Below are 115,343 nucleotides of genomic sequence, written 5' to 3' on the forward strand. Positions count from 1 at the left end.
CGCCAGCGCCAGAATCGAGCAGCGGCTCACCAAGGACGTCGAGGTCCGGTTATTGGGCAGAGTCGGAATTCGCCGTTACAACGATGCGTTTGCCCAACGCGACACGAACTTTTGGACGATCGGTCCGCATGTGGAATGGCGGGTCTCCGAACGGGTCAAGCTCGGACTCAGTTATCACTACGAGCGGGGTCTGGCGGAAGGACGCAATGAGCCGCAATTGCGGGATGACGTGTCCTACGTCAACAACTATGTCAGCGCCGATGTGGACGTCGAGTTGATGGAGCGGCTGAGCTTGTCGGCGGCCTTTCATTATGAACGGAACGACTGGACGAGCGGCATCGTCGGCGACATTCGCAATGGCGCCCATGAGGACGTCATCCAGGGCGAAGTGATGCTCATCCAACAGCTGACCGAGTCGATCCGGGCGATGGCGGGCTTTCAACGGTCGAATCGCAAGCAGAGTTTCGAGCCCGACGCCATCAAGAATACCAACGTGGCGTTCGGGGTGGCGGCGGTCTTCTAGCAGGGGACTGAGACAGGCCGGTTGGTCCTGTTTGTCCACGTCAGAACCGGGCCAGGCGCCGTCACAGATGAGGGAACCGAGTCAAAAGGCGCATCCGCGGAGGGAACCGGTTCGGACAAGGATCGAGGTTGCGTATATAGCCCCTCGAGCAACCGGCGTGATAGGCTTGGCCCCCCGGATATCGGAGGCGGTAGGGGAAGCTGATGGCAAAGAGAATGGAGCGACGCAGACGGCCTTTCCTGTGGCCGGCCCTGGCCGGAATCGCCTTGGTGGGTATGGCGGCAGGATATGTTTGGCTCGAAGGCCAACCGCCGGCTCCAATTCCGGACGGCATGGCATGGATTCCCGGCGGCACGTTCTGGATGGGGAGTGACGATCCCATGTTTCGCGATGCCCAGCCTGTGCATCAAGTCGAGGTGGATGGGTTTTTCATGGATCGGACCGAGGTGACCAACGAACAGTTCGAACAGTTCGTAAAAGCCACGGGCTATGTGACGGTCGCCGAGCGGGTTCCCCGCGCGGAGGACTATCCCGGCGCTCCACCGGAGAATCTGGTCGCCGGGTCGGTCGTGTTTACCGCGCCGCCGAGCCCGGTTCCGCTGGACAATCATTTTCAATGGTGGAGTTACGTGACCGGCGCCAGTTGGCGTCATCCTGAAGGGAAAGAGAGCACTATCGACGACAAGATGAATCATCCGGTCGTGCACGTGGCCTACGAAGATGCAACGGCCTTTGCCACCTGGGCTGGGAAACGCCTGCCGACCGAGGCGGAATGGGAGTACGCGGCGCGTGGGGGGCTGGTCAAGAAGGCGTACACGTGGGGCGACGAGTTCGAGCCGGACGGAAAAACGATGGCCAATTCATTCCAGGGGCATTTCCCGGATCACAACGATGCCCATGACGGCTTCATCACGACGGCGCCAGCCAGCTCGTTTCCCCCCAACGGGTTCGGTCTGTACGATATGGCCGGCAATGTCTGGGAATGGACGAGCGATTGGTACCGGCACGACTATTTTCAGACACTCGCGTCGGCCGGCGTGGCGCGCAATCCTCAGGGGCCCCGGAACAGCTTCGATCCCAGCGAACCAGGCGTCCAGAAGAAGGTTCATAAAGGCGGTTCCTATCTCTGTACCGATCAATACTGTGCGCGCTACAGGCCGGGAGGCCGTGGAAAAGGGGAGCCGGACACCGGCACGTCACACTTGGGTTTTCGCCTGGTGAAAGACGCCCAAGTGGGAGCGCACAAGCAGACGAAGACCGTGGCACCGTTCGATCAGACTTCACCAAGGAGGGGAACATGACGGGAGTTTCGCGTGCAGCGGCCATCACGCTGGCGGTCGTGACGGCAGCGGCCTGTTATCTGGCCGTGCCTGCAAACGGATGGGCGGAAGACCAGGAGATGTCGCCGTCCGACTATGAATTGCTCAGATCGGACATTCGAACGAAGAAAGCGACGCTCATCGCCCAGCAAATGAAGTTTTCGGATCAGGAAGCCGCCGTCTTCTGGCCGGTCTACCGTCAGTATGAGGTGGAATTGGCCGGAATCCTCGACAAGAAAATCGCCCTCCTGAAGGATTATCTCAGCCACCATGAAACGATGACCGATGCGCAAGCCAAGCAATTGGCCGAGAGCGTCTTCCAGGTGGACCAGCAGACGCTCGATCTGCGGGTGAAGTGCTTCGGGACGCTGCAGAAATCGCTTCCGGCCAAGACGGTCGTCCGATGGCTGCAGATCGAGCGTCGCTTGCAACTGTATGTCGACGCGCAACTCGCCAAAGAGCTTCCGGCGATCAAGGAGTAGCACGCGCGGTGCGCAGAATCGGCCCATCGCCATGGAGGAGCCTGCTCTGCCTGTGTCTGGCGGTGGCCGCCGGGGGATGGACCGGGTGTTCGAGTTCGGTCTTGGGATGGCACGTGCGGACGAATTCGACTCCTCATCTGCCGTCGTTCGACTATCGGGCGCTCGAACGTGAACCGGTGGCGCTGTTCGGGGCGCTGGGGCTCATCCCCATTCAAGGCAACGAGGTTGGAGTAGAATCGTTTCTCGAAACGATCCTGAACCGGGTGGCGCCCGGCATCAAAGTGGTCGGTCCAAGAGAAACGGTGACCCGTATCAACCAGGCCGGTTTGGCGGAAGACTATGCGAGGATGCGGGATGCGGCCCTGCAAAGCAATATTCTGGCGCGGGAACCGCTGCGAGCGCTGGGAAAGGCGGCCGGGGCTCGCTATGTGTTCCAACCGCGATTGATGCTGTTCACGCAAGTGTTGACCGATCGATGGGTATTTCCCGTCTTTGGAGTCCGGGTGTCCCAGACCCGCGCCACGACTGTGCGCCTCGCCTTGCAGCTGTGGGACACGGATACCGGTGCACTCCTCTGGAATTCAGTCGCCGAAGGCACGATGCAGAGTGAAGCCATGACCCAGGATCCTGTATATTTCAAAGACATCGCCCGTGTCACGCTCGGCAGCATGGTTGAGGATTTCGTCCGGGACAGGACGGATTCGATGTACACGCCGGTGGATACGCTGCTCAACAGCCTGGTCGAACGGCCGGTTCCAGTGACCGACGATACGCCACTGGAGAAGATGCAATGATCGACGCGATTTCATGCAGCAGTCTGACGAAGAAGGAGACATTCATGCGACGACTCGTTCGATGGCCGTCTGCCGTGCTGGCGCTCATCTGGATTGCTCTCTCGCTCGGGTGCGACACGACGCCTCACGCACGGCCGCCGCAGTGGACGGCGGTGGAGATTACGGATGCGGCCAAGGTGGCAGGGAAATGGGAGGGGATCCTCCGTCGAACGCCTCAGAACAAGCGCAACGATTTGGTGGCTCTCATCATCGAGCCGGACGGGCAGTTTCGCTTCACCAGCGTCCGGACGATCGGCATCCTGAGCGGAGAAGGCACCTTCGCGATCAAGGACGGGAAACTGACGTTCAGCTCGGATCGGGGTACGATCAACGCCGGTCTCTTTGAAGCGGACGGGAAGCGGATGCTCAAGGCCGAGGGGATTGCGTCGGACGGCATGACGTATAGTTCGGAGCTGACGCCGATTCCCTAAGCAGGCAGGGGCCCTGTCCGCGCGGCAGGACAGCCGAGGCTCAATCTGCATCCTGCTTCGGCGGTCGGCCGCAGATCTGTTTCTGCCGCAGCAGCTTGGTGAAATAGGTGCGTTGCAGGCCCAGCTCCGCCGAAGCCCTCGTCTGGTTCCAGTCGTTCCGTTTCAGCGCCTCCTCGATCACCCACCGGCTGTAGGCTTCCGTCATGTCGTGATAGTGGCGCGAGGACGGGACCGGGGCGCCGTCCGGTGAAGTGGAGGGCGCCGAGACGGACAGGTGCAGGTGTTCGGGCTCGATGCGTTCTTCCGGGGAAAGAATATAAGCCCTCGTCAGCACGTTCTCCAGCTCACGGATGTTGCCGGGCCAGCGATAGTCGCTCAAGAGACGGAGCGCCGAGTCGTTCAGCGACGCGCGTTTCTGGATGCCGAGTCGTCCGGAGGCGCGGGCGAGAAAATATTGCGCCAGGGCCGGCAGATCGTCCATCCGCTCGCGAAGCGGCGGCAGGTTCACGGTGATCACTTCGAGACGGTAGAAGAGATCCTCCCGGAACGTTCCCTGCTTGATCGCTTGCTTCAGGTCCTTGTTCGTGGCGGCGAGGAACCGCACGTCCGCTTTGACCGATTGGGTGCCCCCGACCCGGTAAAAGGTCTGGTCTCCCAAGACCCGCAGCAGGTGGCTTTGCATGGACAACGACATGTCTCCGATCTCGTCGAGGAAGAGCGTTCCTCCTTCCGCGATCTCGATTTTTCCGGCTTCGCGCTTCACCGCTCCGGTGAACGCCCCTTTTTCGTGACCGAATAACTCGTTTTCGAGCAGATCCTTGGGAATGGCCGCACAGTTGACGGCCACGAAGGGCTTGTCCTTTCGCGGGCTCCAATCGTGAATCGCGCGCGCCACGACCTCCTTGCCCGTGCCGGTTTCTCCGAGGACCAGGACGGTGACGTTGGAGGGGGCCGCTTGCTTCGCCACCTTCAGTTGGGCCTGCAGCTTGGTGTTCTCTCCGATGAGGGAGCCATGCTTCTCCGCCACTTCCTGTTTGAGCTGGTGGAGTTGCCGCCGGAGCGAAATGGCGGACAAGGCTTTGTTGATCACGACGGTCAGATGCTCGCCCGTGAAGGGCTTCGTCACGAAGTCCACGGCACCCAGCTGCATGGCCTGCACGGCCCGTTCGATCGTTCCGAACGCGGTGAGCATGATAATGGGAGGATCGGTCGGTCCTATCCCCACGGCGGCGGGATCGTTGCCCGCCCGCTCCTTGTCCGTTTTGTCGCGCAACTGCTGGAGGATGTCGAATCCCGAGAGTCCCGGCAGTTGGATGTCGAGCAGGACCAGATCCGGCTCGTCCCGGTGGATGATGCGCAACCCGTCGTCCCCGTTGTCGGCGGTCAGCGGCTCGTGTCCCATCCAGGTCAGACGATTCTCCAAGCCGAGAAGAATGTCCTGATCGTCATCCACGACGAGAATGCGTGCTCGCATCGTGCAGCCTCATTTGTATGGTCGAACGTCCACTGTGATTCCTGCCATGATCGCCGCTACTGCGCCTCGGGCGGTATCTCCGTACGTTCCGGCTCCGGAGCCGTCGGCGGCAGAGTAATGTAAAAGCGCGTACCCTGCCCGAGCGTGCTTTCCACCCAGATGGAGCCGCCGTGCATTGCCACGAGATTTTTGGTGATGAACAGCCCCAGTTGTGTCCCCTGGGAAGACGGGAGGGACGAGGGGATGCGTGAAAATTCCTCGAACACCCTGGGCAGATGTTCCGGGGCGATGCCGCAACCGGTGTCTGCCACACAGACCCGAACGCCTCCTCCCTCCTCGTGCGCGACGCCGACCGTCACGCTGCCGTCGCGCGGCGTGAATTTGATCGCGTTCCCGACCAAGTTCCAGAAGATCTGTTCCATCTTGTCGCGGTCGCAGTGCATCTTCGGCAGCTGCTCCGCGAAGGTCAACCCCAACGTGATCCCCTTTTCGGCGGCGACGGTCCGGTTGCTCTCAACCACCAGGGCGGCGATCTGGCGGATGCAGAGGGGCTCCATGTTCAGCATTTCCCGTTTGAGGTCGATGCGCGACCAATCCAGCAGCTGATTGATGATGCGGGTCAACCGGTCGAGGTTATGGCCGATCCGGTTCAAGTAGGTGGTTTGCCGTTCCGTCAGGGGACCGGCGACGCCGTCGAGCATGTTGTCGGCGAAGCTGCGGATGGCCGTCATGGGGGTGCGCAATTCGTGCGAGGCCACCGAGAAGAAGACCGACCGGCGGTGGTCGTGATCCTGGAGGAGCTGATTGGCGGCCGAGAGTTCTTTCGTTCTGGCTTCGATCCGGTATTCCAGGTGTTGGGTCAATTGGGCCAGGTGCGCATAAGTTCTGGCGTTGTCGATGGCGGAGGCCACGTGGCCCGCGATCGTCAGGAGAATCTCGAGATCTTCGCGCGAACAGGGCTGGGAGCCACGGTCGCCTGCGAGGAACCCGAGCGTCTGGTTGTGGCTCTGGAGCGGGACGCAGGCGAAGGAGGTAACGCCGACGCGTGCCGCAAGCTCCAGAATCGAAGGATGCATACGTTCGCGCACCGTTTCGATGTCGTGCACCAGCACCGGCTTGGCATGCAGCATCAACTCGGCCATCAACGTGCCGTCCTCCTTGATCGGCACCGTGAGAAATCTGGCCGCCTCGGCGACTTCGTCCGTGACGCCGGCCACCTGCGCCACGTAGGCGGTGTCGCGGTCTTCGTGCCTGAGCATCAGGACCATTCGGGAGAACCTGAGGTTCGACATCAGCAGCTGCAGGACGGTGTCGAGCAACTCGTGCAGGTCCAGGGTGCTGGCGATGGCCGCGCTGGTTTGGTGGACGGTGGTCAACTGGCTGATCTGGCTCCGGATCGTGTCCATGTTCGTCGTGATGGCGAGATTGCGTTCGTGGAGGGCCCGGGTCATCAGATTGAACGTCTGGGTCAACTGGCCGACCTCGTCGCCGGTCGAAGGGATGAGCGTCGAGGGCGCGCGGCCTTCCGCGAGTTGCCGCGCGACTCCGGCGAGGCTTCTCAGCGGAATGGTCACGCGCTGCACCAGCAGTTGGGCTCCCAGAATACCGGCTCCGATCAGCGCCGCGGTCAGGATCAGCACGTTGCGGACCATGCCGGCCAGCGTGTTGCGGACCTGGGCATCGCTCACGCCGATCTGGACCATTCCAAGGTAGGCCGGCTTGGTGCGGCCCTTGTCGTCCGGTTGGCCCTCCTCGAACTGGTGCGGCAGCGGCGAGAGCGAAGGATCGCTGAGCGGCCGGCGGAACACGGGAAGCGAGAAATCATAGAGATGCTGCGTGAACGGAGACAGGATCCAGAATCTGTCGGCGTCGGTGGACGGAACGAGCGTCATTTCTTCCTTGGAGAGTTCCACCGGGGTCATGTGAGGGACCGTGCTCTGGCTCTTGGCCACCTCCAGCGCCATCTGCTCTTCCGGATAATACCGCCGCTCCTGCGAAAAGGTGAGACTACCCGAAGATTCCTTCACCAGCTTGTTCTGTTGAGCCAGGATCATGTGGTCCGATCCGCGGATGACTACATAGACCACGTCCTCGACCGCCATCAGGCTTTCCGTGAATTGGCGGAGCGTCGCGCGGTCTTCCGCGATCAAGCCGCCATAGCGGAACTGACCGTTGTTGACGACGCTGGTGAGGAGAATCGTGCCGAGTTGCTTGAGGTCCTCGATCATCGACGTCCGTCTGGTTTCGATGAAGTACCAGGTCAGCGTCGAACAGGCGACGATCAGGATGAGGCTGAAGAAGGCGACGAATTTGTTGCGAAGACTGACAAACCTGAAGCCTGGCGGCTGGACTGAAATATCGACGGCCTGGGGCAATTGAGGTGTGCTCATGGCATGGCTCCTCAATAGGCTTCGTCTATAAGGTGACTGACATCACGGGGAAATTCAATCCCGAGGAAACGGGCGATCTTCATGTTGACGGTAATCTTGAGCCGTTCGATCGGAACCGGTTTCAGCGGGAGCCGTTTGTCGCCGTCCAGGATCCGTTTGGCGAGCAGGCCGGTTTCCCGTCCCACCTCCCCGTACGTCACCGAAAAGCTCAGGAGCGCGCCGAGTCTGGTCAGCTCGGGGGAGAATCCGACCACCGGAATGCCGCGCGCCTGGGCCGATTCAAGGATGAAGCCGATCGACTCGTTCGTCAGCACGGTGGAGTCGGGCATCAGCCACAACGTCTCGTTGAAGGTCAGCAGCGTGCGCAACTGTTGCGGCACGTCCTTTTCGCTTTCGACTGGCAGGCTCTTGAGTTCGAAGGAAAGGGCGGCGGCCTGCTGTTCGGCCTCCCGCACCTTGGTGGTGCTCTTGCGCGGATCGTACAGCGTGCCAAATCGCCGTTTGCCCGGCAGGAAGGTGCGGATGAGCTTCAGTTGGCGTTCAACGGGGATCTCCAACAAGGTTCCCGTGAGGTTCGGCGAGGCCAGATTGTGGCGTTGGGGATCCAATACCATCATATAGACGATCGGCGTATCGAGGATTTCCATCTTGGCCGCTTGAGCAGCCTTGAGCCCGACCGCGACGACCAACGCGGGGTCGGACGCCCGGATTTTTCGCGCGAGCTTTCGTCCCATCTCCAGGTCACCCTGCAGGTCGAATTCCATGTAGACGGCGTCCGACGGAGCGGTGGCTTTGAATCCGTCGATGGCCTGGTCGTAGGCGGCGATGCTCGAGGACTTCAGGATGGCGATGTCCGCCGCCTGCGCGTCGGCGGTGCCGATCCATTCAATGAAGCCGAGGAGTCCCAGAAGGACCATCGGCAAGGTGCAGATCGTCGCGAGAGTCCATGCGGCAAAATAAACGGGAGACGAAACGAAGCGTTCGATATACGCATCCTGCGATTTCATCGATGGCTGACCCTTTGCGCGACCGTTGTCGCTATCGTGCAGTCGATTCCCGATTCGCGTCGTGCCCCTGCTCCTCCGTATCGGTAATGCCGCCCACCGTGCCCAGTACATGGATCGGTCTGTGGTCCCGGTCCCGGATCATGCGCCCCGTCCAGATGATGCGTTGGGTGCCGCCTTGCTGCTTGCGGATCCGATGCTCCAGAAGAAGTTCGTCGCCCTGCTGGTCCGGAACCCCGATAAGCGAGGCGGAGAAAGACGCGCGGTCGTCGGGAAAGACCATCGCCAGCCAGTCGAGCGTCGTGAGCATTCTGGCCTCGGCTGTGCCGCTGAAGAACCGGTTGACCTGCGGCGACCAGCAGATCCGCCCGGTCACCAGGTCCCAGTTCCAGACGCCGATGTCGATCATCCGCAAGGCGAGCCGCAGCAGCGCGTCTTGGGCTTTCAATGTCTCTTCCATCCGTTTGCGCTCCGTGATGTCGGTGGAGATACCGCAGAGGGCATAGGGACGACCGGTTTCGTCCTGAAGCGGCAGCTTGATCGAAATGTAGGTGCGCGGGCCATCGGGATGGGGCGCCGTCTCTTCATACTCCATGATCGCGTTGCGTCTGAGGACTTCGAGATCGTTGGCCCGGAACGTGTCGGCGAAGGCGAGCGGGAAGATCTCGTGATCCGTATGACCGATGACCTGATCGGTGGACACGTTGAAGAGGTGCTCGAAGCGCCGGTTGGACAGCAGATAGCGGCCCTCCGTGTCCTTCACGTAGATAACCGCCGTCGTATTGTCGGCCACGTGCCGGAGCAATTGATCGCTTCGCCGGATGGCTTCCTCCTGCTTCCGGCGGTCCATGAGGGATTGCAGCGAGCCGGCCATGCGGACCATGGTCCCGTCGGCGTCCCATACCGCCTGGCCTTTGGCGCGAAACCAATGATAGCCGTCGTGTTTGGTCAGCAGACGGTATTCGATATCGTAGGGCGCGCGATGGTCGATGTGCGCCGCCAGCGCGGCAAAGACACGCTCGCGATCGTCGGGATACAGCTTGGTGGCCCAGCTCTCGAGAATATCGGGGAAGTCCTGATCCGTATAACCCAGCATCTCCTTGAAACGCGGAGAATACCAGAGCCTGTTCTGCGGGGCCGTCCAATGCCGCCCGGGCGTGGGTTGCCCGTCCCAGAACCCGTCGCTGGAGCCGCGAATCACCAATTCGAGCCGTTCTTCACTCGCGCGCAACGCCCGTTGCGCAGCGATCCGCTCCGTGACGTCCTGAAATACGATGACGGAACCGATCACCTCGTTGCCTTCTTTGATGGGAGTGCTCACATATTCCACCGGAAGGGCGGTGCCGTCCTTTTTCCAGAACACCTCGTCGATGACGCGGCGGGGGGTCCCGTCCTTCATGGCGGCATAGACGGGACACTGGTCCACCGGATAGGGAGTGCCGTCCGACCTCGTGTGATGAAGAATGTGATGCATGTGCCGGCCGATCAATTCCTCGACCCGGTAGCCCAACATGGCTGCTGCGCTTGGATTGACGAACGTCGTGCGGCCGTCGAGATCGAGTCCGTAGATCCCTTCTCCCGCTTGGGTGAGAATTAAGGTTTGCCTGCGGCGCAGCTGATCGAGCGTCTGCTCGGTTCGCTTTCGACTCGAGATATCGCGGATGATGCCGCTGTAGTAGTTGCCGTTCTCCGTTTGCCACGTCGCCAGCGACAGCTCGATGGGGAATTCAGTGCCGTCTTTTCTGAGCCCGTGCATCTCGATGACGGAGCCGATGACCCGGCTCTGGCCCGTCGCCTCCATGCGCGCGAGGCCCTGTTCGTGCGCCTCGCGGTAGCGAACGGGCATGAGGATGGTCAAGGGGCGGCCGACGGCGTCTTCCGGCGGATAACCGAACAGGACGGAGGCAGCCCGGTTCCAGGACACGATCGTTCCATGTCGGTTGGCCAGGACGATGGCGTCGGAGGCGGATTCCACCAGCGACCGAAACCGGATCTCGCTTTCACTGAGGAGATGTTCCACCCGCCGCATCTTCACCGCGAGTTCTTTGATCCCGATCGCACGGCGCAGCGTCTGGCGGAGTTCCTCCCGGTTGTAGGGTTTGGTGATATAGGTGAACGCTCCCTCGATCAGCGACCCGACGGTGCGTTCTTTGGCGATGTGGGCCGTGAGAATGATGACTGGGACGGACGGGTCCAACCGCTGCGTCTCCTTGAGCACGTCGGCACCGTCTCCATCGGGCAGGCCAAGGTCCAAGAGGACGGCGTTGAAGCGTTGCTCGCGGACTTGGGCGAATGCGGCTGCGCAGCAATCGGCCACGGTGACATGGTAGCCGTCGTGCTGAAGCAAGTCCTGTAACCCGATCACGATATCCGGGTTGTCTTCAACCACCAGGATTCGATAAGGACCTGCTTCTTCCATGTCGTCCTCACCTCGCCGGACGGAAGCGGCAAATCTTCCAGGCGAGGCTCATGCGATCTTGTTCAGAGGGACTTCGGAGGTCCCAATGAGAAAAGCAATTCTTGTGCTTGTGCGCAATTGTCGGCCGCGGATGAGGATGGAAGCAAGACGGCCGGCGCGAAACAGATTGAGCGGGCTGGAGCTCCGTTATTTCGCGTCGGTGGCGGTGGAACTGGAGGGATGGACCGGAAGCCGAGGCCGTCCGCGTTTCAACGGGGCCAGTCGTTGGGGAAACGGCCCCCCGTTGCTCCGCTCGATCTGCGACACGGAGTCGTCGAGCGCGTCGGCGATGAGCCGGGCCAGGGTGCCGTGACCGGTCCAGTAGACCGCATTGCGCAGTCGTTCGAGCAAATCGACAGGAAGCGTGATCGTCACACGCTGCTTGCGACGCCGTCCGGTGGCGGGGCGTCCTGCTAATCCGTTCAGCCGAAGCGGAGCCCCGTCATCAGACGGCATCGGGGTCGTCTGGGGAAGCATCTGTGGTTGAGCGTGACCGTTCATGCTGCCATCGTCCGGCGTGTAGAACCGGTTTCGTCGACGCCGTCTCGATCGGAAGGCGTGTCAGCGGCGGAACTCGCGTGATCGCCTTGGTCATTCCACAGTACCGTGACGGCCATAGCCCAGATCAGTCCCACCATTCCGGTCAGTAATACTCCAACGACGAGATCCTGTGTCATGGCCTGGTCCTTTCTGCAGGCTCGGAGAGCCGGCGGCCTGACAGAGTTGCTAGTCTGTGTACTCAGCAATCCTTGTGCCATTCTCTGGCCGCATCCTCAACGCAACTGATATGGAGATTCCGCCTGTTTCTTCGAAGCCAAATCCTGCAGGTGCGACTGCTTCGTTTTCCTTGTGAATCAAAAAGGATTCTCAGCTGAATCAAAATGTATTATCACGAGCAGCACACGACCCCGTAAGGTAGGCATTCCCGCGGAAGCGGAAATCAAGGCGACGCGTTCTCCTTAGGATTAAGTCCTGATGAGAGATCGATGTCCGCTTCACGGGATCCATGTCGATGGCCTGACGAGCGGAGGGAATCAGCAGAGGCTCGGAGCGGGACGTCGCCCGAGAACGATCTGATGCGCGAGAAGAACCGCTATCGTTGCTGCGTTTGGACCGATCGCAAATCCCATTCGGCCACGCCGTTGAGTCCCACCTGCTTCAGCAGGCCGGCGCGCAGCCTTCTCAGGGAAGCATCGGTCGGATTGGCGTCGATCAAGGTGCAGAGGCAGCCCATGGCGTCGTACCAGAAGCCTGCGCGGGCGTTGTCCGTGACCGTTTGCACCGAACAGGTGATCTTCGCGTCGAAGGTAATGAGGCAGTCGCTCATTTCGCAACGCTCGATGACACCGCCGCCCACGATATCCTTGGACGGGGAGGAAGGGTCGCGCACGACCGACACGTACCATCGGTATTGAATGTTCGGATCGAGTGCGAGACCGAGATCCTTGATGGCAATAGAAAAGATGCCCGGTTGTTTCGGAGTTGGAATGGGGGCTTCATAGACCGGTCTCACCGATTGATTGTCGATCAGCGTGAATCGCACTTCGTGCGGCGTGGGCTTGGAGAGATACCAGTTGAGGACTGGAGTCTGACTCGACGTGAATCCCACGTGATCGGGTACGAGAGCCTGGACTTCCGGATCCATGCCTTCCGTGCCGCGCAGTTCTCCGCCGACGCGGGCGCGGGGGGTGAACTTTTTCGGCGGCTGGTAGAGTGGAATCTGGTCACGCGAGGTGCCGTTGGCCTGGGTTGTAACCTGTTCAGCAAAACCAGGTGGCATGTCCGAACCGATCACACTGATCGTCGCGAGCATGACACCCATCAGCACGGTTCCGGAAGATCTGGCAGCTCGTGTACGGAGAAAAGCATGGGGATGTGTGGCATTCATGGCGGCAGCCCTCACGTTAGATGTGCGGCTCAAGTTGCAGAAAACAATCCTCTCGGCATCAACGGTTGACGACGTGACGCTATCGGCCGGCTGCCGGGACGGCCCGCAGGTCCCACTCAGCCACGAGATGAAGGCCGACTTGGGACAATAGGGATGCGCGGAGCCGCCTCAGCGAGACATTCTCAGGATCCGCATCGATCAAGGCGCAGAGACAGCCCATGGCGTCATACCACATTCCGGCGCGCGCGTTCTCCGTCACCGACTGAACGGAGCAGGTCATGCGGGCGTCCATGACGATCAAACAATCGCTGAGCTCGCAGCGTTCGATGATGCCGCCGGTGACGATCTCAGAGAAGGGGGCCGGCTGCACGATGGACACGTACCAACGGTACTGGACGCCGGGCTGCAGGGTCAGATCCAAGTCTCTTGTGCGAATCGAAAAGATTCCCGCTTCTTTGGGAGCAGGGATCGGTGCCTCGAAGATCGGCTTTACCGATTTGTCGTCGATGAGGGTAAATCGCACTTCATGCGGCGTCGGCTTGGAGAGATACCAGTTGAGAACGGGCGTCTCCTGGGAGGTGAACCCGACGTGATCCGGCACGAGCGGCTGCACGATCGGCTCGAGACCGTCCGATCCGCGCACAGTGCCGCCGAGCCTGGCGCGAGGCATGAATTTCTTGGGAGGTATATAGAGGATCCGCGGTTCATTCGATTGACTCGAATCGGCCGACGGCGCCGAGAACACTGGAACAGCCTGGGCCATCAGGGTGAGGAGGATGAGTCCGATCAGCCCTTGCCTGCCGAGGCCGAATGGACTGGTGACCGTCAGCGAGACTGCAGAATGACGTGACGCGCAGCGCATGATGCTAGAGCCAGTTGTTCAGCAGGAGAAAAGGCGACCAGTATGCCGGATGTTGGTAGACGCGGTCACCCAGAAGTTTGATTTGAGCCCGTTGCATGGCAACGGCCTTCGATACCGACGGATTGCGGAGCTGCCGGTAAAACTCTGAGATCAAGGCCGACGAGGCTTCGTCATTGATGAACCAGAGTGTCGCCAACGCGCTGCGCGCACCGGCCTTGATCGCGACGCCGGCCAGACCCAGCGCCGCCCGATCGTCGCCGACGCCGGTCTGACACGCGCTCAAGGCCAGGAGCTCGAGCGGATCTTCCCTGAACCGGAAAAGCCCGATGAGTTGGTCCAACTTGCTCATGGTCAACTTACCGTCGAAGGTCAGTAAGAATGAGTCATTTACGTCCGTTGAGAACTTTCCATGCGTCGCGATATGCAGGATGCCATATCGACCTTCACGCAATTCCTGTTCCAGGCGGGGAGCGAGAAAGTCCTGGTCAAGCAGTTGATCGCCGCCATAGAGGTTATGGATCGAATCGACCTCTTCGGCCACGTAGGGCAAGGCCGGAAATCCTTGTACGCTCTTGGTGAGGCCGGTTGCAAGGAATCGGACCTTCTCACGGTTCAGCGGTTTCGGGTCCGTCAACGTGATTCCAGGGGTGATCGCGACGGCGAATTTCTGAATCACAAATGATTCCCCGTCGTGAAGCGCAGCCATGGGGATCGTCCGGAGGACACCGTCCGGTACCACGACCAGCGTGGTGATGTGTTCCTGCTTCAGTTGCCCTTCGATCGGCCTGATCAACCAGTCATATAACTGCTTCGCATGGGGGAGGTACTCGCGCGTCGTCCGTTTTTCTACGCGGCGGCGGAAATCACGGACCTCCTGGGTGACCGTCTCGATTGCGATCGGCACCGCCGTGCGGTAGAAGCCGGACGGCAGTGTGACCAACAGTTCGATCCGTTTGGGAAAGAGGATCGGATAGATGACCGCAGTATCCGGCGACAAGCGATCGAAGGTCGTCAGGCGCGACCGGATCGCATCGACGCAGCCGTCTTTGAAGTAGTCCCGCAGTTCGGCCGCCTTGAAGGCTTCGACGGCATCACGGGCGGCGAGCAAATAGCCTTCGGCAATCTTCTGGTCTTCCGTGCGTGACGCTCGCTGCAAGAGCAAATCGGCGAACTCGAAGAACAACGGCTTGATCGATTCCTGATTCGACAGGGAAGCCTCGGCCGCCGCCTGGCTCACTTCGAATCGGATCGGTTGCAAGGTGGCCGCTGCCTGCCGATAGGCGGCAAGGGATTCGTCGATCTGATCCATCGAAGCCAATAGACGGGCCAACTGCCACTGCCAGCGGTATAGGGATTCCGGTGCATCCACCGACTGCGCGGCAAAAATGGCTCGCCTGGTCAACAGAAGGGCATCCTCTGTTCTGGCTTCGAGCTCGTACAGGTGTCCCATGTAGCCGAGCGCATAGGAGAGGGTTCGGGAATCCTTCAATTGTTCGGAGATGCCGATGGCTTCCTGCAGGGCGCCGGCCGACCGGAGGAGCAATGGTTTGCGGATCTCCGGAAGGGCCGGCAAGAGACTCTCGTAGACCAATCCGATATTGACGAAGCCCACGGCCTTGTCCCGTGAAACGGGGAGGTCCTTCAGCTGGTCGAGGGCCTCGTCGAGCCATTGTCGGCTTGCATTCGGGTTGCCGAGCCGCAGGGAAATCCTGGCGGCATTCACCCGGCTGTTCACGGCCAGCATCTGAAGGCCGGCCTCACGGGAGACCGCGACACAATCGGTGAAGGCCTCCAGCGCTTCCTTGTCTTCTCGTTTGAGCGCATGGAGCACACCGAGGTCGTTCAGGATGGCGGCGGACACGGCTGCGGATGGTTGCCGGCGAGCGACTTCCTCGGCCTGGGCAAGGTACTGCGCGGCCGGATCCAGTTGTCTGGCTGTGAGGTAGGCGCGGCCGATTTGATCCAATACCGTGGCATGCCAGGCATGGTCGGATCCCTTCTGCGCCAGGGCAAGAGCGAGTTCCAGATATTGAATCGCCTGCGTGCTCTGTCCCAAGGCTTGGGTAGCTTGGGCCGCGGACACGAGTGCCCGGCTTTCGCCGTCGGTTGAACCTGTCTCGTGATATCGGGAGGCCGCCGCCCGCCAGTTGTTCAAGGCTTCCTCGAACGCGCCGCGCTGATAGGCTTGCGCGCCTTGCTGCATGAGCGACTCGGCCGTACCCTGCTTCACCGTGTCGGCGAACAGAAGCGGCGGGATCAGAACCAGGCATATGAGTACCGCGGACGCGGGCCATCGGAGCGGGCAAAATCTGTGACGGATGGTTTGGACGTTCACATCGTTCTCACTATCAAGTGTCGTGCCCAGCGGGGCACTGTTGGGGGACTGGCGCCCTTCCCATTGGCGGCTGTCCCCCTCATCAATGACTCTTCCCTGTTCGAAAGGGAGAGGCACCGCCGCGGACGGCGGAGCCTGTCCCTAAAATAGATTGATCACCAGACCCATGTGGACCCCATAGTCCTGCAACGTATTGCCCACACGATTCGGCGGATCACGCACGAGTTTGTATCCCCAATAGACCTCATAGTTTGCGCGATCGTTGGGAAGGATGCTCCAACGAAGACCGGCGCCGACGCTGGCGAGTGTATTCGGGTTCCCGCCTGCCTCGCTCAAAGACTTATTCGCGCCCAGACTCCAGCCGTTCCCCACGTCGGCGAATGGCGCGAGCTGTAAGATCGGTTCTCCGCTGATCCGACGCCAGAGAGGAAAACGCGATTCAAGCGAGGCGATGAAGGCGTTGTCGCGCAGCAGCGTGACCTCGCGATATCCTCGCACGCTGTACCGGCCTCCGACCGACACTTGTTCAAGTGGAAATAGCGGCGAATTGGTCACCTGCAGATCCATGCGACCGAAAAGTTGCATGCCGAATAAATTTTCGCCGAATTGTTTGATGCCCTGTACCTGACCCAACCAAGAGAAGAATTCGCCGCTTGGGAGGTTCCCGCCGCCCGGCGTCGTCCCCGAATTGATGGTGGCGCCCAATACATTGAGCCCAACGCTGAATCGGGAACGGCCGGCCACCACGGTGTCCGTCGAGCGATGAGTCCATTCCTGCGCAAAACGCAGGGCCGACACGGTCGCAGCGCCGTTCTGGAATCCCGGAAAGAGATTGAACGGCACATCCGAGAAGATGAAGCTTTGGGTAAACAGATGTTCGCCGATGATCGACAAGACCACTTCATCCGTTATGGTGCGGTACACCGGTTGGCGGAGACTCAGGCCGATGATTTCCGTGTTGGTCTTGATGTCCAACGGCTTGAATGGCTGCTCGATCAGGGTATAGTCCGTGCGACGGTAGTAGGGCGAAAAGGTCGTATCATAGCGATTCAGAGGAATCGCATAAGAGGTATCGATGATCGGAAACGCGCCGGCCGAGCCGCCGAACGTCAGGCTGAATGGATCGCCGTGGCCCGTCACGTTGTCATAGACCACCGTGCCCAAGCCGCGGAACTCACCGACCAATGGAACTTGATAGTTATTCCCTTCGATGTAGGCATGAAACGGGTTGCGATCCTTGACCTTGACATCGAGCTGACTTTCTCCCAGTGCATCGCCAGGCCGCAGTTCTGCGTTAATGCGTTCAATCCGCCTATCCTGCTGAAGGAGTTGTAACTGTTCCTGCATCCTGTCCATGCTGATGGGAGGACTAGCTCCTTTCTCAATCCGGTTGCGAAGATAGGAATCGGCGAAATATTTGTTGCCGACCACATTGATGCGCGTCAGCTTGCCTTCGATGATCTGCACGGTGATGATCCCGTCTTTGACATCCTGGTCAGGAATAACCGCACCAGAGGTCTGGTATCCCGAATTGATGTATTTGGCTGACAGGGTCAGACGCAACCGTTCGAGATCCTCGGTCGTCAGGGTGCGGTTCTCAAATGGCGCCGTCACTTCGTCGAGTTGTGCTTGAGTGAAGACCGTGCTACCGACCACTTGGATGTCCTTCACGAACACCCTGATCTGGCCCAGTCGCTGCTCGGCCGGTTCCTCGGGCGGCAGGGGAGGGGGCGGCAAGACGACCGACCGCTGGGGTCGAAGATGGGCGGAGCGATCTGCGCCTGCGCGATCGATACGGCCAATAATGATCCCACGAGACTTCCCCATCCGATGTGACGATACGAGGACGGAGGTGCTTCCTGCGACACTCCCATCGCTCGTGCCGTCATGATCCACGGCCCGCCGGAAGGTCAGGTAAGGACGATAAGGCCGATAATATTCTGCGTCGTCGCATAGATACCCGCCTGAAATCCGTTCTCCGCCTAGCTAATCTCTTCGTTGAAAGGTCGCAATAACTCCTTGGGCTAGGGTCAAGTGGCTCTGTCGATGTGGCTCTGCGAACGGCCGCTGTTTCCATCTCTAGCGAGAGAATCTCAAGTGGGTCTTCGCTGGTAGAGCCGAATGTACCGATCAGCGAAATGAGGAAAATGCAATGGGCAGGCCTTGGAAGCTGGAATGCTCGTGGCCATTACGTAGCGATTGGAATGTTGCTCAAATGCGGGGAATTATCCTAATTTTGATGAGCAAATCCGCGTGTTGAAGATTTGTAGAAGGAAGTTAGAGGGGTAGTAGATGCGTAACTCAGTGGAACCCAAAAGCATTCTTGGTGGATCAAAAGAGATTCAGGTGGATGGCGTCACCAGGCAATAACCTCTGAGGGTGCCGGGAACTCTTGGACTCAAGACGCACAGTCCGTGAGCCAATCTTCTCCGAGCAGCTGTGCCAATGTACTGGAGGGGGGAGTCGCGCAGTCAAACGATGAGCGGACTATCTGATTCTGACTTGAGCATGGACAGGCCAGAACTATTTGAAGAATTCGAGCGCTAGCCTGTCCTCTGCCGTGAGCTCATGCGAGCGGAGTTGGCTCCGTTATGAGAGTCACAGGATCGCCATGTGGTCCCTCGACTTCGCAAAGAATTTGATAAAAGCAATCCTGTGGCTTGGCAGGAAGCTGATCGTCATACACGCTTGCTATGATTTTCTTCTGGCCCTTGCTAACTGAACTACCCTTCAGTGCTATAGATGCTTCCCACTTGTGGTTGCCTGCTGGATCAATAGTTCCAAAGCGCACCCATGCCTGCTTAACCTGATCTGCTTGTGCATCGAGACTAATGTTAAATCCCTCCTGAGTTTGGCCAGTGATCCTGTTATGCTCTCCGCTGGTCATATTGAACCTCCCGTGTTCAATGCATTCGTCAGTGAGAATTGGAGAGAAGTGAAAGCACTACCCCACTGTTGGGCAGTTTCACCGTTGAGACCGAAATTTATTGCTATTAGACACAAACGTCCCGCCAGTCGGTGGTTGATACACGATTTGGGTGTAGTAAAAACCGTTGTTAGCCGGGAGGTTACTTAGCAAGCATGTCCCGATTGGTGTATTGCTCCAGTTCGTTTGTGTAACCAGGCTCCCTCCATTATTTTGTGCCGTTGTGACTGTGATCTTCCACTGCGCAACCAAGGTTAGAGGATGGTTTGCATGTGCATTAGTGGGGACAAAATAATAGGAGTTACCGTAGGTAGCCCCATTATTGGGTGGGTCCAAGACAATTGGTGGCATGATTTGTACTCCTTCCTGTGTTTAAGGTTTTGGCCCAGCCATGCAGCAGTCGGCCATACACTATGATCAGCAACCTACGAACCAGTCTTCGTCAAAAGTCTGCATTCCCAGAAGCCAGGGACTGGGAAGCCGGCGCAGTGATAGGAAAGACGAGTCATCAGATCTGGAAGAAAGTCCTGTTTCACCGGCTTCTATGACCGCGCCATTGGCAACCGGCATAGCGACCAGCGGACTCGTCAACCAGCCACCCGGCTCGGTCGGTAGCGTGTCCCGTCCCGCCACGATGAAACTGCTGACCTCGCCCCGAGCGATTGCGGCACACCGCTGACTCAGGAGGGCGGTGACTTGAATCGGCGCTTTGCCTAGCGGCTGAATCTTCCCACCAGCCGGAGCGATGGGCTGCTGAATCGTTACTGTACCATCAAGTGCTGGGTTCCCCGATCTTGCGGTAACCTGGCTATTGGCGTCTGGTAAGAACAGACCACCATTTGTAATCGAGATAAGTACGTTCCCTCCAGGGCCTTGGTCAGCATTCGCTCTAATTTGACTGTTCTGCAGAATGACAAACTGTGGATCGATACTTATGCTCCCTCCTCCGCCTGTCCCATCGAGGACCGAGGCACTGATCGTGCTGTTCGAGAGATCTACTCTGCCGCTTGGATTTGTCGTGATCTTTATTGTGCCTCCGCTAGATTTCGTCGCCTCTGTTGTAAGGAGGCCGTTCGTCATTACGAGTTGACTGCCCGCGTTCAAGTTGATATTGCCAGCTGCTCCTGAGCCGGTGCTGCTACTCGAAATGTGACCGTTATTTTGAACTGCAACGGATTGAGCTGAGATCGATATATCTCCGCCAGCTCCGCTTCCTTGGGTCAAAGTGAAGATGCCGCTACCTGCTCCATCGATGAGGACCGATTGTGCCGGACTGGCAAGACCTTGAACTGCAACTATTCCAGCCGCCCCAGTTGGCGGAAAGTCTGGAAACTCTAGCAGGCTGCCGCTCGTGATGTGGCCTCCGGACAGCAATTGGAAATTGTTTGCATTGACTGTGATGGTGCCAGCTTTCCCCTCGAGACCCGTTGAGGTTGAAATGCTGCCGCCATTATCGATCACTACGGCGGGAGAAGTGATAACAATGTTTCCTGCATCTCCAAATGAAAACTCTCTACTCGCGCTGGTGAGTTGTGTGCCGGAACCGGAGATCGTTAGCGAATCGGTCGCGTTCACAGTGATGTTGCCGGCTGCTCCGGTGCTGCCACGAGACGCGCTGTTAAGCAGACTGTCGCCACTAAGACTCAAGCGAGCCGCATCGACTAGAATGTTTCCGGCGTTCCCCTGAATAGTGACACCATCCCCGCTTGTCTCAGTCACGAGTTGACTGTTCTGAGCGAGTGTAACAACGCTCGCGTTGCTCCCTGGACCGGCCAGTCCTCGAATAATGATATTCCCCCCGTGACCTTCGGCCTGCGTACGAGCGCTGAGAACACTTTCGGTGAGGTCTACGTGACTAGCCCGCAGTTCAATGCTGCCTGCGTGACCGGAACCAGCGGTGTTAGTGCCGATGTTGGAACCTCCCTGCATTTCGATGAGTGGAGCTATCAGGCTCACCGTCCCTCCTGCTCCATCGACATCGGTGTTACTCGTGATCGATCCGTTATTAAATAGAGCGATTTGTGAGTCAGCCCTCACCATAATATTCCCGGCGTTGCCAGGACCGGTGGAGGAAGCGTTTATGGTTCCACCCGAGACGAGGTTTACCGTATTCGCATTCACTGTGACTGTTCCGCCGGTGGCGGATGGTGTAGTGCCTGATGTCGTTGCCGAGAGTAATCCACCATTCTGAAGTGTGAGCGAGTTTGTAAAGACAGCTATGTGCCCACCCGCACCCGTGCCTTCAGTGTTGGTGAGAATGCCGCTTCCTTGACCATCAATTAGGATCGACCCAGCTGGGCTTGCCAATCCTCCAATGGTTATGGCTCCACCAGATCCGGACGGAGTTTCGAGCGGTGCGTCAGGTGGAGGAAATGGATTGAACCTAGTACTGCTCCTAATCTGAGCTCCGTTCATGATCTGGAGATTGTTCGTCGAAATGTTCAGAGTGCCGCCGTCTCCATTTCGAAATGTTTCGGTCGAAACCGTACTTCCGTCTGTGAGTAAAATATCCTGAGCGTTGATCGTTAGGTCAGCTGATCGTGCGTTTCGACGCGTGGTCGTGAGTAGAGTTGATGGAAATATGTCGGCACCGCTCATCTTGAGTGTGCCTGTCAGGTTGACAGTCAAGTTTCCAGGTTGAAACGGAGTGAAGTTGTCAATTTGAATGCCGGAGTTCTCGATGGTGAGATTTCGAGCGTTTAGTTGAAGCCCGCCCGTCCCTGGGTGAAGTCCCGCTCCAAGGCTACTAAATAGAGTGGCTGGTCCTAAATCAGGACTCCCTGTGAGTACGATATTTCCGTTCCTCGCATTGACCACTATATTGCCCGCGTCCCCGCTATCGGGAGCTCCACTCAACGACTGGCTTGACGCCGATATGCTAGGACCATTCGTGAGAAGGACGTCGCCTTGAGTGCTCGTCAATACGATGCTGCCTGCATTCCCAAACGGGGGATTGGAGGTTGTCGTTCCAGCAAAAACCAACGACCCGCTGGATACCTCAAGGTTGCCTGTACTTGTTAGAAGGATACTGCCTGAATTGCCTATTCCCCCGGTTTCCGCGTCAATAAAACCAAGGTTTGTCACGATGATAGAGTTTGCGTTCACACGGATATCGCCGCTGTTTCCCCCAGCACTTTCTGGCAATACATTTGACTGAAGGATAGTGGGAACAATATTTCCTGTCTCAAGATCTAATATGCCACCGACTTCCACATGATCGGCCATTATAGTAATCCCGCCATATGTGACGCCCGCGCTAGCAGTCCCGGTGACTGAGGTATCAATCATGGCAGCGTTTTTTATGACCACATTCTGACTCATAGCGATGTCGACACCGTGTCCGATGGATTCAGTGCCATTTATGGTCGGACCAGGCCCCGTGACATTGGCGAGAATTACGGAATTGTCCAGGACAAATTGCCCTCCTCGAATGAGCACCGTACCTCCACCGTAGCCACTCACGTCGAGTGTAGATTGTTCAGACACCTGAATCGCACCGAGAGTAATGAAAGACTGACCATTGATGTTGGGGGCCTGGGACAATGTCTTCAATAGTAACTCTCCAGGTGAGGTTACACTGGCAAGATTAATCTGCCCTCCGTGCGCGGAGAGGTGAGCCGGTTGCGTTGTCGTTCCATCTTCCAGGGAACCGGCCTGGATCGTAATGTTTCCTCCGGCCAGAGAGATGCTTTGACCAGGAGCAACAGCTATTTGGCTTCCCTGAACTGTAATAGCCCCTGGAGTTGAGCCCAGAAATCCAAATGCCGCGACTGGGGCCGCACTCAGAAGCGCATCTGCTGCGGCATTTGGGGACGAATTGAATAATCTTCCATCGTTGAGACGAAGATAGTCCGCGGATGTGAAAGCTACCATTCCGCCGACGTTCACCGTGGCATTTGGTCCAAACAGGAAACCTGCTGGGTTGATCAAGAATAGATTGGCATTGCCAAATCCGCCTGATCCGTTTGTCTGAATCGTTCCGAAGATGTTCGAAATGTTTCCGCCGGTCACGCGTCCTAGAATATTGGTCGTGGGGAGGGCTGACTCGTTGAGGAAGTTGGCGATGTTGTTGTTCGGCACGCTGAAGTTGCCGAAACTGTGAAATAGATTCGTCCCTCCGCCTGGACGAGTGCCACCGGTGATGTTGTAAGCATTTCCATTCGGTGTGATGACTGTGTTCAAACCGGAAGAAGTGATAGGGGCTTGGCCATAAGAATTAGATGGGGCGAAATTCAGACAGAGAACACAAACTCCCAGAGCACATGCGAAGCGTGCTTCCGACCAGTTATGGATCCCTTGCAGGAATAGATGGAGGTTTCTCATGACACTACTCTTCACCATCAGGTCAGAGCCAAGGTTGAAGCGTCTACTGTGCGCTACCAGAGAAGGATGGGGCCATCACCATCGCATCATGTAATGTCTGAGAAGCGCGATCTGTCACATTAACCAAGAACGGCTCACGGTTCTCAAGCAGCTGTGACCAATGAGTTTCTTGCTGGCATCGCTGCTCAAGCACGAGCTTTCGCCATCTTTCCGTCGTAATGTGGCTCACGTCGAGATTGGAACCAGACTCTCGCACTTGTCTCATGTTAAGCGTATCGGGTAACGAACAATATGGGCAGCCTAGAGTCGTACCTCTGCACGTACAAAGTAGGGGTTTGCACGTTCCGCACATGCAACAACCTGCTATCGCTGGAGTTCCTGTCATAAAGAGGACACCACCAGCGAACACAATCAGAATTATCGAAAAGTGAACAATGAAGTTTCGCATCCCGAACCTCCATGGCGATGTTCAATTGGATGCCATGAGCATCCCATTATTTAGCTTCGTTCAATTTGTCTACTGCCAGTTTGCATTCTTGAGTCCTGCATAGTTTTAAGACTGGATCTCCTGGTGAAGCGATGAACATATAGCTGGAGCCTGGAACTAGATCTGTGAAAGTGGCTTGGTCTACTTCGAAAATATGGTGGTTAAATCGATAGTCCTTTAAATCATAGAAATTGAACAGACTTTTGGAGTCCTCTTCGATTACCGCCTTTGCTACCACACCGATGACTTGATTTCCTGCTTCCTTCTTATTAGCGACGGTTTCATAGTAGTAACAAGTTTCCCTTGTCGCTATTCCACCAGGATCAGGACAAACCGGTGGTGCACTGCAGGCACTTAACACTAACGATGTAATGACGAGCGAAGACCATCTCCATTTCATGACTGCCCTCCTTGAGCAACAGATGGGATGAGGCTACTCGGTGCTTCTTGTCAGATATGCGATGTTTCCATCGACATCTTGCTATTCCTTCTATTGCAGGAATCTCAATAACCCTTTCGTCTAGGGTCGATGGCCTCTCTAGCTAATCCTGCCAGATGATCCCGACGACGATATAGATCAGTCCTGCCATCAGCGCATTGGCCAGGAAGAAGATCATGCTGATATCCATGGGAACCTCCGCTGCCGATTCGTTGCGCTGCTGCGATGGCGAAATTGCAATGAGTAGGCCACTAGAGAACCTTGCTCAAAGCGAGAGTGTGAAACGTGGCTATTTGCTAATGCGAACAAGGAAATCCGCATTCTTCCCGCAGACAAAAATAGAGATGGGTGGATCTACTGTGATCAGGTCCTATGGGACCTAAAAGAATTCGTGCTGGATCAAAAGTGATTCAGAGGCGAGTCAGTCTGGAGCCTGATAGCCATATGCCTGAAGAGCCATAGCTCCTACCAGTAAGACATCTACCGAATCGCCTGTTTGGGCGGCGTACGTTTTCAGGAGACCGATAATGTAATCAACGGTTAGGGCAGACAAAGGAGAGAGCCTCGGCGAATGCCCGATAGTCGCAGAAGTCGATAGGACCAGTATCTGAGGGGAGCGGTGTTCTGTGTAGGAGATATGTAATTAAGCGACGGTATTGCGTGTACCAACGACAGGCAGTTGTATAGGCTGCTTCGACTGCCGGATCGGACTTCCAAGGTGAGAGATCGAGTTGATCATTGACGAGGATCTCCAGCCACAGGATCCGTCGTCTGCGTTCGGTTTTAATGGCTTCACCAATAGAATTTATGCCGAGATAGGCTGGCAATAAGCGAAGGGGTCTTCCGATAGGAGTAAATCGAGCCTCGTCACGCATGGCGTGAGTGTATCTCAGAGGCGAACTTACCGGAAAGAATGGTAGAGGGGAGGGGCGCGGATGGAAGGGGACAATGGCCTACTCAGAAGGGCGGTCGTCCTCAAAAGGAAGGCCGCGCTGCCAGTGATGGTGGAAGCGCGGCCTTTGTAGCGCAGAGGCGACCAGCTGACTCTGGAAGGGTCAGGACCAGAGCCTGCATGGGCGTCGATTGTCGCTTGGCAGTCGAACGTCCGATGGTCGGCTCTGCGCCGGTTGGACTCTCATCATCACGATAGGGGTTCGGGTATCCTCCTGCCATTCGATGGATCAGCTTTGTGACAAGACTCGTTCCACGCCATGCCTTCGCCCTTCGCTAGTCCTGCCAGATCTTCGTGATCACGATGTAGATGAGGACGGCCATCAATGTATTGCTGAGGATGAGGATCACTGCGAAGTCCATGATGCGTTTCCTTTCGTCCTAGGTGTACGCGTGACCCTTGCCATCGGGAAAAGCAATTGACATGCCATTGGCTTCCTATCTTGGGCAGAAACGAGCTGATGAATGTGATCCCCGCACCTGCAGCGCACATTCGAAATCGGCATGGTATTTGACCATCTGCCTCGTTGCCCTGAAGGACAACAAGCGCTGAATCCCTTTGGTTTCAGCAACGCATCGGAAGCAATTCAGCGGATGGAAATGAGTGATTCTGCCTACAAACTGTTCAGGATCTCATCTGGCGAATGTGCGCATCAAACAATACGGCGATAACCGAGTCGTCTGCGGAAAGAAGACCTCGCCTGGATTCCCGCTTTCGCGGGAAATAGCAAAAAAGTGATGCCCCTAGCGGGTCGCGTGTCCGGTGGAATGGTGCGGCTCGTTCCGTTACACTACGGCTCCGATGGTAACTCTCCCATCCTCATGTGAGCCCGCTCTGTTGGAGCGGTTCCTCAAAGCGGAAGCCATGGCGCTCTGGTCCGTGCGCGCGGCACAGGTCAGAGACGTTCCACCCGGCGTGTTAGCGTTTTTGCGTCGGCACGAGGAAGAGGAGGCGGAACATCTCCGGGAATTCGAGGCCAGGCTCGGAGTGATCTCGCACACACGGGAGAAGCTTCCGCGCGTTCCAAGTCAATGGTGGGCGCTGGTGATCCATCTCTATGGGTATGAGACGCTCGGATTGGAATTTGCGAAGCTCCTGGTGCAGGTGCAGCCGGAGTTGCAGTCGATCCTCGACGATGAAACGGTGCATGTGGGATTTTTCGAGGATGAAGTCCGGAAGGTCTTGGCGCAAGAAGGGCGAGGCGCCACGGAGGCCAGAAAATCGGCGCAGGCCTGGTGGCGCCGGTTGCCGCCGACCGTCGATCGCTATCTCGAAGGCGAGCAGTTGGCTCCCTATCGCATTGACCTCAAACGGCTCATTTTGGATTCGATCGAAGAACGGTTTACGAACATCGGACTATTCAATGCAGTATTGAGATAAGGAGAGCGGCATGCACTGTGTGTTGTTTCGCCACGGCATTGCGGTCGATCGTGAGGATTGGGAAGGGGCGGAAGAGGATCGTCCGCTGACGGACCGTGGGGCGAAGCGGGTGGCTCAGGTGTCGGAAGGGCTCAAGTGGCTGGAGCTGCAGCCGACCCATGTATTCTCCAGCCCGCTGCTGCGGGCCATCGAAACGGCGAAGATTCTCCAGGAAGCTCATCGGGTCCGGTCTGTCGTCCAGATCGTCGACGAGTTGCTTCCGGACGCGTCTCCCGACCGTCTGCTCACCCGGTTGTCCGAGCTGCCGCCTGAATCCTGCGTGTTCTGTGTGGGCCATGAGCCCCATCTTGGTCTGGCGGCGTCGCTGATGCTGGCCGGCAAACCCGCGATGGGATTCCCGTTCAAAAAGGCCGGCGCCTGTCTTATCGAGATTGCGATGCCGCTCAAGCCAGGCCGGGGCCTCCTGCACTGGTGGATGGGGCCGAGTCAGCTGCGCGCACTAGGCAGAAAGAAGTTGAAAAGCGAAAAGCTGCCGCTCAAGGCTTAGACAGTAGGATTGGCGGCCCCTTCGACTACTGGAGGAGCGGTCATGGTGCGCGCCAGTCCTCCCTGCGTCAGGAGTTGCTGGATCTTGCTCCGTAGCTCATCCTGAATTTCTTCCGGAGACTTGCGGGCGTCCACTACTTCGAATTTGAATTCTTCGGCCATCTTGTCGAATTCTTCGATGAGGAGCGACTGGTACTTCTTGAAGCTGTCGTAGAGATCGGCACCCAGCCTGAGATCCATGCCCGATTCCCAGTAGTTCATCGCCTTGGTTTCGATCACCCGCAGCACCAGCGTTTCCACGTCGATACGGAGATAGCACACGAGATCCGGCACGAGGGCGAAACCAAAGACGTCGCGGATCCATTTGCGGTCGCTGCTGCGGACGAAGTCGCGCGCGAACGCCGTAAAGATGTAGCGGTCCGCAAGAACGATAAAGCCGGATCGGAGCGCCGGGATGATCTGGTGCTCCAGTCGGTCCGCGAAGTCGGTCGCGTAGAGCAGGCTCAACGACCAGCGGTCGATGATGTTCCCTTCCTTGGCGACTTCGATCGTCTTGGACATCAGATTCGATCTCGTCCACCCGGTGGTGATGACCCCGTACCCCTGCACTTCGAGCCACTCCTGCAGCATCTCGATGTGCGTGGAGCGGCCGACGCCGTCCGTGCCCTCGATGGCGATCAGCTTGCCTTTGAGGTCACTCGGATTTAGGTACGTCAAACCGTCGCCAAAATAGTGAGCGTCTCCCATGGGTCCCCCGTCTCGGTTTGTAGTCTTTCAAGGCTTCGTCCACCAGACTGCGCATGCCGTCCTGCTGGGCGGCGATGTCCTTTGTCGCGTCCATCGTGATGAGCTGGTATTCGTCCACGATCTTGTCGTACTGCGAGAGGATCCGTGATTGGAAGATTCGGAAGCTCTCGGTCACGTCCTGGCTCAGGTTCATGTCCATGCCGGCCTCGTAGTACTTGAACTGGCCTCGGGTTCCGCCGAGCAGGCGTGAAATGGCGACCTCGATCGGGACTTTGAAATAGAAGGCCATGTCCGGCCGTATGGCGAAGCTGTAGAGCTTCCGGACCCATTCGGGGGAAACGCCGCGCACGACGTCGCGCGCGAACGCCGTGTACATATAGCGGTCGGCCAGGACCAGCATGCCGGCTTTGAGCGGCGGAAGGATTTCGTGGTAGAGGCGGCTCGCGAAATCGGTCGCGTGCAGCAGACTGAAGGTGGTTGGCGTGAGGCTTTTGTTTTTCTTCCCGCGTTTGGTCGTGTCCTTGACCAGTTCCGAGGAATTCCACTCGGTAAAAAAGACTTTGTGTCCTTTCGATTCGAGCCACTTGTGGAGCAGCAGCAGCTGCGTGCTCTTGCCGGATCCGTCAATCCCCTCGACGATGATGAGTTTGCCGGGATAGGGATGGGGGGCGTTGGAAGGCGCGGGGGTCTGTTCGGTCATACATTGTCCTCTTGTGCCGATAGAATGAAGCGAACCCGGCGGCGGAACACCCGTTCGAACAGGTCGGCGCGGCCTCGCGCCGCCCAGGCTTCCAATTCCGCGTCGCCGGTCACATGGGCGGTGATGGTCACGGTGCGGCCGAGCCGGACATCCAGAGAGCGCACGACGGAAAACCTGGTGCGGTCGAGCGCGTCGGCGATCCGGAGCAGCGAGGCCAGAATCCGCACCGTGCGCTGGCGCTTTGCCGGCAGTGCCTCGTATCCTTCGTGTTTGCTCTGCGGCAGGGCGCGACGATGATAGCGCGCCACATTGGCGACGATTTGCAATTCGTCGGCCGAGAGACCGCCCAAGTCGCTATGGGTGATCAGATAATAGGCATGCTTATGGTGCTGGCGTTCGTTGATGAGGTAGCCCACGTCGTGCAGGATGGCGGCGTATTCAAGGCAGTCCCTCTCGGCCTGGCCGAGTCCGTGCAGCCGCTTGGTCTGGTCGAACAGACGCAACGCCAGACCGGCGACGTGCAGGCTGTGCACTTCGGGAGTTTGGCAGCGGCGCGCAAACGCCACGACGTTGCGGCGGCGCAGATCGGGAATTTCCGCTTCGGCTTTGAGCCGCTCTTTGTGGCGAACGACGAAATCGTAGATGACGCCTTCGCGGATCGCCTTGTCGCAGAGTACCATTTCATCGCGTTCCGCGAGTTCCATCAAGCGTCGCAATACGATGGTGGCGGGAAACAGCGTATCCACGCGCTTGCTGTCCAGGCCCGGAATGACCAATCGCTCCTTGATGGTCGAGCGCCGAAGATCCTGTTCGATCTCCTTGACGTCCTTGAGACTGACCGTGGCGAGATTGAGCTGAGGCAACGGCCGCCCGTTCTTTTTGAGATAAATGACTTCGGCCAGATTGCCGGCCATGCCGGAGGTGGCGATGAGAGAGTCGATTCGCTTGGTCTTGAAGGAATCCAGCGCGCCCTTCAAACGTTCGGTGACAAGATCTTCGAGCGAGCGCAACATGCCGTCGGAGGGTGGGGTGCGTTTGAGAAATTGGTCGGCGAGTCTGATGGCACCGAGCTTGAGGCTTTTCACGTGCAGGAGTTGATCGCGGTTGCCGACCATGAGTTCCACCGAGCCGCCGCCCACGTCGACCGCCAGCACAGGCTGGTCGCCCATAGGCACGCTGTTCTTTACGGCCAGGAAGATGAGGCGGGCCTCTTCATTACCGGACACGACTCTGACGGTGAGACGGAGTTGTTCCGCCACGAGATCGATGAAATCGCCGCCGTTTTTGGCTTCGCGCACGGCGCTGGTCGCGACCGCGACGATGCGGTCGTAACCCTTGTTTCGGGCGAGGGTAACGAGTTGGCGCAGCACTTCCAGCCCTCGGGCAATGGCCTCGTCGGACAGGCGCTGCGATTCGAACGTTCCATCGCCCAACCGGGCCATGTTCTTGAAACGGTCGACGATCTTGTAGTTGCCGTCGGGCTGGACTTCGGCCAATACCATATGGATGGAATTGGTGCCGATATCGATGACGGCGAGCTTGGTCATGAATCAGTCAAATAAAATCAATAGGTTGGAGTTGAAAGGCCTGTGCAAGCCCCTGTATAGAACCGGTAACGCCGAGAGCGACGATAAAGAATGACGGGGGGCCTGTCAAGGCCAGGATCTGAAGAATTCATGAGGAATATTCATCACTTTGAGGAGGTTGATGATGGGAGTACCGGCTTCGACTCGCGTGGTGGTGATCACCGGTGCCTCAACCGGCATCGGGGCGGCCTGCGCGCTGATGTGTGTGGCCCAGGGCATGACCGTCTTTGCCGGAGTGCGGACTGACGAGGCTGGAGAGGCCTTGCGTCAGCGGGGTGGGGAGCGACTCATCCCGATCCGGTTGGATGTCACCGACTCCGAATCCATCCGGCAAGCGGAGCGGGTCGTGCGCGAAACGGTGGGATTGACCGGGGTGAATGGTCTGGTCAACAACGCCGGCATCGCCGTCGGGAGTCCGTTGGAAGTCATCCCGATCGAGGCCTTGCGCAGACAACTCGAAGTGAATGTCATCGGACAGATCCTGGTCACGCAGGCATTCCTGCCGTTGCTCCGGCTCGCACGAGGCCGGATCGTCAATATGGGCTCCATCGCGGGACGCGGAACGATCCCGGTGATGGGGCCGTATTCGGCCTCGAAACATGCCTTGGAAGCGTTGACGGATGCGCTGCGATTGGAGCTTCAGCCCTGGGGACTCCATGTTTCGATCGTCGAACCGGGTGCGATTGCGACACCGATCTGGGAGAAATCAACAGAGACCGGCAATGAGATCGCGGCAGCGGCTGGCCCTGCGGCGGTGGCCCTCTATGCAGATTTAGTGTCGCGCGTGAAGGACAGGATCGCTCAGGCGGCAAATCGGGCGATTCCAGCTGACGTCGTGGCGCAAACGGTCCTCCATGCGCTGACTGCGGCGAAACCCAAGACGAGGTATCTGGTTGGCTCCGATGCGAAAGTCCGGGCGGTGATGCTCCGGTGGTTTCCAGACCGGGTGCAGGATTGGATTCTCACAAAGGTCTTGGCGCTACCGGCGTGGAACAGCAAATAGAAGAAGAGGGAGGAGAAAATACGAAATTCGAATGTCGAAATTCGAAATGGGAAAGTCAAAATACGAAACGCGAATCACAAAGCTCGAAACGTGAAACGAGGAACTTGAATCCGGATTAGCCGACGAGATCGGGATTCAGGCGGTTCAAGGAGCGAATGGACAGGGCCTTGATCTCGTTATAGATAATCGTGCGGCCGGCCTGACGCAGTCGTGTAAAGATGCCTTCGACGATCACCTGATCGCCTTCGCGCACTTCCGCCTGACCGAGACCGATGACCTTGACCGTTCCCGCGTGGTCCTTGAGGAGAAATCCGTAAGCGGGCTGGCCTTGACGGTTCGTCGCCAGCTGGACATTGGTCACTTCCCCGCTCACCACGACTTCCTGACGGTCATATTGTTCGGGATGGGAGATCAAATCCGCCAAGTCCAGCAGCCCGGACGCGGAAGCCGTCAGTGGGGCGGCAAGAATGGCACACATGAAGACGGCGCACCAGAGTCCAGCGTTCAGAGAGCCGGCGAAACACGGCGAATGGTGCTTGATGAATCGCATAGTGCCTCCTAAGAATAGGGCTACTATACCGTGGCCTTCCCGGTTTGAAAAGCATCCAATTTGTTGTTGTGGCATCTTCCTGACAAGCGCCGGCAGCTACAGCCCGGCTCAGGTCGGCGAGAACTGGCGCGAGGCGTTCAACGGGTTAGCGAGGCTACCACTTTCCCCCGCCGTACAGGTCGGTATGTTGTTCCCCGAACATGCTCTTGAGCACGTGCTCTCTCATATCGTTGGCCGGATCAGTGGGTTTCTTTTCGAGCAGCTTGGCTTCTTCTTCCTCATCGCGGGGTTTGGGAGTCACGCGGGCCAACAACATGTCGTCGATGGATTCCGGGGAGGCATCCGTGTCGCCCAAGATGGCGGCAAGTCGCTGTAAGCCGAAGAGATTTCTGGTGACTTCCGACAACACGGCGTTCGAGCTGGCGCCGTGGACGAGCGAGAGCCAGAACTTGGTTTCCACGTCCTCGCCGACAACTCCCGAGGTCAATGAGACGAGCTTCTCGATGAGGTTGGCTTCCGTGCGTTCCAGTCCGTCATAGGTGGAAACCGAGCGCTGGACCGGTCGAATAGCCAGCACCGTAAACGTCTCTCTCCACAGATCGAGCGGCGGCGAAGTCTGTCCGGTCTTGGCGGCCGATCCCTGCAATGCTGCCTGGAGTCCCTGCAGGTACGCCGTCATGTGTTTGACCTTGCGCGCCGCCAGGCTGCCGGCGGGAATGCCCCAGATGTGGGCGATTTCATGATCCTGAAGCGGCTGGTAGTCGGCCGTTTGGCGTTCCCGAGCCGCCAGTGCCAACCGTTTCCGATAGCGCTCGGCAAGACGAAGTTGCACCTGCATTTCGATGCCGAGTCTCTGCTGCTGATAGTCCTCGAGTTGGATCTCCTGCGCCTCCCATCGCTGATCCAACATGCGGATGGCCGGTCTATTGACGGTGGTGCGAGCCTGTGCTTGCAGGGCTTCCAAGGCCTCTGACGGAAGGTTGAACCGTGTCGTCAGCAAATGAGCGGCTCGCTCGGCCATCAATTCGCGCAATCGCGACAACGTGGTGAGACATTCGCATTGCAGCCATGTCCGTTCGCGTTTCAACCGTACTTGACGGAGATATTGGTCGCGCTTGTCGCGGACCGCTTTTACCGCTTCCTGGGTCAAAATGTTGTAGGTCGGCTTCGACCCGGCCACGCAGCGCGGATCCGGCCGATCCATCGTCATGTAGTTGATCTCTTCGTCTGAGACGTCGAAATGCTGCAGGAGAATCAGATGAAGCATGATGCGGCCCTGAATCGGCATCGCATCAATGACGGATTCGATCAGCGACGGTGTGAGCGGCGAGGTGGCGGTGGACATGGTGTTAGGCGGTTCCTGTGATTTGCGCTTCCAAGTAGGTGGCGACGTATTCCCGAACTTGCTGGATCGAACCGCTGACGTACAGCTCCCTGGGGATTTCCACGCGGGTCAACGTGGCCGGATCGATGCCGCGGTCCCTGGCATAATCCTCGTCGATATACAGGCTGATGGACCCATCGTTGTGGCGAATGGCATAGATCGCATTGTTATCGGCCATGGTGCGTCGTGAAGTCCCTGAAGATGTTGGAAATTGATCTACAGGTAACACATGGGCGAGCATACTGTCAAAGATGGGACTGGCGTCCAACCTATTCATTTCTCAAGCAGAATCCGTCTTCTCCAGACCACGTAGACGGTCGAGACGACGATGGCGACAAGGAGCGTGTTTCGGATGCGTCCCGGACCGAAACAGGTGAGATTCACCAGGCCGTTGGTGAAACCGTACGCCGCGTAAATCAGATACAGAAACAGTGACCAGCGCGCGAGCTTCATGAATCCCACCCCGACGCCCAGATGAAGGGCGGGTGAAATCGCTTTGGTCAGGAATCCGGGAAGACCGTCCAGCTTGGTGCAGTAGAAGGGAAGCAGGTAATCGAGATTCTTGAGGATGATCCAGGTGTCGTTGACCGCGCTGATCACCAGGAGGAGTCCAAGCAACCGGATATCGTGCCCTCTTGCCCAGACCTGGCGCCATGTGCGGAGCCAGTTGGACGAATGGAGACTTGGCCCCAGGAAGGCATCATAACTTTGGAACGCCCACCAGGGCAGGGCTAAGAGCATAAAGAAGAAGACTTCGGCCGCGCGTCCCGACACACGCCCCAGCGCCAGGCTGATGCCGATGAGCAGAACGGTGACCGAGAAGCTGACGAGGCCGGCGCCGATCCGTTGCCGAAACACGTGGCCGCCGCCGGGGAGAATTGCCGACAGCAGGGCGGCGCGGTAGTCAGCGTGGTCGTCCATGCGGAAAATGCGAAGGCCTTCGATCGACTGATCGAAGGCCTTCGTGTCCCAATAACAGGAGTCTAGGGTTCAGCCGCCGAGAGTGTCGAGGGTCTCCTTGAGGCTCCGGCGGATGCAGGTGAAGATCGGGGTGTCGCGCAGCGTGTAGCGGGACCCTTCCGTTTCTCTGAGCGCCATGACCAGGTCCAGGAAATCCTCCGGCTTGTCGCTCTCGAACGCCACTACCCATTCCTGATCGTCCAGGCCAAACGAGTAGGTCGTGTTGAGCTTGACGGACGGGAACCGGTGTCCGACTTCGATGTGCTCGTCCATCATGCCTTGGCGGGCCGCCTTCGTCAGGAGGAACCATTCACGGGTTTTCAGGAACGGATAGACGAAGATGTACTTGCTCTTGCCGGGCACGACGGTGAGCCGCTTGCTCTCCTGGCCTTCGTGCGTATGGTTGTCTACGTAGATCGAGCGCTTCGTCATGGACAAGTATGAATAGGGAGTCGAGAGGTACTTGCCCAAGCCGGACGCCATGATCTTGGTGCTCATTTCCTGGAAGAGTTCGAGTTCATAGCTGATCCGCCACAACATGATGTCGCAATCACCGCGGATGCCGACGGCCGAATACGCGATCACGAGCACCTTGCCGGTATAGTCTTCGACTGCGCGCAGGAACTCCTGCTTGCCCTTCGTACGTTCGTCTTCCGGAAGCCGCCGCCACGCCGGGTCAATCTTGTAGAACACGAAATTTACGAATTGGCGCTTGGGGGTCTGCTGTGGTGCTTGTTGCTCCGGGGCTGCCATGGACTCCTCCGTGTAACGATAACGTCTTAATGAGGCGGATTAGCGAGCGGACTGCAGTGTTTATCACTTCGACTTTTGCTTTGTCAACGGGGCTTGGGCGCACCGGAGGCTCGTTGACAGGACTTCGGCGATCTGTTACTGGCAGCATAGGGGGGCGGAATCCAAATACCTAAACTCAAATCACAAATATCAAAGTCCGAAATCCGAAACCATGGGAATGGAATTTGGATTTGAAGGCGGCAGCCGACCGGAGAGGCGCATGTGTCGCCATAGTTTAATAGATCGGTTTCGATGTGAGGCGACGCGGCTGGTGATCGCGACGGTGCTCGTGGTGCTGGGCGGCTTCGGGACGCCGGCGCCGGCCATCGACGTTGCGCCGACTAACGAGCAGATTCGCGCGGCGCTGGATCGCGGAAAAGACGCGGCCCAGCAGCATGAGCCGCCCGATAGTTTTTATGTGCGGTTCGGCTCGACGGACGCGCTTCACCCGAGCGGGTTCTTGATTACCAAGCTGGGCTCACTATCCGTGATGGCGACCCATATGGCACTCCGAGGACTCGAACCCAGCGACGCGGACATCCTCCAGGTGCTGGAGACCAAGACCATGTTGGTCAGCACGGTCATCTTCGGGAATGTCCCGACGTTTGCCGCCGACAGTTATATGGTGTTCGATCAAGGCGGGCACACGATCAAGCCGGCGACCGTGCGATTCGACGGCCAGGGCAGCCGCAGTGCGGCATGGCCGGAAAGCCCTCGATTCAAGGCCAAAGTGATCGCATCCTTCAATTACGCGGATTTCGATCCCAAAGCCCCCACGACGCTGACCGTGTTTCCGGCCAACGGCGGTGAAGTGAGCTTTGCCCTCGATTTTTCACAGTTTCCCTAACCGGCGGGCCGCCGGATCGATGCCATGCCGCCAAGACGTCCCGTTCGCTCCCTTCTTCTCGCCGAAACCATCGCCATCGGATCGGAACTTCTGGTCGGCGGACGGACCGACTCCAATTCGCTGAGGATCGCGGAGGAATTCGGCCGCCTCGGCATCGGCGTCCGCTTCAAATCGATCGTCGGAGACGACCGCCAGGACATTCGAACCGCCGTGGCAACGGCCGCCGGCCGAGTTGGCGTCATTGTCCTGACCGGAGGCCTCGGGCCGACCGTGGACGATTGCACCCGGGAAGCGATCTCGGATGCGACTGGTCGTCGGCTGGCCCTCCGAAAAGACGCCTTCGAAGCGCTCAAGACGCGCCTCGCTGAATGGGGGAGAGTCCCCAACGCCGGACAGCGACGGCAAGCCCTGATCCCGGACGGAGCGACGGTGATTGCCAATCCGGTCGGCTCAGCTCCCGGTTTCTGGATGAAATGGAAGGGGGCGTTGCTGATCTCATTGCCGGGAGTTCCGTGGGAGATGGAGGCGATGCTGCGGGATTCCGTCGCACCGGTCTTGAGCTCGGAACTGACGCGGGCGCGCCTAAGGCCGTCTCCCATCACACGCCTCGTCTTTCACACGTTCGGACTCCCGGAGGCTGAGGTGGACGCCAAGATCAAAGGACTCGTCAAGCCTTCGATGCCGGTGGACTTGGGACTCCTGGCCTCGCCGACCGGCGTCCTGGTCTCGCTGACGACCAGGCCGCGGCCGGTTTTGAGCGGACCAAGGCTGCAACGATTGGCTGACGGCGTGCGGTCGCGTCTACGAGACCAGCTCTATGCAGAGGGGCTCGAGACTATGGAGGAAGTCGTCGGCCGGCTGTTGACGGCGCAGCACAAAACCGTCGCCGTGGCGGAGTCCTGCACCGGAGGGCTGATCGGCCATCGGCTGACACAGGTGCCAGGGTCGTCGGCCTATGTCGATCGCGGCGTCGTGTGCTATAGCAATCAGGCCAAGACCGATCTGCTGGGCGTGCCCCCCGCATTGATTGAAGGCCATGGCGCGGTGAGCGCGGAGGTGGCGGCGGCCATGGCACGCGGGATGAGAGAGCGGAGCGGCGTGTCGGTGGCCCTGAGTGTGACCGGCATTGCAGGACCGGGAGGTGGCACGCCGACCAAGCCGGTCGGATTGGTCTATCTCGGGCTGGACGCAGAGGGTGGCCCATCGGCGACCAGAGAATACCGCTTCAGCGGCGACCGTATGGTCGTCAAGCAGCGGGCCTCTCAAGCCGCGTTGGACTTACTCCGCCGGTGGCTCTTGGAACGGGCCGAGCCGGTATAGTCCCATGATCCGCGCCTTCCTTGCCGTCGTACCGGATGCCGAATTGCTCAGACGTCTTGCCCTGGTGCAGCAGGATCTGAAGCAGCGTCTGATGAGGGACCTCCCGCGCACCGTCCGGCTCTCCTGGGTCCAGCCAGCCTCGATTCACCTGACGTTGAAGTTCCTGGGTGACATTCCCGAGGATCTGGTGCCGGTGCTGAATGATGCAATGATTCAAACAATGAGCGGCCATCGCTCTCTGTCGATTCCATTGGAGCGGCTGGGAGCCTTTCCCGATGCCAGGCGTCCCAGAATTCTCTGGGCAGGTCCCGGTACGTCATGGGAGGAGAGTGAGGACAGCCGGCGGCTGGCTGCCATGCATGAGGCGATCGAGATGTGCTGCAGGACAGTCGATCTTGCGCCGGACTCACGCGCGCTGACCCCTCATCTGACGTTGGCACGGGTCAGAGAAGGTGACCGTTATCTCGGCAGCCAACTGACTCGAAACGGCGAACTGAACAATCCGATTCGTCCGGGAGCGTTCGAGGTTGGAGCGGTTGTCTTGATGCGCAGCGAGTTGCATCCCACCGGCTCGGTCTATACACCGCTATGGGACGTCCGGCTTGCGTAAGGTGGCCGTCATCGATGCGGTCGAGAAGGGACTAAGAGAGTCTGTTCCGGGAACGGCTAGGCCTGAGGAGGCTGTTCCCGGATGATTTTGCAGAACAACTCGGTGAGGTCCGGGTCGAATGCCGTCCCGCCTTGGCGCTCGATCTCGTCGATCGCAGCCTTGACCGTGAGGGGCGACGCTCCGGGCCGTTCCGCAGTGAGTTCGTCAAATGTCTGGGCCAGGGAGACGATCCGGGCCAGGAGGGGGATGCGCTCGCCCTGCAATCCGAAAGGATGCCCGGTACCGTCCCATCGTTCGTGATGAAGGGCGATGATTTGTACGGCATCGATCGGCAGACCCAGGGCACGGCCGATCCGGGCTCCCAAGTCGGTGCGGTGGCCGTTGCCGGGAGATTCATGCTGCAGGGCTTGGCCGTCCGCCGCTTGGATCAGGTCCAGATCGTGAGCCAATGCGCCGAGCGAGAGGATGTTTTGTTCGGGCAACGACAGTTGCAACCGGTTCGCAGTCAGAGAGGCATAGAAGCTCACGCGGTTGCCATGATTCACCAGATAACGGTCCCGAGCTTCCAGCAGGTCTGACAACAATTGGATGAGAGAGGCGGTTTCACCGATTTGCGCCGGCTGCAGGACTGCGCCGTCGGTGTTGTGAGGAGCCGCATAGGCCGTGGCAAGTTTCCGCCAGGCGGCAGAACAGCCTGGTTCCGGCCCCCACAGCGCGCTGTCCTCCGCCAGAAGAGTGCGGAGCCGATCGAGCCGCTGCTTTTTCTGGGCGGTTTGCAAGCTGATCGTGAGCAATTCCGAGGTGTTGAACGGCTTCAACAGAAAGCCGGCCGCGCCATGGCGAATACAATCCATGGCGGACTGCAGCGAGCCGAAGGCGGTGACCATGATGACTTCCACCTCGGCGTGGGCCCGCTTGATTTCGGTGAGCAGGTCGGCACCGGAGCCGTCGGGCAGGCGTAGATCCAGGGTGACCAGGTCGACGCCGTGATCGTTGAGCACGGCCATGGCGGTCCGTGCGTTGTCCGCAGTCAAGATATTGAAATTCTGGCGAAGGGTTTGGGTCAGGGCGGCACGGGGCGCGGCCTCGTCATCGACGATGAGGACGGTCGGTTTGGTCTCGGCTGAAAGGGTCGCGGTGCTGGAAGACATGCTTTACGTGTAAGCTGAACCCCAGACTTCGTCAAGGAATCAGCGAATCCGTGCCTTGAGCTCTTGACCTCGTAGGGATCTACGAATAGAGTAATGCCATGAATTGCGTGATGCGAATGTGGATGCCTCTCTCGCTCGCGGGCGTTCTGCTCGCCGCGCCTGTATGGGCAGGCGAGTCCGAGACCTTCGATCCTGATCAGCCGTTCAATGAGTTGCACGGCAAGCTGTTCTTGGAGTCACTGGCTGCCCAAGCCTTGGATCTGCTCAAGGATCACCTCGACATTTCAGCCGATAGCCGGTCCGGAGAAAATGGAACCTCCGGGCGTCAATCGCTTCGCTTCAAGTTTTATCCTGACGGGAGATCCAAATCGGATCAGTACTTTGCCGCCGAAGGGTGGTTGGGACCGTCATCCGATGCCCAACGGCAGGAGCTGCATTTTCGATTTTCTCTTCCCGGTGCGTCGAGCGGACCGGCGGACACTCCCGGGCAGCCTCAGCCGGACAATGTCCTCTAGCTGACCTAACCTTCCGAGCACTTGGCGGTCTGAGTTTTTTCCTGTCGGTTGCCATTCAACCTTCCGTGCCCACGTCATCCCGCGTCGCGACATGCGAATGGGTTCGGAATACGGCCATTGTGCTCCCCCGCATGGGCTGTTGAACAGCCGCTGCCGGGATTCTTCGCTAGGCTTATCCCAACCGACTTCGGTATAATCCGCCCTCTCCCCATCACATGGATTGACTAGGAGGATCGCTCATGGCCGAGAAAGACGACAAGAAGCGCGCGCTTGATTTGGCCCTGTCCCAGATTGAGAAGCAGTATGGGAAGGGGGCCATCATGAAGCTGGGTGATGCGGAGGCGAACGCGGACATTCCGGCCATCTCCACCGGCTCATTGGGACTCGATATTGCGCTCGGCGTGGGCGGGTTTCCCCGCGGCCGGGTCATCGAAATTTTCGGCCCGGAAGCATCCGGAAAAACGACGCTGACGCTGCATGCAATCGCCGAAGTGCAGAAGACGGGGGGCGTGGCGGCCTTTATCGACGCAGAACATGCCTTGGACTTGACCTATGCCAAGAAGCTCGGCGTCCAGGCCGATGATCTGCTCGTCTCGCAGCCGGATACGGGCGAACAGGCTCTGGAGATCGCTGAAACGCTGGTGAGAAGCGGGGCGATCGACCTGATCGTCGTCGATTCGGTGGCCGCGCTCACGCCCAGGGCCGAGATCGAAGGCGAGATGGGCGACGCGCACATGGGACTGCAGGCGCGTTTGATGTCCCAAGCGCTGCGAAAGCTGACCGCCGCGATTGCCAAGTCGCAAACGACGGTGATTTTCATCAATCAAATCCGCATGAAGCTGGGCGTCATGTTCGGAAATCCGGAAACGACGACCGGCGGCAACGCCCTCAAGTTCTATTCCTCGGTCCGGCTCGACATCCGACGCATCGAATCCCTCAAGGAAGGGCAGGACGTGGTCGGAAGCCGAGTCCGCGTCAAGGTGGTCAAGAATAAGATGGCGCCGCCGTTCAAGCAGGCCGAATTCGACATTCTCTTTGCTCAGGGCATTTCCAAGAGCGGAGAGCTGGTCGATTTGGGTGTGGATCGGAAAGTGTTGGAGAAATCCGGCGCCTGGTACTCCTATCGAGCCGAACGTCTCGGACAGGGCCGCGATGCCGTCCGTGATTTTCTCCAGACCAATCAGCCGCTGGCGCGCGAGATCGAAGGCAAGTTGCGCGACATCGCGGCCTTGCCAGGTCGGGGGACCGAGAAAGCTGCCGCTCCGGCGAAGGAAGAGCGGCGCACCGAAGAGAAACGCGAAGAACGGCGGCCTCACAAAGTCGGCGCGTAACGGGACCGGCTGCGCCCCATGCCGCGCAGGATCGAGCAGGCGGGGATTTCAAAGACGGCGCGGGCGAAGCAGGCCGTTCCCGACGATTCGTGGTTGAAGGCCGCCGTGCGGTATCTCGCGCGATTCGATCGGACGGCGAAGCAGGTCGAGGAGTTTCTTCGGGCGAGGGGTGCATCCCCGGTTCAGGCGGCACGCACGCTGCGGCGCTTGGAGGCGCTGCGGTATCTCGATGATTCGGCCTATGCCGAACGTTGGATCGCCTCCCGGCTGACGAGAGGTCCGTGTGGCGCGGCGCGGCTGAGGGACGAGCTGCTCCGGAAGGGAGTTTCCGAGAACGTGACCGACGGTGCACTGGGCCGTGCGCTGGCGGAGGTCGACCAGGACACACTGGCCCGTCGGGCCGTGGGATTGAAGCAGCGGCGCGGCGGCACCTTGAGCCGATGGCAAACGCTTCGCCTCCTACGTCAGCGGGGTTTTGAAGAGGATGTCATCTCCCGTATTATGGGAGAATGGCAGGAGACGGAGAGGGTCGACGATGAAGAATAGTGCCGATGAACTGCGGCGCGGGTTTCACCGCTACTTCGAACAACACGAGCACCGGTCCATTCCAAGCTCGCCGCTGATTCCGCAAGCGGACCCTACGTTACTCTTCACCAACGCGGGGATGAATCAATTCAAGCGGGTGTTCCTGGGGGAGGAAAGCCGCGCCTACAGGCGGGCGGTGACGGTCCAGAAGTGTCTCCGCGCGGGCGGCAAACACAATGATCTGGAAAACGTCGGGTATACCCGACGGCATCATACCTTCTTCGAGATGCTCGGCAACTTTTCGTTCGGAGACTATTTCAAAGCCGATGCCATTTCATTCGCCTGGGAGTTTTTGACCAAGTCGGTGGGGCTGGATCGCTCCCGGCTGTGGGTCACGATCTACCGCGAGGACGATGAGGCCGATGAGCTCTGGCGGAAGATCGGTGTGTCTCCGTCCCGCATCATGCGGTTCGGCGAAAAAGATAACTTCTGGCAAATGGCCGATACCGGCCCCTGCGGGCCTTGCTCGGAAATTCACTTCGATCAGGGCACGGCGGTTCCCGGCGACGACACGCCGAACGCAACGGGAGACCGGGTCATTGAAATCTGGAACCTGGTGTTCATGCAGTACAACCGCGATGCCGCCGGTACGCTGCATCCGCTGCCGAAACCGAGCATCGATACGGGCATGGGTCTGGAACGATTGGCCGCCGTGGCTCAAGGGGTCTACAGCAATTACGACAGCGATCTCTTCACCCCGCTGCTCGCGGCGATCAGCCGCCGAGCCGGAATCGCCTACGGCGGCAAAGAGGAGACGGACCGGTCCATGCGGGTCATTGCGGACCATCTGAGAGCGGTCACGTTTCTCATGACCGACGGCGTGCTGCCTTCGAACGAGGGGCGCGGGTACGTGTTGCGCCGCATCGTCCGGCGGGCTGCGAGGCACGGGCGGCTGCTCGGCATCGTCGAGCCGTTCCTGCACGAGTTGACCGCCACGGTCGTGGAAAACATGGGAGAGGCCTATCCGGAGCTGAAAAGCGCGGCGGGAACGGTGACGGAGGCGACGAGAGGAGAAGAAGAGCGGTTCATCGCCACCCTGGACCAGGGGTTGCCGATCTTGACCGACATGGTGGACAAGACGCGCGCGGCCGGCCGTACCGTCCTGACCGGGGTCGACGTCTTCAAACTGTACGATACCTACGGGTTCCCGTTGGATTTGATCGGCGAAGCCTGCCGCGAGCAGGGTTTGACGATGGACGAGGAAGGTTTCGACCACGCCATTGAAGAGCAGAGGAATCGCGCGCGCAAAACAGGGGGATTCGAACAGGAAACGGCACGACCGGGGGTGACCGACCTGGCCGGGCAGGTGGGAGCGACCAAGTTCGTCGGCTACGACCGGTTGGAATCGGACAGCGTGCTGCTGGCGATCTTGAAAGACGACCGGATCGTCAAGGAAGCGGCGGAAGGCGACGAAGTCGAAGTCGTCCTGGACGTCACGCCCTTCTACGCCGAGGGCGGCGGTCAGGTGGGCGATCAAGGTGTGCTGCTCGGACTTGAAGGGCGTCTGGACGTCAAGGATACGACGAGACCGGCACCGTCCCTCATCCTTCATAAGGGAACGGTCAGCAAGGGACGAATCAAGCAGGGCGAGTCGCTTCGGGTACAGGTGAACGGCACGATCAGGCAGGATGCCGCGCGCAACCATACGGCGACCCATCTGGTTCACGCCGCCTTGCGGGATTTGCTGGGGCCCCACGTCAAGCAGTACGGGTCGTTGGTGGCGCCCAATCGATTGCGGTTCGATTTCGCGCATTTTCGTCCCCTGTCGTCCCGAGACATCGACGAGATCGAAACGACGGTCAACGGCGAGATCAGAAACAACGAAGCCGTGCGGACCGAAGTCATGAGCATCCAGGACGCCGTGGCGAACGGCGCGCTGGCGTTCTTCGGCGACAAGTATGGCGAGCAGGTGCGGGTGGTGACGGTCGAATCGTTCAGCAAGGAATTGTGCGGGGGAACCCATTGCCGTCACACCGGCGAGATCGGTCTCTTTCGAATCGTCTCCGAAACCGGAGTCGCCGCCGGCGTCAGACGGATCGAGGCCCAGACCGGCAGCGGGGCGATGGCCATGTGGAGAAAGCTCGAGGCGGAAGTGCGGGAACTCTCCGACCTCCTGAAGGTCGGACAACCGGAACTGGTGTCCAAGACGCGCAAGCTGATGACCCAACTGAAGGATAAAGAGCGGGAGCTCGAGGAACTGAAGTTGAAGATTGCCAGCGGCTCTTCCGTGGCTTCCACCGTGAAAACTGTGGCGGGGGTATCCGTGCATGTCCAACGGGCCGACGGCATGGACATGGGAGGCCTGAGAGCGTTGGCCGATCAGATCCGCGACAAGCTGCGGAGCGGTGTCGTGGCGTTGGGTGCTGCGACGGACGACGGCAAAGTGGCGTTGCTCGTGGTGGTGACCAAGGATTTGTCCGCCAGGATCAAGGCCGGCGATCTGATCAAGGTCATGGCGGCCGAAGTGGGCGGAACGGGCGGCGGACGGCCGGAGATGGCTCAGGCGGGAGGAAAGGATCCGGCCAAACTCGATCGCGCGCTGGAAATGGTCTTTGATCTGGTTGAACGGGCGCAACAGCGGTAAACTTATGGAAGGCCGACGGATCTTGGCCCTCGATTACGGAACCAAGCGGATCGGGGTCGCTCTCAGCGACGAGTTGGGGTGGACCGCGCAGCCGCTTGAGACGTTCGAGCGCCGTACCCTTGATCGTGACATCGAACACATCGCGTCGCTGGTCGGTTCCCACGAAGTGGGACGGGTGGTCCTCGGATTTCCGCTCCAGTTGGACGGACGGGAAGGGCCGGCGATTCAGGCGATGCGGGAATTTTCAGACCGTCTGGAACGGCGGTTGCCGGTGCCGCTGGTTTTGTGGGACGAACGGATGACGACGAAAGCGGCGGAAGATCTCCTGATCGCCGCCGACGTCAGCCGGAAGAAGCGCAAGGGCGCCGTCGATCGTGTGGCCGCCGCGATTTTGCTCCAGAGCTACCTGGCAAGTCTGGCGCCGCCGCCTTCAGGACCGGACGACGAATCCGATTTCGAAGGGGAATCACTCGCACACGCTCATGACATCCCGGATCACCCTCATACTGCTCCTGTCCGTGGTCGTCGCGCTGGGCGTGGCCGCCTATCGCGTGATGAAATGGGCTGAAGAGCCGGTCGTTTCCGAGCAAGTCCATCCTCCTCCAAAAATCGTGACGATTCCCGATCGTTCCACGTTTTTCCAAGTTGCGACATTGCTCGAACACGAAGGATTGATCAAGAGTCGTTCGGCCTTTGTCCTGCTCGGACGGTCCCAGTCCGCCGACCGGAGAATCCGCGCCGGAGAGTATGAGCTGACCGCAGCGATGGCGCCGGCCGAGATTCTGGGAAAGTTGCTCAGCGGCCAGGTGGTGCTGCATCCGATCACGATACCCGAAGGGCTGACCATGGTGCAGATCGCCTCCCTGATGGAGCAGCATGAGGTCGCTGACGGGGCCGACTTCTTGAGACTGGCCCGGGATGGTTCGTTCATCGCGTCGCTGGGCCTGAAGCTGGACAGCCTCGAAGGCTATCTCTATCCGGATACGTACAAGTTTCCCAAGGGCGTCAGGTCGAGGGACGTCATCGCGACGATGGTGGAGCACTTTCGACAGGCGTACCGGCCTGAGCTGCAGGCGAGAGCCGGTGACTTGAGGATGACGCAACACGAAGTCGTGACCCTGGCCTCGGTCATCGAGAAGGAAACCGGTGCGGACGCGGAACGGGCCGAGATCTCCGCGGTGTTTCACAATCGGCTACGCAAGCACATCCCGCTGCAGAGCGATCCGACGGTCATCTACGGTCTGACCGGGTTCGACGGCAACATCCGAAAGAAGGATCTCTCCAGCCCGAGTCCCTACAACACCTACCGGGTCGTCGGCTTGCCGCCAGGCCCGATCGCCAGTCCTGGCCTTCGGGCCATCGAAGCGGCATTGTACCCTTCGAATTCCCGCGCCCTCTACTTCGTGTCCCGCAACGACGGCACCCACCAATTTTCCTCGACCCTCTCCGAGCACAATCAGGCGGTCGAGCGATACCAAAAACGTCCGTTCAGGCGCAGTGCGCTGCCGCGTACCTGATCCCAACCGGGTCGAGAGTGTTCGTCACCAACTGATCTCAAAGGAGCGATGATGAGCGACGGATCATGGAATCTTCCCGCAGTGATCGACCATACGATCCTGCGTCCCGAGGCCACCAGGCACGACGTCGTGCGACTCTGCGAGGAGGCCAGGACGCACGGCTTCACGGTGATCTTCGTGCCTCCATGCTATGTGCAGGAGGCGGCGGAGATACTGGCCGGCGCCGCGATCCGCGTGGGTATTCCGGTCGGCTTCCCGCTCGGCGGTCATTCGACGGCGGCCAAAGTCGCGGAAGCCACGGAGGGCGTGGCACACGGCGCCACCGTGGTCGACATGGTCATCAACATCAGCCGCTTGAAATCCGGAGATACGGACGCCGTCCGCCGGGACATCGCCGAAGTCGTCACGGCGACTCCTTCCGCCGAGCACAAGGTCATCATCGAGACCTGCTACCTCACGTTGCAGGAAAAGATCACGGCTTGCCGTCTCGCCGTGGAGGCGCGGGCGGACTATGTGAAGACGTCGACGGGATTCGGCCCGGCCGGGGCGACGGCGGCCGACGTGAGATTGATGAAAGAACAGGTCGGCGGGAAGGCCAAGGTCAAAGCGTCGGGCGGCATCAGGAATTGGGCCGCCACGCGGGCGTTGCTGGAAGCGGGAGCCGACCGGATCGGCACGAGTGCGAGCCTCGCGATCGTTGCGGAGTGGAAGTTGGAGCGATCACGCTTGTGAAGGGCCGTCCCGCATTTCACCCCATACCGGCATCTGCTATAGTGCGCGCATCATGAATCGCGTCATTCTGTTCATGCTCGGAGGATTCGGGATCGGCGCGTTGCCGGATGCCGATGACTATGCCGACGCCGGGACCAACACCTTGGCGCATCTCGCCGAGGCGTCCGGCGGGGTGAACCTTCCCGCCCTGGAATCGTTGGGGCTTGGTCACCTGGGTGCGGTCCGTGGCGTGCGGGTCATGGCACAGCCCAGCGGATGCTTCGGCCGTCTCGCGTTCCGATCCACCGGGTGCGATTCGCTCCTGGGAAACTGGGAATTGGCCGGATGCCTCGTGACCGAAAAGGCGACGGATTACTCGAGTGGCTATCCGGAAAAGCTTCAGTCCGAGTTGGAGCAGATTTTCGGAAAGACCCTGGGTAACCAGGTGGCCTTCGGTCCTTCAGTCATCCGGGATCTGGGAAAGCAGCACCTGTCGTCGAAGGCGCCGATCCTCTGGAGCGACGGTCATCGGACCTGCCACGTTGCCGCGCATGACACCGTGTTGGCGGCGGACCAGTTAATGCGCTTGTGTCGGGAGGCCCGGCGGGCTTTGAAGGATCCGTGGGGAATCTGGCGGGTCGTGGCCCATCCCATGACAGGGCAGCCGGGGTCCTGGCACTACAAACCCAGCCGACGGGATTTCTCCATCGAGCCGCCCGCTCAAACCATGTTGGACGTTCTCGGCCGTGCCAATCAGATTCTGATCGGGGTCGGGAAGGTCGGCGACCTGTTCAGCGGCAGAGGATTTACTAAAACGTTGCCATCGGCATCGTGGACTGCGGCATTCGAGGAAGTCGACGGCATGCTCAACCGGGTGCCGCGCGGCCTGATCTATGCCGGGCTGGATCTATTCAACGATGAACCGGCCGGAGCCGCCGGGTCCCTTCACGAATTCGACCGACGGCTGCCCCACGTGCTCGAACAGTTACGAGCGGGCGATCTTCTGGTCGTGACCGGAGATCACGGACGGCATCTCGCCAAGAAACATCGGCTGCCGACCAGGGAATATGTGCCGCTGCTCGTCACCGGGCCGAAGTTGGCTCAAGGAGTCAATCTGGGTGTACGTTCCAGCGCCGCCGATCTTGGCCAGACCGTCGTGGAAGCGCTTTTGGGAGAGCCTTTGCCGGTGGGAGAAAGTTTTCTGGACGCGCTTCAGGCCGGATGAGCGATTCCGGTGGCCGCCTGCATTACAATGTCGATGTGTGAGGGCAAAACCATGTCGTTTGAAGTACGAATGAAGGAACTGGGACTAGAATTGCCCGCCGCGCCCAAGCCGGTTGCCACCTATGTGCCGGCGGTGCGGACAGGCGATTTGCTGTTTGTGTCGGGAGTGCTGCCGATGCAACAGGGGCAGTTGGCCTGGTCGGGCAAACTCGGACGTGAGTTGCGCGTCGAGCAGGGAGTTGAAGCGTCCAGAACGGCGCTGCTCAACGCGCTCGCCATCGTGAAGCAGGAGATTGGCACCCTGGACCGGATCGTACGGATCGTCAAGGTCGTGGGGCATGTCGCGTCCGCCGAAGGATTTACCGATCAGCCACAGGTGCTCAATGGCGCATCGGACCTGCTCGTGAGCATTTTCGGCGATACAGGGCGCCATGCCAGAGTGGCCGTCGGCGCGGCCGAGTTGCCGCGCGGCGCGGCAGTCGAGATCGAACTCATTCTGCAGGTCGCGTGATCGCGTTTCGAACTGCAGCGCTGCTCGAACGCCTGCCGAAACCGCTTGGCTTGACACCCGAAAAAACCGCTTGCTATAGTCCGAACACCGCGTTGATTCACGTTGTACCCCCGAACTTCCCTCCTGCTCAGGTGCGTGGGGTTCTCGTGCCACGCAGGATGCGTTGAGCCACTATCCAAGCGCAAAGTCGGAGATCGACGACCATGAACGTGTTGATGAGTCTGCTGGGAAGCCTGCTTCTTTCCTGGGTTGCCATATCTCATGTGGAAGCGGCCGGCCCTTCGGTGCAAGTGCAACCCGCGACCGGCGTTCCCGGCTCCACCGTCACCATCGTTGGGAAAGGGTTGGGGCCGTTCAAGTCGACGCAATTCAATCGGGTCACATTCGGAGGATACGCGGCGCTCATTCAGCGCTGGGATCCAGATGCCATCGAAGTCAGAGTCCCGTCCAAAGCTCCTTCGGGTCCCGTCGAGGTGATCGTCGGAAAGAAACGGATCCCTGCCGGAACCTTCACCCTGGTTTATCCAAAAATCACCTCGATTCAGCCGTCTGAAATCGAACCGGGACACAGCGTCGAGCTCATCGGCGAGCATTTTGGCTTCACGGCCGGCCCGCGCGATCCAAATACGATGTTCGGCGTGAACGACGTCGTGGTCGGAGGGCTTGTGGTGCGGCCGCGCCGGTGGAAAGACGATAGAATCGAAGTGGAGATCCCCGCCAATGCGACGTCCGGCGATGTCGCCATACGATTGTCTTCCTCGGATCCATTGCCGGACGGATCCTGTTGCACCCCCGTACAACATACGATCAGCAACCGTATGCCGCTGACCTTGATTCCGAGCGTCCGGGTCGATCCGGTGAGCGGTCCGGTGGGGACCAAAGTCGTGCTGTTCGGGCAGGGATTCGGCGCCGAGAGGGAACCCGGCGACGCCGTATCGTTCGGCGGACATCCTGCCGCGGTTGCGCAATGGACGGATCGCGCGATCGTCGTCCATATCCCGTTGAACGCGGAGACCGGACCGGTTGTGCTGAGCCGCGGGGGGAAAGATCGGACTGTAGGGACGTTCACGGTACACACGCCTAAAGCCACCGGCGTTGCTCCGGCCGGCGCCCCTATCGGCGCATTGATCAGAATCAGCGGCGAGCATTTCGGGGCCTATTCCGAAAGCGGAACCACGCCGTACAACTACATGGATTTCAATACCGGGAAGAACCGCGTGGAAATCGGCGGCGTTCCGGCGGTGATCTACCGGTGGCATGACGACCGTATCGATGTCTGGGTACCGTTCAGTGCGAAGAGCGGCCCCGTCGTCGTGAAACGCGGCGCGCCCAAACCGAGCGCGGACGGCTCCTGTTGTGTGGAGACGGGGATTGTGACGACCGAAGCCGGGGCATTCACCGTGGTGGTGCCGGCCATTGAGTCATTTTCACCAAAATCCGCCGGCTTGGACGACGTCGTGACCATCAAGGGGTCGGGATTCGGCGCCTTCATCAAGACGACGGAGGCGACCCAGCCCGGGCTTGGCGAAGGGGCGTTCAAGCGGAACCAAATTGAACTCGGAGAAAACGTCTCGCGGACGGAGGTTCTGTTCAACGGCATCGGCGCGATCGTGCTCTCCTGGACCGATCAGGAAATCAAGGCTCGTGTTCCCCGCCGGCATCTTTTCGGAGTCGGGAAACCGGGGCAGTTCGACACCGACCTTTCAACCGGCCCGCTGATCATCCGCCGAGGCTCCTGGGATCTCCTTCCGGACGGGGCCTGTTGCACCCCCAAGAAATGGCTGACGTTGGAGGTCGGAACATTCACGATCGAGGCGAAAGGTTTGCCCGATCCCAGCTATTACGAGACGAATCGTTCTGACGCCGCCGATACGACTCAATGAGCGCCCTGACTTCGTTCGTCTCCTTTCTGTTGTGTTCCTTCCTGCTCGCCGCGAACCCGTCCATTGCCGGGGATGCGACGGTTTCAGTCTCCAAGCAGACCAGTCATACGGAAGCGACCCTGCTTGGCCTCACCTTCCGGAATCCCCAACTCGGATGGGCAGTGGGCTCGGGCGGGACGATACTGAAGACCATCGACGGCGGAAAGAAGTGGAGGCGCATCTCCAGCGGCACGACGGCGCTCCTCACGAACGTCTATTTCCGAGATCAGAAAGTGGGTTGGATTATCGGGGCCAATGCCACCGTGCGCCGTACCGGTGACGGAGGAGAAACCTGGACGGCTCAACCGGTGGACACCCAGGCTCCGCTCTATGGGATCAGCTTTCCCTCGGACAGCCACGGATGGATTGTGGGCGGCAACGGGACGATTCTCCACACCCAGGACGGCGGGTCTCATTGGACGGAGCAGGCGAGCAAAACCAACGCGGCCCTGTATTCGGTGCAGTTTGTTTCCGAGCAGCATGGTGTGGCCGTCGGAGCGGTCGGCACCGTCGTGGTCACGGACGACGGCGGCGTGACATGGGTCGTCCAAGAGCCTCAAGGGTCGGTGACGTTCTTCGACGTATTTTTCCCAGACCCATCCACTGGATGGGCGGTCGGCAATGCCGGCGCGTTGTTTCATACGACTGACGGCGGCAGGCAGTGGATCGACCGGACTCTGCCTTGCACGACGCAGTCCTGCACCAAGCTGACCGATCTGCTGCGAGTGCGATTCACCGATCCCCAAAGCGGCTGGATCGTGGGTGAACGGGGAATGCTGTATCGGACGATCGACGGTGGATTCACCTGGCGTGAACAGGGTTCCATTGCCGCCGTCTCGCTGTTTGGTTTGGCATTTCCCGACCCCAAGCAAGCCTGGGCCACCGGGGAAAAGGGCACGATCGTGCAGTTGAAAATCGGGCGGTGAAGGCGGCCCGATCGCCTCTTGTGCTCGCGGACCACGGCACGCAGATCCTATAAATTTGAAGACTGAGGGCCCAGTTATCCCAATTCACCCAGCCTCGATTGTACGATGCTCAACGTTGCGATGGCTGCCGTTTCCGCCCGGAGAATCCTCGATCCCAATGAGACAGCGCTGTAAGCCTGTTCACGCATGAGGCGCAGCTCATCTTCATCCCAACCTCCTTCCGGCCCGATCGACAGCAGGACGGTCTGATCCGTTCCAGCCGGCAGCGTCACGGTGGTCAATGACGTCTCGGTCGACCGTTCCGCCAGGACGAATTTGACGGCGGACGGGTAGGCGGCTGCCACTTTGGACAGGGCGATCGGCTCTGCGATCGTCGGAACCGTCCAGCGCTCCGACTGTTGCGCGGCTTCGACCGCGATGCGTTCCCACCTGGCTCGTTGATGTTCAACCCGATCCGGATGGAGTTTCACCACTGCATTCTTGGTTTGAATGGGAACGATCCGGTCCGCGCCCAGCTCGGTCGCCTTCTGGATGACCCAATCCATCTTTTCCCCTTTAAGCAAGGCTTGGGCGAGTACGAGCCGCGGACCGCTTCTCAGCGGGGCTGCAGTCGTATCCAGGATCCGGCACTCGATCAGACGATCGGTCGTGGCGATGATCTCGGCTCGATGCCGCCTGATTCCTTCTTCGGTGAGCGTCAGGCCGTCGCCGTCGGCCAGGCGAAGACTGTCCTTTAGATGACGAAGGAGAGGGCCGGTGATACGAATCGTGGGAGGGGTGACGGCGTCGGGGGCCACGAAAAATGAGGGCATGGCGAGCGATGAATGGGCGGAATAGCTACGGAAGAGCGGCGGTTACTCGAAGAAGGTCTTCATCTTGTCGAAGAATCCGTCGCCGTCCTCCTCCATGGACATGCCGCTCTCTTTCGCGAACTCCATGAGCAGTTCCTTCTGGCGGCCGGTGAGCTTCGTCGGGACCTGCACCTTGAGCGTAAACAGTTGATCGCCGGTCACTTGGCCTTTCAGGCTCGGCACGCCGAGACCTTTGAGACGCAGCACTTTGTCGGGCTGGCTGCCGGTGGGGACTTTCAGGACGGTCGTGCCCTTGAGCGTGGGCACTTCGATCTTGCCGCCGAGGATGGCGGTCACGAAGTTGATCGGCACGTCGCAAAGAATGTCATTGCCCTTCCTTACGAAGACGGGATGGGACTTGACGGTAATCGCGACATACAGGTCTCCGGGAGGCCCGGTGTTGACCCCGTGTTCGCCTTCGTTGGCGAGACGCAGCCGCATACCGGTTTCGATGCCGGCTGGAATATGAACGGCGATGGTCCGCTCTCGATAGATCCGCTGACGACCTTGGCAGGCCGGACAGGGTTCCGTCACGATACGGCCCGCCCCGTCGCATTGGCCGCAAGGCCGACTGACGCTGAAGAAGCCCTGCTGGAGCCGGATTTGTCCTGCCCCTTTGCAACTTGGACAGGTCTTGATCGACGAGGTTGATTTCGCGCCGGATCCTTTGCAGTCGGTGCACGACTCCCATCGGGGAATCTTCAGCTTGGCGTCTTTGCCGTAGACGGCTTCTTCGAAGGTCAGTTCGAGGTTGTATTGCAGATCGTTGCCGCGCTCGGGACGCGTGCCGCCGCGCTGCCCTCCGAAAAAATCCTCGAAAATGTCGTTGAAGACGTCACCGAATCCGCCGCCGCGACCGAAATCAAAGCCCTCGAATCCGGCGCCGCCCTGCGCGCCGGCGTGCCCGAACATGTCGTAACGTTTCCGCTTTTCCTGATCGCTGAGATGCTCGTAAGCTTCGTTGATTTCCTTGAACTTCTCTTCGGCGTGCTTTTTCTGTTGGTCGCCGGTCTGGAGATCCGGGTGGAATTGGCGGGCGAGCTTACGGTAGGCCTTCTTGACCTCGTCGTCGCTCGCCGTCCGTTCGACACCCAATGTTTCGTAGAAATCGCGCTTCGCCACGGAAAGGCAGTGCCCCCTCAATATCATCGACAGCGTAGAAAAACCGGGCCCCGCGTCTGAGCGGAACCCGGTCTCACTGCTGCGTATTTTAACTTACTTTTTGTCTTTGTCCACTTCTTCGAACTCGGCGTCTACGACCTTTTCGTCGGTCTTGGCGCCGTTGTTCTGCTGGCCCGTCGCGTCGGCGGCCCCGGCACCCGCGGTAGCCGATGCTTTCTTGTACATCTCTTCGGCCAGTTTGTGCGAGGCGGTCGTCAACGCCTGGGTGGCGGATTCGATCGCGTCCGGGTCCTGGCCTTCCATGGCCTTTTTCAAATTGGCGATGGCTTCCTCGATCTTGGACTTTTCCTCCGGCGCGATCTTGTCGCCGTGCTCGGAGAGATTTTTCTCCGTCTGATAGAGGAGGCTATCCGCCTGATTCTTCGCTTCGGCGGCCTTGCGTCGCTTTTTATCGTCCTCGGTATGGGCCTGGGCGTCCTTGACGAGCTTGTCCACTTCCTCCTTGCTGAGCCCGCTGGAGGCCGTAATCTTGATGGATTGTTCCTTTTGCGTCGCCAGGTCCTTTGCCGAGACGTGGACGATGCCGTTGGCGTCGATGTCGAACGTGACCTCGACCTGCGGCATGCCGCGTGGAGCGGGTGGAATGCCCACTAAGTCGAACTGGCCCAATAGCTTGTTGTCGTTGGCCATTTCGCGTTCGCCCTGAAACACCCGGATCGTGACGGCCGTTTGATTGTCCGCCGCGGTCGAGAACACCTGGCTCTTCTTGGTCGGAACGGTGGTGTTCCGTTCGATGAGCTTGGTGAACACCCCGCCCAGGGTCTCGATGCCCAGCGAGAGCGGGGTCACGTCCAGCAACAGGACGTCTTTGACGTCGCCCTTGAGTACGCCGCCTTGAATGCCGGCCCCGATGGCCACGACTTCGTCCGGATTGACGCCGCGGTGCGGTTCCTTGCCGAAGAAATCCTTCACGACTTGAATGACCTTGGGCATCCGGGTCATCCCGCCGACGAGCACCACTTCGTTGATGTCGCGGGGCGACACACCGGCGTCAGCCAATGCCTTCTTGCAGGGCTCGATCGTCCGCTGGATCAGGTCGTCGACCAGCTGTTCAAGCTTGGCCCGGGTCAACTTGATGACCATGTGCTTGGGACCGCTGGCATCGGCCGTGATGAACGGGAGGTTGATCTCGGTCTCCTGGGACGAGGACAGTTCGATCTTTGCCCGCTCCGCCGCTTCCTTGAGACGCTGCAACGCCATCCGATCCTTCCGCAGATCGATGCCCTGGTCCTTCTTGAATTCGTCGACCAGCCAATCCATGACGCGGAGATCGAAGTCGTCGCCGCCCAAATAGGTGTCGCCGTTCGTGGATTTGACTTCGAAGACGCCTTCGCCGATCTCAAGCACCGACACGTCGAATGTGCCGCCGCCGAGGTCGTACACGGCGATCCGCTCGTCTTTCTTCTTGTCGAGCCCATAGGCCAATGACGCGGCGGTGGGCTCGTTGATGATTCTGAGCACGTTGAGCCCGGCGATCTGCCCCGCGTCCTTGGTCGCTTGCCGCTGGCTGTCGTCGAAATACGCCGGCACCGTCACGACCGCCTCGGTGACTTTCTCGCCGAGATAGTCCTCGGCGGTCTGCCGCATTTTCTGCAGGATCATCGCGGAAACTTCGGGCGGACTGTAGCGCTTGCCGCGAAGTTCGACGTGCGCATCGCCGTTGTCGGCTTCCACGACTTTGTAAGGCAGGCGCTTTATGGCCTCTTGGACTTCTTTGCTTCGAAACTTGCGTCCCATGAGACGCTTGACGGAGAAAATCGTATTTTCGGGATTGGTGATGGCCTGCCGTTTGGCGATCTGACCGACCAGTCGTTCCGCCTTGTCCGTAATGGCGACAACGGACGGGGTCGTCCGGCTGCCTTCCGCATTGGCGATGACCACGGGATCGCCGCCGCTCATGATGGCCACGCATGAATTGGTGGTACCTAAGTCGATGCCGATGACTTTACCCATGTGTGTATGCTCCTTCCGCTCTCACAGTGATTTCTTTTAGTTGGCGTCATCCGCCGCCCGGCCCGTCGACACGGTCACCATGGCGGCTCTCAAAATACGGTCATGCAAACGATAGCCTCGCTGAAATTCCTCCACCACATGCTCGGGCGGCACTGTGTCCGACGGCACGGAGGCCACCGCTTGATGCGCCGAAGGATCGAAGGGTTTGCCGACTGTGTCTATGGCCTGGACGCCGAACCTTCCCAGCACGGTCAGTACTTGTTTCAGGGTCAGGTCGACCCCTTGAATCAGGGATTCGTTACTTTTGTCGGTCTTTGCCGCCTTGATGGCGCGTTCCAGATTGTCGACCGTCGGCAGGAGCTCCTTGAGCAGCTGTTCATTGCCGAATTTGATCTGCTCCCGCTGGTCCCGTTGGGCTAGACGCTTATAGTTGTCGAATTCGGCTGCCTGCCGCAGGTACTTATCGTTGAGTGCTTTGAGTTCCTCGGACTTGGCAGCCAGTGCTTTTTGCAACACCGACTCCAATGCCTCTCCGGATTCCTCAGAGAAATCCACAACGGGTTCTTCGTCTAAGTTATCAATTATATTTATTTTTTTGTCTTTTTCAGACACGGGTGCACCTCTTGCCGGTAACAGATAGTCACAGGGGGTCTAAAGTCAACAGGAGCCTGAAAAAATTACTTGAATGAATCGATTTGGCGTGACTTCGGGCTCAAATCTCGATGGAGGGGAGGGGACCTCCGCGTGCACGATCGTACAGCAAGCGCAGTCCCTGCAGGGTCAGGAGCGGTTCTACCTTGTGAATGGAAACGGTTTCGGGCGCGATGATGGCACTCAACCCTCCGGTGGCGATGACCAGAGTCTGACGTCCGATTTCCTGTTCAATGCGCCGCACAAGTGCATCGACCAAACCTGCATAGCCGAACAGCAGCCCGGCTTGGATGCTGGCCGTCGTATCCGTCCCAATGACGCTCTTGGGCTTCGTCAGTTCGACTTTGGACAGTTTTGCCGCCCTGGTAAAGAGCGCCTCCGCCGAAATGCTCAGGCCAGGAGCGATGACCCCTCCAAGATACTCTGCTCCCGCCGTGATTGCGCAAAAGGTCGTGGCGGTTCCGAAGTCGACGACGATGAGATCCTGTCTGTATTGATGATAGGCCGCGGCGGCATTCACAAGACGATCGCTTCCGATTTCCCTGGGATTGGCATAGCGAAGCGTCAGGCCCAGGTCCATCTCCGTGCCGACGACCAGCGCCCGTTGGCGGAAATATACGCCGATCAGTTCCTCAAAGGTTCCGGTGAGGGCTGGAACGACGCTCGAGATGATCGCTCCGGTCATGCGTTCCGGGGGAGTGCCGACTGACCTGAGCAGGCTCGTGAACAGAATGCCGTACTCGTCGGAGGTTTTCTTCGAGTCGGTCGCCAGACGCCAATGGGCGATGAGCCGCGGGCCGTCGTACACGCCCCAGACGATGTTGGTATTGCCGATGTCCACGACCAGGAGCATGGCCATATTGTACGGCACTACCCAGTGATTTCTCCAGGCCGCACGTGGATGATGTCTGCTGCGCGGATGGAACAAACCTCGGGGCGTCCGCCCCTCTGCCGGGGGAGGCTGGCGACTTGCAGGGAACCGTCCGGTTCGATGGCCTGGGCGATTCCGGTGAATGCTTTTCCGCCGGCAAGCGACACCCTCACATGGCGGCCCAATGTGATGCACCGGCGGGTATAAGCCATGGCGATCCGTCCGTTGCCTTCGATGGTGAGTTCATTCAAGCAATGCTCGATCTCCAGGAGAAGCCGGCTCAGCAGATGGTTGCGGTCTATGAGGCGACCGGTTTCCTGACGAATCGTGGTGGACGCGGCTCGAAGGTCCTGGGGAAAGTCTTCGTCGGTGCCGTTGACGTTGAGGCCGATGCCGATGACCTGAAACGGAGTGGAGGAGGCGGTGGAACCGCTTTCACAGAGAATCCCGCCGAGTTTGCGTTCACGGACCAACAGATCGTTAGGCCACTTGAGATCGGTTTTGAGCGAGGCTGCTCCTTCGACCGCCTCCGCGACGCCGAGAGCGGTCGCCAGGGGGAGCCAGGACAGCCATTGGGAAAACTGCGTCGTGGGCATCGAAGCCGTGACGATCACAGAGCAATAGAGGTTGATTCCGGGAGGGGAGTACCAGGTACGTCCCAGTCGACCGCGTCCGAGTGTCTGCTCTTCTGCGACGACGACGGTGCCGTGCTCCGCTCCCGCCTGAGCCAGCGCGAATGCCTCCCGATTGGTTGAATCGACCTGCCGGTGGAGTTCGATTCTGGCGCCCAACGCCCGGGTGGCGAGTACACTTCGGATGTCGTCGCGAGTCAACGGAGGCGAGGGAGACGTCACGGGTCAGGATCGCCTTTTCGGTCGTGAAACGGCTTTCAGTTCCAGAGTCAATGTCGCGGCTGGAGCCGAGTGGGTCAGTGCCCCGATGGAGATGCGGTCGGCTCCTGTCGCCGCCATGGCGCGGACGTTTTTCAGGGTGATCCCGCCCGAAATCTCCACCAACGCCCGTCCGTCGATCAGCCTGACGGCCTTTCTCACGTCTGTGACGGTCATATTATCCAACAGAATGATCTCGGCGTTGCCTCGGAGCGCCTCTTTGACGTCCCGCAAGGATTCCACCTCTACGATCAGCGGTCGAGCAACGCGTGAACCGGATTTCACCGCGAGACACGCACGTAAGACCGGCTCCCGTTTTACGCCCAGGAGGGCCAGGTGATTGTCCTTGACCAGTAAGCCGTCCCCCAAGGATTTGCGGTGATTGATGCCGCCGCCGAGTGCCACCGCCCATTTTTGGATCGCCCGCCAGCCCGGAAGCGTCTTGCGCGTATCCATGATGCGGGCAGGATAGCCTTGCACGGCGCGGCAGAACCGGTGGGTCAGCGTGGCGATTCCGGAAAGGTGTTGAAGAAAGTTCAGTGCGACCCGTTCTGCCATGAGAATCGAGCGGCCGTCGCCCGTGATCGTGATCAGGACCTCGCCCGATCTGGCCGCGGTGCCATCGCGCTTGACCACGGACAATTTGAGGGAAGGATCGACGGCCAAAAAGGTTTGCACAGCAGGGGTCATGCCTGCGACGACGAGGTCTTCCTGAGCGACGATACGAGCACGGGCTTGAATCCGAGTCGAGAAGAGGGCGGACGTCGTGACGTCTCCCTGGGAAAGGTCCTCGGCGATTCCCAAGCGGACCGCCCGTCTGATGTCTGCGGCCGGCAGCGCCACCATGGTCAGGCTTCCAGCATGGCCCGTAGCTGCGCGGCGCTGCTGGCGAGGATGGTCTGGTCGCCGCGAAGGGTACGAAGTCGCTGTTGGTGGTCCGCGATGACCTCCGGCGGCGCCTTGGCGGTGAAGTCGGCATTGCCCAGCTTCCCTTCCAACCGGCCGATCTCCTTGGCTTGTTCATCCGTCTGCTTGAGGAGCCGATCCAGTGCTTTCTGCACGTCGACATCGTCGGCCACCGTGATCGCGACGGTGAGGCCTTCCGTAACCATCCGCAGTCGTTTGACGGCAGACCCACCGGAGTCCTGTTCGATCACCCCCCGGCCCAGATGTGCGATATGAGGATGCAGGGCTTCGACCTGCCGCCGGCGTGCCGGGTCGTCGTGCGTCACGGCGAATCGGATCGGTTGTGCCGGCGGATAGGTTAGCAGGACTCGCGCGGTGCGAAGCAGGCTGACGGTCTGCTCCAGCAACGCAAAATTCTCCTCCATATCGGGTGCCGCCCAGGCGGCGACGGCGGCCGGATACGGCCGCGTCATGACGCTGTCGCCTTCGTGCGGCAACGCCTGCCAGATCTCTTCCGTAATAAACGGCATGAACGGATGGAGGAGGCGCATGATGATTTCGAGCGTCTCGGCGAGCGTCTGTCTGGTCGTCTCCGCGCCCTCCGCCGCCGTGTCTTGAAGAGCGGGTTTGATCAACTCCAGGTACCAGTCGCAGTACTCGTGCCACATGAACTGGTAGAGAGCTAACGCCGCGCGGTCGAAACGGTAGGCATCCAGCTCATCGTTGACGAGCCGCACGGTGTGGTTCAGGCGGCTGATGATCCAACGGTCGGGAAAGGATCGCTCGGAAACGGGCTTGGACATGCGGGGTTTGTCGAGATGCATATGGGCGAAGCGCGCCGCGTTCCAGATCTTGTTCGCGAAATTCCGGTATCCTTCGATCCGTTCTTCGGCCAATCGCACGTCACGGCCGGGCGACGCCATCGACGCGAGCGTAAAACGCAATGCATCGGTGCCGAATTGATCCATCACATGAAGCGGATCGATCACGTTGCCCTTCGACTTGCTCATCTTCTGTCCCTCGGCATCCCGCACGAGGGCATGGATGTACACATCGCGGAAGGGCACGTCGCCCATGAACTTCAACCCCAGCATGATCATGCGGGCGACCCAGAAAAAGAGGATGTCGAGACCGGTGACCAACGTCGACGTGGGGTAGTAGGTCTTGAGTTCGGGTGTCTGTTCGGGCCATCCCAACGTCGAGAACGGCCAGAGGCCGGAGGAAAACCATGTGTCCAGCACATCGGGGTCGCGCAACAGGTTTGTGCCGCCGCAGGTCGGGCAGGTGGTGGGGGCGGAACGGGCGACGATCGGGCGGGCATTCTTGGTGATGACGATCCGCTCGCGCTTGCCGGCCTCGTCGGTGGATTCCTGGGTATGGCGCGTGAGAACCGAGTCCGCGTTGCACGTGAGGCAATACCAGGCCGGGATCTGATGACCCCACCAGATTTGCCGTGACACGCACCAGTCTTTGATCTCTCTCATCCAGCCGAGATAGTTGTTCTTCCAGCCCTCGGGAATAATCCGGATGGCTCCCGTTTCGACGGCCTTGATAGCCGGTTCCGCGAGCGGGTGGATCTTCACGAACCATTGGGGAGACAAATAGGGTTCGACGATCGTCTTGCAGCGATAGCAATGGCCAAGGGCCATTTTGTGGTCCTCGGTTTTCTCGAGGAGTCCGCGGTCGGTCAATGCGGCGACGACCAGTGTCCTCGCCTTCTGCACCGGCTTCATCTCCAGCTGCAGCCGGAGGTTCTCCTCCACTTCAGCGTCCCGCAACGCGGACGATGCCATCTTGGCCTGCTCGTCGTACAGCGAGAGCCGGGAGAGCCGATGCCGCTCGCCGGCCTCGAAGTCGTTGAAGTCATGCGCCGGGGTGATTTTGACCGCGCCGGTTCCAAATTCGAGATCGACCAGGATCGGATCGGCGACGACGGGAATCCGGCGCGTGGTAAGCGGAAGTAAGACATGGCGCCCCACCAAGCGGTTATGGCGAGAATCCTCGGGATGGACCGCCACGGCCATGTCGCCCAGCAGAGTTTCGGGTCTCGTCGTGGCGACCGTCAGATGCGCAGTCGGATCGTCGGCCAGCGGATAACGGATGTGATAGAGCTTGCCCTTGATTTCCTCGTGCTCGACTTCGATGTCGGACAGGGCGGTCAGACAGCGGGGGCACCAGTTGATGAGCCGCTCCCCTCGGTACATCAGGCCGTCCTCGTGCAGCCGGACGAACACCTCGATCACGGCTTTCGAGAGGCCGTCATCCATCGTGAAGCGGAGCCGGTTCCAATCGCAGGATTCGCCGAGCTGTTTCTGCTGGCTGATGATCTTGTTTCCCGACGTCGCCTTCCATTGCCAGATCCGTTCGATGAAGCGGTCGCGCCCGAGGCTGTCCCTGGACGATCCTTCGGCCAAGAGCTGCTTTTCCACGACGTTTTGGGTGGCGATGCCGGCGTGATCGGTCCCGGGAAGCCAGAGGGTGTTGCGTCCCTGCATGCGCCGCCAGCGGATCAGAATGTCCTGCAACGAATGATTCAGCGCGTGCCCGACGTGCAGCGATCCCGTGACGTTGGGCGGAGGAATGACGATGGAATAGGGGACGCCCGGATGATCAGGCGACGCGTGGAAATAGCCTCGGTCGATCCATGTGTGGTACCACCGTGCCTCCACCGCCTTGGGGTCGTAGGTCTTGTCGAGTTGGCGGGTCGTCATGCATGCCGTTGTAATAAGCGGGGGGCATCTTAGCATGCGCATGGAGCCCTCTCAAGATTCCGGCGTACGTGTCCGCTTGAGGAGCCGGGGCCCCTGTGCTATACATCCGCGCAGCGGACCGGAAGGAGTCCCGGTCGGAACATACACACTGGCTCAGTAGGGGGAGCATCCATGGCAACCGGTCGTGAAAAAGATCGTAAGACAAGGAAGAAGCACCGCAAGAATGTGAAACGGGTGAAGGCGCTGGCTCAGGCTCGGCGGGGGAAAAAGGGAAAGAGGGGTTAGCGGTTCGTGCCGGCGGTCATGCGGCTTCGGTCAGTCGTTTGAGTTCGTTCTTGACCTGCTCCTCGGCGATCCCAGGGACCAGTTCCAGCACCGTCTGCTGAACTTGGTTATTGGCCGCCGTCCGCACCAAGTCCTCGGCCAATGCTTCTGCTTTTTCGGTCGCGGCTTTCCGTATCTCTCGGGCGATCTCGTCGTCGATTGATTTCAGATGCTCCCGCACGGCCGCCGGCACGGCGGCCTTGATCGCCTCCGCCTGCTCCTTCGCCAGCAGGTCGATCTGATCCTTGATCAACGGGGTTGCGAATTCGACGATGCCGCTGCGCAGGATCGGTTCAATAGCGGGAAACTCTCTGACGAGGATGTTGGGCAGCTCCTTTTTGAGTACGGGTTCTAGGAATTCCGCCAACCGTTCCTGGGTGAGGGTGGCTCCCACATGTTGTCGCGTTTCCACCTCGACCGCCTTGGAGACCTGCACGGCCAGATCTTTGGCGATCATATCCGGCAGGACTTCCGTGATTTTTTTCTCGGCCTTTTCGGTCATGGATTGCATGAGTTGTCCGAACAATCCCTTGATCGCGTCTTCCGGTTCCGCCGCAGGCGGTTTGGTCGGGACAGTCGATGCCATGACGGGCTCCTTCTGCGAGGGCGGGGGTATCACTTGGGCTTCGATTTCCCCGGTCTGGTCATAGTCTCCCAGGGTGTCTGCTTCGTCGTCGTCTGAGTCGGTGGCGCTGGATACAGGCGGCCATGCGCGACGTTTCTTCTTCGCTCCGTTTGCTTGTGCGGGCGTGCTCCGATCAAGATCCTTGATGAGGTCGAGCAAGTGCTCGGTTTGGAACGGTTTCTTGAGGAAGGCCTTGACTCCCAAGGCTCGCAAATGAGATTCGTCAAGGCGATCGGCCGCGCCGACCAGGGAAATGATGAGGGTTTCGGAGAGGGTGTCCAGCTTGTGCACTTCTTTGCAGAAGCCTGAAAATGTCATGTTGTCGAGATGGTAGTCAGCGATGATCAGGGTGGGCCCTTGCTTCCGGGCGGCTTCCAGCGCCGTCGGGCCATCCTGGAAGCCGATGACTTCGTAGCCTTCAGGCGTGGAGATCTGTTCGACCATTCGACGCACGGCCGGGCTGCTGTCGATAATGTAGATGGTTGATGGCACACAACCCTCCAATTTCATTGAACTATATCGAAGCTAGCAGGGGGGGTACCCTTTGTCAAGAAAATGGCCGATCAATGCTGTCGTTTGTTTCATTTCTTATTGAGATGGACCGATGAGTACGCAGGTTCGCGTGGTGTTCTTTGATGCCGCCGATACCCTGTTCCACGTGAACGGAGCAGTGGAAGAGATCTATCTCCGTCATGCCGTGGAGTTTGGATTCCGGGAGACGGGGGAGTCCCTGGCGGCGATCAAACAGGCGTTCGGCCGGGCGTTTCGGGAAGCGCCGCCGCCGGTCTTCGCGGCTGCCGATCCGGCGCAGATCAAGCAAAGCGAACGATTGTGGTGGTTCGATATCGTCCATAGCGTCTTCTACCGCGTAGGAATCTTTGAGCGGTTCGACGACTTTTTCGACCGGGTGTTCGAGGTCTTCGAGGACCCGGCCTGCTGGAAACTGTTTCCGGAGACGCGGACGACGCTGGATCGATTACGGAGCCAAGGCGTCGAACTCGGCATCATTTCCAATTTCGACTCGCGACTGTTCGCCGTTTTGCGTGGACTAGACATCGCGCAGGCGTTCGACACGGTGACGATTTCCAGCCTCGCTCGCGCCGCAAAACCGTCCGCCAGGATTTTTCAGCTCGCCATCGACAAGCATGCGGTGGATCCGGACGAGGCGCTCCACGTGGGCGACAGTCTGAGGGATGATGCGGAGGGTGCGGCAAAAGCGGGCTTGAAGTCTCTCCTTCTCGACCGGCGCGATCGACACCGGGGAGTACACGTGCCGACGATCCGAACGCTCGATGAAGTCCTTGCCTATCTGGCCGACTTATAGCAGAAGCGGCAGGATTTCCTTGGCGCGCCCGCGTAGCACGAGGTCGACGGCGGCGGACTGCGGCGTCGGCTCCGGGTTGATCTCCGCGACGAATGCACCGGCCTCTTTGGCCACCGCGGCGAAGCCGGCCGCCGGATAGACGACGCCGGATGTTCCGATGACGAGCAGGACGTCGCACTGCTTGAGCGCCAGAGTGGATTGTGCGAGGTCTTCGTGGCGGAGGGGCTCGCCGAACCAGACGATATGCGGACGGAGGAGACCGCCGCAGTGCCGGCATGATGGAAGCAGCGTGATGGGAACGTCGCGATTGTCTTCGATGCGTCCGCACAGGGTACAACGGACCATCCAAATGTTTCCGTGGATTTCCGAAAGCTTCTCGGATCCCGCCGACCGATGGAGGCCGTCGACGTTCTGCGTGATGAGCCAAAACCGGCCGGCTCGTCGTTCGATCTCAACGACCGCGTGATGAGCCGGATTCGGCTGCTTGGACGCGATGAGTTCTCTTCGCCAGTTGTACCATTCCCATACCAGCCGCGGATCGCGCGCGAAGGCTTCAGGCGTGGCGAGATCCTCCACCCGAAAGTTTCGCCATAACCCGTCGGTGCCGCGAAATGTCGGGACCCCGCTGTCCGATGAAATGCCGGCGCCAGTCAGCACGGTGATGGCGTGGGCTGAGGCAAGCGCGGATTTGAGGGTTGCCAGGTCCGATTTCACGGAGTCTGCTCTTGGGGGCGCGAGCACTGCGTCGTCGTGCGCACCATGCTATAGTAGCGCCGCATCGAACGCAATCACCGAGGACGTATGAAACAGATCATGATGGTCGGCGCCGGTTCGGTCGGAGGCTACTTCGGCGTCCAATTGGCCAAGGCGAATCCCGACGTATCGTTCCTTTTGCGGCCCAGGACGCTCGCCGCCGTCAAGCAACACGGTTTGACCGTGCGGAGCGCGGGCGGCACCGTGACGGTACGCCCAGCGGCGGCGTCGGATCCGCGGGACCTTCCGAAGCCTGATCTCGTCATCTTGGGTGTGAAGGCCTATGACCTCGACGAGGTGATGGATCAGATCGAACCGGTCATCGATGATCGTACAGTGCTACTCACGCTTCAAAACGGGATCGACACGGAAGACCGTATTCATGCCCGTCTCAAGCGGGATTGTGTGGTCGGCGGGGTCGCTTTCATCTACTCCAAAATCGCGGAACCGGGCGTGATCGATCATTACAAGAAGGGGGCGATCGCCATCGGGGAGTTGATGGGACACGAAAGCGAACGGCTGCTGCAGATTCGCGATCTCTTCGCGGCGGCCGGCGTGCCTTGTCAGCTGTCCAAGGATATTCGCCGGAGCAAATGGGAGAAGATGTGTTGGAATTGCGTGTTCAATCCGATCACCGTGTTGATCGACGACAAGGTGGCGCAGGCATTGGACCATCCCGAGATGACGGGCGTCATCCGCCAAATCGTCGGGGAGGTCGCGGCGGTCTCGGCAGCGTTGAAAGTGCCGCTGCCGCCGGATATGGCGGATCGGGTCGTGAAGTGGACGCAGGAGATTCGGGACATCCATACCTCAATGTACGACGATTGGAAGGCCGGTCGGCGCACGGAAATTCGTAACTTGAACGGGTATATCGTCGATCAGGGGCGGATGTTGGGCATTCCCACGCCCGTGAACGAAGCCTTGACCGCCATGATCAAGACCGTCACCGAAAAGGCGAGAAACGGACCGGAAATCATCCGCATCGACGGAGCCGTCGTTCAGGCCGTGTCGCTGGAGCGATCCGCCCTGCGCCAATTACCCACAGAGCACCAGGTGGAAGACGTCGGGGCGGTGATGCCCGGCATGCGCGGCCGGGCGATTCGAGTCAACGGACTGCTCGAGTTGCCCGCACTCTCACTCGATGCGGATCACGTGACGTTTCACGCTTTTGACGGCAAGTATGCCGCGACGCTCACGCTGCCCCAGGCCAGGGAACATGGACTCGTCCTCTACGAACTCGACGGCGAGCCGATCCCGGAGTCGAAGGGGGGACCGTTCCGCCTGGTCACTCCAGGGCTCGGCGATCTCTGCGCAAACGTCAAAGGATTGGGCCGCATCGAGGTGCGGGCAGGGAAGGGCCGTGATACGAGACCGTCCGAACGACCGCCCCAATGCGCTCCGCCGTGCTGACCGGTTCAGCGGATGACTTGAATGGCCTTCCAACGCTCCGACCGGTACCGCCAGACCATTAGTCCCATCCGCAGCGTCCAGTCCGCGATCATGGCCAACCAGACGTAGAGAACCTCGAGTTGCAGCCAGAGTCCGGCCACGATGGCGACCGGCACGCGGACGGCCCACATGCCGATCGTCGTGGCCACCATGATGAAGTGAGTATCGCCGGCCCCGCGTAACGATCCCGCCAGAACCATGGTCAGGGCCAACGGTACTTGCAACAGCGCCACGATTTTCAGGAAGACCGTTCCGAGCGCGATCACCGACTCATCATTCGTGAACGCGCGAAGCAGCACATAGGGGAAAAAGAAGAAGACGGCGCCCATGACGGCCATCACGAGGGACGCCAGGCGATTGGCCTCCCAGTTCTCCAGTTTTGCCCTCGTGTATTTTCCCGCGCCGATACTCTGACCGACCATGGTGGCCGCGGCGACCGCAAATCCATAGCCGGGGAGAAAAGACAAAGACTCAATGGACAATCCGACCTGGTGCGCCGCATAGGCGACCGTTCCGTAGAGGAGCACGATCTTCGTATAGACCAGGATGCCGGTCTGTTGGACGATGCGTTCGCCGGATACCGGAGCCCCCACCCGCCAGAGCGCCCGAAGAAGCTCCGGACGGATTCGAGTCGGTCCGTGCAGGAGCGGGCGGCAGCGATAGAGCAGATAGGCGGTGCCGGCGGCCTCGGCGAAGCCCACCGCGATCGCCGCGCCGTTGATCCCCATCGCGGGGAAATTCCAGCGACCGTAGATCAGCGGGTAGGCGATCGCCACGTGGATGAGATTGACGCCGATCATGGCATACATTGGTGTCTTCGTGTTCCCCGTTCCCTGCAGAATCGCCGACAGCACTTGAAGCAACACGCTGAACGGAATCAGGATGAAAATGAGCGTGGAATAGGGAAGCGCGAGGCGAATGACGTCCGGTTCCACGCCAAGCAGTCCCATGGCACGACCATTGAGCAACAGGCCGGATCCCGTCAGTGCCAGCGAGACCGCGACCGACAACCACAGAAAATGACGGGCGGCTTGCCCGACGTCGCGATGCCGGCGCGCTCCCCACATTTGCGCGGTGATGACGTTGGCGCCGACTGAAATTCCAGACACGAGCGTCGTCGCGATGAACGCCAGCAACTGACCTAAACCGACCGCCGCGATGGATTCGGCGCCGAGTCCGCCCACGAGAAATACGGCCACGATGCCTTCGGCCCGCTGCAGCAGACTGCTCACGGTCACGGGAAGCGCCAATGTCAGCACGGAACGCCGGATCTGAGTGACACCATCTGCCATGGGGCGCTATCCTAACAGACCGACGGGCCGGACGGTCAGCGTCTTCGTTCAAGCGCTATGATGAACAGCATGGAGGATCAGACCGATTCATCGGGGCCCACCGCGCCGCCGCGGCTGTCGAAGTCGAAGTTTCTGTCCGGTCTCCAATGTCTCAAGCGTGTCTATCTGGAAATTCACAAACCCTTCCTCGCAACCCCTCCGGACGCTGCCACGCGGGCGCTGTTGGCCATGGGGCACGAGATCGGCCTCGAGGCGCAACGCCGTTTCCCCGGCGGCGTGCCCGTTTCCGCCGGTGTCCGCCAACGTGAGGCGGCGTTGGCGCGAACGGCGACTCTGATCGAAGATCCGGCCGTGCCGGCCATTTTCGAGGGGGCGTTTGAATCCGGCGGCGTGTTCGTCCGCGTCGACATTCTCGAACGGAAGCGGGATGCCGAAACCGGGGCTTCGTCCTGGCGTCTGATCGAAGTGAAGTCGTCGACGAGGGTCAAGGATCTTCACCTTTCCGATCTGGCCATTCAAAGTTATGTCCTTCTGCAGGCAGGGATCAGGCTGGCCGGCTCCTGTCTGATGCACATCAATACGGGGTATCGCTACGGGGGAGGAGATCTTGATCTGGAGCAACTCTTCGCGATCGAGGACGTGTCGGAAGCCGTCGCGAAGCGAAGTGCCGAGGTCTCAGGTCTTCTGACCGTCATGAAGGAGCGATTGACCGCGCTCGAACCGCCGGACGTCGAGCCCGGATCGCATTGTCTCAGCCCCTATGCATGCCCGTTCTGGGCGCACTGCACCAAAGAGAAACCGGATCGATGGATTTACCGGCTCTCGGGTCCCAAGGCGGCGGTGGAGGGGCTGGCCCGGCAAGGCATCAGTACGATCGATGCGATTCCTCCGGCAACGCCGCTCACACCTCTCCAGAGGAGAATCAAGGATAACGTCGAGTGGATCTCGCCAAAGCTCAAGGCCTCGCTCGAATCAATCCGCTATCCGGTTCACCATCTCGATTTCGAAACCATCATGCCGGCCGTTCCACGATTTGCATTCACGAGACCGTACCAGGCCGTCCCCATGCAATGGTCGAATCATATCGAAGACCAATCGGGAGCCGTGATCCATCATGAGTTCCTACACGATCAGCCGACAGAGCCCAGGAGACGCTGGGCCGAATCATTGATCGAGTCACTGGGGGAACACGGGACCATCTGCGTCTATTCGCCCTACGAGCAGGCGGTGATCAAGCAGATGATCGAGGATTTTCCGGATTTTCGATCGGACTTCCGGCAGATTCTCAAGCGGCTCTGGGACCTGCAGGCGGTGATCCAGACCAACTATTACCACCCTGATTTCGGCGGGTCATATTCGCTCAAGTCGGTGTTGCCGGCGATGGCACGGTCCGTGGGCTATGACGATTTGACGATTCGCGACGGAGGGCAAGCCGCCGCCGCCTACCATCATATGGTCTTTGTCGAGACCGATTGGATCGAGCAGGCGGCGACGAGGGATGCACTGAGGCGGTATTGTGCGCGAGATACCTGGGCCTTGGTGCAAGTGCGACACGCACTGAGCCGCAAGGTCTCGTTTCCGGTTGCTCCGAGTCTCATGAAAGATCCGACCGGGTGACGGCCCGTGATCACGCGACGGGAGACTTGCGGAAAAATTGGAGCAAGTCGGCGAGAAAGGCCGTGATGTATTCGCTGTGAAAGTTGCTTTCGTTGATTTCCAGTATGAGGACCCGTGCGTTCAGCACGTCCTTTTGCCAATCGATCGTGGCGCGATCGACGGGTTTGCTGGTCCTGACGGGAAAGGTTTCAAGGGCCAATTTATAATAGTAGTAGAAGTCGATTTCACGAAACACTTTGGCCTTGTTCAGGAGATCGAGCAGGGTCCAATTGAAGCTTCCTCCGACGAACACGGCTTTCCCCAATTGCCCGGCCGCCGGCCGTTGTTCGACCATGACATGCGGTGCCGGATAGTCGTAGGGCGGCACGGCGAGATTGAGCAATGCCGCCAAGTCCCGGTCGATCTCGCGTGGACTATGGTCGACGGTGAGTCGTTGGAGGAACAGAGGACCTACTGAGGTCTGCGTCAATTTGCCAATGCGTTCCGTCAATTGTCTGGCGGTGTAATAGGCGCCTAGACCGTTCCAATGCGTTCCTCCTTGACAGAACAGCGGAACGGCGGCTGCCGCCCTCGCTGCAAGCGTGACCGCCCGACCGTCCACATACTGGATGTGCTGGGCTGCAAACTCCGACATGAAGCTGTCATAGTCGCGAAACGAGAACTTGGGGAATCCACAGAACCCTTCCGGGATGTCCTCAGGATAAATCGATGCCTTATTGGGAGTGATCAGGACGATGAGCGGGATGCCGCGGTTCTGCAGCTCCGATTGAAGTTCTCGAATCTGTCTCGCGCGCGCGGCGACCGTCTCCCGGCGCATCGGACGACGGATCTTGCAATAGTCCTCGATGTACCACCGTTCGTAGAGCTGATGGTGTTTGCCGACGATGATGGATTGGTCCTGCATATAGGATTTGTCGAAGAGGGAGTAGTAGATCTGGTTCCCGAGCCGTACGAAGAGAGCCCGCCCTCCATAGACCTTGCTGAATTGATCGTCGAAATGACCCTGCAGGGTGTGATCGAGCCAATTCGAAAACGATACGGCCGGCTCCGGCCGTGCTTTTACGACGCCTGACAACTCCAGACGATCGGAACCCAGATCGGAGGCCGATGATTTGTGAAACGCCGCAAATACGATTAGCAGGATCAGCGGGAGAAAGAACACGACCAGTATGGCTCCGAGAAGCAGGAGCCTGGCATGTTTGAGAATGGCGAATGGCATGCGTCGCACCGGAACGATCAGAACCGGAAATACATGAAGGGGTTAAACGTCGTGATTGAAATTTTGGCCACGGAGATTACGAGCAGGACCAGCGCGAGACCCAGCTGGCATTCCTGTTTCCATGGCCAGGCGACGACGGCCGACTTCCATCGCTCCAGCCATGGCGTCGCCGGCAAGAAACAGATGAGCAAACCCGCTGCCATCGCTGCTTTGACGTTATTGCCGAGGTAAATGAACGTGCCTTCGCTTGAAGTGAGACCGAGAAGAGCCTGAAAGTAGAAGAGGGCCTGATCGAAACTCTCGGCGCGAAAGACGACCCATCCGAACATGACGAGGAGAAACGTCGTCAGCACGTTGAGCAAGCGAGGCAAGGACTTCTGAGCCTCCAACCACCAGATCTTGTCGACGATGAGCAGTGTGCCATGAAACACTCCCCAGAGGACGAACGTCCAACTCGCCCCATGCCATAGTCCGCAGAGGACAAAGCACAGCCAGAGATTGCAGTACATCCTCCATGCCGGCACACGGTTTCCTCCGAGCGGGATGTAGAGATACTCGCGGATCCATGTGGACAGGGAAATGTGCCATCGCCGCCAGAACTCGGTGATGCTCGTCGCGATGTACGGACGATTGAAATTCTCGAGCAGGCGAAACCCCATCATACGGGCCAAACCGATCGCCATGTCGGAATAGCCGGTAAAATCAAAATAGATTTGCAGCGTGAAGCACACCGTGCCGAGCCAGGCATTGAGCGTCCCCAGGTCGGCGGCGGACAGGCCGAACACCTGGTCCACGGCTTCCTGCATGGTATCTGCCAGCAGCACCTTTTTCCCGAGGCCGATCAAAAATCGTAAGAGGCCTTCGGTCACGTCTTCCAGTTGAGGGGTTCTGGCCCGCAACTGGTTGCAGATATCGTGATACTTGACGATCGGTCCGGCCAGCAGCTTGGGAAACAGAAGGACGTACAAAAGGTAGGAGGTTATCGATGACGCCGGTGGACCAAGGCGCCGGTAAATATCGACGAGATAGGTGATCTTTTCAAAGACGATGAACGACACGCCGATCGGCAACGCGACGGTCATGGCGGGGAAAGGAGTCAGGTTGAGGTTGAACAAGAGGTCATTGAGATTGTCGACAAAAAATCCGGCATACTTGAAGTATGCAAGAATACCGATGTTAAGGCAGATACCGAGAACAAGCAGCCATCGTCTTTTCTCTTCCCGGTTGGCCAGATAGAGGGCATTGCCAATGAACCAATCGCCGGAGGCGGAGAAGAGAACCACTCCGATAAACGACGGTTCCCCCCATGCGTAAAAGGCGATGCTGGAGGCAACGATGAATGGATTCCGCAGCGAGGGTTTCAGTGAAAAATAGATGACGAAGAAGAGCGGCGCAAATGCGAAGAGAAAAATCGGGGAATTAAAGAGCATGACCTTTGTCCGCGCAGCCAAGTGCGTCTTTGGACATACTCTGCCCAATATATATCAGGATTATGGGACTTCAAGCAAACCGCCTGAATCCGTCCTTGAACCGGCGGGTTCTCGTCATTGATCATCATCGAAAACGCTTTGAATGGCTGCGTCGACGGTCTGGCAGGTCGAAACCGGGCGACCGGAGATTTGGATAGGACGGGGTGGCGCTCAGGAATTGTTCTTGCTGTTGACCTCGAGGACCGTGATGGTCTTGTCTTTGGGATTCTGCTGCAGATCCCACCGGCTCCTCACGAATACCTTGGAGCCGTCGCGGCGTCGATGGACCAGTTCGCCGTACCAGAATTTTTTCTCCATCATCTCACGTTCGATCGCCGGGAGCGGCTTCGGGAACTGGGTCTTCAACAGACTGTGTGAACTCTTCCCCAATGCTTCACTGGATGTAAAGCCGTACAGCTCTTGCGCGCCCTTATTCCAATACCGAATCGTCCCGTCGGCGTCACGGACCATCAGGGCGCTGTCGTTCTGATCCAACACGACAACGTCGTCCTGCTGATCCGGGACGTTCTGGACGACGTAGGCCGGGCTGCCGTTGATCAGCGCGTCATGGATCGTTCGTGCGACCAATGCATGACCCGCATCCGACCAATGGGTATCGTCAGAAAGAAAGGGCTGGCCGTATCTCGAGACCTCATCCCTGAAGACGGGCGTCAGGTCGATGAAGTCGATCTTGGGATCGATGTCGGCGACCATCGAACGAAGCCGTGAGGGAAGATTGCTGGGCCGCCAATCCTTGGTTTTATCGGAAAACTCGATCACGCTTGGCACGTCACTATAGACTCGATACTCCGTTGGTGCGAAGACCACGACCAGTCGAAAGCCGTGCTGACGGGACAATTGATGCGCGGTTGATAGAGAGGTCCGGGTAATCGACATCGCCTCCATATGCTTGGCGGGAGTGCTGAACAGGTCGGAGATGAAATACTGCCGCGTTTCCCGTCCCTGTGCGTCTTTCACGAGCGCATAATAATCTCCGACCGCCGAAGACGATTGACATCCGTCGCGTAACCGGACGAACGTCGACAACAAATTGTTCAAGAACGAGCGTGTCCAAATCTGGCTCAGGACGCTTTGAGGCGGTCGCGACTCGGCCGTCAAATGCAAACTGTCCTCATATCGCTGGACGTCGTTGAGGTCGTTGCCTTCATAGAACACCCAGACGATCGTCTTCGGGCGCAGCGGCAGCGCAAAACGTTTTAGCACGATCAATTCCTGCTGTGGCCCGTAGCCGGAAATTCCCAGGTTGGCCACGGAGGCATGCTGAAGATTTCCTAGGACGTTGGTCATCAGGGAGTCATACGGGGTCTGCGGTGATTCAACGAAGGAATCTCCGACGACGGCGATATCCGCGGATGTCAAATCCGTCTGATTGCGGAATCCATGCTGGTCGTATCGGACATCGTATTCCCGCACATCGTTCACCATGGTGGCGCACAAGGCCTCTGCGACGTTACCTCGAACGTATTTCCCCTTCTTCTGATAGTGGGGGGTATGAATCCACACCAGTTCGGGATCCTCGACATACTGGGGAATGTTCCACCAATTGGGACTGCCGGGAGTGCTGAAGAGGTCTTGGTAGTTGACCAGGCGGAGGACAGCCGGAATTTCCAGAGCAGCCAAACACAACAAGAGCGTAACCGTGACCGTGACAAACCTGCTGCGTACTTCTTGCCGGGACACTCGGGACGTCATTCCATACAAGCCCCAGGTCACCAGGTACATGGCAATGAGGTTATCGGCGAGCTGTATGCTGTTGGTTGAGCCGGTCAGCCAGAGAAATACGTACCCGAAGCCGAAGAGAATCACGACGGCCAAGGCCAGTCTGTTCGAGAACAGGCGGGAAGCCCAAGACTTTAATCGAACGATATTCATGGCCCGCACATTCGTATTCATGCCAGACCGGCCGGCAGGACGGGACTAGCGAGATTCCTAGGTCGCCTAAAGAACGAGCGTATCCTTCTGGCGACCCATTGGCAATAGTTAAATATTATCGGTCTCACGGAGCATTCCGTGCCTATTATCACCCAGGATCGACCGTCGCCGTAGGTTGCTCCGATTTAGCAACCCCCGGTGGTTAAGGTCGGTATTCGCGGAATGGGTCGCGATATTCTTATGTGGCGGAGAGGGTGGGATTCGAACCCACGGTCCCGTTACCGGGACAGCAGTTTTCGAGACTGCCCGATTCGGCCGCTCTCGCACCTCTCCGTGTGCTGGTGAGACTGACTCTCGGCGGGACTGGCAAGCCTCCGTTCAATTCAGCAGCAACGGGAGCTTACCCTGCAAGCCGTCATTTTTCAATTGGTTTTCCTGCAGGACGCTCCTCGGGGTTTCCAAGTTCATCCCGCCATCTCATTCCCGGGATTTTTACCATGATTTTCGGGCCAAAATTGGGTTTTCTTCTTTGGTTTTGGGAGTTTGTGTACTATGTTGTGTGCTGGCGCTCGGTTTTACGAGGTAATAGCCTGGTGGGTATACTGATCAACTGATCAGGACGCTCGTCAAACGTACAGGCTATTCAAGGCCCTGTAACGCTCATATGATCCACAAGCCGGATATCCGCAGGCATCTTACCCACGCTGGAATGTTTGCCGCATGCTGATGCAGGTGCCGAGTTCCATTCACAGATTGGATGAACTCTTCTTCTGGCGTTGCGGCCGAGAACCGCAGGCGACGGCCTACACGTATCTTCGGGACGATCTCGAGCTCGGTGGACAGTATACCTATGAGCAGCTTGCCGGACTGGTCCGTCGGTTGGCGGCACAGCTCGAGCGCCAGGCTGAGCCTGGCGCTCGAGTCCTTTTGCTGTTTTCTCCTGGGCTCGACATGGTGTGTGCGTTTTGGGCATCGATCCTGGCCGGCCTGATTCCGGTTCCTGCGCCGCCGCCCGACCCACTCAGAACAAAGAACAGCCTGCCAGCACTACTGGCCATTGTCGAGGATGCGTCGGTCTCGCTCGTTATAACCACGTCGGCGGGCCGGGCGACACTCGCGGATGCGTCTAATGGGGTCGGTATTGCACTTTCGAACGTGATTTCGCTCGACCAGCTTTACGAATCCCCGGTATCCGAAATTCGGAGGCAAACTCCGCAAACGGAGAAGAATTTGTCGATCGCCTATCTCCAATACACCTCAGGATCGACGACCGGACCGCGCGGGGTCATGATCTCTCATGACAACGTGCTGGCACAATGTCATGGATTGACGCTCTCGGCAGCGGTCGGTTCGGAAAGCCGATCGCTCTGTTGGTTGCCGTATTATCACGATTACGGTCTGGTCCACGGGATCATCGCACCGTTTTATGCCGGGATTCCTGCGTTTCTCATGTCCCCGGTGACTTTCCTCCGCCGTCCCCTCCGCTGGCTCGAGGCCATCAGTCGCTGGAATATTTCCCACAGCGGCGCTCCCAATTTTGCCTACGAAGCCTGTGTGCAAGCACGAGCCAAACAGTCGGACAAGCGATCTGATTGGCATGCTGAATTAAGCGGTTGGACTGTAGCCAGTTGCGGTGCGGAGCCGATCCGACCCTCCACGATAGACCGATTCTGTGAGACCTTCGCGCCTCACGGATTCAAGCGGACGGCGCTGATGCCGGCCTATGGCTTGGCCGAGGCGACACTGGTTGTCACGAGCGCCCGGACCGATGAACCGCCGCTGATTCTATCGTTGGCGTCGGACCAACTGGAACGTCATCTCGTGGAAGTGAGGGCCGGCCACGGTCACGGCATTCGCACGCTCGTTGGTTGCGGGCGGCCGCTTCCGGGCGTGCGGATTCGGATCGTCGATCCGACATACCTTGTTGATCGTATGCCGGGTGAAGTGGGCGAGATATGGGTATCCGGTCCCAGTGTTTCTGAAGGGTACTGGAACCGGACGGAACTCAACGAGACAACGTTCTCGTCGGCTGAAGAGGATCGAACGTCACGATATCTCCGCACAGGGGATCTCGGGTTTCAGCACGACGGCCAGCTTTTCATCGCGGGAAGACTCAAAGATCTCATCATTCTGAACGGCCGGAATCTCTATCCTCAGGATCTGGAACAGGTGGCAGAGGCCTGTCATACCGGTCTGCGGCAAGGGGGCTGCGCGGCCTTCACGGTCGAGGGAGAACGGACCGAACAGTTGGTAATCGTCCAGGAAATCGAGCGTATACGGGATCTGGATACCGAGGCCGTGGCGATGTCCGTCCGCACCGCGATTGCCCAGCACTGCGGCGCGCCGGTTCACGACGTGGTCTTTGTCCGTTCCGGTGCGATTCCCAGAACGTCGAGTGGAAAGATCCAACGTCGTGCCTGTCGGTCGGCCTATCTGAACAACACCATTGCAGTGGTGGCTTCGTGCAAGGCCACGGATGCGTCGGATCTTCCGGGGGAGACTGAAGTGCTCCCGTTGCCGTTTGCAGATGACAATCGTGAAGCGGCGCTGGTCCGTGCATTTGCCGACTGTGCCGGCATCGTCTCCGGTCAAGTCAGCCTGGACAAGCCGATCGTCAGCTACGGACTTGATTCTCTCAAGGTCACGATGCTCAAGCATCGGCTCGAGTCGGATTTCGGCATCGACGTGACGTTCGCCCAGCTCTTTGGGTCCTGTACGCTCGGGGACCTCGCCAGGATGGATGCCGGGCACGCCGTGTCGTCTCATCAGGAGTCGGAGGAGTCGGGTTCCATCGCCGCTGTTCTCAGGTCATCCCGAATGGACGGGAGTGGTGACGCCGATCCGGCGCGACCCCGCAGTCTGTCCCCAGGACAACGGAGACTATGGTTCATCGAGCAGATACATCCAGGGAGTGCCCTCAACCACATCGTCCTCGCGGTGCGGCTTCGCGGTGCGCTCGATCACGGCAGGCTTCAGGACAGTCTGACGGAAGTCGTTCGTCGGCATCCGCTGCTACGGGCTTTCTATTCCGTTGCGGCCGGCGCGGTTCAGGAGCACATCCTCGCAGAGGCAGAGGTCAGAATGCGCCGCGCCTCAATGGCGGATCTTCCAACCGCGAGTGTGGACGACGAAGTTCGACGGTGGATCAAGGAAGAAACGCTCGTTCCGTTTGATCTGGGCACGCCGCCTCTTCTCCGGGCTCTTCTTTTGGATCGGGGACTGGACGACCATGTATTAGTACTGACCATTCATCGACTCATCGCGGACGGATGGTCCTTGCGGGTTCTGATGAAGGAGATGGGAACCATCTATGACGCGGCTGACGGGGCCTTGAGGCTTCCGCCTTCCTCGGATCAAGGGTATAGGGATTACGTCGAAATCCAGCTCCAGGGGACCGCGTCTGAATGGCCGCTGCAGCTGGACTATTGGACACGTCTTCTCGCCCACTATCCTCCGGCACTTCGGGTTCCGACCGATCGGACTCGGCCGCGGGTACGGCGATACCTCGGCGGGGCTCGATATCGCGCGCTCGATCCTTCTTTGCTTGAGGCGATCGAGTCGTTCTGCCGGCAGGAAGCGGTGACAAAGTTCATGCTGCTCTATGCCGCATTCGCAGTCTGGCTCCAGCGCTGTACACGAACCGACGACATTGCCCTGGGAACGGTCGTTGCCAATCGACGGCTGTCGGGAGTGGAACAGGCGATCGGCTATTTCGCCAACACCGTCGTGTTGCGTCTCGATCTGACCGACGTCCGAACGGTGCGCGACCTCCTGACCCGCTCGCGAAACGTTGTGGCTGGCGCGTACGACCATCAAGACGTGCCGTTCGAGCGGGTCATCGAGGCGTTGAACGCTCAAGGTGACGGAACTCCCGCCGTTCCCTTCAATGTGATGATCGTGTGGGAAGATGATCCGCTCACCGACCTGGCGCTTCGTGATATGAAGGCCAGCCACCTGCCCATTGACGACTTTGCAGTCGAGTTCGACCTGACTCTGCTGATTCTGAACAGAAAGGATCGCCTCGAACTCGTCCTGTTGTATGACAAGGATATTTTCGACGGTTCGACGGTCGATCGGATGCTGGATCAGGTTGTGATGCTTCTGCAGGCGATGGTCGCCCATCCGGCGATGCACGTCGCTGCATTGCCTCTGCTGGCCGAGGGAGAGCGTCGAATGGTATTGGAAACCTGGAACGAGACAGAAGCCGAGCTCGCCTGCGATGCGACCATTCCGGATCTGCTGACATTCCAGGCCCGCACATCGCCCGACTATCCCGCGGTCGTGTGCGGAGAGGGCCGCCTGTCGTATCGAGACTTGGATATCCAATCGACGGTATTGGCGCGAGCCATCTGCCGAGTGACGCAGGGAGATCCCGCGCGCGTGGGATTGTGCGTGGAACGTTCCGTCTCAAGCCTGGTCGGCCTGTTCGGAATCCTGAAGGCCGGCGCCGCATATGTCCCGGTGGATCCCGGGGCTCCGGAACAGCGTCAGCGCATGGTGCTGGAGGACGCCGACGTCAGTCTCGTCGTCACGCAACGCCACCTGCGGATGCAGCTGCCCTTCGCCGACGACACGATCATCGAATTGGAGGAACTCCAGCAGGCCGCCGCGTCGTCGGCCTCGACGATATCTCTGCCGACCATACGGCCGGATCGGCTGGCCTACATCATTTATACATCCGGTTCGACCGGCCGCCCCAAAGGGGTCGAAGTGACGCATGGGGCTCTTCAGCACTCTCTCGCGGCACGGTTGCATTACTATGGATCGCGGGCGGAGCGGTGCCTGTTGACCTTTCCTCTTGCGTTCGACGGATCGATCACGAGCATCTTCTGGTCCGTATTGTGCGGAGGCACATTGATCGTTCCATCGGAGGACAGCGCCCGCGACACCGACCAGTTGGCGGCGCTGATCGCAAGGCATGCGGTCACGCACGTGGTACTCATCCCTTCGCTGTACGAAGTGCTGCTGTGCCAGAGCCAACCGTCGGCGCTGCGGACGTTGCAGACAGTGGTCGTTGCGGGCGAGAGTGTGTTTCCGGACGTGGTGCATCGGCACTACGAACGCCTTCCGGACGTATCGCTCTACAACGAGTATGGCCCCACGGAGGCGACGGTCTGGACGACCGTATACAAGACCAACGGTACGGAGAATGGCGTGCGAGTACCCATCGGAAAACCGATCGCCAATGCAACGGTCTATCTGCTGAATTCCTCCATGCAACCGGTTCCGGTCGGCATGATCGGCGAACTGTATATCGGGGGAGCCGGGCTTGCGCACGGGTATCATAACCAGCCGGAGACCACCAGGGAGCGGTTCATGGATAACCCTTTCCGGCCCGGGACCCGCCTGTATAGGACGGGTGATCTTGGTGTGTTCCGGCGGGACGGCAATATCGAATTCATCGGCCGGGAAGACGAGCAGGTCAAGATTCGAGGTTATCGGGTCGAATTGGGCGAGATCGAAGCGAATGCGCGCGCGCTGCCGGGAATCCGCGACGCGGTCGCCGTCGTACAGTCGGCCTCGGCGGTTGGGCCGACGCTCGTCGCGTTCGTGACGGTCGATCAACAACCGGCACCGGCGGGCGCCTATCTCCTGGACCTTCTTCGGCGGAAAATGCCTTCTTACATGGTACCGACGGCCGTTGAAGTTCTGGATGCACTGCCGCTGCTTCCCAACGGAAAGATCGACCGAAAGGCGTTGCAGCAATGGACTAGAGCGCCGCAACCGGCCGGTGCTCCCTCGCCTCGGCCGCGGGATCAAATCGAATACAGCCTCATTGAACTGTGGTCCGACATTCTGGCCCGATCAGCTCCGGATGTTCACGAAAGTTTTTTCGCGCTCGGCGGTCACTCGCTGTTGGCGAGCCAGGTGGTGTCCCGCGTCCGCGAGGTCTTCCGCGTCGAGTTGCCCATTCGAGCGCTGTTCGACGATCCGACGATCGCCGGTTTGGCCGACCGGATCCGGGCCGAGCAGAGCCGGGCCAACGCTCGGCCGCCGTTGCCGCCCATCACTCCGGTCTCGCGGGCGAAGCCGCTCCCGCTGTCGTATTCGCAGCAGCGGATGTGGTTCATTCAGCAGCTGGCGCCTGAAGCTACCGCCTATAATCTGCTCTTCGTCTCCCGGCAACGGGGCGCGCTCAAGGTGCCGATCTTGCGTCAGGTGGTCGATCTCTTGTCGCGTCGTCACGAAGCGTTCCGGACCACGTTTGCCATGACGGGTACCGGACCGGTCCAGCGCATCGCCCCCTGGCAGTCTCCTCATCTCGTGGAAATCGATCTGCGCCGATTACCGAAGGAGTTGCGCGAGACCGAGGCCCGTCGAATCGCACAGGAAGAAGGACGACGCCCGTTCGATTTGGAACGGGGGCCTCTGGCCCGCATATCGGTGGTCAAACTCGAGCAGGACGACCATCTTCTGATTCTCAACCTGCATCATATCGTCGGAGACCAATGGTCGTTCGGGATTCTTGGCCGGGACTTCGCTTCCTACTATAACGCGCTGAGCCAGGACCTCCCGTTGCCCGAAATGCCTCTTGCCGTGCAATACGCGGACTATGCGGCGTGGCAGCGTCGTTGTCTGACCGCCGAGGTTCTGGAAGACCAGGAGGGCTATTGGAAGAAGACGCTGGCGGACCTTTCTACTCTCAACATGCCGACCGACTATCCGCGGCCGTCGATGCAGACGTTCAGGGGTGCCTATTGCTCGATAGACATTCCCGATTCGATGATCGAGACGCTCAAACAGTTCGGCGCCCGGCACCGGGTCACGTCGTTCATGACGATGCTGGCGTGTTTCCAACTCCTGTTGAGCCGCTATTCGGGACAGACGGATGTCGCTGTCGGCTCGCCGATCGCGAATCGGACCCAAATGGCCATGGAGCAGTTGATCGGCACCTTCGTCAATACGCTGGTAATCAGATTGAATCTGGGCGGCGATCCGCCGTTCGTCGACTTGGTCGAACGGGTCAAGGAGGCCTCGCTGGGTGCATTTACCCATCAGGATTATCCGTTCGACCGCCTGGTCGATACATTGCAAACGGCGCGGGATCCCAGTATGGCTCCGTTGATTCAGGTGCTGTTCAACATGGTGAACGCCCCGATCGGGGATATTCAGCTCTACGGCCTCAAATGGGAGCCCTTCGAAGTCGATCCCGGGTCCGCTCAGTTCGATCTCAGCCTGACGGTCGAACTCGAAGTGGCCAAGAAGGCATACCTGACTTTTAATACCGACCTGTTCAAGCGAGAGACGGCGGTTCGCCTGCTGCAGCATTTTCTGTCCCTTCTGCAGGATGCCGTGGAACGACCGGCCGCGCGTATCTCGGAGCTGTCCATGCTCGGCAAGGCCGAGCGGATGCAGTTGCTTGTCGATTGGAACAGAACGGTTTCACCGTACCCTCATACGCAATGTTTTCCGGAACTCTTTGAAGCACGGGTTCAACGCGCTCCCAATGCCACGGCGGTATCGATGGAGGGTGCCAGCCTGTCCTATCACGATCTCAATGCCAAGGCGAACCGGCTGGCGAGGCTGTTGGTGCATGCCGGAGTCCGGCCAGGAACCATCGTCGGACTGTGTCTGGATCGCTCGATCGAGATGGTCGCGGCCCTGCTGGCCATCATGAAGGCAGGAGGGTGTTATGTGCCGTTGGATCCGGACTTTCCGCGCGACCGGCTGCGCTTCATGGTCGAGGATTCGGAAGCGCCTTTCGTCCTGACCACCTCGGTACTCGCCGAACGATTCGCGGGACAGAATTGCCGGCAGATCCGTCTCGACCGGGAAACCGCCGCTCTTCGACAAGGACCGGACGACAATCCGGCCCCCGTGGCGACGGCTCGGGACCTAGCCTACGTGCTGTATACGTCCGGCTCCACCGGACATCCCAAGGGCGTACGGATCCGACACGGCTCGTTGACGAATTTCCTGTGGGCGATGAAGGATCAACCGGGGTGTGTCTCCCGCGACGTCATGTTGTCCGTGACGACGTTGTCCTTCGACATCGCGGCGCTGGAGCTTTATTTGCCGCTGTTGGTGGGAGCACGAGTCGAACTCGTGAGCCGGGCCGTGGCCATGGACGGTTGGCGATTGGCGCGGACGCTGGAAGCGGTCCAACCGACGATCATGCAGGCCACTCCCGCCACGTGGCGTCTCTTGCTCGAGTCCGGCTGGTCGGGGAGCTCTTCGCTGACCGCCCTCTGCGGAGGCGAGGCGTTGCCTCCTGATCTGGCGTCTCTGCTGCTCAAACGGGTCAAAGTCTTGTGGAACATGTACGGACCGACTGAAACCACCGTGTGGTCGACGATGGATCGGGTGATGCCGGAAGAACCTGAGATCACCATCGGTCGGCCCATTGCGAACACCGAAGTCTACGTGCTGGATGCACATTTGCAGCCAGTGCCGGTCGGGGTGCCGGGAGAGTTATTCATCGGCGGAGCGGGATTGGCGCAGGGGTATCATCGCCGAACGGATCTGACCGGAGACCGGTTCATTCGTCATCCGTTTTCAAACGACCTCGAAGCCAGGATTTATCGCACCGGTGATTTGGTTCGATATCGCGAAGACGGAAGATTGATTCACATGGGCCGGCTGGATACCCAGGTCAAGGTCCGCGGGTTCAGGATCGAATTGGAGGAAATCCAGTCCGTGTTGAGCCGTCATCCAAAGATTCGGCAGGCCGTCGTCACGGCCAGGCCCGATCGACAGGGAATCAAGCAGCTCGCCGCCTACGTCGTGGCGGCAGACGGGGCCGCACCCGTCGCCGATGAACTCCGGGCTTATGCGCGGGCCTTCATGCCGGAATATATGGTTCCGTCATACTTTGTTCTGCTGGACAAGCTGCCGCTCACCGCCAATAACAAGATCGACGTGCGGGCATTGCCCGAGCCCGAGGTCTCCGGTCATGCCGGAGGCGCCGCCCGTATCGCTCCGAGAAACGGCATGGAGCTGCAATTGACCGCACTCTGGCAGCAGGTGCTGGGCGTACAGGAGATCGGCATTCACGATAATTTTTTCGATTTGGGAGGCCACTCGTTCAAGGCGGCGCAGCTGTTCTTCCAGCTGGAGGCCGTATTCGGCAGGCAGTTGCCGCTCGCCACGCTGTTTCAAGCACCGACCGTCGCGGATCTGGCGGCGGTGCTCACGCAGGCCAATTGGACGCCTCCCTGGCAATCGCTGGTGGCCATTCAAGCCGAAGGCGTCTCCACGCCCCTGTTCATGGTGCCCGGCGTCGGAGGCAATGTGTTGGTCTTCGCCAAGCTCGCCAAACTGCTGGGGGCCGATCAACCGATCTACGGCCTTCAAGCGCGCGGTTTGGACGGCATGGAAGCTCCCTTTACGTCGGTCCCGGACATGGCGACGCACTATGTCCAGGCGATGAAGCAGGTCCATCCACAGGGGCCGTTTCTGATTGCCGGAGTGTGCACAGGGGGACTGATCGCCTATGAGATGGCCCGCCAGCTGCGGGCGGAGAAGAAGGATGTCACCATTTTCATGCTCGATACATGGCACCCGGATTCCTATACGAGTCATCGTCGCCGCCTGCTCAATCCGGTCTTCATGGGGGCGGTAGTCATGGGAAAAATCTGGTCGGATCTCATGGGGATCGTCGGCCTTCCCTTGGGAGAGTGGTGGCCCACCACGAAGCGAAAGGCCTTGGTCCTCAAGAGCCTGATCGACCAATCCGTCACGGATCATATTATGGATCAGGATTTTCAGGTCCAGCGGCTGACGAAGGCGACTCTGGTCGCCGTATCCCGATATCGCGTGGAGCCGATGGACGGCGACATCGTCAACGTCGTTGCGTCGAGGAACACGGTTAGGGAAGGCGTGGCCGATACCCGCCATGACTGGCAAGACTTGGGGAGCCACGGCAGCAGCCGCATCTATCTTCAGGCTGAAAACTCCGGGCGCATGTTCGTCTCTCCGTACGTGGAGGAATTGGCCAACCATATGCAACGTCGGTTTTGGAACAAAGCGGTTTCCCCGATTCATCTACTTTCTGATACAGCGTTCCCGATCGATCCTCTTGGCCATGGTGGGCGTCGGGGTGCTCTCGGGTCTGTGCAGTGCGGCCGTGCTGGCCTTGATCAACCGGGTGCTCCAGCACCGTCAAGACGAAGGCGCGATCCTGGCGGCAGGCTTCGTCGGCGTCGTCATCGGCAAGCTGCTGACCCAAATCGCCTCGCAATTGATGCTGACCCGATTTTCCCAAGACATGACGCTGGAGATCTCGCTCACGCTGTGCGACAAAATCTTGAAGGCGCCGTTCCACCGGATCGAGGCGCAGGGACCGTCGAATATTCTGGTCACTCTCAGCGACGACGTGAGCATGCTGGCGTGGTCGATTCAATGTTTGCCGAATCTGGCGATGAATGGCGCCATCGTCGCGGGATGCGGGCTCTATCTTGCCTGGCTTTCCCTGCCGACGTTTCTCCTCGTCGTCACCGCCACGTTGCTGGGTGCATGGGGCTACCGATGGCTGCATATGATGGCCTTCGCGACGATTTATTCGTCCCGCGAGGCGCGTTCGCAGCTCTTCCGGCAATTTCGCTCGTTGACCGAAGGGATCAAAGAGCTGATGATGCATCGCCGGCGCCGGAAGGAGTTTCTCGACGTCGAGCTGTACGCGGCGGCCAATCGCTATCGGGTCAGCAGCATCGAGGCGTCCCGGCAATACACGTTCGCAGAAGCCTGGTCGCAATTGGCGTTCTACGCCATGATCGGCGTCATCCTCTTCGTCTTTCCCCGGCTCTTCTCACTGTCCTCCGAATCGTTGATCGGCTACGTGGTCGTGCTGCTGTACATGATGGCGCCGATCTGGGGCATTATCGGCGTCTTGCCGACGTTGGAAAAGGGACAGGTCGCCTTCGACAATATTCAGAGACTCGGCGTCTCGCTCGACGAATGGGTCAAGACGGACGTCGTCGATGCGGCCGAGGAGCCGCAGACGGGTCCCGTCGTCGAACTGAAGGGGGTCGTCTTCACATATGCGAGCGACGTCAGGAGAGAGCATAATTTTTCGCTCGGACCGATCGACATCGCAATCGAACCGGGAGAGCTCGTTTTCGTCATCGGGGGAAACGGCAGCGGCAAATCGACCTTCGTCAAAGTCCTCTCCGGACTGTATCCGCCGCTGCAAGGAGAGGTTCGTCTTGCCGGCCGGCTCGTCACGGATGCCAATCGAGCCTGGTATCGCGATCATTACTCCGTGGTATTCTCGGATTTTTATTTGTTCGACAAGTTGCTCGGGCTCGACGAATCGTCGATCGAATCCCAGGCACATTCATACCTCGCGCGGCTGCAGATCGACCATAAGGTCACCATCAACGGGCGCGCGTTTTCCACGACCGAACTCTCGCAAGGGCAACGCAAACGGCTGGCGCTCGTGACCGCCTATCTGGAGAATCGGACGATTTATGTCTTCGATGAATGGGCCGCAGACCAGGATCCCGAGTATAAAGAGGTCTTCTATCGGCAGCTGTTGCCGGATTTGCGGGCCCGCGGCAAGAGCGTCATTGTCATCACCCATGACGATCGCTATTTCCACCTGGGCGATCGAGTGGTCAAATTGGAAGAAGGCCGCATCGTCGATGCCGATGCGGCCGGACTGCGGGCTCGGCCAGCCGTGGGCTCATAGGCCATGAACGGGTATCAGCCTGTCCCTTTTCCGGCGATTCCCCTCACATCCCCCAGCCGTCTTCTCGACATGCTCGGAGGCAGTCTGGAACTCGAAGACGGCGCCATTCATGTGTGGCAATGCAGTCTGGACGAAGCGGATCCATGTCATGATCGCCTCTCCGCCTATCTGGATGCTGAAGAACGATCGCGCGCCTCACGTTTTGTTCACGAGAGGGACAGACGACGATTCGTCTTGGCCCATGGGTGCCTGAGAGTCCTGCTCGCCCGATATGCCGGCCCGTCGCCGGCCGCGTTGTCATTCGGACGGTCGCGGGAAGGCAAACCGGTTCTGGCACGTGAGGCCGGCCCCGCCGCCATTGCGTTCAATCTGTCCCATTCGCATGGCCGGATGCTCCTGGCGGTTTCCAGGCATCGAGAAGTCGGGGCGGATCTGGAACTGATGCGCGAGGACGTCGAGGCACTCAAGCTGGCCGAGCGGTTCTACACGCGGAATGAATATGCGGCGCTGACGGCGCAGCCGTCGGCTCAACATACGCTCTGCTTCTTTCAATACTGGGTGGCGAAGGAAGCCGTTCTGAAGGGGCAGGGGAAAGGCATCCCTTCCTTGGGCGAATGCGAAATCGACCTGGGCAGCCAGGAGCGGCAGATCGAGGTTCGTATTCTTCCCGGATCGAACATGGACAAGGGATGGTATGTCCAGTGGTTGTCATGCGGACTCGGATGGTCTGCTGCCGTGGCGTTCTATGGAACGGCGGTCCTGCGAGGGATGCCGGAATAACGGAGTCACATCCCGGCTCATTGTCCTCCTGCCGCTCATCCTTCGCTGCGCAATCCTCGAAAAAAATCTTTGAGAAGGGCTTGGCTGTCCTGTTCGAGGACGCAGCCGGTTACTGTTACCTGATGATTGAGGCGGGAGTTTCTGGAGAAATCGAGGACGGATCCGCAGGCACCGGCCTTGGCATCTCGGGCACCGAAGACCAGCCGCGGAATTCTGGCGAGGATGACGGCACCCAGGCACATCGGGCAGGGCTCGACCGTCACGTACAGGGTCGTGTCCAGCAGTCGCCACGTCCCGCACCGTTTGGCGGCCTCCCGAATGGCGATCAACTCCGCATGTGCGGTCGGATCCTGCCACGTTTCACGGAAGTTGTGGGAGGAAGCAATCACTTCGGACCCCTGCACCAGCACTGCGGCGATCGGAACTTCTCCGATGGCTGTCGCCTGGGCGGCGAGGGCCAGCGCCGTCCTCATAAAATACGTGTCTTGATCGACCGATGAGTCCGACATGGTCCGGCAGGCCAGGGGTAAAACCGTTTTACGGCCGGTTGTAACGGGGTTCGCCGTGAGCGTCAAGAGGAGGGTCGGATGAGATCAGGACTGACTGACCAGATACAGGGCCCCGGTCGGCTGGGGGCGGCCGCCCGGCGGCTCTAAACTGACCGCGAACTTCTTGGTCCGTTCGAAATCAGGAAGACGTTTGACCATGAGATGCGCAGTCTCTCCTGAGTCCATATGGAAGGTACCGATACTCTTGGGCCGCTGGTCGATTGCCCATAGCTGATACATCGTGCCGTTGACGCATTCCGGAAGGTTGACGGCGTACAGCCATATTTTTTGCGTTTTGGCGTCATAAAGAAGAAGACCTGACGCGTTCTTGGCCATCTCCGATCCATTCAACGATACGACCCGGATGCTTGGCTGTCTGAGCAGCGCCGCCAATTCGTCCTGCGGAGTTTTTCCCCGGGCGCCCGCGGCCGACCGTGACGTGAGCTGCTGTTCCAAGCCTTCGAGTTCGGTCTCCCGTTCGATCAGTTGCTCCTTCAACTCCGCAATGTCATGCCCGCGTCGCTCGCCGTCGCGCTCCAGTATGGCGACGGTACGGTCACGATCCGCGACGACGCGTTGCAGACCCACGAGCTTGGTCGTTTGCTCCTGCAAGGCGGTTTCCAATTGCTCGATCTTTGCGCCATCGGAAGACAGGCGAGTCGTGAAGGACCATCCCAAATAGCCTGCAACCGTCACGAGCAGCACCGCGGCGATGCCGAGCGCCCACGGCAGGGAGACCGACCGGGCCGGCGTAATGGGCGGGAAGAGGTGATTCATCCATTCACCCGGCTCGAGACTCGGCTTGGGTTCGTCCTTCTGTCCGTTCTCCAGGGCTGCGGCGACGGGATTTCGCGAAGCCATGATTTGCGCCTTGAGGTTGCGCGCCGGTGAAGTCTGGGCCAGGCCGAGCGGCAGCATGGCGGCAACGGCCTGATATTCCTTCAACGCATGGTGGCAGGAGGTGCAGCCCGAAAGGAGGTGGGCCTCCAGTGCCTGGCGCTCGGCGCGATCCAACACTCCGGTGGCATACAGTGGGACGGCGTCTTCGATTTCTTCATGCGTCATTCGTACTCACCCTGATCCCAGCAATGGCGGAGCGTATCACGCAATTTGGACATGCCCAGCTTGATGCGTGTTTTGACCGTTCCAAGCGGTTGATTCAGACGTGCGGCAATTTCCATGTGTGAGAGACCTTCGTAGTACGCCAGTTCGATGGCCTGCTGTTGAGCGGCGGGCAGGCTCGCCATGGCCGTGCCGACGGCGAGCCGCAATTCCTGATCGGCTTGAGTTTCGAAAGGGCTGGGGCTCATATCCCGGATCTGTGCCGCCGCGTCCCGTTCCAGCGAGTCCGTTGTCTGGTAACCCCGCGCCGACCGTGCGCGCAAACGATCGATGGCGCGGCTTCGGGTGAGCGTGATCAACCACGCCACCGGGGTGCCTCGCCCGACATCGTAGCGAGCCACTTTTCTCCATACCTCCAAGTAGACGTCCTGAAGGACCTCCTCGGCCTCCTCGCGGTTGCCCAGGATCCGGATCGCCAGAGTATAGAGCAGGGTGCATGACAGATCGTACAGTTCACTGAATGCTTGCTGGTCCCCTTTGACGATGCGGGCGAACAACGCCGGGTCGATCGTCGAAGTGGCGCGTCGAGTGGGTGTATCCATACGGTGCGAGTCAGGCAGTAGGCCGGAGATGACATCACCTCTCGCCCGCAACCACTATAGCATCTACGAGTGGATTGGCAAAAAAGATCTCTATTTAAGTAGACGAGAACGTTGGCGAAACGTGCGGACCGTCAGTGAGATTCGAAATAGCGGGCGAGATGACCGGCGGCATCGGCTGCGCCTGTGAAGGACGGCACGGCCTGCGTGATGCGTTGGCGCTCGACGGCTTCAAAGGCCGGCGGCCATTTTCCGATCTGGAAATCCTCCTTCGACAGTTCGGATGAGCGGCTGTACTGCTCGAGAAACGTCACCAACGGTTGTTCATCCGCGAAGATGTACCGTCGAACGTACACCACCGGGACGCGGGCTGCGACGGCTTCTACCACGGTGCCGTAGCCCGGTTTCGTCATGATCACGTCGGCGGACGGAATCATCGATCGGAAATGATACGGCAGAGAGCCGAGGGAGGTAATCCGGGATGACCGTCGGGTGATCGGGCCGTCGACAATGAAATGGTAGCCGCCCATGTTTTCCATGGCCTCCCATGGAAGAGACGTCAACGGAACGCCTCCGAAGCCGACCAGCACCAGCCGCTCATCGTCGAGGAGTTCCAACCGTTTCCGGAGTTGGTCACGCACCGGAACGGCCAGTTCAGCAATGGCGCCGATATTGGTCACGTGGCGGATGGGAGACAGCGGTAAGCCGGGGGCGATACGGAGAGCGGAGTTGGCTACGGCATAATGTCCGCCGATCTCCGACAGGATGTCATGCTGATCCGGCCTGGTTCCGTCCACGAAGGGGGTCAGGATGTCATGCCAGGTGAGATTGGCCAGGCAAACGGTCGGCACCCCGGCTTCCACTCCGGCGCGGACTGCCAAATACGGGGTATCCGCCACGATGACGCGGGGGCCGGCAGACCGGATCGCGGCCACTTCCTGCTCCAGACGCTGCGACCACTCTGCATGAAATCTGGCATGAGCTTCCCACGTGGCGGCGACGTCGATCTGCATGGGACCCTGTTGGATGCAGCCGATATCCTGTTGAACCGGCTGCAACGTCCAGGGGAGCCTCAAACGATCGGCAAAGAACGAGGCCGGTACCAGTGTCCGTAGAATGACGGTGAGATCGGGAATGAGGGTGCCCAACGCATTCAGCACGGGGACGACTTGGGCGGCATGACCGTACCCGTGCCCTGAAATCGCTGCCCAGATTACCGGCATGAGGGTGTCGGATGGAGTCTCAAGGCTGACGGGAAAAATAGAAAGCTGAACGTCAGACGTGACGGCATCGAAGGATGCGGGCGCTCAACTGTTGGAGTAATCCGATTCAAGGGGCGCGATGTTGTATTCCAGCTCGAGGTCGAATTCCTCGACCAACTGGTTGAACGCCTTGGCCCCCATGTCCGATCGTACCTCGTTCATGACCAGGTCAAGGACAGGAGCCGCGTGTTGGCCGTACTGTGTCACCGCCGATTCGATCCGTTTCCTGGCGTCGTCGAGCGTCATAATCTCGAAGTCCTCTCAAGGCAACGTTCGAAGCAAGGCCTGCATCTCGGGAACGAGATCCACGCCGCCGTTGGATCGTCCGGAGAGCGCCGCGTCGATTCCAGCCCTTAAAGCCGATTTGGCTTCGTCGGACTTATTCAGCCCGATCAGCGCCCGTCCGAGCGCAAAGTGTGACGCAACATGGACCGGATCCAATTGCACGGCCACCTTCAGATGTGTCGCGGCTTCTTCGTAACTGCCTTTTTCTTGAAGAATTTTGTTGCCCAATCCGTATCGGCCCAGAAACCCATTGGGATTCTTGGCCACCATTTGGCGGAATGCTTCGATGTCCATGCCTGAGGTCTCCGGGAATTCTCCGTCTCGGCGCATCATACCATCGTCGCCGAGCCGCAGCTAGTACCGACATTCCGTTGCGGGCGGAAGCGGGGAGTTCGCTGAAATTAGCAGTGCGTGGACATTGCGTGGTGACCGGAGAAATGAAGTCGCGTCTGAGGCCACGGACGCCATCAGCATGCTCTGCAGGCTGTCCAGAAAGGCCGTCCAGCAAGGCCGAAGCGAGTGAGAGGCGATGCGAAAACGCGGCTGGAGGATTTGCCGACAGCCTGCTAGCGGCTCGATGGGGTGAAGACTGGCACGACCGGCGCGGAGCCCGAAGGCCTGGGTTTGACGGACACGGACCGGATGGGGTTGTCGGGAAGGGGGGCGCTGCTGGCGGTGTAGAACGAGCTGTCCTGCACCAGCTGCTCCATGAGCGCGGTCAGGCAAGATTCGGTGACCACGCCCTTGAGTTCATCGATCACCAGCGGGCTCGCCCCAAAGAGATGATATCGGCTCGTTCCCGCCGACCGTCCTTCGTACCGCTTGATCTGTCCGTCCCATCGCTCGAGTTCGAGCGTCATATGGGAGGCATAGTCGTACTCCAACGGAATCACAGGTGTGAGGAGGAACATCGACGCTCCGATCACGATGCCTTTCCAGGCTGCGGCGCCCGAATGTGGATCAACGGCCTCATCGATGACCAGGCGCGCGCGAATGGTTTTGCCCTGCGTGGGTGCACCGACATGTTCGGAAGAGTCCGATCGTGAAAAGAGTCCGATCTCCCGCAAGGAGCCCAAAAGCCGCCGGTCCGTATCCTGCGAAGGATTCTGCGGGGAGCCATTTCTGATCAATTGGACGCGATCAAGCAGGAGAGGAACCTGTTCCTGTTGCGTGATCGTCCTTGTCGTGTCGCGACGCTGGAGGGATGCGTCGTCATCAGTCAATTCGATCCAGCGCGAACAAGCTGAGCTGGACAGCAGCAGCAGCGTCAACAGTGCGGCATGACAGGCTGGTAGATTTCGTAGAGTCTTCACGCATGACCCCCTAGAAATAGAAGGCGAATCCGATGTAGGGAAGGCTGGCATTGAGACCCACATTGGGGTATCGCGTGCCGGCGTTGGAGATGTGATGAAAACGATAGCCGGCGTTGAGAGCCATCCGCGGCGTCACGAACCAGGACAGGCCGACTCCCGCGGTCAGGATGAAGTTGAGGCGGGCTGATTCTTCCGGAACGTACCCGACGAGATCCGTGTAAAACGGTCCTCCGGCGAATTCGACATAGGGACGAAGCGAATGGTATCCGCTGAAGAGATACTTGATCTTCGGCGTAAAGCCGATGCCGTGGGTCAGCACCGGTTCCTGAAATTGGACATAGACGATTTCCGCCCCGAGCAGAATCTGGCCCTGGTACCAGCTTTTCCCGATCGGGTCGGTCAGGATCATGCTCCACGAGGGCATGAGGGCCGGGCCCTGTTGTTTCGTCGAGTGGTCGCTGGTGAGACGGACGGATATCAGATAACCGGCTGAGAAGCCCACCTCCTGCATTCCAAACCGCAGTCCTGAAACAGGTTCTTCGGATCGCGCAAACGATGGATGGAATCCCGCCGTCAGCAGGAGGAGCAACACAATGATGCCCGGTCGCAGTCGTGTCATTCAGCATCTCGGCCCTGTGTCGGCAGGGAAATTATCCAGCGTGGATTGCACCGTGAGCAGTGAGGCCTACAGTAACAAAGAATTTCGGGAAGTCCAGAAAGTGAAAGAAACCCGCAGTGAAAATCCCGAAGGGGAGAAAAGGGGGAAGGGAGAAAAGTTTTACGACGGTTTCAATTGCATCAGGCGGCGAACGTCGTTCGCTTCGTCCGGAAGATGGTAGCGGCGATCGATGGAGATCACACGCTCGAGGCAACGGCGTGCCGAGACGAGGTCGCCTCGCTGCTCGTACACCGAAGCGAGCAGACGGACCACGGCGGCTTCGGCCGGTTCGTGACCGAGGCGGACGTAGTGCTCGGATGCGTTGTTCAGGCAACGTTCCGCGCCGGTCAACTCGCCGCGCTGAAGGTAGGTCTTGCCCATCTGGCTGTACGTCACGGCGAGCCCTTCCTCGTTGCCCACAATGCGATGCTGGTCAAGGGCCAGATGGAACGACGCGTCGGCTTGGTCCCATTGTTGCTCCCGGGCGTCCTGCAGCGCGAGGTTATTGTAGAGAATGCCTAATGCCCGATGGTCATTCAACTCCACCAGCATGTCGAGGGCTTCCAGGTAATAGGGGCGGGATTTCTCCGGATGCTCCGTGCCGGCGTGCAAGTTTCCGAGGTTGACCAGCGTATGCGCGATCGCGTGCGCGTCGCGCTCTTCGCGCTGGATGACGAGCACTTCCCGATAGCATTCTTCTGCCCGAGTCAGGTCGTTGAGCAGCGCGCAGGTATTGCCGAGATTGCCGAGCGAATCCGACAATCCCCGGCGGTTTCCGCTGCGGCGGTCATCGTCCGCCGCGACCTCCCACGCTTCGCGGGCATGAAGGAGATCTCCGCGATGAAGAAAAATACGAGCCCTGTGTTTGTGATCGTCAGCCATGGTAGAGGCGGGAACGACCGTAAGGGAATCAGTCTCCGCCCTTGGGCGTGTCTCGTCTGTACTCGACCGCGATGTCGTCCTCTTCGGTCAGGCCGAGGCCGGCGCGAAATGATTCCAGAAGTTCGGTCACGTAGTCGATGTCGCGCGGGTCTTTGCCCTCGGGCGATCCGAGGTAGGATTCGCACAGCTCGAGTCCGGTTCGGAAATGGCGGGGGATCGTTTCTTCCGTGACCTGCTGCCACGTAATATAGATGCAGAACGCGTGGAAGGCATCGGCGTTCGGATGAGCCGCCGCAAGGAGGAGCAGGTGTTCGTATGCCTCGCGCGCCGATGCTCCGGCGGAGGAGGAAAACCGATCTTCCAGGTCCACCGCCGTGAGCCAATCCGGACCCAGTTGCATTTGGGACCGTTGAAAGGCTTCGCGGGCGGCCAGCGCGGCGTCGAATTGCATCGAACGAGCATACTTGCAGAGTCCGTTCAGGTCAATGTGCAGGCGGGTCGGCCGCACGTTTACTTCGGTACGGGCACTTTGTACACTGGCGACACGCTCCAATGAACGAAGGCCATTCCCCGATATCTTCTTCGGAACCCCCGGTTTCCGACACGGTCGACCAGGTCATCTGGTATCACAATCGAACGAAGCATCATTTTCATCGCTACGCCCGTTCGATGGGATATCTGGATTGGGCCAATCAACCCGATCCCTTTCGGCGCTATGAAGGGTCCGAAATCATCCGACTGCCCTTGGTGGGTCCGGAAGAGGATCCGGTTTCGCCTTCCTACGACGAGCTGTTCAATGCCCATGACGTCATCGTCCATCCGCTTTCTTTGCGCAGCTTGTCCCGATTTTTCGAGTTGGCGCTCGCGCTTTCGGCTTGGAAACGGGTCGGAGAATCGGAATGGGCGCTTCGGATCAATCCATCGTCCGGCAATCTGCACCCGACCGAGGGCTACGTTCTGCTGCCGGACATGTTCGAATGCGAGCTTCGGGCCGGCCTCTATCACTATGCGCCCAAAGAGCATGCCCTAGAACGCAGGGCCGCCTGTCCGTCCGGCAAGATCGCCCGTGTCTTGGCGCCGTTTCCGGCCCACGCGTTCATTTTGGGATTGACCTCAGTTCATTGGCGGGAGGCTTGGAAGTATGGCGAACGTGCCTTTCGCTATTGTCAGCACGACGTTGGCCATGCGATCGGAGCGGCTCGAATCTCCGCGGGCACACTGGGATGGCGAATGGTGCTGTTGGAGGGGAGTTCGCAGGACACCGCGGGACTTTTGCTTGGGACGAGCCGTCTGGAAGATTTTCAGGATGCCGAACCAGAACATCCGGATTGTCTGGCGGTGATCTGGCCGGCCGCAACGGGCGGAGGTGCTTCAACCGAAACAGTTCCGCTTTATCTGGAACCCGCGGCGGTTGCCGAGGTGGCTGAGGGACCGTGGCACGGCCGCGCCAATCGCCTAAGCCACGAACATGGAGTCCAGTGGGATGTCATCGACATGGCTGCCGCGGCGTCATGGAAGCACGAGGCCGATCAACGGACGATCCGGACGGTGTCGCCTGATCGGTGCTCAGGCGGCGAGACGGTTGGTCAGGCGGAGTCATTGCCCGCCGCGCAGATCATCCGCCAGCGACGGAGCGCCGTGGCGTTCGACGGCCGAACGTCCATTTCCTCAACCCGATTTTTTCGCATGCTGCGGCTCGTCATGCCGGGAGAGCAATGCGGCCAGTTGGACCGTACGGTTCCGTGGGACGTCTGGCCATATGATCCGGCGATTCATCTCATGCTGTTCGTACATCGGATCGACGGCCTGACACCGGGCCTGTATTTCTTCCTGCGCGCCCCATCCAAATTGTCATTCGTCCAGAACGCCATGAACCCTGAGTTGGTGTGGAGCAAGGCACCCGGCGTCCCGGACGATCTGCCGCTCTATTGGTTGCTTGAGGGAGACGCGAAAAAACTGTCCGTTCAGGTCAGCTGCCATCAGGACATCGCCGGCGACAGCGCTTTTTCGTTCGGGATGTTGGCCGAATTCGAGGGGCGCTTGCGGAAAGATGGCGCCTGGTGGTATCCACGATTGTTCTGGGAATCGGGGTTGCTGGGTCAGGTTCTCTATCTGGACGCGGAAGCGGCGGGAGTACGGGCGACCGGTATCGGCTGTTTCTTCGATGATCCGGTTCACGAAGTTCTTGCCGTGAAATCGATGACGCTCCAATCGCTCTATCATTTCACCATCGGCGGACCGGTCGAAGACCGGCGTCTCCTGACCCTGCCTCCGTATTTTCATATTGTCGATAACCAAAAAATAGTAAAATCATCATGATGGAAATTATAATTCATGTTTAAGATTAAGAAAAAACCGGCCAAATCCAAGCCGCCTGAACTCTACAACATCATTGAGGACTACTCGGAGTTTGATGCGCCTGGCAATGTCACCGTCTGCGCGATGACCCTCGCCGAGGATCTCGCAATGCATGCCAAGATCCTTTCTGAAAGTTACCAGATTCCGCTGGATCGGATGACATCGTTGCTCACGGAGGGCGGCCTCTATGTCTATCCGCAAGTCGGCGGTGTGCTGACGCAAGGGCTTTTTTGCTGCGTGGTCGATCCGCAGGGCGGGCTGCCCAAACAGACGTGGGTCTTGGATCTCATGCAGTTTGCGGAGGCTGAGCAGGTGAGCCGCGCCAGGTCCTGTTCATTGCAGGACGCGGCGCTGGAAGTCTTCCGCCGTACCCTTCCGGATGAATTAAAGGCGAAGCTCGAACGGAAAAATCTGGGGCTGGACTACCGGACGGTCAGTCCACAGGTGGCCAAAGGCGGCGACATCAAGTACATCGATTTCAGGAAGGATTGGTCCCCGCATTTCAAGCGCCTCTGCATCATGCCGGACGGCCGGCTCGTGGAGACCGGCGGGCTGCAGGAGTTCGCTCAATTGCATGGGATCACCGAAGCGCAAGCGAAGACGCTGATCGGCGAGGGGGGGATCCTGGAAGTCGGAGAAGAAGTCCTGGCTTGCCAGATCGTGAATGGGCAGCCGGCCGTCGCGCGGTTCAGCGCAAAAAACTATGTCAAAGCGAAAGAACTGGTGACTGCGAAAGGACTTCACCTGATGGATGCGCTCAGCGAGATTGGTTACAACGATCCCGCCATGATGCGCGGACTGATGCGCAAGGAATTGACCGCCGGACGCTAGCGTTCGAATACGAGCCGACCTCTGCCGAAACTCCTCTCCTTCTGCGCATGATCATGGGCATGCATGACAGGACTGCCTTGAAAGGACGATCCGGGACCGATGCTGTCTCAGGGGATGAGCGTGTGATTGTGCGGCGTGGGAGTCAGCACCCGATTTCGTTCCATCATGGCTGTCTTCGTCCTTGACCGACCTATCAGTACGCCAAGCAGCGTACCCGTTACGTTCGTGACCACGTCGAAGACAGAGGGAAACCGGGAGTGACAATAGACCTGATAGAACTCGATGCTCAGCGAAAGGAGCGCGCCGACGGTCCCGGCCAGCAGCATGTGGCGAACAGGCTTGCTGGAATTCAACAGTCGGCTCAGGAAGTAGCCGAGTGGAAAGAATAGAAGAGTATTGCCGATCAGATCGGAGGCAATATCCAGTAAATAGGCGGGAGAGCGAAGGTCTTGCGCCGTGGGAAGCCATTTGATGTATTCCCAGTGCGAGTGTCCGACGAAATTCTTCAGCGGCAACGTGCCGACCATCAGGATCACGATGGTCCATGCGGCCGCAAAAAGAAGGTCCGGATGTATTCGTCGGGCGAACATGTCTTCAGGAGGTCCCGATTCGTATCACGGGAGGCATGTTCACACTGCGGGCCGTGGAGCGGCGCACGCGATGAGCGCGGACACGCGTCGACGGTTCATCGGGAATGGCGTACAAGACGTGTACGAGCGTTACTTGGCGAGTTCCTCTTTGACGGCGTCGACCAGCTTGATCAAGTCAAAGGGTTTCTCAAAGACGCGACGGGCGCCGAACAGTTTGGCGACGTCCAGAAAATTCCGATCACCCTGCGCTCCGGTCATGGCGATCACCTTGGCGTCCACGTATTCCCGGGTCAATTGCAGCGTCGCCTCGAGGCCGTCCGTTCCGGGCATGAGGATGTCCATGATGACGAGATCGATACGGTTTTTTTGATAGGCATGCAGGCCTTCCTGTCCGTCCCGGGCCTCGATGACCTGGTACTGGGCTTTCTCCAGGACATCTTTGAGGAGATGCCGGATCGAATCTTCATCGTCGATGACAAGAATAGTGGCCATGATGATCAATGCTCCTTGAGCCCACTGAATACTACCCGCAGTCGGTGGCGGCTGTCTAGGAAGAATGCGATTGCGGGCGCTCAAAACCTCCGATGCGCGAGGACGGGCCGCATCCGTGCAAGCGGACCGCGCGATAACGCGACACGCAGATGAGGAGGAGCCCGATCAGCGCGGACGCTTGACCTCATTCGGCGATATTTGCTACAAAGCTGTGACGCTCATACCACCGCGACGCTCACCCCCATTATCATCCCGGAGATTGTCGTGTCGGACCAGGACTGGCTCTGGACGCGCCGAGCCTTGCTGAAAACCTCGCTTGTCGGACTGCTTGCCGTCAGCGGACGCGTGTTCTCTCCTTCGACCTCGCAGGCCGCGACATTGCCTGAAGGCGAACTGGACTTTTACAACGTCCATACCGACGAACGCCTGCACGTCCGGTATCGGAACGAACTGGGCGAGTACGATCTGGCCGCGTTGGACGAGGTCAATCACGTCCTTCGTTGCCATCACACCGGTGAAGTTGCGGCAATGGACATCCGTTTGCTCGAGCATGTGAATCTCGTGCAGAAGACCTTGGGGGGAAACGGCGAGATCCATGTCATCTCCGGATATCGGTCGCCGGAATATAACGCATTGCTGGTGAAGAGGAGCCGCCGCGCGGTGCGGCACAGTTATCACATCGAGGGGCAAGCACTGGATTTCTACATTCCCGGCACCCCTCTGCGCGCCATCCGGCAGGTTGCAAGGACGCTACGGTACGGGGGCGTCGGTTTCTATCCGCGAGCCGGCTTTGTGCACCTGGATTGCGGACCCGTCCGATTCTGGTAGCCGGACGCGCGGCTTCCGCGAACCATGGAGGACATCGTGACGCACTCGTTTCACCGCATCGTCCGGGACTGCGGCTCAGCCGTGCTGTTCGTCTCGCTTCTGGGAAGCGCCTTGTCCGTATCGGCCGCCGAAGCGGGCCAGAAGAGGGCCGTCATCAAAGACGGTGCCCAGGTCTCCCTCGAATACACGCTTCGATTGGACGATCAGACTGTTTTGGAGTCGAACGTGGGGAAGGCTCCCATGGTCTATCATCAGGGAGCCCATGAAATCGTACCGGGACTGGAGCGATCGCTGGCAGGGCATGCCAAAGGCGACACTGCACGGATCGTCGTGCAACCGGCCGAGGGATACGGAGACGTCGATCCGAAAGCCATTCAAGAGGTGAAGAAAAGCCTCATTCCGGAAGCAGCCAGGAAAGTCGGCGCGCAACTCGAAGCCAAGGGACCGGACGGCGAGTCGCTCTTTCCACGCGTGACCGCCGTGACCGAAGACACGGTCACGCTGGATTTCAATCATCCTCTGGCTGGGAAAGTCCTCTTGTTCGACGTGACCGTCCTGGACGTCCTGTCCGTTCCCAAGAAGTGATACCGCTACCAGTCCGAGTGCCGGATCAGGTACAAGACGGACAGCGGAGGCAACGTGAGACTGAGCGAAGCCGGTAATCCGTGACTCGGGACGTCCTGGGAATGGAGGCCTCCGGCGTTGCCAAGATTACTGCCGCCGTAGACGGAAGAGTCCGTATTGAGCAACTCTCGATAATAGCCTGGCCGAGGGACGCCGATACGGTACTCCCGTCGAGGAACGGGTGTGAAGTTGCAGACGCAGAGCAATTGCCTGTTCGAATCTTTGGTCTTTCGAAGGAAGGCTATGACGGAATGGGTGGCGTCGTGAAAGTCGATCCACTGAAACCCTGCCCAGTCATGATCGATTTCGTGCAGCGCCGGCTGATCCCGGTATAGCCAGTTCAGATCCCTGACAAGCAGCTGAAGCCCTGCGTGGGAAGGAAATTCCCGCAGGTGCCAGTCCAAACTGCGGTCATGATTCCACTCCCGCCACTGACCGAACTCTCCCCCCATAAAGAGCATTTTCTTTCCGGGATGGGCATACATGAATCCATACATGGCGCGTAGATTGGCGAACCGCTGCCAATTATCCCCCGGCATCTTGTCGAGCAGCGCTCCCTTGCCGTGGACGACCTCGTCGTGGGAGAGCGGAAGGAGAAAATTCTCGTTGAAGGAGTACAGCAAGCCGAACGTCAGTTGACCCTGATGGTACATCCGGTGCACGGGTTCATGATGGAAGTAGTCGAGGGTGTCGTGCATCCACCCCATGTTCCATTTGAATGTGAATCCCAGGCCGCCGCTGTAGGTGGGGCGGGACACTCCGGCCCAGGAGGTCGATTCCTCCGCCACCATGATCGCGCCGGGAAAATCGCGATGGACGAGCACGTTGAGGTCCTTCAAGAACAGCACCGCATCCAAATTCTCATGACCGCCGAACTGATTTGGGATCCATTCTCCGGGTTTTCTTCCGTAGTCGAGATACAGCATGGAGGCGACGGCGTCCACGCGCAATCCGTCGATATGGTATCGATCCATCCAAAACAACGCGCTGTTCATCAGGAAGTTGCGCACTTCGACCCGGCCGTAGTTGAAGATGCGGCTGTGCCAGTCGGGGTGGTACCCGAGGCGGGGATCGGCGTGGTCATACAGATGGGTGCCGTCGAACTGCGACAGTCCGTGGGGATCGTCGGGAAAATGAGCCGGCGCCCAATCCATCAGGATACCAATGCCGTTCTGATGCGCCCGGTCGATGAACGCCATGAAATCTTCCGTCGGCCCATAGCGGCGTGTTGCGGCAAAATAACCGGTAGCCTGATATCCCCATGACCCGTCGAACGGATGCTCGGTAAGCGGCAACAATTCCAGATGGGTAAATCCCATCTCCTTGGCATAGGGAATCAGTCGGTCAGCCAGCTCCCGATAGGTGAGCCATCGGTTGTTCTCTTCCGGAATTCTCATCCACGAACCGAGATGCACTTCATAGACCGAGAGCGGGGTTCGCAGGGGATCCCATTTTGCCCGCGCGGCCATCCACGCCTGGTCGTTCCAGGGGTAGGTCGACACGTCGGTGACGACCGAGGCAGTCTTGGGACGAAGCTCCGAGCCGAACGCATAGGGATCGGCCTTGAGCAGAATCGTATCCTGCCCGCGCGGGCGGACTTCATATTTATAGAGAGTTCCCGCGCCCAGGTTGGGAATGAACAGTTCCCACAGTCCGGTCGAACCCCGGTTCATCATGGGATGGCGCCGTCCGTCCCATTGATTGAAATCGCCAACGACGCTGACGCGTGCCGCGTTCGGCGCCCATACGACGAAGTGGACGCCGGACACTCCGCGGACCTCGCGAAGATGCGCCCCCATGGTTTCATAGGCTCGATAAAACGTGCCCTCCGAGAAAAGATGCAATTGATAGTCCGTGAGCAACGGCGCAAAGGCATAGGCATCGTGCAGATCATAGGTCGTTCCGCGGCGATCGATGACGCGCAATCGATACGGCTTGGCCGGCAACGGACCCTGGACGACGCATTCGAACAGACCGCTCTTGTGGACCCTCTGCATGGAGACAGGATCGACTCCGTCGAGAAGCACCGAGACCCGCTCGGCATCGGGGTCGAAGCGCCGGATGACGACCGCTCGGGGGGCGTCAGTCGACTGATGGGGACCAAGGAGTGCGTGAGGATCCCACAACCGCCCTTGGACCAGCTGTTCGATGCGTTCACGCGAGAGACTAGACATGATCGACGAACCTCATCATTATGCGCTATGGTACGTGGTTCGAACCTCGATAGGGAAGAGAAAAGCTCAGGCGAAGGAGAGCGTCGGGTGTATGGTCGGCCGCGTCTCTTCGGTGTATGCGGATCCTCGATAAGACGATAAGGCTGGTGACGTCATCATGTCCGACGTGTCTCTCTCGCTCCTGATATTCGGCCTCACATACCTCCTCATTATCACGGAACGTATCCACAAGACCATTATCGCCCTCTTCGGCGCCGCCCTCATGATCGCCTTGGGTATCGTCACCCAGGAGGAGGCCTTCTACTCCCATGAGTTCGGTGTGGATTATAACGTGATTTTTCTCCTCATCGGCATGATGGTGATCGTGAATATCGTCCGTGAAACAGGATTGTTTGAAGTCTTGGCCATCTGGACGGCCCAACGATCCGATGCACAGCCGTTTCGCATGCTCCTGCTGCTCGCGGTCATCACGGCGCTGTTGTCGGCCACATTGGACAACGTGACGACCGTGCTGTTGATGGCGCCGGTCACCCTCTCTATTACGAAGCGGCTCGATCTCAATCCCGTGACCTTTCTTCTGGTCGAGGCGATGGCCTCGAACATCGGCGGGACGGCCACCCTGGTCGGCGATCCGCCAAACATGATGATCGCCAGCAAGGCGGGATTCGGCTATCTGGATTTTCTCGTCAGGTTGGGTCCGATCGCCGTCGTCATCCTGACCGTATTTCTTGGAAGCCTGTGGTGGCTCGCCGGCCGGTCCATGCGGGTCGATTCCAGTCTCAGAGACACGGTGTTGACCTTACGCATCGAGGACGCGGTGCAGGACCGCGGCATGCTCCGGCGGTGTGTCTGGCTGTTGATCATCGTGAACACGGCGTTCTGCGCCCACGGTTGGCTCCGTTTGGAGCCGGCGACCATCGCCCTGCTTGGCGCCAGTCTGTTCATGTTGTTCGGGCACAGACGCGGATCGAGCGGGACGGCGGAAGAGTTATCCTATCTGACGGAAGTGGAATGGAAGACCATTTTTTTCTTCATCGGATTGTTCATTTTGATCGGCGCGCTGGTGAAGGTGGGCGTCATCCGGCGGGCCGCTGAGCTATTGGTTGCCTATACGAGCGACAATCCAGCCGGGACAACGATAGCGATCTTGTGGGGATCGGCGCTGCTTTCGGCCGTGGTCGACAATATTCCGTACGTCGCGGCGATGAATCCGTTGATCGTGGACCTGGCGCGGTCACGCCACCCGTCCCTGATCGATCAGCCCGCGCTGCTTCACCAGCCGGACATCCTGCCTCTGTGGTGGGCGCTGGCGCTCGGCGCTTGTTTGGGAGGCAATGCCACGATTATCGGCGCGAGCGCCAACGTCATCATCGTCGATCTCGCGCGGAAAGCCGGTTACGGTATTTCCTTCTGGCAATTCGCGAGGATCGGCGTTCCGGTCACCATCGGATCGATGCTCCTGAGTTCGCTCTACCTGTGGTGGCTGTTCCTGTAACGGGTCGCGTGTCCCAGCCTATCGAATGACTGCCGGACCCATTACATCATCCCGTCAGGCCGACGGGGCGATGCTCCCGCGGCCGTACAGCATCAGCCGCTCATAGGAAGTCGTGCAGTCGGGACAGTACGTGTGCGACAGAAGAATATCTTCCGCATGAACGAGGTGGCGCTTGGCATACTCGGAGATCGAGCACCACTCGTGACCCGCAACTTCGACCAGATGTTCGTCTTTCACCTTCCGACAGACTTCACAACAGAATGCAACATGGATTTCCGACATCGCAATCTCCTCCCACTTCGGTCTATGGGATCGATATCCACGGCCTCGCCGTCAGGACCCATGGGAACATGATGCCGACGACAGCAAGATCACGAGGGAGCGGACGTTTTAGACGCCCGGGTTCGGGGGGCGCAAGAGGGTATGACCGTCGCCGGATTGGCGAAACTCGGGAAGACGCTCGGTGGCCAGGCCGGTGATGTCTGGAGGATGCAACTCGAGGTAGCTGACGGGAAGCGAGAATCCTTCAAAGAGTAGGTTGCTGGGATGGTCCGACTCGAATTCGCAAGCCCAGAGCGTCAGGGTCGTGCCCAGGACCTGCATCAGCACGCAGAGACAGAGAAATGCGAAGGTCAAAACCGTGAGGAGGCGCCGCTGAGATCCACGAGTCAGAGGCATGAGGGATCCTCAAGAGTGCGGCGCAGTGTAGGGACTTCCGGTGTTTCTGTCAATGTCCTAATTGCGTTACCCTTCGACCTTGATCATGATCGATGTCGCAGCCCAATCTGGTGGAGGACCGGACGGAGCCATCGGCGACGGGTCGGGTGCGACGGGCGCGTCGATGGCTACTAGAGCCTCGGTGTTTGCAAGGGCGGGCAAAGCCATGGGCGGATCCGGTCGCGGTTCACTCGTTGCCTGCCCCGGTATGTGAGGCGTCGGATCATAGACGGGCACGATGCCGCGTGTGGCTCTGGTCGTCAGGCTTTCTCGAATGCCGCCGATCTCAGCGGAGACCCCGCGAGTGCCGACCGCCGGTCCATTCTTGCCAGGGACCGCCGTTTGAAGGTTTTTGATGCGCTGGCGAAGCAGGTGCGCCGTATCGAGGTCGGTGCTGCTGAAGACGCGGACGGTATCGGTTCCCTTGGGCGGGGCATAGTCCCAATAGAAGCCGGCTCTGTTCCCGTTCTGCAACGAGTCGGGAATCAAGACCGTGTCGCCGGCCCTCACATATCCATCGGTATAGAAGCCTGCTTTGGTGTAATCGTTGGGAAACAACAGATTCACCCCGCCGTCGGCATCCACGTCCACCACGGTCAGATAGGAATCGGCGCTGACTCTGATTTCCAGCTGCAGACTGTTCTCCGATGTGCGCGGTTTCCCAGATTTTCTGATGCGATATTTTGCCGGTTGCGTATTGGCGGCGACGACCGCAATACCGCGAGTACCGACGGAGGGCTTCGCCGGTGCCGGCGAACTGGCGACCCGTACGTCGATACGCAACTGAGAGGACGGATTGTCGAGGGTGAGCAGTTCCGAGGCGGTGGCCGAGCGCGACACGACCGTGGCCAGACCCGTCCCCCAGCTGTCGCCGTCTCCGGCGAACGTCCCGACCAATTGCAGTCCGTCGGCTGCGTACAGCTTCATTTCCTTGTCATGCGCCTGGACCAGATAGCGCGGTGACTGCTCCGGTCCGACGATCGCGACGTTGGGAATGTATTTCGTGAGAATCTCTTCGATGTGCTTCCGCTTGCTCTCGGCCGGTTCGAGAACTTGAATGGGAATCGTGTCGCCGGTCGGAGCGGGAAGAAAGGCCACGGCGCGGGCATGATCGGGAATCTTCTTGTCGGCCGGCTGGAACGTGGCTTTGGCGTCCTGACCTGCCAATTGGGTGACCGTGGCGATCGCGATGGCGCGCCCCGGGCTAAAGGCCGTGTCCCCGGGCGGGTAAATAGCCCAGGTCGATCCTGGTACGGCGCCCAGCAACAGTCCATTGACCAACGTCATCGATCCGGATTCGGCCGACTTGATTTCGAGCCAAGCCAACCGCGGACCGGAGCTCCCGGCCGCCGATCCGGCTGCACCCGATGGACCCAGCAGCGGAGTTTCGAGCAGGTCCGGCGGCGCTTCCAGTTGCGGCTCGGGCATCGAAGCACGGCCAAAGTGCAACTGAATGCGTTTGAGTTCCGTCTCCACTCCGCGAAAGACTTCCCGCGGAGATGCGGAAGACGGCGATGAGCGGAGACTCCGGGAGAGCGCATAGGAAAAGAAGCCGTGGTACCGGCCTTCCACTGGGCCGTCGAGTGCCTCCTGATGCGATGCGGCCCCCGTCATGAGCACATAGCGGGCCGGCAGCGCCTGAATTCCGCCTCTGGTCCGCACATCCGAGGATCCGGGAGCGGGCCGATAGAGGTCGAGTCTGGTGTCCTGAGGTATAGACCTGGTCCGGATATCCAGCGAGCGCGTGGCCGTTCCTGAATGGCAGGAATCGAGCACGATGAACGCACGGGCCGTCGGCAGCCGTTTGAAAATGGCTTCCAGTTCGTCGTCCGTGATGTCGGGAATCGTGCCGGTTCGTCCGTCCTGTGGTACGAGGGTTTCGTCGAGGTTATCTTCCGGCTCGTCGCCGTTGAGATCGGCCACCTGCGAACCATGTCCTGAATAGTGGATATACACCGTATCCTGGGGACCGGTTTCGCCGACGAACTGATTGAGCGCCGCCAGGATGCCCGCGCGCGTGGCCTGTTCATCCGTCAGGGTGCGGATGTGATTTTCCGGAAATCCCCATCGGGTGATGAGGACTTGCTTCATCGTGTCGATATCATTCAGGGAACCCTGCAGCTTAGGCACGGCCCGGTATTTGTTGATGCCGATCAACAGTGCGCGCTTCGTTCCGCCCGTTCCTCCGGTGGATTGGCCGACGGCCTGATCGTGAAGCGGGCCGGCCCACAGCAATAGGAGGGCGATCAGGATGACGCGGGTGCAGGAGGGAACCTTCATCGGATCACCTTTCGGGCCTTTTCGCACGAGGCCTGTTCACGGGAACCGCCCATCGCGAAACTCGTCTGACCGCTCGTCGTGCGCACAGGTGAAGTGGTTCACGGGGTCACGGCATCGGCGTGCGCGATGATGCCGTTTTGCGACCGGAGAATGTTCAGGATCTGACGGGACATTGCGGCATCCGCCGCCTTTACCTCGAGCACATACGTACCCTCGGCGTTTGGCCCGTCGACGATGCGCCCATGGATCCGTACGACCACGTCTCTGATCTGTGCTCCGGTCGCGTGATCGTGGAAACGGACGGTGAATCGCGCGGCGGGGCTGTCGACCGATCTGGTGCTGATCGGGTGCCGATCGGATGGCATCGTTACCCACAGCAGCAGTCCGGACTGCACGGCGAGCAGAACAGCCGCCAAAGACGGCACCCACGGAACATCGAAGAGCGGACGGAGCCAGCGATCAAAGGAGGTCAGGCGTTGGTCATCGCGACCAGCGTCCCGGCCGGCCGGCCGGATCTCCGCTGCGACTTTGGAAAACACGGCTTTGGCCAGTGCAGGGTTCGGCCCCGGCTGGGCGGCGTACGTTTCATGAATGCTCCGCCCCAAGTCGGCCCATTCACTCAATTCCCTCCGGCATTCGAGGCAGGACTCCAAATGTCGCGCGACGCGCTGGCGGTCTTCTTCCCCGAGCGTCTCGTTCGCGTACCAGGGAAGCAGGGCCGCTTCCTGGTGTACCCCGGCCGGTAGAGTTTCTGGTTCGTTCATACGATGGGTGCCTTCTGGTTCAGCCTATCCAGCGCCCGCTTGAGATGCTGTTTAGCGTAGAAGACGCGTGTCTTGACGGTATTGGACGGGATGCTCAACAGTGTCGCGATCTCATGGTAGGGCAGTTCCTCATAGAACACCAGGCGCAGAACCTCCTGGTGTTCGCGTGACAGTGTGGCCAGGGCTTGTTTCGTGAGGGATTCGACCTGTTTTCGATGAATGCCTTCCAACGGGCCGTCGCAGGAACTTGGGAGATCAGCGGCGCTGTCCAGGTCGACTTCGCGTTGTCGGCGTCCGGTGCGCCGCAGGGCGTCGAGCGACTTGTGCCGCGCGATGCCGAAGATCCACGTGGAGAGGCGTGACGTGCCGGAAAAGGTTCCGGCACCCCGCCAAATGGCCATCATGGTTTCCCCGACCACGTCCTCGGCAACCGTCTGGTCGTTGACGAGGGTGTACACATATTGATAGAGGCGTTTTTCATACAGACGATAGAGACGTTCAAAGGCCGTCTGCTCGCCGGCTACCACGGCACCAAGGAGGTCACTGTCAGAATCCTCACGGTCGTGAGTCGTGTCCATGGCCAAGGGAGTTCAATCTGAAGGATATCGGCGCTGATCGCTCCTGCTGTAGCACAGAAGCCTGAGTGCCCTCAATAGGCCTTAAGTTGACCCACCGGGGAGTCGGAGACTACAATCCCCATGAACCATCCGCCGAATCCGACGACTGACGGGTAGACGGCGAGGAATTCTTGTGACGAACAGTCAGCCATCGCTCCAACAATCCTCCTTTCGACGCTTCGAGCTTTCGACGCTTCTGGGTTTTCTCCTCCTGTCATCCTGCGCCGCAGCGCCGTTCTTGATCCCGGCAGGAATCGAGTTTGCCAGGAATCTGCTGATGACCAGCAACAAGAATTACGGCAGCAAGTATTCTGAGGACATGAACCGGCTGATGATGCGACTCAGTACGCCGTATGTGGCGATGGGATTACCGATGGGGACGCCGCAGTCTGCGCTCATCCCGCCGGCCATGCAGCAACCGGGTATGAATCAAATGGTGGGGCAGGGGATGCCGGGGCAGCCGGGCATGGATCCCTACGCGCAAGCCGGTCAGATGCAGGGCATGCAGAATCCAGGTTATGCTCAGGGCTCCTACGGCCAACAACCTGGAATGGGCTACGGCATGCAGGGATCCCAATTCGGTGGACAGCCGGGCGCTTACGATCCCAACAATCCCTATGCCTATCCCGGGACCAACGTACAGGCGCCTGCCTATGGGATGAATCAGGCTTACGGCGGGCAGCAATACGGCGGACAGCCACAGTATGGGCAGATGGGGGGAGGACTGCCTCAGTCCGGTTACCAACCTCAGCCCAGCTTGCCGCTGCAGCCGGGATATCCGGCCACGGCTCCCGGCGCCACGGCGCCGGCCTATCCTCCACAGGGCAATCCGGGTTATCCGCCGCAGATGGGACAAGCCATGCCGCAGCATCAGCCGCAACTGTATCAGCAGCCGGCCATGGATCCGTACCAGCAGCAGTATCAACAGCAGCCTATGGCGGGAATGCAAGGGTATGCTCAGCCAGGCATGACGGGACAAGGGCAGGTCTATCAGCAGCCGGTCATGGATCCGTATCAACAACAGTATCAGCAACAGCCCATGGCGGGGATGCAGGGCGGCTATAACCAGCAGACGATGCCGGGACAGCCGTATCAGCAGTACCAACAGCCCTATCAGCAACAGCCGATGCAGAACTACCAGCAGCAGCAGCTTTATCAACAGCCGGTCGCGGCGCAGCCGTATGGTTATGGCGGCCAACCGGCTGGAATGGGATATGGTGGACAAGTCTACCCGCGATCCGTCGCGGGACCTGCCGAACCGGTCGCGTTGGACGTGGCCTTGGTCCGTCAGGTCCCCACGCCGTCCGGCAAAGGCAAGCACGTGGTCATGATGCAGGACGGGGAGACGCTCAAAGGGGGGCCGAACGGCGATCGTTTTAAGTTGATCGTGCGGACGAATTGCGAATGCTTCGTCTATGTCATCTCAATCGACGGATCCGGCTGGGCTCAACCGGTCTTTCCACTGGATAACGGCAGCGTGGCCAATCCGCTCAAGCCAGAAGTCGAACAGGCATTTCCGGAGGGACAATATTGGTTCACGTTGGATCAATATAAGGGGGTGGAAACGTTCTTCCTGGTGGCTTCCCCGGCGCGACGGACCGATATCGAGGAGAGTCTGGCTCACCTGGCCGGCCAGCAACGGCCCACGGGTCAGGCCGCGGCCAAAGTCGAGGAGCCGGCGGTCATTCCCAACGGATTCGGAAAGACCGAAGCGGCCAAAGCCACGATGGTCAAGGATGAGTCGCAACAGCCCGTGCAGGTGACCCCGCTTTCATACGTGGCGACGAAGCCGGGCGAAGACGTGCGGGTGACGCGCTGGTTCAACCACCAATAGATCGGATTGGTGCGAGGCAGACGGACATGACGCGACGACTATGCGGTCTCATCGCTTCGATGAGTCTGACCGTTCTCGCGGCCGGAGTGTGGCCCGGTTTCGGGCCCGGCATTCCAGGCAGCCTGGCGCAAGTGTTCCCGCCCCGGTCCAACACTCAGTCCGTTCCGGCACCGCCGCAGGGACAGGGGGGACAGCCCGGGGGCGCTCAGGCTCCGGTGCCGCAGGCTCAACCACCGCACATGCAGATGCCGGCTAGCAACATGCCGGGACAGTATCAACCGCCTCCGCCGCCCGCTCCGCTGCAGAAAACCGTCCCCTTCACGACGCTGTTGGGCGGCGATCTGTCCAAGTCTTACGTCCAGCTGACTAACCTGCGTGGCCAGATGGATTCGAATTTTGTCATCGGGCGGAGTCTCGCCGGACGATTCACTCTTCCGCCGTACATTCACGATGCCTCGAATGCGGCTAAAGTCTACATCCTGACCAACGGGTTATCGAATCCGCCCATCGTGAAGCCCGAAGGAAACGAACTTCACCTCGAATTTCATTTTCCTGCGCTTCAGCTCAAGACGTATTACAAGGACTATTCACCCGAAGGGGATCAGGCCGTAGGGGATACGGTCGGTGAAGGCATCATTATCGACGTGTTTCTCATCCCCGTCACGAATCACCAAGGCTATCCGACGTACCAGTCGGCGCGGACCGCGTTCCGCGGCCAGCTGAAGTCGCAGGACAAGTGCGTGTTTTGGTTCGACGTCATCTTTCCGATCAACATTTGCGATGTGTCTAAAAAGTATCTGGCCACCCTCGGCTCCGCCATCGAAAACGGCATGCGAGAGGCCCTGTTGCATCCCCAAACCAGAACTCAATTCGATCAGGTGGTGTGGCAGTCCTTGCGGACCGACCTTCTCATGCAGGCCGGGGTCAATCCCATGAGTCCTGCACAGATCATGGTGCTTGAAGGTGCGTTTCGTGGGACCGATTACGTCGTCAAGTACCTGCCGCGGTAGCCTCCTGAACCATTCTTCGCTCCCAATGCATCAACGTTTCTCCCGCGAGGCCGTGACGCGATTGGCGCCGTTCTCTTAGGCCTATTTCCTCCGTGCGATCGGGTCACCGGCCGGGTCTTGATAGCGGACCTCGAATGAATTGATCTTGCCATTGAACTTGAACGGCGCCCGGTCGAAATATGCCAGCGAGACGGGGGAATAACTGTCCATGCCCACGTCGAATGCGTCGTTGGCCGTAAAGCCGAGCGGCGCATTGCGCGGCACGCGGCCGGTTGCCAGTTCCTGTCCGTTGATTCGGATCGTCACGTCCATGGTCTTGACATGACCGGTGCCGGCAGCGCGCGAGTCCACCTCGATCGTTGCTTTGCCGAACGAGACGGGAATGGCCGCCTCAATCCGCGTCCGTTCAAGCTCAAACAAGTTATATTCGTAGATGAGTTTGCCGTCTTGGATCCAAAGCGCCAGCCCTCCTGAGAATCCGCCGAGCGCATACAGGACACCCGCCGAATCCAACTTGAGGTCCACATCGATCGTGACTCGGTTGCTCCGTGCCCCGAGCTTGGGTGCGGCGAACTCCGGCACCATGGTGACGTCTTGCGTGTAGTGGAACTCGGTCGCGGGATTCTGCGGCGCGTATTCCGGATGGAAGACCGCCGACCACAGTCCCCCGCCGATCGGATAGACCTTGTTGGCCCGCGCGGCTCCATCGAACGCCTTCTTGAGTTCGGCGAGCTTCTTTGGCTGCTGCTTGGCGAGATCGCGTGCCTGCGAATAGTCGCTGCGGAGGTCATAGAGTTCCCAGGTATCCGTATCCGGAGACCACTTGAGAATGCTGGGATCGATCCCGGGCACCCATGGAATGCGCGGCCCGAACGCCGAGGCGATGAACCCATCCTGATACAAGCCGCGACTTCCCATGACCTCGAAATACTGGCTCTTCTTTCGTTCCGGTGCGGCCGCAGCGGCAAACGCGTATTTCATGCTGATGCCGTCCAGGGGATCCTGTGACACCCCGTCCACCGCTTGTGGAGCTTTGATGCCGATGACGTCATAGATGGTCGGCACGATATCGTTGACATGGTGGAACTGGGTGCGCGGTGCCTTGTCTGGCGTGATGGACTTCGGCCATGAAACGGCCAGCGGCGTCCGCGAGCCGCCGAAATGCGAGGCGATGAGTTTGGTGCCTTGGTGCGGGGTCGATCCCGCCCACGCCCAGCCGGCATGGTACATATTGTCAGTCTTCGGGCCTCCCAGCGCGTCCAGACCGCCCAACTCATTCAGCGCACGGATATGGTCCTCAATTTCCGTGGCGATGCCGTTCTGTGCCAATAACTCACTGATGGTGCCGTGCTGCCCCTCGGCGCTGGAACCGTTGTCCCCCCACACATAGAAAATGAGGGTGTTGTCACGAATGCCGAGATGATCCAATTCATCCAGCAGCCGGCCGGCCTGCGTATCGGCATGCTCGACATAGCCGGCGAACACCTCCATCAGTCGACGCTGAAACGGCTTCTCTTCCTCCGGGATATCCGTCCAGCCGGCGAGGGTCGGGGGCCGCGGGGTGAGTTCCGTATTGGCCGGAATCCAGCCGAGCTCCTTCTGCCTTGCGAAGATGCGGTCACGCATCGCATCCCACCCGTCATCGAACTTCCCTTTGTACTTGTCGGCCCACTCCTTGAAGATGTGATGCGGACCATGGGCGGCACCGGGCGCCCAGTACATGAGAAACGGCCGCTCCGGCGTCAAGGCGCGCTCCTGGCGCATCCACTTGATTGCCTTGCCCGTCATGTCCTCGGTGAAGTGATAACCGTGGCGGTTCGACGATCCTGCGAGGCGCACCGTGTTTTCGACCACGGCCGGCTCCCACTGCGAAGACTCACCGGCAAGAAAGCCATAAAAGTAGTCGAAGCCCACGAGCCGGCCGGTCGGCCAACGGTCATAGGGCCCGACCGAACTGGTTTGGCTTGCCGGCGTGTTGTGCCATTTGCCGAAGGCGGAGGTCGCATAGCCATAGGAGCCGAGCACCTTGGCGACCGACGCGGTGGTGGGCGGCCACATGCCGGTATATCCGTCCCAATCATTGGCAAGCTCGGCGATCTGACCGAAGGCCACGCGATGATGATTGCGGCCGGTCAAGAGGGAGGCGCGCGTCGGCGAGCACATGGCCGCATTGTGAAAGCGATTGAATGAAATGCCCGCGCTCGCCACACGTGTCAGCGTCGAAGAGGTGATATCGCCGCCGTACGTGTTTGGCAGCGCCGGTCCGACGTCATCGAGCATGATAACGAGAATATTCGGCGCGTCTTTAGGCAGCCGCTGCGCCTGGGCTCGCGGCTTGTACATGGACTGCTCGATCGTGCGGCCGGCCGTACTGCCGGACGGAACCGGTGGGAACGGCAGTCTCTCCTGCGCGAGCGCCGATGCGGACGCGGAAGCAACCGCCAACATCGCGACGGTGATCATGATTCGATTCATGTCGGTCTCCCCTCAACCATGCGGTCGATCTCGATTGTCGGCTGGAATGCGTGTTGAGCTACGAGAAGAGTCTTGCATTCACCAACCAACTCTCCTCGATGACATGCTGTAGGCAAGGCTATCTAAGTATAGGTTTCGTGGTGATCAGGCGGTGGGAGTATATACGGAATGGGCGCTCGAATCCCACTGTTGCAAGTGACCGGATGGTCCGGCCACCGCTGGTGTGGCAACGGCCGTCCAATCCCGTGAGGACGTCATAGACCGATCATGATCAACTCGAACTTGGCGTTGTAGCCGATCGATGGAGCGGCGTTGGGATCACTGATGCGCGTGGAAATAGTGGACGATCCCGGACCGACGGCCAGATAGAACCCGCTGACTGTTTGGATCGTATACGAGCAGTTGGGTGGTTGCTCGACGATCTTGAATTTTTCCCATGCCTGAACTTGGTGTGCATCCGTATGGAGGTTGTCGCCGCTCGCGAGCCCTCCACCATTCACGGCCGTCACATAATTTCCACTGGAGGTCTGCAAAGCGTATGTCCCGTCGTTCTGCTTGATCAATTTGAATCTTGATCCCACTTGCAACCCGCTAAAGGCCGTCATGGCCTGACTCGTCCGTCCACCTCCACCCAGTGCCGTGAGATAGCTGACAAAATCCCCCTTGCCAGGGACCATGCCGGTTCCGGTCGGCCGGATGGCATATTGATAGCCCGATCCCAGATCGCCGCATTTTAGGAAATAATAATACTCCCAGGTTGAAGCTTTCGTCGCATCGGTATGGAAAGCATCGTTCGCCTTTCCGCCGCCTCCGAGGGCGGTGAGAAAGTGCCCATCGTAGGTTTTCATGGTATAGGTGCCAGCCGCGCTCGGGCCGTCCACTCGAAAGAGCGCAATATCCGACTGAGGCGTTTGCAATTCCGTTTGCACGGGTTGCGTGGCGTTGGGCGGTCCACCAAGCCCGCCCACGGCGCTCACGTAGTATCCGCCGCTCGTCTGAATTGTCGTGAAATCTGGTTGAACAGACGCCAGCCTGAACCTCTGATTCGGTCCGAGTACTGAAGGCACGGTGATGACGGCATCGATACTATGGTGTCCCCCGTCCCGCGCAGTAAAGGGAGTGCTCTGCAAGTACGACCGGATGGCAAACTCTCCCGGAAGGGTGCCGAACGCAGGCGGGTTCGGCGGCACGCTCGGAGTCATCTGTTTGAACTCGAGACCAGGTTGCAGAACTCTGGGAGCCAACCCACGCTCTTGCACGTCTCCGGCCGGCGGTTCGTTCGGGAGTGCGATGGGCGGCGTCGCTTCCACCGTCGGACTTGGCTCATTAATCACCGGGGGTGGGTCGTCGGCGAAATTCACTGCCACGGTCAGCCCAGAGGCGACAGTCGCCCATGCGACAGCCATGCATAATTGTCGTAATCTCGAAGGGGTTTGATGAAATCGCATGGCAGTTCCTCCTTCATCTCATAAGTCACGGCCCGGACGCGTTCATGCCTCAATGGGTAGTCGCAAGGGATTCGTATGAAAGGCTCATCGACTACGGCGTGGTGCCATCCGTCGGATCAAACGGACTCGGTTGCACAATTTCAGGTTCTTCTACTTGGTCTTTCTCAACCCCCCGGCTCATCACGGCCATGTTGGTGCCGGTCATCGCTCCCGTCGCTGCCACAAGACCTGACGAGACCTGGCAGGTGAATTCACGCGACGTACCGGGTGGGAGTAGGCCAAAAAAACTGGCGGTATTGCCAGAAATAGGTAGGGACTGCACCTGTGAGCCATTCGCCGTCGTGGTTCTCATCGTGAATCCGGTGAGTTGGGGCGGTCCAAACTTTGTCGCGGTTTGGTTCTTATCGAGGACGCACATGACGGTTTGCGTCTGACCGGGTTCGCACACGGCGCCTTCTTCGACACCGACGACGTTGAGCGGACCCACGACATTTCCTCCGCTGGGGTTGAAACAGGCGACCACCATCGTTCCGCGTGCGGAGCTACCGCTCCAGCGCAGGCGGGTGTTACCCGTCAGTGCGGCATCATTCATTCCCATCTTCTGGAGAATCCATCCGCGGAAATTATAGACATCCGTGAACGTGGCTTCACCGGTTGGGGTCTTACAATCGCTTACCGTCCCTTGCGAGGCAATCCCCCGGACTGTCGCCCGGCCGTACTCGACCGTGACGAATCCTGATCCGCTGTCGCCTTCACACAACGATGCATTGGCTGCCGCCGCAGTGATATAGAACTTCGGCGCGAAACTGTCCGGCCCGATAGGTGCTCGGAAAATGGCGAACTGTCCCGCCGGTGTATTGAGGTTGTGACTGAAGTTGGCCACGGTTCCCACGACCCCTTGGCGGCGCGAATCTCTTGGCAAACCGACGGTCTGAAGATAGGGGGTAATCGAGAAGGGCTGAGTCACTCTAATCAGCGCGATGTCGTTGAGTTGATCTGAGCTGCTCGATGAATACTGCTCATGGCTGTAGATTCCGCCTGAGCCGGAACCCGCCTGGCGAGTCTCTGATCGGCTCTGCCCGGTGTATGGATCGGTCCGGGTGTAGGTGACGGTGGCGCCGCTGATCTGCACGCAATGCGCAGCGGTCAAGACCCAGCGTGGATCGAGGAGGACGCCTTTGCAGGTGAGTCTCGACTGGACACTCACGACCCAGGGATACCTGTAGTCGGGTTCGAATTTTCCTCCCGTAGGCGGCAACACGATCGGCGTTGGGGCGCTCGGTGCCGTTGGCTGAGCCGTTTTTGACGGTACTCTCCCCGTATCAAGCTGTGCCCGGCTCACCGCGCGTTCTTGGACCGCGTTCGGATCACCCGCCGATGGACTTGAAGAAGACGGCTGCCCAACGCAGCCGCTCGCAAGGCCGGTGATCACGATCACCGCGGATAGATACGATTCGATGCTCCGGTTCCTGCGCGGAATCGAGATCATGTTAGGCCTCCTTCTCCAACCAGTTGTATTAAGCCGACGCATGGCAATCTCCTGGATGAGGGTTCTGCTCCTCTCAGAATTGATCAAACGGCATCAGCGCGCGGATGATCGTGTATGTGATCTCAGCTTCGCAACCGCCGCCAGGACTTGGGCGTCCAGGCGGCCCGCCCGTCTCTTCCTTCAAGAAAAAGTGATACTTGGTGGTCGGTCCCGGCAGCAAGGCTTTGCCCGACTGCTCTATAGGAGGGGTGTAATCGCCGAGAGGATCGCGCTCGTCAAAGTACACAGACGGCTCCATGAGATTGGCCCGCGTACTGATCTCCTTGCGGGTCCAAGAGAACTGGGTGATCCCTCTTGCTTCGCCACGACCGAGTTTGAACTTTTGCTCATGGATCTGACGGTCAGGCGAACGCCACTTGAACGTGATGTCGCTTTTCCCAACGGTATCGCATCGGTCAACCATGTAGAATCTCAAATCCGTGACAAAGACGTCATAGAGCGGGGTGATCGTGAACTCCTTGTTGATCCCGGTTACTTGCCCATTGGGGACCAGTTCCCTCACAGTAATAACGAGCTTCATCGCCCGTGGCTCCCCATTCCCTTCAACATCGCGGTACGAGAGGGTCAGGCCGCTGGTGGAACTATAGGTTCGTTTCAGGATCTGCGATCGAAACGGAGAGCTATAGAAGACTTCGACCTCGATGGGCACCGTCACCGGCAGGTTAGGGGGAATGCGGAGGTTCACGGAGATGCTCTTCGAGGTGACCCGCATCGCGTTGCGGATCGCTGTTAAACTTGGCGTCGGCGCGCTAAACTTCGGATCGGCCAGTTGAAGCGTGCCCCCCGGCTTCACAAGCCCCGGCAGAAGTCCTCGTTCCTGAATGTCGGCACCCTCCGCCGGCGGAGGCGACTCTTCGGATATCGTGGGGGCGGTGTCCGGGCTCGCCGGTTCTTCGGCGAAGGCACAGAGCGGTAGCCAGAATACGATCGCCCATGTCAGGGTCAGGGCACAAATGGCGTCACGATACGGAACTGATTTCGTCATACACACCTCCCAAGTGCCTGAGCGTCTCACGGTCCCAGACCGACAGGAGCAGATCAGCATGCCATGCGTCGGCGCGTCGTTTGACGCCCCGAACACCATGTCACTCACCCAGAACGCAAGCCGGATGATCAGGGCTTCTTGCCGCCACCTTCTCCCTGCGCAGCCAATTCCTTGACCCAATCAGGAACGGGAGTGGGCTCCCCAGCGGTGTCTTCCGCTTTCGAGGTTTCCTCCACGCCGCGCCGTTGAACACCGGCCATTCCCGCCTGACTCATCGCATTGCCGGACATGCCCGGCATGACTCTCGTTCCCGCCGGTTTCCGGCAGTTGATGACTTGATTGGTCGAATTATCGACGGTGCAGCAGAGCATCGTGTCTCCGCCACAAAAGAGCACGTGCGTATACGGCTTGTTGCCCATGAGGTCTTGTTGCATTTGATCGTTGCAGGACGCGCCGAAATTGGTATTGAGGTCTTTGGTCGTGCAACTTTCCGGCGTGCTCTTTTTGGGCTTGGCAAATACCCCGGACGGCAATACGATGCCGAGGACCAATAGGCCGGTGGCGACGGAGAGAATCAGGCGATGGTGTTTCATAACGCTCCTTATCGATGGTGAGGATCGAATGGATTCGCCGAGTTCGTTTCGTTCATGACGGATGACCTGTGTCCAATGGATCTCCGGTATCGCGCTCACCTCCTTGGTGAGTTACTGGATAATAGCCGGCGATGCCAGGCCGAAGACGACCAG

The 115,343-nt window shown here is 59.4% G+C and carries 94 protein-coding genes, 1 tRNA gene and 1 pseudogene (2 of these 96 running past the window's edge); 35 read left to right on the top strand and 61 right to left on the bottom strand.

Going from position 1 to position 115,343, the window contains the following annotated elements; genetic code table 11:
- The 5 genes from NSJP_RS13365 to NSJP_RS13385 form a co-directional block, all read left to right on the top strand.
- Positions 1–523 carry the 3' portion of a hypothetical protein gene (locus tag NSJP_RS13365; protein WP_155970197.1) on the top strand. The gene continues 494 nt to the left of window position 1, outside the view, so the window shows 523 of its 1,017 coding nt (coding positions 495–1,017); the start codon falls outside the window, past its left edge; the stop codon is at positions 521–523.
- A gap of 203 nt (positions 524–726) precedes the next feature.
- Positions 727–1,824 carry a formylglycine-generating enzyme family protein gene (locus NSJP_RS13370; RefSeq protein WP_080887374.1) on the top strand — a complete coding sequence of 366 codons (1,098 nt, stop codon included), beginning with the start codon at positions 727–729 and terminating at the stop codon, positions 1,822–1,824.
- The gene (locus NSJP_RS13375; protein WP_080887375.1) at positions 1,821–2,324 is read left to right on the top strand and encodes a hypothetical protein; all 504 of its coding nucleotides are present in this window, start codon (positions 1,821–1,823) and stop codon (positions 2,322–2,324) included. The genes NSJP_RS13370 and NSJP_RS13375 overlap by 4 nt, the downstream gene beginning before the upstream one ends.
- Positions 2,325–2,332: 8 nt before the next feature.
- Positions 2,333–3,118, top strand: coding sequence for a hypothetical protein (locus NSJP_RS13380; RefSeq protein WP_155970199.1), 786 nt, complete (start codon positions 2,333–2,335; stop codon positions 3,116–3,118).
- Positions 3,119–3,162: 44 nt separating this feature from the next.
- Positions 3,163–3,588: a hypothetical protein gene (locus tag NSJP_RS13385; RefSeq protein WP_155970201.1), complete on the top strand. Its 426-nt coding sequence runs from the start codon at positions 3,163–3,165 to the stop codon at positions 3,586–3,588.
- 40 nt (positions 3,589–3,628) lie between these two features.
- Here the strand turns inward: NSJP_RS13385 and NSJP_RS13390 are convergent, their stop codons facing one another.
- From NSJP_RS13390 to NSJP_RS19330, 13 genes are all read right to left on the bottom strand, one after another.
- Positions 3,629–5,062: a sigma-54-dependent transcriptional regulator gene (locus tag NSJP_RS13390; protein ID WP_080887378.1), complete on the bottom strand. Its 1,434-nt coding sequence runs from the start codon at positions 5,060–5,062 to the stop codon at positions 3,629–3,631.
- A 56-nt stretch (positions 5,063–5,118) separates the two neighbouring features.
- Positions 5,119–7,452, bottom strand: a complete 2,334-nt coding sequence (locus tag NSJP_RS13395; RefSeq protein ID WP_080887379.1) for a sensor histidine kinase — start codon at positions 7,450–7,452, stop codon at positions 5,119–5,121.
- Between the two features lie 11 nt (positions 7,453–7,463).
- Complete coding sequence (locus NSJP_RS13400) at positions 7,464–8,459, bottom strand: ABC transporter substrate-binding protein (protein ID WP_172834337.1); 996 nt, start codon at positions 8,457–8,459, stop codon at positions 7,464–7,466.
- Positions 8,460–8,490: 31 nt separating this feature from the next.
- Positions 8,491–10,875 carry a PAS domain S-box protein gene (locus NSJP_RS13405; protein ID WP_080887381.1) on the bottom strand — a complete coding sequence of 795 codons (2,385 nt, stop codon included), beginning with the start codon at positions 10,873–10,875 and terminating at the stop codon, positions 8,491–8,493.
- A gap of 186 nt (positions 10,876–11,061) precedes the next feature.
- Complete coding sequence (locus NSJP_RS13410) at positions 11,062–11,415, bottom strand: hypothetical protein (protein ID WP_080887382.1); 354 nt, start codon at positions 11,413–11,415, stop codon at positions 11,062–11,064.
- Positions 11,412–11,591: a hypothetical protein gene (locus tag NSJP_RS13415; RefSeq protein WP_080887383.1), complete on the bottom strand. Its 180-nt coding sequence runs from the start codon at positions 11,589–11,591 to the stop codon at positions 11,412–11,414. The genes NSJP_RS13410 and NSJP_RS13415 overlap by 4 nt, the downstream gene beginning before the upstream one ends.
- 416 nt (positions 11,592–12,007) lie before the next feature.
- Positions 12,008–12,736 (bottom strand): DUF928 domain-containing protein, encoded by a 729-nt coding sequence (locus tag NSJP_RS13420; RefSeq protein WP_172834338.1) that lies wholly within the window; start codon positions 12,734–12,736, stop codon positions 12,008–12,010.
- 145 nt (positions 12,737–12,881) lie between these two features.
- Positions 12,882–13,664: a DUF928 domain-containing protein gene (locus tag NSJP_RS13425; RefSeq protein ID WP_080887385.1), complete on the bottom strand. Its 783-nt coding sequence runs from the start codon at positions 13,662–13,664 to the stop codon at positions 12,882–12,884.
- A gap of 4 nt (positions 13,665–13,668) precedes the next feature.
- Positions 13,669–15,999 (bottom strand): CHAT domain-containing protein, encoded by a 2,331-nt coding sequence (locus NSJP_RS13430; protein WP_080887386.1) that lies wholly within the window; start codon positions 15,997–15,999, stop codon positions 13,669–13,671.
- Positions 16,000–16,140: 141 nt separating this feature from the next.
- On the bottom strand, positions 16,141–17,826 hold the full coding sequence (locus tag NSJP_RS13435) for a ShlB/FhaC/HecB family hemolysin secretion/activation protein (protein WP_080887387.1): 1,686 nt from the start codon (positions 17,824–17,826) through the stop codon (positions 16,141–16,143).
- Between the two features lie 739 nt (positions 17,827–18,565).
- The gene (locus NSJP_RS19325; RefSeq protein ID WP_155970203.1) at positions 18,566–18,886 is read right to left on the bottom strand and encodes a hypothetical protein; all 321 of its coding nucleotides are present in this window, start codon (positions 18,884–18,886) and stop codon (positions 18,566–18,568) included.
- 456 nt (positions 18,887–19,342) lie between these two features.
- Positions 19,343–23,248, bottom strand: coding sequence for a two-partner secretion domain-containing protein (locus NSJP_RS13440; RefSeq protein ID WP_172834339.1), 3,906 nt, complete (start codon positions 23,246–23,248; stop codon positions 19,343–19,345).
- A gap of 494 nt (positions 23,249–23,742) precedes the next feature.
- Positions 23,743–24,135, bottom strand: a complete 393-nt coding sequence (locus NSJP_RS19330) for a hypothetical protein (protein ID WP_155970205.1) — start codon at positions 24,133–24,135, stop codon at positions 23,743–23,745.
- A 1,855-nt stretch (positions 24,136–25,990) separates the two neighbouring features.
- Here NSJP_RS19330 and NSJP_RS13455 point away from each other — a divergent pair.
- Together NSJP_RS13455 and NSJP_RS13460 are read left to right on the top strand one after the other, a co-directional pair.
- Positions 25,991–26,506, top strand: a complete 516-nt coding sequence (locus NSJP_RS13455) for a hypothetical protein (RefSeq protein ID WP_080887391.1) — start codon at positions 25,991–25,993, stop codon at positions 26,504–26,506.
- 10 nt (positions 26,507–26,516) lie between these two features.
- Positions 26,517–27,053: a SixA phosphatase family protein gene (locus tag NSJP_RS13460; protein ID WP_080887392.1), complete on the top strand. Its 537-nt coding sequence runs from the start codon at positions 26,517–26,519 to the stop codon at positions 27,051–27,053.
- Here NSJP_RS13460 and NSJP_RS13465 read toward each other — a convergent pair.
- The 3 genes from NSJP_RS13465 to NSJP_RS13475 are packed head-to-tail and all read right to left on the bottom strand — an operon-like array spanning position 27,050 to position 30,046.
- Positions 27,050–27,799, bottom strand: coding sequence for a dTMP kinase (locus NSJP_RS13465; RefSeq protein ID WP_080887393.1), 750 nt, complete (start codon positions 27,797–27,799; stop codon positions 27,050–27,052). The genes NSJP_RS13460 and NSJP_RS13465 overlap by 4 nt on opposite strands.
- Positions 27,747–28,499: a dTMP kinase gene (gene tmk / locus NSJP_RS13470; protein WP_080887394.1), complete on the bottom strand. Its 753-nt coding sequence runs from the start codon at positions 28,497–28,499 to the stop codon at positions 27,747–27,749. Before tmk ends, NSJP_RS13465 begins: the two co-directional genes overlap by 53 nt.
- Complete coding sequence (locus NSJP_RS13475) at positions 28,496–30,046, bottom strand: Ppx/GppA phosphatase family protein (RefSeq protein ID WP_080887395.1); 1,551 nt, start codon at positions 30,044–30,046, stop codon at positions 28,496–28,498. Before NSJP_RS13475 ends, tmk begins: the two co-directional genes overlap by 4 nt.
- Before the next feature lie 160 nt (positions 30,047–30,206).
- Between NSJP_RS13475 and NSJP_RS13480 the strand changes: the two genes are divergently transcribed.
- Positions 30,207–31,088, top strand: coding sequence for an SDR family oxidoreductase (locus NSJP_RS13480; protein WP_231989382.1), 882 nt, complete (start codon positions 30,207–30,209; stop codon positions 31,086–31,088).
- Between the two features lie 115 nt (positions 31,089–31,203).
- Here the strand turns inward: NSJP_RS13480 and NSJP_RS13485 are convergent, their stop codons facing one another.
- The 5 genes from NSJP_RS13485 to NSJP_RS13505 all read right to left on the bottom strand — a co-directional run bounded on the left by NSJP_RS13485 (position 31,204) and on the right by NSJP_RS13505 (position 34,735).
- The gene (locus NSJP_RS13485; RefSeq protein ID WP_080887397.1) at positions 31,204–31,638 is read right to left on the bottom strand and encodes an OB-fold nucleic acid binding domain-containing protein; all 435 of its coding nucleotides are present in this window, start codon (positions 31,636–31,638) and stop codon (positions 31,204–31,206) included.
- Positions 31,639–31,792: 154 nt separating this feature from the next.
- The gene (locus NSJP_RS13490) at positions 31,793–32,983 is read right to left on the bottom strand and encodes a hypothetical protein (RefSeq protein ID WP_080887398.1); all 1,191 of its coding nucleotides are present in this window, start codon (positions 32,981–32,983) and stop codon (positions 31,793–31,795) included.
- A gap of 4 nt (positions 32,984–32,987) precedes the next feature.
- Positions 32,988–33,200 (bottom strand): hypothetical protein, encoded by a 213-nt coding sequence (locus NSJP_RS13495; RefSeq protein ID WP_080887399.1) that lies wholly within the window; start codon positions 33,198–33,200, stop codon positions 32,988–32,990.
- A gap of 95 nt (positions 33,201–33,295) precedes the next feature.
- Positions 33,296–33,943, bottom strand: coding sequence for a hypothetical protein (locus tag NSJP_RS13500; protein WP_080887400.1), 648 nt, complete (start codon positions 33,941–33,943; stop codon positions 33,296–33,298).
- Positions 33,944–34,012: 69 nt separating this feature from the next.
- The gene (locus tag NSJP_RS13505) at positions 34,013–34,735 is read right to left on the bottom strand and encodes a chlorite dismutase family protein (RefSeq protein WP_080887401.1); all 723 of its coding nucleotides are present in this window, start codon (positions 34,733–34,735) and stop codon (positions 34,013–34,015) included.
- A 259-nt stretch (positions 34,736–34,994) separates the two neighbouring features.
- Between NSJP_RS13505 and NSJP_RS13510 the strand changes: the two genes are divergently transcribed.
- Genes NSJP_RS13510 through thpR form a run of 3 tightly spaced genes read left to right on the top strand, consistent with a single transcriptional unit; the run spans position 34,995 to position 37,551 of the window.
- A complete protein-coding gene (locus tag NSJP_RS13510; RefSeq protein WP_155970207.1) occupies positions 34,995–35,621 on the top strand; it encodes a hypothetical protein in 627 nt (208 codons plus the stop codon).
- 24 nt (positions 35,622–35,645) lie between these two features.
- On the top strand, positions 35,646–36,941 hold the full coding sequence (locus tag NSJP_RS13515; RefSeq protein WP_080887403.1) for a competence/damage-inducible protein A: 1,296 nt from the start codon (positions 35,646–35,648) through the stop codon (positions 36,939–36,941).
- A gap of 4 nt (positions 36,942–36,945) precedes the next feature.
- Positions 36,946–37,551, top strand: coding sequence for an RNA 2',3'-cyclic phosphodiesterase (gene thpR / locus NSJP_RS13520; RefSeq protein WP_080887404.1), 606 nt, complete (start codon positions 36,946–36,948; stop codon positions 37,549–37,551).
- Between the two features lie 56 nt (positions 37,552–37,607).
- Here thpR and NSJP_RS13525 read toward each other — a convergent pair whose 3' ends face one another.
- A complete protein-coding gene (locus NSJP_RS13525; RefSeq protein WP_080887405.1) occupies positions 37,608–38,702 on the bottom strand; it encodes a response regulator in 1,095 nt (364 codons plus the stop codon).
- Between the two features lie 98 nt (positions 38,703–38,800).
- On the opposite strand from NSJP_RS13525, the gene NSJP_RS13530 reads away from it, so the two are divergent.
- The 11 genes from NSJP_RS13530 (at position 38,801) to NSJP_RS13580 (ending at position 50,528) form a co-directional block, all read left to right on the top strand.
- On the top strand, positions 38,801–39,217 hold the full coding sequence (locus NSJP_RS13530; protein ID WP_155970209.1) for a hypothetical protein: 417 nt from the start codon (positions 38,801–38,803) through the stop codon (positions 39,215–39,217).
- 239 nt (positions 39,218–39,456) lie between these two features.
- On the top strand, positions 39,457–40,548 hold the full coding sequence (gene recA, locus NSJP_RS13535) for a recombinase RecA (protein WP_080887407.1): 1,092 nt from the start codon (positions 39,457–39,459) through the stop codon (positions 40,546–40,548).
- A gap of 18 nt (positions 40,549–40,566) precedes the next feature.
- Positions 40,567–41,094 carry a regulatory protein RecX gene (locus tag NSJP_RS13540; RefSeq protein ID WP_080887408.1) on the top strand — a complete coding sequence of 176 codons (528 nt, stop codon included), beginning with the start codon at positions 40,567–40,569 and terminating at the stop codon, positions 41,092–41,094.
- Entirely contained in the window at positions 41,084–43,717 is a 2,634-nt protein-coding gene (gene alaS, locus NSJP_RS13545) for an alanine--tRNA ligase (RefSeq protein ID WP_080887409.1), read from the top strand. Before NSJP_RS13540 ends, alaS begins: the two co-directional genes overlap by 11 nt.
- Positions 43,686–44,285, top strand: a complete 600-nt coding sequence (gene ruvX / locus NSJP_RS13550) for a Holliday junction resolvase RuvX (RefSeq protein WP_231989383.1) — start codon at positions 43,686–43,688, stop codon at positions 44,283–44,285. The genes alaS and ruvX overlap by 32 nt, the downstream gene beginning before the upstream one ends.
- A complete protein-coding gene (gene mltG, locus NSJP_RS13555) occupies positions 44,200–45,234 on the top strand; it encodes an endolytic transglycosylase MltG (protein ID WP_080887411.1) in 1,035 nt (344 codons plus the stop codon). Before ruvX ends, mltG begins: the two co-directional genes overlap by 86 nt.
- Before the next feature lie 51 nt (positions 45,235–45,285).
- Positions 45,286–45,966, top strand: a complete 681-nt coding sequence (deoC, locus tag NSJP_RS13560) for a deoxyribose-phosphate aldolase (protein WP_080888600.1) — start codon at positions 45,286–45,288, stop codon at positions 45,964–45,966.
- 52 nt (positions 45,967–46,018) lie between these two features.
- The gene (locus NSJP_RS13565) at positions 46,019–47,170 is read left to right on the top strand and encodes a phosphopentomutase (protein WP_080887412.1); all 1,152 of its coding nucleotides are present in this window, start codon (positions 46,019–46,021) and stop codon (positions 47,168–47,170) included.
- Between the two features lie 51 nt (positions 47,171–47,221).
- The gene (locus NSJP_RS13570) at positions 47,222–47,680 is read left to right on the top strand and encodes a RidA family protein (protein ID WP_080888601.1); all 459 of its coding nucleotides are present in this window, start codon (positions 47,222–47,224) and stop codon (positions 47,678–47,680) included.
- Between the two features lie 203 nt (positions 47,681–47,883).
- Positions 47,884–49,563: an IPT/TIG domain-containing protein gene (locus NSJP_RS13575; protein WP_080887413.1), complete on the top strand. Its 1,680-nt coding sequence runs from the start codon at positions 47,884–47,886 to the stop codon at positions 49,561–49,563.
- A complete protein-coding gene (locus tag NSJP_RS13580; protein ID WP_080887414.1) occupies positions 49,560–50,528 on the top strand; it encodes a WD40/YVTN/BNR-like repeat-containing protein in 969 nt (322 codons plus the stop codon). The genes NSJP_RS13575 and NSJP_RS13580 overlap by 4 nt, the downstream gene beginning before the upstream one ends.
- Positions 50,529–50,602: 74 nt before the next feature.
- Here the strand turns inward: NSJP_RS13580 and NSJP_RS13585 are convergent, their stop codons facing one another.
- From NSJP_RS13585 to NSJP_RS13625, 9 genes are all read right to left on the bottom strand, one after another.
- Complete coding sequence (locus tag NSJP_RS13585; RefSeq protein WP_080887415.1) at positions 50,603–51,340, bottom strand: RsmE family RNA methyltransferase; 738 nt, start codon at positions 51,338–51,340, stop codon at positions 50,603–50,605.
- A gap of 42 nt (positions 51,341–51,382) precedes the next feature.
- Positions 51,383–52,528 (bottom strand): molecular chaperone DnaJ, encoded by a 1,146-nt coding sequence (gene dnaJ / locus NSJP_RS13590; protein ID WP_080887416.1) that lies wholly within the window; start codon positions 52,526–52,528, stop codon positions 51,383–51,385.
- Positions 52,529–52,594: 66 nt separating this feature from the next.
- Entirely contained in the window at positions 52,595–54,514 is a 1,920-nt protein-coding gene (gene dnaK, locus NSJP_RS13595; RefSeq protein WP_080887417.1) for a molecular chaperone DnaK, read from the bottom strand.
- A gap of 36 nt (positions 54,515–54,550) precedes the next feature.
- A complete protein-coding gene (gene grpE, locus NSJP_RS13600; RefSeq protein WP_269457674.1) occupies positions 54,551–55,126 on the bottom strand; it encodes a nucleotide exchange factor GrpE in 576 nt (191 codons plus the stop codon).
- Between the two features lie 100 nt (positions 55,127–55,226).
- Entirely contained in the window at positions 55,227–56,018 is a 792-nt protein-coding gene (locus tag NSJP_RS13605; protein ID WP_080888602.1) for a type III pantothenate kinase, read from the bottom strand.
- 17 nt (positions 56,019–56,035) lie between these two features.
- A complete protein-coding gene (locus NSJP_RS13610) occupies positions 56,036–56,890 on the bottom strand; it encodes a biotin--[acetyl-CoA-carboxylase] ligase (RefSeq protein WP_080887419.1) in 855 nt (284 codons plus the stop codon).
- Positions 56,891–56,893: 3 nt separating this feature from the next.
- On the bottom strand, positions 56,894–57,772 hold the full coding sequence (nadC, locus tag NSJP_RS13615; RefSeq protein ID WP_080887420.1) for a carboxylating nicotinate-nucleotide diphosphorylase: 879 nt from the start codon (positions 57,770–57,772) through the stop codon (positions 56,894–56,896).
- A gap of 2 nt (positions 57,773–57,774) precedes the next feature.
- Entirely contained in the window at positions 57,775–60,543 is a 2,769-nt protein-coding gene (locus NSJP_RS13620; protein ID WP_080887421.1) for a valine--tRNA ligase, read from the bottom strand.
- Between the two features lie 301 nt (positions 60,544–60,844).
- Positions 60,845–61,984: a response regulator gene (locus tag NSJP_RS13625; RefSeq protein WP_172834341.1), complete on the bottom strand. Its 1,140-nt coding sequence runs from the start codon at positions 61,982–61,984 to the stop codon at positions 60,845–60,847.
- 112 nt (positions 61,985–62,096) lie between these two features.
- On the opposite strand from NSJP_RS13625, the gene NSJP_RS13630 reads away from it, so the two are divergent.
- Complete coding sequence (locus NSJP_RS13630) at positions 62,097–62,816, top strand: HAD-IA family hydrolase (protein WP_080887423.1); 720 nt, start codon at positions 62,097–62,099, stop codon at positions 62,814–62,816.
- On the opposite strand, the gene NSJP_RS13635 is transcribed toward NSJP_RS13630, so the two are convergent.
- Positions 62,811–63,530, bottom strand: a complete 720-nt coding sequence (locus tag NSJP_RS13635) for an SIR2 family NAD-dependent protein deacylase (protein WP_080887424.1) — start codon at positions 63,528–63,530, stop codon at positions 62,811–62,813. The genes NSJP_RS13630 and NSJP_RS13635 overlap by 6 nt on opposite strands.
- Before the next feature lie 87 nt (positions 63,531–63,617).
- On the opposite strand from NSJP_RS13635, the gene NSJP_RS13640 reads away from it, so the two are divergent.
- Positions 63,618–64,979: a 2-dehydropantoate 2-reductase gene (locus tag NSJP_RS13640; protein ID WP_080887425.1), complete on the top strand. Its 1,362-nt coding sequence runs from the start codon at positions 63,618–63,620 to the stop codon at positions 64,977–64,979.
- Positions 64,980–64,984: 5 nt separating this feature from the next.
- On the opposite strand, the gene NSJP_RS13645 is transcribed toward NSJP_RS13640, so the two are convergent.
- Positions 64,985–66,310, bottom strand: a complete 1,326-nt coding sequence (locus tag NSJP_RS13645) for an MATE family efflux transporter (RefSeq protein ID WP_080887426.1) — start codon at positions 66,308–66,310, stop codon at positions 64,985–64,987.
- 69 nt (positions 66,311–66,379) lie between these two features.
- Here NSJP_RS13645 and NSJP_RS13650 point away from each other — a divergent pair, with 69 nt between their 5' ends.
- A complete protein-coding gene (locus NSJP_RS13650; RefSeq protein WP_172834342.1) occupies positions 66,380–67,927 on the top strand; it encodes a DUF2779 domain-containing protein in 1,548 nt (515 codons plus the stop codon).
- Between the two features lie 10 nt (positions 67,928–67,937).
- Here the strand turns inward: NSJP_RS13650 and NSJP_RS13655 are convergent, their stop codons facing one another.
- From NSJP_RS13655 to NSJP_RS13670, 4 genes are all read right to left on the bottom strand, one after another.
- Positions 67,938–69,146: an alginate O-acetyltransferase AlgX-related protein gene (locus NSJP_RS13655; RefSeq protein WP_080887428.1), complete on the bottom strand. Its 1,209-nt coding sequence runs from the start codon at positions 69,144–69,146 to the stop codon at positions 67,938–67,940.
- Between the two features lie 17 nt (positions 69,147–69,163).
- Positions 69,164–70,576 carry an MBOAT family O-acyltransferase gene (locus tag NSJP_RS13660; protein ID WP_080887429.1) on the bottom strand — a complete coding sequence of 471 codons (1,413 nt, stop codon included), beginning with the start codon at positions 70,574–70,576 and terminating at the stop codon, positions 69,164–69,166.
- A gap of 210 nt (positions 70,577–70,786) precedes the next feature.
- Positions 70,787–72,508 (bottom strand): alginate O-acetyltransferase AlgX-related protein, encoded by a 1,722-nt coding sequence (locus tag NSJP_RS13665; RefSeq protein ID WP_172834343.1) that lies wholly within the window; start codon positions 72,506–72,508, stop codon positions 70,787–70,789.
- 243 nt (positions 72,509–72,751) lie between these two features.
- Positions 72,752–72,841 (bottom strand) — tRNA-Ser (locus tag NSJP_RS13670).
- Positions 72,842–73,234: 393 nt separating this feature from the next.
- On the opposite strand from NSJP_RS13670, the pseudogene NSJP_RS13675 reads away from it, so the two are divergent.
- The 3 genes and pseudogenes from NSJP_RS13675 to NSJP_RS13685 all read left to right on the top strand — a co-directional run.
- A pseudogene (locus NSJP_RS13675) lies at positions 73,235–82,024 on the top strand (amino acid adenylation domain-containing protein); the annotation flags it as partial.
- 508 nt (positions 82,025–82,532) lie between these two features.
- Positions 82,533–84,137, top strand: coding sequence for a cyclic peptide export ABC transporter (locus NSJP_RS19770; RefSeq protein WP_231989543.1), 1,605 nt, complete (start codon positions 82,533–82,535; stop codon positions 84,135–84,137).
- A 3-nt stretch (positions 84,138–84,140) separates the two neighbouring features.
- Positions 84,141–84,917, top strand: a complete 777-nt coding sequence (locus NSJP_RS13685) for a 4'-phosphopantetheinyl transferase family protein (protein WP_080887432.1) — start codon at positions 84,141–84,143, stop codon at positions 84,915–84,917.
- Between the two features lie 35 nt (positions 84,918–84,952).
- On the opposite strand, the gene tadA is transcribed toward NSJP_RS13685, so the two are convergent.
- The 10 genes from tadA to NSJP_RS13735 all read right to left on the bottom strand — a co-directional run bounded on the left by tadA (position 84,953) and on the right by NSJP_RS13735 (position 92,034).
- Positions 84,953–85,426 carry a tRNA adenosine(34) deaminase TadA gene (tadA, locus tag NSJP_RS13690; RefSeq protein WP_231989385.1) on the bottom strand — a complete coding sequence of 158 codons (474 nt, stop codon included), beginning with the start codon at positions 85,424–85,426 and terminating at the stop codon, positions 84,953–84,955.
- An 84-nt stretch (positions 85,427–85,510) separates the two neighbouring features.
- The gene (locus NSJP_RS13695; protein WP_080887433.1) at positions 85,511–86,530 is read right to left on the bottom strand and encodes an anti-sigma factor domain-containing protein; all 1,020 of its coding nucleotides are present in this window, start codon (positions 86,528–86,530) and stop codon (positions 85,511–85,513) included.
- Positions 86,527–87,129 carry a sigma-70 family RNA polymerase sigma factor gene (locus NSJP_RS13700; RefSeq protein ID WP_080887434.1) on the bottom strand — a complete coding sequence of 201 codons (603 nt, stop codon included), beginning with the start codon at positions 87,127–87,129 and terminating at the stop codon, positions 86,527–86,529. The genes NSJP_RS13695 and NSJP_RS13700 overlap by 4 nt, the downstream gene beginning before the upstream one ends.
- A 131-nt stretch (positions 87,130–87,260) precedes the next feature.
- Positions 87,261–88,349, bottom strand: a complete 1,089-nt coding sequence (locus NSJP_RS13705; protein ID WP_080887435.1) for a glycosyltransferase family protein — start codon at positions 88,347–88,349, stop codon at positions 87,261–87,263.
- 84 nt (positions 88,350–88,433) lie between these two features.
- Complete coding sequence (locus NSJP_RS13710) at positions 88,434–88,634, bottom strand: hypothetical protein (protein ID WP_080887436.1); 201 nt, start codon at positions 88,632–88,634, stop codon at positions 88,434–88,436.
- 15 nt (positions 88,635–88,649) lie between these two features.
- A complete protein-coding gene (locus tag NSJP_RS13715; RefSeq protein WP_172834345.1) occupies positions 88,650–88,967 on the bottom strand; it encodes a tetratricopeptide repeat protein in 318 nt (105 codons plus the stop codon).
- 272 nt (positions 88,968–89,239) lie between these two features.
- Complete coding sequence (locus tag NSJP_RS13720) at positions 89,240–89,986, bottom strand: hypothetical protein (protein WP_155970213.1); 747 nt, start codon at positions 89,984–89,986, stop codon at positions 89,240–89,242.
- A 10-nt stretch (positions 89,987–89,996) separates the two neighbouring features.
- Positions 89,997–90,605 (bottom strand): acyloxyacyl hydrolase, encoded by a 609-nt coding sequence (locus tag NSJP_RS13725; protein ID WP_080887439.1) that lies wholly within the window; start codon positions 90,603–90,605, stop codon positions 89,997–89,999.
- A 159-nt stretch (positions 90,606–90,764) separates the two neighbouring features.
- On the bottom strand, positions 90,765–91,526 hold the full coding sequence (locus tag NSJP_RS13730) for a tetratricopeptide repeat protein (RefSeq protein WP_080887440.1): 762 nt from the start codon (positions 91,524–91,526) through the stop codon (positions 90,765–90,767).
- 28 nt (positions 91,527–91,554) lie between these two features.
- Positions 91,555–92,034 (bottom strand): hypothetical protein, encoded by a 480-nt coding sequence (locus NSJP_RS13735; protein WP_080887441.1) that lies wholly within the window; start codon positions 92,032–92,034, stop codon positions 91,555–91,557.
- Between the two features lie 44 nt (positions 92,035–92,078).
- Here NSJP_RS13735 and NSJP_RS13740 point away from each other — a divergent pair, with 44 nt between their 5' ends.
- Together NSJP_RS13740 and NSJP_RS13745 are read left to right on the top strand one after the other, a co-directional pair.
- Complete coding sequence (locus NSJP_RS13740) at positions 92,079–93,845, top strand: SagB/ThcOx family dehydrogenase (RefSeq protein WP_080887442.1); 1,767 nt, start codon at positions 92,079–92,081, stop codon at positions 93,843–93,845.
- A 15-nt stretch (positions 93,846–93,860) separates the two neighbouring features.
- Positions 93,861–94,715 (top strand): hypothetical protein, encoded by an 855-nt coding sequence (locus NSJP_RS13745; RefSeq protein WP_080887443.1) that lies wholly within the window; start codon positions 93,861–93,863, stop codon positions 94,713–94,715.
- A 107-nt stretch (positions 94,716–94,822) separates the two neighbouring features.
- Here NSJP_RS13745 and NSJP_RS13750 read toward each other — a convergent pair whose 3' ends face one another.
- Positions 94,823–95,305, bottom strand: a complete 483-nt coding sequence (locus NSJP_RS13750; protein ID WP_080887444.1) for a VanZ family protein — start codon at positions 95,303–95,305, stop codon at positions 94,823–94,825.
- A gap of 129 nt (positions 95,306–95,434) precedes the next feature.
- Positions 95,435–95,797 (bottom strand): response regulator, encoded by a 363-nt coding sequence (locus tag NSJP_RS13755; protein WP_080887445.1) that lies wholly within the window; start codon positions 95,795–95,797, stop codon positions 95,435–95,437.
- Positions 95,798–96,061: 264 nt separating this feature from the next.
- Between NSJP_RS13755 and NSJP_RS13760 the strand changes: the two genes are divergently transcribed.
- Both NSJP_RS13760 and NSJP_RS13765 read left to right on the top strand, forming a co-directional pair.
- Complete coding sequence (locus tag NSJP_RS13760) at positions 96,062–96,625, top strand: YcbK family protein (protein ID WP_231989386.1); 564 nt, start codon at positions 96,062–96,064, stop codon at positions 96,623–96,625.
- A 36-nt stretch (positions 96,626–96,661) separates the two neighbouring features.
- On the top strand, positions 96,662–97,210 hold the full coding sequence (locus tag NSJP_RS13765) for an FKBP-type peptidyl-prolyl cis-trans isomerase (protein ID WP_172834346.1): 549 nt from the start codon (positions 96,662–96,664) through the stop codon (positions 97,208–97,210).
- Between the two features lie 5 nt (positions 97,211–97,215).
- On the opposite strand, the gene glgB is transcribed toward NSJP_RS13765, so the two are convergent.
- Positions 97,216–99,423: a 1,4-alpha-glucan branching protein GlgB gene (gene glgB, locus NSJP_RS13770; protein WP_080887447.1), complete on the bottom strand. Its 2,208-nt coding sequence runs from the start codon at positions 99,421–99,423 to the stop codon at positions 97,216–97,218.
- A 157-nt stretch (positions 99,424–99,580) separates the two neighbouring features.
- Between glgB and NSJP_RS13775 the strand changes: the two genes are divergently transcribed.
- Positions 99,581–100,918: an ArsB/NhaD family transporter gene (locus NSJP_RS13775; protein WP_080887448.1), complete on the top strand. Its 1,338-nt coding sequence runs from the start codon at positions 99,581–99,583 to the stop codon at positions 100,916–100,918.
- Between the two features lie 54 nt (positions 100,919–100,972).
- On the opposite strand, the gene NSJP_RS13780 is transcribed toward NSJP_RS13775, so the two are convergent.
- The 5 genes from NSJP_RS13780 to NSJP_RS13800 all read right to left on the bottom strand — a co-directional run bounded on the left by NSJP_RS13780 (position 100,973) and on the right by NSJP_RS13800 (position 105,257).
- The gene (locus NSJP_RS13780) at positions 100,973–101,200 is read right to left on the bottom strand and encodes a hypothetical protein (RefSeq protein WP_080887449.1); all 228 of its coding nucleotides are present in this window, start codon (positions 101,198–101,200) and stop codon (positions 100,973–100,975) included.
- Positions 101,201–101,308: 108 nt separating this feature from the next.
- Positions 101,309–101,596 carry a hypothetical protein gene (locus tag NSJP_RS13785; RefSeq protein ID WP_080887450.1) on the bottom strand — a complete coding sequence of 96 codons (288 nt, stop codon included), beginning with the start codon at positions 101,594–101,596 and terminating at the stop codon, positions 101,309–101,311.
- Positions 101,597–101,662: 66 nt separating this feature from the next.
- Positions 101,663–103,915, bottom strand: a complete 2,253-nt coding sequence (locus tag NSJP_RS13790) for a caspase family protein (protein WP_155970215.1) — start codon at positions 103,913–103,915, stop codon at positions 101,663–101,665.
- Between the two features lie 98 nt (positions 103,916–104,013).
- A complete protein-coding gene (locus NSJP_RS13795) occupies positions 104,014–104,679 on the bottom strand; it encodes an anti-sigma factor (RefSeq protein ID WP_080887452.1) in 666 nt (221 codons plus the stop codon).
- Positions 104,676–105,257, bottom strand: a complete 582-nt coding sequence (locus NSJP_RS13800) for an RNA polymerase sigma factor (protein ID WP_080887453.1) — start codon at positions 105,255–105,257, stop codon at positions 104,676–104,678. Before NSJP_RS13800 ends, NSJP_RS13795 begins: the two co-directional genes overlap by 4 nt.
- 172 nt (positions 105,258–105,429) lie before the next feature.
- On the opposite strand from NSJP_RS13800, the gene NSJP_RS13805 reads away from it, so the two are divergent.
- Together NSJP_RS13805 and NSJP_RS13810 are read left to right on the top strand one after the other, a co-directional pair.
- Positions 105,430–107,130, top strand: a complete 1,701-nt coding sequence (locus tag NSJP_RS13805) for a DUF4384 domain-containing protein (RefSeq protein WP_080887454.1) — start codon at positions 105,430–105,432, stop codon at positions 107,128–107,130.
- Positions 107,131–107,156: 26 nt separating this feature from the next.
- On the top strand, positions 107,157–108,140 hold the full coding sequence (locus tag NSJP_RS13810; protein ID WP_155970217.1) for a hypothetical protein: 984 nt from the start codon (positions 107,157–107,159) through the stop codon (positions 108,138–108,140).
- An 81-nt stretch (positions 108,141–108,221) separates the two neighbouring features.
- Here the strand turns inward: NSJP_RS13810 and NSJP_RS13815 are convergent, their stop codons facing one another.
- The 6 genes from NSJP_RS13815 to NSJP_RS13840 all read right to left on the bottom strand — a co-directional run.
- Positions 108,222–110,615 (bottom strand): arylsulfatase, encoded by a 2,394-nt coding sequence (locus NSJP_RS13815; RefSeq protein ID WP_080887456.1) that lies wholly within the window; start codon positions 110,613–110,615, stop codon positions 108,222–108,224.
- Between the two features lie 254 nt (positions 110,616–110,869).
- Entirely contained in the window at positions 110,870–112,021 is a 1,152-nt protein-coding gene (locus NSJP_RS13820) for a fascin domain-containing protein (protein ID WP_155970219.1), read from the bottom strand.
- Between the two features lie 133 nt (positions 112,022–112,154).
- Positions 112,155–113,552, bottom strand: coding sequence for a trypsin-like serine protease (locus NSJP_RS13825; RefSeq protein ID WP_172834347.1), 1,398 nt, complete (start codon positions 113,550–113,552; stop codon positions 112,155–112,157).
- 73 nt (positions 113,553–113,625) lie between these two features.
- On the bottom strand, positions 113,626–114,597 hold the full coding sequence (locus tag NSJP_RS13830; RefSeq protein WP_080887459.1) for a hypothetical protein: 972 nt from the start codon (positions 114,595–114,597) through the stop codon (positions 113,626–113,628).
- A gap of 128 nt (positions 114,598–114,725) precedes the next feature.
- Positions 114,726–115,190, bottom strand: coding sequence for a hypothetical protein (locus NSJP_RS13835; RefSeq protein ID WP_080887460.1), 465 nt, complete (start codon positions 115,188–115,190; stop codon positions 114,726–114,728).
- Between the two features lie 111 nt (positions 115,191–115,301).
- A protein-coding gene (locus NSJP_RS13840) for a fascin domain-containing protein (protein WP_155970221.1) crosses the window boundary here: on the bottom strand, positions 115,302–115,343 show its end. Its footprint extends 1,191 nt past the window's final position; 42 of the gene's 1,233 nt are visible here — the last part of the coding sequence; the start codon falls outside the window, past its right edge; the stop codon is at positions 115,302–115,304.

Origin of the sequence: Nitrospira japonica (genome assembly GCF_900169565.1) — a bacterium.
Lineage (GTDB): Bacteria > Nitrospirota > Nitrospiria > Nitrospirales > Nitrospiraceae > Nitrospira_C > Nitrospira_C japonica_A.

Excerpts from the sequence above, each read along its gene's own strand:
- NSJP_RS13775 (WP_080887448.1), top strand. The coding sequence starts at position 99,581 with ATGTCCGACGTGTCTCTCTCGCTCCTGATATTCGGCCTCACATACCTC.
- NSJP_RS13705 (WP_080887435.1), bottom strand. The coding sequence starts at position 88,349 with ATGCCGGTAATCTGGGCAGCGATTTCAGGGCACGGGTACGGTCATGCC.
- NSJP_RS13530 (WP_155970209.1), top strand. The coding sequence starts at position 38,801 with ATGAATTGCGTGATGCGAATGTGGATGCCTCTCTCGCTCGCGGGCGTT.
- NSJP_RS13785 (WP_080887450.1), bottom strand. The coding sequence starts at position 101,596 with ATGCCTCTGACTCGTGGATCTCAGCGGCGCCTCCTCACGGTTTTGACC.
- NSJP_RS13420 (WP_172834338.1), bottom strand. The coding sequence starts at position 12,736 with ATGGGTGTCATGCTCGCGACGATCAGTGTGATCGGTTCGGACATGCCA.
- NSJP_RS13485 (WP_080887397.1), bottom strand. The coding sequence starts at position 31,638 with ATGCGATTCATCAAGCACCATTCGCCGTGTTTCGCCGGCTCTCTGAAC.
- recA (WP_080887407.1), top strand. The coding sequence starts at position 39,457 with ATGGCCGAGAAAGACGACAAGAAGCGCGCGCTTGATTTGGCCCTGTCC.
- NSJP_RS13605 (WP_080888602.1), bottom strand. The coding sequence starts at position 56,018 with ATGCTCCTGGTCGTGGACATCGGCAATACCAACATCGTCTGGGGCGTG.
- NSJP_RS13645 (WP_080887426.1), bottom strand. The coding sequence starts at position 66,310 with ATGGCAGATGGTGTCACTCAGATCCGGCGTTCCGTGCTGACATTGGCG.
- NSJP_RS13665 (WP_172834343.1), bottom strand. The coding sequence starts at position 72,508 with ATGAATATCGTTCGATTAAAGTCTTGGGCTTCCCGCCTGTTCTCGAAC.
- NSJP_RS13500 (WP_080887400.1), bottom strand. The coding sequence starts at position 33,943 with ATGGACGACCACGCTGACTACCGCGCCGCCCTGCTGTCGGCAATTCTC.
- NSJP_RS13475 (WP_080887395.1), bottom strand. The coding sequence starts at position 30,046 with ATGACCAAGCTCGCCGTCATCGATATCGGCACCAATTCCATCCATATG.
- NSJP_RS13585 (WP_080887415.1), bottom strand. The coding sequence starts at position 51,340 with ATGCCCTCATTTTTCGTGGCCCCCGACGCCGTCACCCCTCCCACGATT.
- NSJP_RS19330 (WP_155970205.1), bottom strand. The coding sequence starts at position 24,135 with ATGAAATGGAGATGGTCTTCGCTCGTCATTACATCGTTAGTGTTAAGT.
- deoC (WP_080888600.1), top strand. The coding sequence starts at position 45,286 with ATGAGCGACGGATCATGGAATCTTCCCGCAGTGATCGACCATACGATC.
- NSJP_RS13580 (WP_080887414.1), top strand. The coding sequence starts at position 49,560 with ATGAGCGCCCTGACTTCGTTCGTCTCCTTTCTGTTGTGTTCCTTCCTG.
- NSJP_RS13425 (WP_080887385.1), bottom strand. The coding sequence starts at position 13,664 with ATGCGCTGCGCGTCACGTCATTCTGCAGTCTCGCTGACGGTCACCAGT.
- NSJP_RS13725 (WP_080887439.1), bottom strand. The coding sequence starts at position 90,605 with ATGACACGACTGCGACCGGGCATCATTGTGTTGCTCCTCCTGCTGACG.
- NSJP_RS13810 (WP_155970217.1), top strand. The coding sequence starts at position 107,157 with ATGACGCGACGACTATGCGGTCTCATCGCTTCGATGAGTCTGACCGTT.
- mltG (WP_080887411.1), top strand. The coding sequence starts at position 44,200 with ATGACATCCCGGATCACCCTCATACTGCTCCTGTCCGTGGTCGTCGCG.
- NSJP_RS13655 (WP_080887428.1), bottom strand. The coding sequence starts at position 69,146 with ATGCCATTCGCCATTCTCAAACATGCCAGGCTCCTGCTTCTCGGAGCC.
- NSJP_RS13410 (WP_080887382.1), bottom strand. The coding sequence starts at position 11,415 with ATGAACGGTCACGCTCAACCACAGATGCTTCCCCAGACGACCCCGATG.
- NSJP_RS19325 (WP_155970203.1), bottom strand. The coding sequence starts at position 18,886 with ATGACCAGCGGAGAGCATAACAGGATCACTGGCCAAACTCAGGAGGGA.
- NSJP_RS13395 (WP_080887379.1), bottom strand. The coding sequence starts at position 7,452 with ATGAGCACACCTCAATTGCCCCAGGCCGTCGATATTTCAGTCCAGCCG.
- NSJP_RS13800 (WP_080887453.1), bottom strand. The coding sequence starts at position 105,257 with ATGGACACGACTCACGACCGTGAGGATTCTGACAGTGACCTCCTTGGT.
- nadC (WP_080887420.1), bottom strand. The coding sequence starts at position 57,772 with ATGGTGGCGCTGCCGGCCGCAGACATCAGACGGGCGGTCCGCTTGGGA.
- NSJP_RS13440 (WP_172834339.1), bottom strand. The coding sequence starts at position 23,248 with ATGAGAAACCTCCATCTATTCCTGCAAGGGATCCATAACTGGTCGGAA.
- NSJP_RS13830 (WP_080887459.1), bottom strand. The coding sequence starts at position 114,597 with ATGACGAAATCAGTTCCGTATCGTGACGCCATTTGTGCCCTGACCCTG.
- NSJP_RS13660 (WP_080887429.1), bottom strand. The coding sequence starts at position 70,576 with ATGCTCTTTAATTCCCCGATTTTTCTCTTCGCATTTGCGCCGCTCTTC.
- NSJP_RS13565 (WP_080887412.1), top strand. The coding sequence starts at position 46,019 with ATGAATCGCGTCATTCTGTTCATGCTCGGAGGATTCGGGATCGGCGCG.
- tmk (WP_080887394.1), bottom strand. The coding sequence starts at position 28,499 with ATGACCGAACAGACCCCCGCGCCTTCCAACGCCCCCCATCCCTATCCC.
- dnaK (WP_080887417.1), bottom strand. The coding sequence starts at position 54,514 with ATGGGTAAAGTCATCGGCATCGACTTAGGTACCACCAATTCATGCGTG.
- NSJP_RS13480 (WP_231989382.1), top strand. The coding sequence starts at position 30,207 with ATGATGGGAGTACCGGCTTCGACTCGCGTGGTGGTGATCACCGGTGCC.
- NSJP_RS13415 (WP_080887383.1), bottom strand. The coding sequence starts at position 11,591 with ATGACACAGGATCTCGTCGTTGGAGTATTACTGACCGGAATGGTGGGA.
- NSJP_RS13495 (WP_080887399.1), bottom strand. The coding sequence starts at position 33,200 with ATGGCCGATAACAATGCGATCTATGCCATTCGCCACAACGATGGGTCC.
- NSJP_RS13695 (WP_080887433.1), bottom strand. The coding sequence starts at position 86,530 with ATGACGCATGAAGAAATCGAAGACGCCGTCCCACTGTATGCCACCGGA.
- NSJP_RS13685 (WP_080887432.1), top strand. The coding sequence starts at position 84,141 with ATGAACGGGTATCAGCCTGTCCCTTTTCCGGCGATTCCCCTCACATCC.
- NSJP_RS13755 (WP_080887445.1), bottom strand. The coding sequence starts at position 95,797 with ATGGCCACTATTCTTGTCATCGACGATGAAGATTCGATCCGGCATCTC.
- NSJP_RS13525 (WP_080887405.1), bottom strand. The coding sequence starts at position 38,702 with ATGTCTTCCAGCACCGCGACCCTTTCAGCCGAGACCAAACCGACCGTC.
- alaS (WP_080887409.1), top strand. The coding sequence starts at position 41,084 with ATGAAGAATAGTGCCGATGAACTGCGGCGCGGGTTTCACCGCTACTTC.
- NSJP_RS13385 (WP_155970201.1), top strand. The coding sequence starts at position 3,163 with ATGCGACGACTCGTTCGATGGCCGTCTGCCGTGCTGGCGCTCATCTGG.
- NSJP_RS13575 (WP_080887413.1), top strand. The coding sequence starts at position 47,884 with ATGAACGTGTTGATGAGTCTGCTGGGAAGCCTGCTTCTTTCCTGGGTT.
- NSJP_RS13650 (WP_172834342.1), top strand. The coding sequence starts at position 66,380 with ATGGAGGATCAGACCGATTCATCGGGGCCCACCGCGCCGCCGCGGCTG.
- NSJP_RS13790 (WP_155970215.1), bottom strand. The coding sequence starts at position 103,915 with ATGAAGGTTCCCTCCTGCACCCGCGTCATCCTGATCGCCCTCCTATTG.
- NSJP_RS13740 (WP_080887442.1), top strand. The coding sequence starts at position 92,079 with ATGAACGAAGGCCATTCCCCGATATCTTCTTCGGAACCCCCGGTTTCC.
- NSJP_RS13620 (WP_080887421.1), bottom strand. The coding sequence starts at position 60,543 with ATGACGACCCGCCAACTCGACAAGACCTACGACCCCAAGGCGGTGGAG.
- NSJP_RS13510 (WP_155970207.1), top strand. The coding sequence starts at position 34,995 with ATGTGTCGCCATAGTTTAATAGATCGGTTTCGATGTGAGGCGACGCGG.
- NSJP_RS13820 (WP_155970219.1), bottom strand. The coding sequence starts at position 112,021 with ATGGCTGTCGCATGGGCGACTGTCGCCTCTGGGCTGACCGTGGCAGTG.
- glgB (WP_080887447.1), bottom strand. The coding sequence starts at position 99,423 with ATGTCTAGTCTCTCGCGTGAACGCATCGAACAGCTGGTCCAAGGGCGG.
- NSJP_RS13730 (WP_080887440.1), bottom strand. The coding sequence starts at position 91,526 with ATGGCTGACGATCACAAACACAGGGCTCGTATTTTTCTTCATCGCGGA.
- NSJP_RS13540 (WP_080887408.1), top strand. The coding sequence starts at position 40,567 with ATGCCGCGCAGGATCGAGCAGGCGGGGATTTCAAAGACGGCGCGGGCG.
- NSJP_RS13750 (WP_080887444.1), bottom strand. The coding sequence starts at position 95,305 with ATGTTCGCCCGACGAATACATCCGGACCTTCTTTTTGCGGCCGCATGG.
- NSJP_RS13835 (WP_080887460.1), bottom strand. The coding sequence starts at position 115,190 with ATGAAACACCATCGCCTGATTCTCTCCGTCGCCACCGGCCTATTGGTC.
- NSJP_RS13700 (WP_080887434.1), bottom strand. The coding sequence starts at position 87,129 with ATGGATACACCCACTCGACGCGCCACTTCGACGATCGACCCGGCGTTG.
- NSJP_RS13515 (WP_080887403.1), top strand. The coding sequence starts at position 35,646 with ATGCCGCCAAGACGTCCCGTTCGCTCCCTTCTTCTCGCCGAAACCATC.
- NSJP_RS13795 (WP_080887452.1), bottom strand. The coding sequence starts at position 104,679 with ATGAACGAACCAGAAACTCTACCGGCCGGGGTACACCAGGAAGCGGCC.
- NSJP_RS13375 (WP_080887375.1), top strand. The coding sequence starts at position 1,821 with ATGACGGGAGTTTCGCGTGCAGCGGCCATCACGCTGGCGGTCGTGACG.
- NSJP_RS13505 (WP_080887401.1), bottom strand. The coding sequence starts at position 34,735 with ATGGCAGCCCCGGAGCAACAAGCACCACAGCAGACCCCCAAGCGCCAA.
- NSJP_RS19770 (WP_231989543.1), top strand. The coding sequence starts at position 82,533 with ATGGTGGGCGTCGGGGTGCTCTCGGGTCTGTGCAGTGCGGCCGTGCTG.
- NSJP_RS13630 (WP_080887423.1), top strand. The coding sequence starts at position 62,097 with ATGAGTACGCAGGTTCGCGTGGTGTTCTTTGATGCCGCCGATACCCTG.
- dnaJ (WP_080887416.1), bottom strand. The coding sequence starts at position 52,528 with ATGATATTGAGGGGGCACTGCCTTTCCGTGGCGAAGCGCGATTTCTAC.
- tadA (WP_231989385.1), bottom strand. The coding sequence starts at position 85,426 with ATGTCGGACTCATCGGTCGATCAAGACACGTATTTTATGAGGACGGCG.
- NSJP_RS13405 (WP_080887381.1), bottom strand. The coding sequence starts at position 10,875 with ATGGAAGAAGCAGGTCCTTATCGAATCCTGGTGGTTGAAGACAACCCG.
- NSJP_RS13570 (WP_080888601.1), top strand. The coding sequence starts at position 47,222 with ATGTCGTTTGAAGTACGAATGAAGGAACTGGGACTAGAATTGCCCGCC.
- NSJP_RS13715 (WP_172834345.1), bottom strand. The coding sequence starts at position 88,967 with ATGGACATCGAAGCATTCCGCCAAATGGTGGCCAAGAATCCCAATGGG.
- NSJP_RS13390 (WP_080887378.1), bottom strand. The coding sequence starts at position 5,062 with ATGCGAGCACGCATTCTCGTCGTGGATGACGATCAGGACATTCTTCTC.
- NSJP_RS13370 (WP_080887374.1), top strand. The coding sequence starts at position 727 with ATGGCAAAGAGAATGGAGCGACGCAGACGGCCTTTCCTGTGGCCGGCC.
- NSJP_RS13825 (WP_172834347.1), bottom strand. The coding sequence starts at position 113,552 with ATGATCTCGATTCCGCGCAGGAACCGGAGCATCGAATCGTATCTATCC.
- thpR (WP_080887404.1), top strand. The coding sequence starts at position 36,946 with ATGATCCGCGCCTTCCTTGCCGTCGTACCGGATGCCGAATTGCTCAGA.
- NSJP_RS13815 (WP_080887456.1), bottom strand. The coding sequence starts at position 110,615 with ATGAATCGAATCATGATCACCGTCGCGATGTTGGCGGTTGCTTCCGCG.
- NSJP_RS13460 (WP_080887392.1), top strand. The coding sequence starts at position 26,517 with ATGCACTGTGTGTTGTTTCGCCACGGCATTGCGGTCGATCGTGAGGAT.
- NSJP_RS13400 (WP_172834337.1), bottom strand. The coding sequence starts at position 8,459 with ATGAAATCGCAGGATGCGTATATCGAACGCTTCGTTTCGTCTCCCGTT.
- NSJP_RS13435 (WP_080887387.1), bottom strand. The coding sequence starts at position 17,826 with ATGGGGAAGTCTCGTGGGATCATTATTGGCCGTATCGATCGCGCAGGC.
- NSJP_RS13745 (WP_080887443.1), top strand. The coding sequence starts at position 93,861 with ATGTTTAAGATTAAGAAAAAACCGGCCAAATCCAAGCCGCCTGAACTC.
- NSJP_RS13780 (WP_080887449.1), bottom strand. The coding sequence starts at position 101,200 with ATGTCGGAAATCCATGTTGCATTCTGTTGTGAAGTCTGTCGGAAGGTG.
- NSJP_RS13710 (WP_080887436.1), bottom strand. The coding sequence starts at position 88,634 with ATGACGCTCGACGACGCCAGGAAACGGATCGAATCGGCGGTGACACAG.
- NSJP_RS13640 (WP_080887425.1), top strand. The coding sequence starts at position 63,618 with ATGAAACAGATCATGATGGTCGGCGCCGGTTCGGTCGGAGGCTACTTC.
- NSJP_RS13455 (WP_080887391.1), top strand. The coding sequence starts at position 25,991 with ATGGCGCTCTGGTCCGTGCGCGCGGCACAGGTCAGAGACGTTCCACCC.
- NSJP_RS13465 (WP_080887393.1), bottom strand. The coding sequence starts at position 27,799 with ATGGGAGACGCTCACTATTTTGGCGACGGTTTGACGTACCTAAATCCG.
- NSJP_RS13490 (WP_080887398.1), bottom strand. The coding sequence starts at position 32,983 with ATGTCCACCGCCACCTCGCCGCTCACACCGTCGCTGATCGAATCCGTC.